The 115343-nt window shown below is 71.1% G+C and carries 95 protein-coding genes (2 of these 95 only partly in view); 52 read left to right on the top strand and 43 right to left on the bottom strand.

Translation table 11 applies throughout. The features are described 5' to 3' along the window. From HNR67_RS32500 to HNR67_RS32490, 3 genes are all read right to left on the bottom strand, one after another. Window positions 1-203: the start of an aminoglycoside phosphotransferase family protein gene (locus HNR67_RS32500; protein WP_407645152.1), read on the bottom strand. The gene continues 688 nt to the left of window position 1, outside the view; only the first 203 of its 891 coding nucleotides appear in the window; its start codon is at window positions 201-203; the stop codon falls past the left edge of the window. A gap of 108 nt (window positions 204-311) precedes the next feature. After that, a complete protein-coding gene (locus HNR67_RS32495) occupies window positions 312-1520 on the bottom strand; it encodes a S8 family peptidase (RefSeq protein ID WP_185006059.1) in 1209 nt (402 codons plus the stop codon). Window positions 1521-1692: 172 nt separating this feature from the next. Next, window positions 1693-2148 (bottom strand): Lrp/AsnC family transcriptional regulator, encoded by a 456-nt coding sequence (locus tag HNR67_RS32490; protein ID WP_221490135.1) that lies wholly within the window; start codon window positions 2146-2148, stop codon window positions 1693-1695. Between the two features lie 171 nt (window positions 2149-2319). On the opposite strand from HNR67_RS32490, the gene pdhA reads away from it, so the two are divergent. From pdhA to paaN, 4 genes are read left to right on the top strand one after another with little or no spacing between them, the layout of a single operon-like run. Beyond that, window positions 2320-3420, top strand: coding sequence for a pyruvate dehydrogenase (acetyl-transferring) E1 component subunit alpha (gene pdhA / locus HNR67_RS32485; protein WP_185006055.1), 1101 nt, complete (start codon window positions 2320-2322; stop codon window positions 3418-3420). 1 nt (window position 3421) lies between these two features. Beyond that, the gene (locus tag HNR67_RS32480) at window positions 3422-4432 is read left to right on the top strand and encodes an alpha-ketoacid dehydrogenase subunit beta (RefSeq protein ID WP_185006053.1); all 1011 of its coding nucleotides are present in this window, start codon (window positions 3422-3424) and stop codon (window positions 4430-4432) included. Then, a complete protein-coding gene (locus tag HNR67_RS32475; protein ID WP_185006051.1) occupies window positions 4429-5706 on the top strand; it encodes a dihydrolipoamide acetyltransferase family protein in 1278 nt (425 codons plus the stop codon). The genes HNR67_RS32480 and HNR67_RS32475 overlap by 4 nt, the downstream gene beginning before the upstream one ends. Before the next feature lie 47 nt (window positions 5707-5753). Next, on the top strand, window positions 5754-7427 hold the full coding sequence (paaN, locus tag HNR67_RS32470) for a phenylacetic acid degradation protein PaaN (RefSeq protein ID WP_185006049.1): 1674 nt from the start codon (window positions 5754-5756) through the stop codon (window positions 7425-7427). Window positions 7428-7518: 91 nt separating this feature from the next. Here paaN and HNR67_RS32465 read toward each other — a convergent pair whose 3' ends face one another. Beyond that, the gene (locus HNR67_RS32465; protein WP_312988505.1) at window positions 7519-8766 is read right to left on the bottom strand and encodes an MFS transporter; all 1248 of its coding nucleotides are present in this window, start codon (window positions 8764-8766) and stop codon (window positions 7519-7521) included. A gap of 118 nt (window positions 8767-8884) precedes the next feature. Here HNR67_RS32465 and HNR67_RS32460 point away from each other — a divergent pair, with 118 nt between their 5' ends. Then, window positions 8885-9688 (top strand): alpha/beta fold hydrolase, encoded by an 804-nt coding sequence (locus tag HNR67_RS32460; protein WP_185006046.1) that lies wholly within the window; start codon window positions 8885-8887, stop codon window positions 9686-9688. Between the two features lie 21 nt (window positions 9689-9709). Here the strand turns inward: HNR67_RS32460 and HNR67_RS32455 are convergent, their stop codons facing one another. The 8 genes from HNR67_RS32455 to HNR67_RS32420 form a co-directional block, all read right to left on the bottom strand. Further along, the gene (locus tag HNR67_RS32455) at window positions 9710-10189 is read right to left on the bottom strand and encodes an SRPBCC family protein (RefSeq protein WP_185006044.1); all 480 of its coding nucleotides are present in this window, start codon (window positions 10187-10189) and stop codon (window positions 9710-9712) included. A gap of 29 nt (window positions 10190-10218) precedes the next feature. Continuing rightward, entirely contained in the window at window positions 10219-11403 is a 1185-nt protein-coding gene (locus HNR67_RS32450) for a M16 family metallopeptidase (protein ID WP_185006042.1), read from the bottom strand. Further along, on the bottom strand, window positions 11400-12575 hold the full coding sequence (locus HNR67_RS32445; RefSeq protein ID WP_185006040.1) for a M16 family metallopeptidase: 1176 nt from the start codon (window positions 12573-12575) through the stop codon (window positions 11400-11402). Before HNR67_RS32445 ends, HNR67_RS32450 begins: the two co-directional genes overlap by 4 nt. Continuing rightward, window positions 12572-13357, bottom strand: coding sequence for a class I SAM-dependent methyltransferase (locus HNR67_RS32440; RefSeq protein WP_185006038.1), 786 nt, complete (start codon window positions 13355-13357; stop codon window positions 12572-12574). Before HNR67_RS32440 ends, HNR67_RS32445 begins: the two co-directional genes overlap by 4 nt. After that, window positions 13354-14289, bottom strand: coding sequence for a T3SS effector HopA1 family protein (locus tag HNR67_RS32435; protein ID WP_185006036.1), 936 nt, complete (start codon window positions 14287-14289; stop codon window positions 13354-13356). Before HNR67_RS32435 ends, HNR67_RS32440 begins: the two co-directional genes overlap by 4 nt. Beyond that, window positions 14286-15356, bottom strand: coding sequence for a class V lanthionine synthetase subunit LxmK (lxmK, locus tag HNR67_RS32430; RefSeq protein WP_185006034.1), 1071 nt, complete (start codon window positions 15354-15356; stop codon window positions 14286-14288). Before lxmK ends, HNR67_RS32435 begins: the two co-directional genes overlap by 4 nt. Continuing rightward, window positions 15343-16740 carry a flavoprotein gene (locus HNR67_RS32425; protein WP_185006031.1) on the bottom strand — a complete coding sequence of 466 codons (1398 nt, stop codon included), beginning with the start codon at window positions 16738-16740 and terminating at the stop codon, window positions 15343-15345. Before HNR67_RS32425 ends, lxmK begins: the two co-directional genes overlap by 14 nt. A 322-nt stretch (window positions 16741-17062) precedes the next feature. Beyond that, window positions 17063-17254 carry a hypothetical protein gene (locus tag HNR67_RS32420; protein WP_185006029.1) on the bottom strand — a complete coding sequence of 64 codons (192 nt, stop codon included), beginning with the start codon at window positions 17252-17254 and terminating at the stop codon, window positions 17063-17065. A gap of 359 nt (window positions 17255-17613) precedes the next feature. Here HNR67_RS32420 and HNR67_RS32415 point away from each other — a divergent pair, with 359 nt between their 5' ends. The 5 genes from HNR67_RS32415 (at window position 17614) to HNR67_RS32395 (ending at window position 22823) form a co-directional block, all read left to right on the top strand. Beyond that, window positions 17614-19455, top strand: coding sequence for an ABC transporter ATP-binding protein (locus HNR67_RS32415; RefSeq protein WP_185006027.1), 1842 nt, complete (start codon window positions 17614-17616; stop codon window positions 19453-19455). Then, complete coding sequence (locus tag HNR67_RS32410; RefSeq protein ID WP_185006025.1) at window positions 19452-20348, top strand: class I SAM-dependent methyltransferase; 897 nt, start codon at window positions 19452-19454, stop codon at window positions 20346-20348. The genes HNR67_RS32415 and HNR67_RS32410 overlap by 4 nt, the downstream gene beginning before the upstream one ends. After that, the gene (locus tag HNR67_RS32405) at window positions 20345-20980 is read left to right on the top strand and encodes a GOLPH3/VPS74 family protein (RefSeq protein WP_185006023.1); all 636 of its coding nucleotides are present in this window, start codon (window positions 20345-20347) and stop codon (window positions 20978-20980) included. Before HNR67_RS32410 ends, HNR67_RS32405 begins: the two co-directional genes overlap by 4 nt. 25 nt (window positions 20981-21005) lie before the next feature. Then, window positions 21006-21638 (top strand): GOLPH3/VPS74 family protein, encoded by a 633-nt coding sequence (locus HNR67_RS32400; RefSeq protein WP_246493733.1) that lies wholly within the window; start codon window positions 21006-21008, stop codon window positions 21636-21638. Window positions 21639-21710: 72 nt separating this feature from the next. Next, window positions 21711-22823 carry an oxygenase MpaB family protein gene (locus tag HNR67_RS32395; protein WP_185006019.1) on the top strand — a complete coding sequence of 371 codons (1113 nt, stop codon included), beginning with the start codon at window positions 21711-21713 and terminating at the stop codon, window positions 22821-22823. Here the strand turns inward: HNR67_RS32395 and HNR67_RS45180 are convergent. Next, window positions 22815-23264 (bottom strand): MarR family winged helix-turn-helix transcriptional regulator, encoded by a 450-nt coding sequence (locus HNR67_RS45180; protein ID WP_185006017.1) that lies wholly within the window; start codon window positions 23262-23264, stop codon window positions 22815-22817. The two genes, HNR67_RS32395 and HNR67_RS45180, sit on opposite strands and share 9 nt — an antisense overlap. A gap of 75 nt (window positions 23265-23339) precedes the next feature. On the opposite strand from HNR67_RS45180, the gene HNR67_RS32385 reads away from it, so the two are divergent. Continuing rightward, window positions 23340-23708 carry a VOC family protein gene (locus HNR67_RS32385; RefSeq protein WP_185006015.1) on the top strand — a complete coding sequence of 123 codons (369 nt, stop codon included), beginning with the start codon at window positions 23340-23342 and terminating at the stop codon, window positions 23706-23708. Between the two features lies 1 nt (window position 23709). On the opposite strand, the gene HNR67_RS32380 is transcribed toward HNR67_RS32385, so the two are convergent. After that, window positions 23710-25698 carry a right-handed parallel beta-helix repeat-containing protein gene (locus HNR67_RS32380; RefSeq protein ID WP_185006013.1) on the bottom strand — a complete coding sequence of 663 codons (1989 nt, stop codon included), beginning with the start codon at window positions 25696-25698 and terminating at the stop codon, window positions 23710-23712. 179 nt (window positions 25699-25877) lie between these two features. Further along, on the bottom strand, window positions 25878-28997 hold the full coding sequence (locus HNR67_RS32375) for a S8 family peptidase (RefSeq protein WP_185006011.1): 3120 nt from the start codon (window positions 28995-28997) through the stop codon (window positions 25878-25880). Window positions 28998-29300: 303 nt separating this feature from the next. On the opposite strand from HNR67_RS32375, the gene HNR67_RS32370 reads away from it, so the two are divergent. Then, window positions 29301-29723, top strand: coding sequence for an alpha/beta fold hydrolase (locus HNR67_RS32370; RefSeq protein ID WP_185006008.1), 423 nt, complete (start codon window positions 29301-29303; stop codon window positions 29721-29723). Window positions 29724-29735: 12 nt separating this feature from the next. After that, window positions 29736-30167 (top strand): alpha/beta hydrolase, encoded by a 432-nt coding sequence (locus HNR67_RS32365; RefSeq protein ID WP_185006006.1) that lies wholly within the window; start codon window positions 29736-29738, stop codon window positions 30165-30167. 129 nt (window positions 30168-30296) lie between these two features. On the opposite strand, the gene HNR67_RS32360 is transcribed toward HNR67_RS32365, so the two are convergent. Together HNR67_RS32360 and HNR67_RS32355 are read right to left on the bottom strand one after the other, a co-directional pair. Further along, window positions 30297-31337 (bottom strand): S1 family peptidase, encoded by a 1041-nt coding sequence (locus tag HNR67_RS32360; protein WP_312988501.1) that lies wholly within the window; start codon window positions 31335-31337, stop codon window positions 30297-30299. A 251-nt stretch (window positions 31338-31588) separates the two neighbouring features. Further along, window positions 31589-32293, bottom strand: coding sequence for a FadR/GntR family transcriptional regulator (locus HNR67_RS32355; protein WP_185006001.1), 705 nt, complete (start codon window positions 32291-32293; stop codon window positions 31589-31591). 128 nt (window positions 32294-32421) lie between these two features. Between HNR67_RS32355 and HNR67_RS32350 the strand changes: the two genes are divergently transcribed. The 8 genes from HNR67_RS32350 to HNR67_RS32315 are packed head-to-tail and all read left to right on the top strand — an operon-like array spanning window position 32422 to window position 42378. Continuing rightward, window positions 32422-33699, top strand: coding sequence for an ABC transporter substrate-binding protein (locus tag HNR67_RS32350; protein WP_185005999.1), 1278 nt, complete (start codon window positions 32422-32424; stop codon window positions 33697-33699). Between the two features lies 1 nt (window position 33700). After that, complete coding sequence (locus HNR67_RS32345; protein WP_185005998.1) at window positions 33701-34600, top strand: carbohydrate ABC transporter permease; 900 nt, start codon at window positions 33701-33703, stop codon at window positions 34598-34600. Further along, a complete protein-coding gene (locus tag HNR67_RS45175) occupies window positions 34597-35424 on the top strand; it encodes a carbohydrate ABC transporter permease (protein ID WP_221490134.1) in 828 nt (275 codons plus the stop codon). Before HNR67_RS32345 ends, HNR67_RS45175 begins: the two co-directional genes overlap by 4 nt. Further along, window positions 35421-37478, top strand: a complete 2058-nt coding sequence (locus HNR67_RS32335; RefSeq protein WP_185005995.1) for an alpha-galactosidase — start codon at window positions 35421-35423, stop codon at window positions 37476-37478. The genes HNR67_RS45175 and HNR67_RS32335 overlap by 4 nt, the downstream gene beginning before the upstream one ends. After that, window positions 37475-39601: a glycoside hydrolase family 27 protein gene (locus tag HNR67_RS32330; protein WP_185005993.1), complete on the top strand. Its 2127-nt coding sequence runs from the start codon at window positions 37475-37477 to the stop codon at window positions 39599-39601. Before HNR67_RS32335 ends, HNR67_RS32330 begins: the two co-directional genes overlap by 4 nt. A gap of 13 nt (window positions 39602-39614) precedes the next feature. Further along, window positions 39615-40334 (top strand): SDR family NAD(P)-dependent oxidoreductase, encoded by a 720-nt coding sequence (locus tag HNR67_RS32325; RefSeq protein ID WP_185005991.1) that lies wholly within the window; start codon window positions 39615-39617, stop codon window positions 40332-40334. 11 nt (window positions 40335-40345) lie between these two features. Continuing rightward, window positions 40346-41494, top strand: coding sequence for a galactonate dehydratase (gene dgoD / locus HNR67_RS32320; protein WP_185005989.1), 1149 nt, complete (start codon window positions 40346-40348; stop codon window positions 41492-41494). Further along, window positions 41488-42378: a DUF4380 domain-containing protein gene (locus HNR67_RS32315; RefSeq protein ID WP_185005987.1), complete on the top strand. Its 891-nt coding sequence runs from the start codon at window positions 41488-41490 to the stop codon at window positions 42376-42378. The genes dgoD and HNR67_RS32315 overlap by 7 nt, the downstream gene beginning before the upstream one ends. Here the strand turns inward: HNR67_RS32315 and HNR67_RS32310 are convergent. Beyond that, complete coding sequence (locus HNR67_RS32310) at window positions 42356-42814, bottom strand: GNAT family N-acetyltransferase (RefSeq protein ID WP_185005985.1); 459 nt, start codon at window positions 42812-42814, stop codon at window positions 42356-42358. The genes HNR67_RS32315 and HNR67_RS32310 overlap by 23 nt on opposite strands. 152 nt (window positions 42815-42966) lie before the next feature. Between HNR67_RS32310 and HNR67_RS32305 the strand changes: the two genes are divergently transcribed. Both HNR67_RS32305 and HNR67_RS45170 read left to right on the top strand, forming a co-directional pair. Further along, window positions 42967-44049 carry a serine hydrolase domain-containing protein gene (locus HNR67_RS32305; protein WP_185005983.1) on the top strand — a complete coding sequence of 361 codons (1083 nt, stop codon included), beginning with the start codon at window positions 42967-42969 and terminating at the stop codon, window positions 44047-44049. A gap of 87 nt (window positions 44050-44136) precedes the next feature. Further along, complete coding sequence (locus HNR67_RS45170; RefSeq protein ID WP_246492644.1) at window positions 44137-44889, top strand: alpha/beta fold hydrolase; 753 nt, start codon at window positions 44137-44139, stop codon at window positions 44887-44889. A gap of 966 nt (window positions 44890-45855) precedes the next feature. Here the strand turns inward: HNR67_RS45170 and HNR67_RS32295 are convergent. Further along, window positions 45856-48660, bottom strand: a complete 2805-nt coding sequence (locus HNR67_RS32295; protein WP_185005982.1) for an AfsR/SARP family transcriptional regulator — start codon at window positions 48658-48660, stop codon at window positions 45856-45858. Window positions 48661-48787: 127 nt separating this feature from the next. Between HNR67_RS32295 and HNR67_RS46460 the strand changes: the two genes are divergently transcribed. The 4 genes from HNR67_RS46460 to HNR67_RS32275 all read left to right on the top strand — a co-directional run bounded on the left by HNR67_RS46460 (window position 48788) and on the right by HNR67_RS32275 (window position 51177). Continuing rightward, window positions 48788-49384: a helix-turn-helix transcriptional regulator gene (locus HNR67_RS46460; RefSeq protein ID WP_185005979.1), complete on the top strand. Its 597-nt coding sequence runs from the start codon at window positions 48788-48790 to the stop codon at window positions 49382-49384. A gap of 81 nt (window positions 49385-49465) precedes the next feature. Further along, complete coding sequence (locus HNR67_RS32285; RefSeq protein WP_185005977.1) at window positions 49466-49798, top strand: rhodanese-like domain-containing protein; 333 nt, start codon at window positions 49466-49468, stop codon at window positions 49796-49798. Window positions 49799-49842: 44 nt separating this feature from the next. Beyond that, a complete protein-coding gene (locus tag HNR67_RS32280) occupies window positions 49843-50457 on the top strand; it encodes a TetR/AcrR family transcriptional regulator (RefSeq protein WP_185005975.1) in 615 nt (204 codons plus the stop codon). A gap of 93 nt (window positions 50458-50550) precedes the next feature. After that, the gene (locus HNR67_RS32275; RefSeq protein WP_185005973.1) at window positions 50551-51177 is read left to right on the top strand and encodes an FMN-dependent NADH-azoreductase; all 627 of its coding nucleotides are present in this window, start codon (window positions 50551-50553) and stop codon (window positions 51175-51177) included. A gap of 390 nt (window positions 51178-51567) precedes the next feature. On the opposite strand, the gene HNR67_RS32270 is transcribed toward HNR67_RS32275, so the two are convergent. Genes HNR67_RS32270 through HNR67_RS32255 form a run of 4 tightly spaced genes read right to left on the bottom strand, consistent with a single transcriptional unit; the run spans window position 51568 to window position 55530 of the window. Further along, window positions 51568-52323 carry an SDR family NAD(P)-dependent oxidoreductase gene (locus HNR67_RS32270; RefSeq protein ID WP_185005971.1) on the bottom strand — a complete coding sequence of 252 codons (756 nt, stop codon included), beginning with the start codon at window positions 52321-52323 and terminating at the stop codon, window positions 51568-51570. A 9-nt stretch (window positions 52324-52332) separates the two neighbouring features. Further along, complete coding sequence (locus HNR67_RS32265; protein ID WP_312988494.1) at window positions 52333-53175, bottom strand: fumarylacetoacetate hydrolase family protein; 843 nt, start codon at window positions 53173-53175, stop codon at window positions 52333-52335. A 5-nt stretch (window positions 53176-53180) separates the two neighbouring features. Next, complete coding sequence (locus HNR67_RS32260; protein WP_185005969.1) at window positions 53181-54074, bottom strand: DODA-type extradiol aromatic ring-opening family dioxygenase; 894 nt, start codon at window positions 54072-54074, stop codon at window positions 53181-53183. Next, window positions 54067-55530: an aldehyde dehydrogenase gene (locus tag HNR67_RS32255; protein ID WP_185005968.1), complete on the bottom strand. Its 1464-nt coding sequence runs from the start codon at window positions 55528-55530 to the stop codon at window positions 54067-54069. Before HNR67_RS32255 ends, HNR67_RS32260 begins: the two co-directional genes overlap by 8 nt. A 76-nt stretch (window positions 55531-55606) precedes the next feature. On the opposite strand from HNR67_RS32255, the gene HNR67_RS32250 reads away from it, so the two are divergent. Together HNR67_RS32250 and HNR67_RS32245 are read left to right on the top strand one after the other, a co-directional pair. Beyond that, on the top strand, window positions 55607-57070 hold the full coding sequence (locus tag HNR67_RS32250) for an aldehyde dehydrogenase family protein (protein ID WP_312988493.1): 1464 nt from the start codon (window positions 55607-55609) through the stop codon (window positions 57068-57070). Continuing rightward, window positions 57067-57777 (top strand): gamma-glutamyl-gamma-aminobutyrate hydrolase family protein, encoded by a 711-nt coding sequence (locus HNR67_RS32245; RefSeq protein ID WP_185005964.1) that lies wholly within the window; start codon window positions 57067-57069, stop codon window positions 57775-57777. The genes HNR67_RS32250 and HNR67_RS32245 overlap by 4 nt, the downstream gene beginning before the upstream one ends. Here the strand turns inward: HNR67_RS32245 and HNR67_RS32240 are convergent. Next, window positions 57720-58505 carry an acetoacetate decarboxylase family protein gene (locus HNR67_RS32240; RefSeq protein ID WP_185005962.1) on the bottom strand — a complete coding sequence of 262 codons (786 nt, stop codon included), beginning with the start codon at window positions 58503-58505 and terminating at the stop codon, window positions 57720-57722. The two genes, HNR67_RS32245 and HNR67_RS32240, sit on opposite strands and share 58 nt — an antisense overlap. 84 nt (window positions 58506-58589) lie before the next feature. Here HNR67_RS32240 and HNR67_RS32235 point away from each other — a divergent pair, with 84 nt between their 5' ends. After that, the gene (locus tag HNR67_RS32235) at window positions 58590-59903 is read left to right on the top strand and encodes a carboxylesterase/lipase family protein (protein ID WP_185005960.1); all 1314 of its coding nucleotides are present in this window, start codon (window positions 58590-58592) and stop codon (window positions 59901-59903) included. A 13-nt stretch (window positions 59904-59916) separates the two neighbouring features. Then, window positions 59917-60594 (top strand): TetR/AcrR family transcriptional regulator, encoded by a 678-nt coding sequence (locus HNR67_RS32230; protein ID WP_185005958.1) that lies wholly within the window; start codon window positions 59917-59919, stop codon window positions 60592-60594. A gap of 42 nt (window positions 60595-60636) precedes the next feature. On the opposite strand, the gene HNR67_RS32225 is transcribed toward HNR67_RS32230, so the two are convergent. Beyond that, window positions 60637-64296 (bottom strand): S8 family serine peptidase, encoded by a 3660-nt coding sequence (locus HNR67_RS32225; RefSeq protein ID WP_185005956.1) that lies wholly within the window; start codon window positions 64294-64296, stop codon window positions 60637-60639. A gap of 142 nt (window positions 64297-64438) precedes the next feature. Here HNR67_RS32225 and HNR67_RS32220 point away from each other — a divergent pair, with 142 nt between their 5' ends. Together HNR67_RS32220 and HNR67_RS32215 are read left to right on the top strand one after the other, a co-directional pair. Beyond that, window positions 64439-64960: a SigE family RNA polymerase sigma factor gene (locus HNR67_RS32220; RefSeq protein ID WP_407645151.1), complete on the top strand. Its 522-nt coding sequence runs from the start codon at window positions 64439-64441 to the stop codon at window positions 64958-64960. Between the two features lie 5 nt (window positions 64961-64965). Beyond that, a complete protein-coding gene (locus tag HNR67_RS32215; RefSeq protein WP_185005954.1) occupies window positions 64966-65865 on the top strand; it encodes a hypothetical protein in 900 nt (299 codons plus the stop codon). A 185-nt stretch (window positions 65866-66050) separates the two neighbouring features. On the opposite strand, the gene HNR67_RS32210 is transcribed toward HNR67_RS32215, so the two are convergent. Further along, window positions 66051-66257, bottom strand: a complete 207-nt coding sequence (locus HNR67_RS32210; protein ID WP_185005952.1) for a hypothetical protein — start codon at window positions 66255-66257, stop codon at window positions 66051-66053. Window positions 66258-66604: 347 nt separating this feature from the next. Here HNR67_RS32210 and HNR67_RS32205 point away from each other — a divergent pair, with 347 nt between their 5' ends. Further along, the gene (locus tag HNR67_RS32205) at window positions 66605-67432 is read left to right on the top strand and encodes an NAD(P)H-binding protein (RefSeq protein ID WP_185005950.1); all 828 of its coding nucleotides are present in this window, start codon (window positions 66605-66607) and stop codon (window positions 67430-67432) included. Next, window positions 67429-68586, top strand: coding sequence for an epoxide hydrolase family protein (locus HNR67_RS32200; RefSeq protein WP_312988491.1), 1158 nt, complete (start codon window positions 67429-67431; stop codon window positions 68584-68586). Before HNR67_RS32205 ends, HNR67_RS32200 begins: the two co-directional genes overlap by 4 nt. Window positions 68587-68637: 51 nt before the next feature. Here HNR67_RS32200 and HNR67_RS32195 read toward each other — a convergent pair whose 3' ends face one another. Then, window positions 68638-72456 carry an AAA family ATPase gene (locus HNR67_RS32195; RefSeq protein WP_185005946.1) on the bottom strand — a complete coding sequence of 1273 codons (3819 nt, stop codon included), beginning with the start codon at window positions 72454-72456 and terminating at the stop codon, window positions 68638-68640. 189 nt (window positions 72457-72645) lie between these two features. Between HNR67_RS32195 and HNR67_RS32190 the strand changes: the two genes are divergently transcribed. The 3 genes from HNR67_RS32190 to HNR67_RS32180 all read left to right on the top strand — a co-directional run bounded on the left by HNR67_RS32190 (window position 72646) and on the right by HNR67_RS32180 (window position 78828). Next, the gene (locus HNR67_RS32190) at window positions 72646-73470 is read left to right on the top strand and encodes an SDR family oxidoreductase (protein ID WP_185005944.1); all 825 of its coding nucleotides are present in this window, start codon (window positions 72646-72648) and stop codon (window positions 73468-73470) included. 16 nt (window positions 73471-73486) lie between these two features. After that, window positions 73487-75007: a hypothetical protein gene (locus tag HNR67_RS32185; RefSeq protein ID WP_185005942.1), complete on the top strand. Its 1521-nt coding sequence runs from the start codon at window positions 73487-73489 to the stop codon at window positions 75005-75007. Between the two features lie 89 nt (window positions 75008-75096). Next, the gene (locus HNR67_RS32180; protein WP_312988490.1) at window positions 75097-78828 is read left to right on the top strand and encodes an nSTAND1 domain-containing NTPase; all 3732 of its coding nucleotides are present in this window, start codon (window positions 75097-75099) and stop codon (window positions 78826-78828) included. A gap of 3 nt (window positions 78829-78831) precedes the next feature. Here HNR67_RS32180 and HNR67_RS32175 read toward each other — a convergent pair whose 3' ends face one another. The 4 genes from HNR67_RS32175 to HNR67_RS32160 form a co-directional block, all read right to left on the bottom strand. After that, window positions 78832-79242: a nuclear transport factor 2 family protein gene (locus HNR67_RS32175; RefSeq protein WP_185005940.1), complete on the bottom strand. Its 411-nt coding sequence runs from the start codon at window positions 79240-79242 to the stop codon at window positions 78832-78834. Continuing rightward, on the bottom strand, window positions 79242-80363 hold the full coding sequence (locus HNR67_RS32170) for a 3-oxoacyl-[acyl-carrier-protein] synthase III C-terminal domain-containing protein (protein WP_185005938.1): 1122 nt from the start codon (window positions 80361-80363) through the stop codon (window positions 79242-79244). The genes HNR67_RS32175 and HNR67_RS32170 overlap by 1 nt, the downstream gene beginning before the upstream one ends. A 147-nt stretch (window positions 80364-80510) precedes the next feature. After that, window positions 80511-82091, bottom strand: coding sequence for an apolipoprotein N-acyltransferase (lnt, locus tag HNR67_RS32165; RefSeq protein WP_185005936.1), 1581 nt, complete (start codon window positions 82089-82091; stop codon window positions 80511-80513). Between the two features lie 117 nt (window positions 82092-82208). Further along, on the bottom strand, window positions 82209-84002 hold the full coding sequence (locus tag HNR67_RS32160) for a S8 family serine peptidase (RefSeq protein WP_185005934.1): 1794 nt from the start codon (window positions 84000-84002) through the stop codon (window positions 82209-82211). A 193-nt stretch (window positions 84003-84195) separates the two neighbouring features. On the opposite strand from HNR67_RS32160, the gene HNR67_RS32155 reads away from it, so the two are divergent. Together HNR67_RS32155 and HNR67_RS32150 are read left to right on the top strand one after the other, a co-directional pair. Next, a complete protein-coding gene (locus HNR67_RS32155) occupies window positions 84196-84999 on the top strand; it encodes an SAM-dependent methyltransferase (RefSeq protein WP_185005932.1) in 804 nt (267 codons plus the stop codon). A 92-nt stretch (window positions 85000-85091) separates the two neighbouring features. After that, on the top strand, window positions 85092-86228 hold the full coding sequence (locus HNR67_RS32150) for a DddA-like double-stranded DNA deaminase toxin (RefSeq protein WP_185005930.1): 1137 nt from the start codon (window positions 85092-85094) through the stop codon (window positions 86226-86228). 90 nt (window positions 86229-86318) lie between these two features. Here the strand turns inward: HNR67_RS32150 and HNR67_RS32145 are convergent, their stop codons facing one another. Further along, a complete protein-coding gene (locus HNR67_RS32145) occupies window positions 86319-86918 on the bottom strand; it encodes a DUF4190 domain-containing protein (RefSeq protein ID WP_312988484.1) in 600 nt (199 codons plus the stop codon). A gap of 136 nt (window positions 86919-87054) precedes the next feature. Further along, a complete protein-coding gene (locus HNR67_RS32140; protein WP_185005928.1) occupies window positions 87055-89097 on the bottom strand; it encodes an AfsR/SARP family transcriptional regulator in 2043 nt (680 codons plus the stop codon). 167 nt (window positions 89098-89264) lie between these two features. Here HNR67_RS32140 and HNR67_RS32135 point away from each other — a divergent pair, with 167 nt between their 5' ends. From HNR67_RS32135 to HNR67_RS32120, 4 genes are all read left to right on the top strand, one after another. After that, window positions 89265-89900 (top strand): response regulator, encoded by a 636-nt coding sequence (locus HNR67_RS32135; protein WP_185005926.1) that lies wholly within the window; start codon window positions 89265-89267, stop codon window positions 89898-89900. Window positions 89901-90007: 107 nt separating this feature from the next. Then, on the top strand, window positions 90008-90787 hold the full coding sequence (locus HNR67_RS32130; RefSeq protein WP_185005924.1) for an SCO4402 family protein: 780 nt from the start codon (window positions 90008-90010) through the stop codon (window positions 90785-90787). Between the two features lie 14 nt (window positions 90788-90801). Beyond that, the gene (locus HNR67_RS32125) at window positions 90802-91566 is read left to right on the top strand and encodes an SCO4402 family protein (protein ID WP_185005922.1); all 765 of its coding nucleotides are present in this window, start codon (window positions 90802-90804) and stop codon (window positions 91564-91566) included. Window positions 91567-91580: 14 nt separating this feature from the next. Beyond that, a complete protein-coding gene (locus tag HNR67_RS32120) occupies window positions 91581-91934 on the top strand; it encodes a hypothetical protein (RefSeq protein ID WP_185005920.1) in 354 nt (117 codons plus the stop codon). Here the strand turns inward: HNR67_RS32120 and HNR67_RS32115 are convergent. Beyond that, the gene (locus tag HNR67_RS32115; protein WP_185005918.1) at window positions 91931-93643 is read right to left on the bottom strand and encodes a GAF domain-containing sensor histidine kinase; all 1713 of its coding nucleotides are present in this window, start codon (window positions 93641-93643) and stop codon (window positions 91931-91933) included. The genes HNR67_RS32120 and HNR67_RS32115 overlap by 4 nt on opposite strands. 204 nt (window positions 93644-93847) lie before the next feature. Between HNR67_RS32115 and HNR67_RS32110 the strand changes: the two genes are divergently transcribed. Then, window positions 93848-95977: a cation transporting ATPase C-terminal domain-containing protein gene (locus HNR67_RS32110; protein WP_185005916.1), complete on the top strand. Its 2130-nt coding sequence runs from the start codon at window positions 93848-93850 to the stop codon at window positions 95975-95977. Here the strand turns inward: HNR67_RS32110 and HNR67_RS32105 are convergent. The 5 genes from HNR67_RS32105 to HNR67_RS32085 form a co-directional block, all read right to left on the bottom strand. Then, window positions 95874-96857, bottom strand: a complete 984-nt coding sequence (locus tag HNR67_RS32105; RefSeq protein WP_185005914.1) for a hypothetical protein — start codon at window positions 96855-96857, stop codon at window positions 95874-95876. The genes HNR67_RS32110 and HNR67_RS32105 overlap by 104 nt on opposite strands. 57 nt (window positions 96858-96914) lie before the next feature. Continuing rightward, on the bottom strand, window positions 96915-97928 hold the full coding sequence (gene hypE, locus HNR67_RS32100; RefSeq protein ID WP_185005912.1) for a hydrogenase expression/formation protein HypE: 1014 nt from the start codon (window positions 97926-97928) through the stop codon (window positions 96915-96917). Window positions 97929-98012: 84 nt separating this feature from the next. Then, entirely contained in the window at window positions 98013-98417 is a 405-nt protein-coding gene (locus HNR67_RS32095; protein ID WP_185005910.1) for a pyridoxamine 5'-phosphate oxidase family protein, read from the bottom strand. Window positions 98418-98521: 104 nt separating this feature from the next. Continuing rightward, window positions 98522-100543, bottom strand: a complete 2022-nt coding sequence (hypF, locus tag HNR67_RS32090) for a carbamoyltransferase HypF (RefSeq protein ID WP_185005908.1) — start codon at window positions 100541-100543, stop codon at window positions 98522-98524. Window positions 100544-100601: 58 nt separating this feature from the next. Then, on the bottom strand, window positions 100602-101723 hold the full coding sequence (locus tag HNR67_RS32085; RefSeq protein ID WP_185005906.1) for a pentapeptide repeat-containing protein: 1122 nt from the start codon (window positions 101721-101723) through the stop codon (window positions 100602-100604). Window positions 101724-101879: 156 nt separating this feature from the next. Here HNR67_RS32085 and HNR67_RS32080 point away from each other — a divergent pair, with 156 nt between their 5' ends. Continuing rightward, a complete protein-coding gene (locus HNR67_RS32080) occupies window positions 101880-102752 on the top strand; it encodes a universal stress protein (RefSeq protein ID WP_185005904.1) in 873 nt (290 codons plus the stop codon). A gap of 5 nt (window positions 102753-102757) precedes the next feature. Here the strand turns inward: HNR67_RS32080 and HNR67_RS32075 are convergent, their stop codons facing one another. The 4 genes from HNR67_RS32075 to HNR67_RS32060 all read right to left on the bottom strand — a co-directional run bounded on the left by HNR67_RS32075 (window position 102758) and on the right by HNR67_RS32060 (window position 108665). After that, window positions 102758-103417: a hypothetical protein gene (locus HNR67_RS32075; RefSeq protein ID WP_185005902.1), complete on the bottom strand. Its 660-nt coding sequence runs from the start codon at window positions 103415-103417 to the stop codon at window positions 102758-102760. A 115-nt stretch (window positions 103418-103532) separates the two neighbouring features. Further along, a complete protein-coding gene (locus HNR67_RS32070) occupies window positions 103533-107576 on the bottom strand; it encodes an nSTAND1 domain-containing NTPase (protein WP_185005900.1) in 4044 nt (1347 codons plus the stop codon). Window positions 107577-107629: 53 nt separating this feature from the next. Beyond that, window positions 107630-107911, bottom strand: coding sequence for a DUF6191 domain-containing protein (locus HNR67_RS32065; RefSeq protein ID WP_185005898.1), 282 nt, complete (start codon window positions 107909-107911; stop codon window positions 107630-107632). 49 nt (window positions 107912-107960) lie between these two features. Continuing rightward, window positions 107961-108665, bottom strand: a complete 705-nt coding sequence (locus HNR67_RS32060; protein WP_185005896.1) for a TioE family transcriptional regulator — start codon at window positions 108663-108665, stop codon at window positions 107961-107963. A gap of 91 nt (window positions 108666-108756) precedes the next feature. Between HNR67_RS32060 and HNR67_RS32055 the strand changes: the two genes are divergently transcribed. From HNR67_RS32055 to HNR67_RS32030, 6 genes are all read left to right on the top strand, one after another. Next, window positions 108757-109917: an erythromycin esterase family protein gene (locus tag HNR67_RS32055; protein WP_185005895.1), complete on the top strand. Its 1161-nt coding sequence runs from the start codon at window positions 108757-108759 to the stop codon at window positions 109915-109917. A gap of 27 nt (window positions 109918-109944) precedes the next feature. Then, a complete protein-coding gene (locus HNR67_RS32050) occupies window positions 109945-110931 on the top strand; it encodes a LacI family DNA-binding transcriptional regulator (RefSeq protein WP_185005894.1) in 987 nt (328 codons plus the stop codon). Window positions 110932-111031: 100 nt separating this feature from the next. Beyond that, the gene (locus HNR67_RS32045) at window positions 111032-112297 is read left to right on the top strand and encodes an ABC transporter substrate-binding protein (RefSeq protein WP_185005893.1); all 1266 of its coding nucleotides are present in this window, start codon (window positions 111032-111034) and stop codon (window positions 112295-112297) included. Beyond that, window positions 112297-113211, top strand: coding sequence for a carbohydrate ABC transporter permease (locus HNR67_RS32040; protein ID WP_185005892.1), 915 nt, complete (start codon window positions 112297-112299; stop codon window positions 113209-113211). The genes HNR67_RS32045 and HNR67_RS32040 overlap by 1 nt, the downstream gene beginning before the upstream one ends. Next, window positions 113208-114029 (top strand): carbohydrate ABC transporter permease, encoded by an 822-nt coding sequence (locus HNR67_RS32035; protein ID WP_185005891.1) that lies wholly within the window; start codon window positions 113208-113210, stop codon window positions 114027-114029. Before HNR67_RS32040 ends, HNR67_RS32035 begins: the two co-directional genes overlap by 4 nt. Before the next feature lie 26 nt (window positions 114030-114055). Then, window positions 114056-115343 carry the 5' end (the start) of a glycoside hydrolase family 2 TIM barrel-domain containing protein gene (locus HNR67_RS32030; protein WP_185005890.1) on the top strand. 1553 nt of this gene lie beyond the right edge of the window, so 1288 of the gene's 2841 nt are visible here — the first part of the coding sequence; its start codon is at window positions 114056-114058; the stop codon falls past the right edge of the window.

Raw genomic sequence — 115343 nt, 5'->3', positions numbered from 1 at the left:
AAGGCGACCTGGCCAGCGCTGCCTGCGATGCGGGGCAGGCGGACCACCATGTCCGGGCCCAGGCGGAACATCGCGTTGTCGGTGCCCGCCGAGGCCAGGCGGGACAGCGGGAGGTCGGCCCAGTGGGGGAACTGCTCGGTGAGCAGGTTCCGGACACTGGTGACGTCCAGTTCGACCTCGTCGGCGTGCATCTTGGTGACCACAGTGGACATCCTGGCCGCCGGGGCCTTGCCGCGCCGCCGAATAAAACCGGGGCCGGGTGGCGGGGGAGGGCCCCGCGCACCCGGCCCCGGCCGGTCAGCGCACTCGCCTTACTTGATGAAGCTGATGTTGAGCAGCTTGTTCGGCGAACCGGTCTTGATGTCGGTCAGCTTGTCGCTCACCGCGTTGTTCACCAGCGCGTCGCGGACTTCCTGCGGCGTCGCCTGCGGGTTCACCGAGAGGTACAGCGCGACCGCGCCCGCGACGTGCGGGGTGGCCATGCTGGTGCCGCTCTTGGTCGACGTGCCCGTGTCGTTGGTGTGGATCGCGGACACGGTCGCGGTGCCGGGGGCGAAGATGTCCAGGCACTTGCCCCAGTTCGAGGCGACCGAGGCGCCCTGCCACACCGCGCGGGCGTCGTTCTGCTGGGTGGCGCCCACGGTGATCGCCTCGGGCACCTTGGCCGGGGTGAAGCTGCAGGCGTCGGCGCCGGAGTTGCCGCCGGCGATGGCGAAGGTGACGCCAGCGGCGACCGCCTTCTTGACCGCGTTCTCCAGGGCCGCGTTGGTGCCGTTGCCGCCGAGGCTCATGTTGGCCACGGCAGGCTTCTTGGCGTTCTTCGCGACCCAGTCGATGCCCGCGATGACCTGCGACCACTGGCCGGAGCCCTGGCAGTTCAGCACGCGCACCGCGACCAGGTCGGCCTGCTTGGCCACGCCGTACTTGGTGCCGCCCACGGTGCCTGCCACGTGCGTTCCGTGGCCCTGGCAGTCGCTGGCGTCGGCGTCGTTGTCGATGAAGTCGTAGCCGCTCTTGGCGCGGGTGCCGAACTCCTGGTGGGTCAGCCGCACCCCGGTGTCGAGGATGTAGGCGGTCACGCCCGCGCCCTCGTTGGCGTAGGTGAACTTCTTGTCCAGCGGCAGGGACTGCTGGTCAAGACGGTCCAGGCCCCACTCCGGGTTGAGCTGCTCGCCGGCGAGGCTGACCACGCCGTCCTGCTCCACGGTGGCCACCCGCGAGTCCGCGGCCAGCCGCTTGGCCTGCCGCTCGCTCAGCGAGACGGCGAAGCCGTTGAGGGTCTTGTCGTAGGTCGCGGTGACCTTGCCGCCGAACCGGGAGGCCAGTTCCTGCGCACCGGCAGCGCCATCCTTCAGCGTGACGATGTAGCTGCCCGAGACCGCGTTGGCGGTACCGGCGTTGAGGATCTGGCCTTCGGCTGGCGCGGCGAGGCCGGGCAGCGCCGAAGCGACCAGGGCGAGCAGGGAGGTGCCGGCGATCAGCCCGGCGCCCAGTGCGGCCCTGCGTCGGTCTCGTGCCATCGATTACTCCGTTCACTCCGCCGTGTAGCCCTCACCACACGGAGTTGCGGCTGCCTCAGGGGGGCGGTTACTCGCAGCCACTTGAACTAGAGTGATTGACCCGAACGGAGTAAGCAAGGCGACGTTAGTAGGTCGCGTTACAGCAAACTTTCAACTTAAAGTCACAATTTAGTCAGCTGAGACCCGGATGAGTGCCTGTGACCTCGTCGAACACCAGCCAGGTGCGGGTCGAGCGGACCCCCAGCACCTCCTGAATCCGCTCCAAAACGATCTCCCGCAGGGCCTGGTTGTCGGGTGCGCGCACTAGCACGAGCACGTCGAAGTCGCCACCGACCATGGTCAGGTGTTCCACGTACTGAATCGAGCGCAACTGCTCGGACACCTCGCGCCACGAAGCCTGCTCGATGGTCACCACCACCATCGCGGTGGTGCCCAGCCCGGCCCGCGCCGGATCGATCCGGGCGCCGAACCCGGTGATCACCTTGTCGGCTACCAAGCGGTCGATTCTGGCGTAGGCGTTGGTGCGCGAGATGTGCAGCCGCTCGGCCAGCGTTCTGATCGAGATCCGGCCGTCCTTGGCCAGCACTCTCAGGATCGAGCGGTCCACCTCGTCCAGAGAGGTGGCCATCTGTCCGCCCGCTGAGCCAACGGCACCGCTGTCGATGGACATATTGCCGCCTTTCACGTTTCAGGTAAGCCGTTTGTCTGCTGTTTCTGGCACATCTTGAGCCAGCCACCCGTACGGGGCAACCATTTGAGGACGCCTGTCAGACAGGGACGTCCGACTAGGAGGTTCGCCGTGACCGAAGCTCCCGCGCGCCCTGACGCGCTGCTGCCCTCCGTGACCCCGGTCCGGTTCCTCGCCGAGGACGGCAGCCCGGCCGACTATCAGGCCGGCTACGCCGAACCGCCCGTGGCCCTGCTCCGCGAGGCCTACCGGCGCATGATCATCGGCCGCCGGTTCGACACCCAGGCCACCGCGCTGACCAAACAGGGCCGCCTGGCCGTGTACCCCTCCAGCCGCGGCCAGGAGGCCTGCCAGATCGGCGCCGTGCTCGCCCTGCGCGACACCGACTGGGTCTTCCCCACCTACCGCGAATCCATGGCCCTGGTCGCCCGCGGCCTGGACCCGGTCGAAGTGCTCACCCTGCTGCGCGGCGACTGGCACTGCGGCTACGACCCCAAGGCCGCCCGCACCGCACCCCAGTGCACCCCCCTGGCCACCCAGACCCTGCACGCCACCGGGCTGGCCTTCGCGGAGAAGCGGCAGGGCCGGGACACCGTGGTGCTCGCCTTCATCGGCGACGGCGCCACCAGCGAGGGCGACTTCCACGAGGCCCTCAACTTCGCCGCCGTGTTCAACGCGCCGGTGATCTTCCTGGTGCAGAGCAACGGCTACGCCATCTCGGTGCCGCTGTCCAAGCAGAGTGCCGCGCCCGCGTTGTCCTACAAGGGCATCGGCTACGGCGTGCGCTCCGAACAGGTCGACGGCAACGACCCGGTGGCCATGCTCGCCGTGCTCCAGGCCGCCGTCGAGCACGCCCGCTCCGGCAACGGGCCCTTCCTCATCGAGGCGCACACCTACCGGATGGAGGCGCACACCAACGCCGACGACGCCACCCGGTACCGCGAGGACGAGGAAGTGCAGCGCTGGCTCGGCCGGGACCCCATGGCCCGGCTGGAAAAACACCTCCGCGACCTCGGCGCACTGTCCGAAGAGGACATCGCGGCCTGGACCGCCGAGGCCGAGGCCAAGGCCGCCGACCTGCGCACCCGGATGAACGCCGAACCCGTTGTGGCGCCGATGGAGTTGTTCGCGCACGTCTTCGCCGAACCCACCAGCCAGCTCCGCGAACAGCAGGAGATGCTGGCCGCCGAACTCGACGCCGAGGAGCGCTGAGATGCCGAACCTGTCCATGGCCCAGGCGCTGAACCACGCGTTACGGGACGCCATCAAAGAAGATGAGCGAGTGGTGGTCTTCGGGGAGGACGTCGGCGCGCTCGGCGGCGTCTTCCGGATCACCGACGGCATCACCCGCGACCTCGGCGAGGACCGCTGCTTCGACACCCCCCTGGCCGAGGCCGGGATCGTCGGACTGGCCGTGGGCATGGCCATGGGCGGGATGAAACCCGTGGTGGAGATGCAGTTCGACGCCTTCGCCTACCCCGCCTTCGAGCAGATCGCCTCGCACGTGGCCAAACTGCGCAACCGCACCCGCGGCGCGCTCTCGCTGCCGATGGTCATCCGGGTGCCCTACGCCGGCGGCATCGGCGGTGTGGAACACCACTGCGACTCCAGCGAGGCCTACTACGCGCACACCCCCGGCCTCAAGGTGGTCACCCCGGCCACCGTCGAGGACGCCTACTCGCTGCTGCGCGCGGCCATCGACGACCCCGACCCGGTGATCTTCCTGGAACCCAAGAAGCTCTACTGGGCCAAGGCCGACGTCGAACTCACCCGCGGCGAGCCCTTCGGCCGGGCCGCGATCCGCAGGCGCGGCAAGGACGTCACGCTCATCGCCTACGGCCCGTCCACCCCGGTCGCGCTGCAGGCCGCCGAGGCGGCCAAGGAGGAGGGCTGGGACGTCGAGGTCGTGGACCTGCGCAGCATCGTGCCCTTCGACGACGAGACGGTGGCCGCCTCGGTCCGCCGCACCGGCCGCTGCGTGGTCGTGCAGGAGGCCCAGGGCTTCGCCGGGGTCGGCGCGGAGATCGCCGCCAGGGTGCAGGAACGCTGCTTCCACTCCCTGCACGCGCCCGTGCTGCGGGTCAGCGGCTTCGACATCCCCTACCCGCCGCCCATGCTGGAACACGCGCACCTGCCCGGCGTGGACCGGATCCTGGACACCCTGGACCGGTTGCAGCGCGACGACAAGCCGGACCTGCGCTACGTGGCCGAGGTGGTCGCGTGACCCAGCAGGTGTTCCGGCTGCCCGACCTCGGTGAGGGACTGACCGAGGCGGAGGTGGTGAGCTGGCGGGTCGCCGTGGGGGACACGGTGACCGTGGACCAGGTCGTGGTCGAGGTGGAGACCGCCAAGGCCGCGGTCGAGGTGCCGATTCCCTTCGCGGGCACCGTGTTGACGCTGCACGGCGAGGCCGGTGCGGTGCTGGAGGTCGGCAAACCGCTGATCACCGTCTCCGGCGAGGGCACGCACGAGACCTACCGCACCGAGGAACGCGCCGGAACCAAGGAACCTGAGGGTTCCGGCAACGTGCTCATCGGCTACGGCACCAAGGAGGACAACGGATCCCGGCGTCGCCGCCGCCGTCAGCCCGCCCCCGCCCTGGTCGCCGCCGTGCCCGCGCCCGAACCCGCGCTCGCCCCCCGGGTGATCAACCCGCTGGTGCGCGGACTGGCCAAGCAGCACGACATCGACCTCTCCGCGATCACCCCCAGCGGACCGGCCGGGATCGTGCTGCGCAAGGACGTCGAGGCCGCCATCGCCGCGGCCGGCAACGCGCCCGCCGCGGTCACCCTGCCCGATGCCGGTGGGCCGGAACGGATCCCGCTGCGCGGGCTGCGCCGGGCGGTCGCGGACAAGCTCAGCCGCAGCCGCACCGAGATCCCGGACGCCACCACCTGGGTGGACGCCGACGCCACCGCGTTGCTGGCGGCCAAGAAGGCGGTGCAGGCGGCCTGCCCCGAGCAGAAGATCGGCCTTTTGGCCCTGTTCGGCCGGATCTGCGTTGCCGGACTCAAGCGTTACCCGGAACTGAATTCCTCTGTGGACGGTCAGGCCAGGGAGATCCTGCGCTGGCCGCACATCAACCTCGGCTTCGCCGCCCAGACCGACCGCGGCCTGGTCGTCCCGGTGGTGCGCAACGCCGACCGGCTGAGCACCGCCGAACTCGCCGCCGCCATGGCCGCGCTCACCGAACGCGCCCGCACCGGCACCCTGGAACCGGCCGATCTCACCGGCGGCACCTTCACCCTCAACAACTACGGGGTGTTCGGCGTCGACGGCTCCACCCCGATCATCAACCACCCGGAGGCGGCCATGCTCGGCATCGGCCGCATCATCGACCGGCCATGGGCGGTGGACGGCCAGCTGGCCGTCCGAAAGATCACCCAGTTGTCCTTCACCTTCGACCACCGGGTGTGCGACGGTGGGGTGGCCGGTGGTTTCCTCCGCTTCGTCGCCGACGCCGTCGAGTCACCGCTCGGCCTGTTGGCCCGTCTGTGATCATCCGGCTGTTGACCACCCGTTCGCCCGCGATCCGAGGAGAGGGCATGTCCGCCCAGGACTTCCACGCCAAGCACGCCGAGCAGCTCGACCACGCGGTCACCGCGATCGACGCCCGCGAGTACTGGTCGCCGTTCCCCGAGACCCCCAGCAAGTCGGTCTACGGCGAGGACGCGGCCCCCGCCGGTGAGGCCGCGTTCAAGGCGTTGCTGGGCCAGGACTACCCCCTGGACCAGCCGGGCATCCTCGAGCACGTGGGCACCGAGGTCTCGCCGTTCGGGCTGGAACTGGGCATCCGCTACCCGCGCAGCGAACCGGCCGAGCTGATCGCGGCGGCCAAGGTTGGCATGATCGCCTGGCGGGACGCCGGGCCCGCGGTGCGTGCCGGGGTGGCGCTGGAGGTGCTGCACCGGATCAACGCGCGCAGCTTCGAGTTCGCGCACGCCGTGCAGCACACCACCGGCCAGGCGTTCGTGATGGCCTTCCAGGCCGGTGGCCCGCACGCCCAGGACCGCGGCCTGGAGGCGATCGCCTACGCCTACGCCGAGCAGTCCCGCCAGCCGCGCAGCGCCCGCTGGGCCAAGCCGCAGCGCAAGGGCGACCCGCTGGTGATGGACAAGACCTTCACCGCGGTGCCGCGCGGCGTCTCACTCGTGGTCGCCTGCAACACCTTCCCGACCTGGAACACCTACCCCGGCCTGTTCGCCAGCCTGGTCACCGGCAACCCGGTGATCGTCAAGCCGCACCCCGGCGCGATCCTGCCGCTGGCGCTGACCGTCTCCATCGCCCGTGAGGTGCTCACCGAGGCGGGCTTCGACGCCAACCTGGTGACCCTGGCCGTGGAGGCCCCCGGCAAGCCGATCGCGGCGGACCTGGCCACCCACCCGGACATCCGCATCGTCGACTTCACCGGCTCCACCGAGTTCGGCGACTGGCTGGAGAGCAACGCCCGCCAGGCCGTGGTCTACACCGAGAAGGCCGGCCTGAACACCGTCGTGGTCGACTCCACCGACGACTACAAGGGCCTGCTGCGCAACCTGTCCTTCTCCCTGTCCCTCTACAGTGGACAGATGTGCACCACCCCGCAGAACATCCTGGTGCCCGCGGGCGGCGTGCGCACCGACGCCGGTGACCGCACCCCGGAGGCCTTCGCCGCCGACCTGGGCGAGGCCCTGGACAAGCTGCTCGGCGACCCGGCCCGCGCCGCCGGCACCCTGGGCGCCATCGTCAACGACGGCGTCAAGCAGCGCCTGGCCGACGCGGAGACCGTTGGCGCCGTCGCGCACGCCTCCACCCCGGTCGAGGACCCGGAGCACCCCGGCGCCACCATCCGCACCCCGCTGGTGGTGCGCCTGGACGCCAAGGACGAGGAAACCTACACCCGCGAGTGGTTCGGCCCGATCTCCTTCGTGATCAGCACCGACTCCACCGAGCACTCCCTGGACATCTTCCGCACCTCGGTGCAGGCCAAGGGCGCGCTGACCGCCTCGGTCTACTCCACCGACCCGGCCGTGATCGACGCGGCCAGGGAAGCGGCGCTGACCGCGGGCGTGCACCTGTCGGAGAACCTGACCGGCGGCGTGTTCGTCAACCAGAGCGCGGCCTTCAGCGACTTCCACGGCACCGGGGCGAACCCGGCGGCCACGGCGGCGCTGACCGACCCGGCGTATGTCACGGGGCGGTTCCACATCGTGCAGTCGCGCCGGCACGTTCCGGCCTGATCGATCTCCCGCTGTGCCGGTTCGTCCGGCACAGCGGGGGCTCACCTTCGGTAGGAGCGGTGGGACCAGAACGCCGCCACCGAGACCCACATCAGCGCGGTGAACGTGAAGAACACGACCCCGAGGGCGGTCGGCAGCAGACGGTCACACGTTCGGCCCGCGGCAACAACAGTGGCGTCGCCAGGATCAGCACCCCCGCGATCCCGATCGCCACCCGCGCCCCGGTGAACCCCGCCAGCACCCCCCACAACGCGGTCAGCCCCGCCACCGTCAGGTTGCCGCTCACCGTCCACGCCGCCAGCACCCGTGCCGACCGATCGGTCGGGACCTCCGCGAGCCGGTAGGCCGCGAACACCGGGTTGAACACGCCCATGCAGGTCACCAGCCCGAACTGGACCGCGATCACCAGCAGCAGGCCCGGCAGGCCCGGTCCGACCAGCACCAGGCCGACCGGCCAGCAGACCCGGGCCACCCCGGCCACCCGCAGCACCCGCGCCGTGCCGAACCGGGTCACCAGCCGGGGTGCCAGTCGCGCGCCGAGCAGGCCGCCCAGACAGGGCAGGGCGAAGGCCAGGCCGTACTCCCAGAGGGTGAAACCCAGCTCCCGCACCATGAGCACCAGGGCCAGCGGGGCGGTGGCCATGATCAGGCCGTTGGTCAGGATCGTGTTGCCCAGCAACAACTTCAGCCCGGGGTGGTGCCAGATGTGCCGCCATCCGGCGAGCAACTCCCCGGACCGGGAGGTGGCGGCGCGCTCCGGTGGCCGCTCCCGTCCACCGGCGGCCCGGATGCCCGCCGCCGACAGCAGGTAGCTGACCGCGTCGGCGACCAGGGTGGCCATCGGGCCGAACGCCGCGATGGCCAGTCCACCCAGTGGCGGACCCAGGGTGGTGGTGGTCCAGGTGGTGGCTTCCAGGCGGCCGGTGGCGTGCACCAGGTCCTCGCGGCGCACCAGTTGTTTCAGCCAGGCGCCGCTGGCCGATCGGGCGGCGATGTCGGCGACCGCGGTCACCATCGACACCACCAGCAGTTGGGTGAAACCCAGCCACCCCAGCGCATAGGCCGCGGGCACGCTCAGCAGGGCCGTGCAGCGGAGCAGGTCCGCGCCGATCAGCACCGAGCGTTTACGCCGGAACTCCACCCACGGTCCCAGCGGGATCCCCAGCACCGCCCCGGCCGCCAGGCCCGCCGCGGCCAGTACGGACACCTGCGCCGTCCCGGCGTCCAGCACCAGCAGGGCGACCAGTGGGAAGGCCTGGATGGCGAGGCGGCTGCCGAGTGAGCTGACCGCGAAGGAGGCCCACAGCCAGCCGAACTCCCGCCCCAGTGATGTCCGCACGGGGGAGATCCAAGCCAGCGCCCGCCCGATGGCGCAAACAACCGACACGCCCAGATCCACAACGGCTGGTTGTGGAAACCGGAATGCGCCGCCGCGCCGGTGCCGGCAGGCTCCGGGCATGTCGATCATTGACGTGTCGCCGGGGGTGTCCATCGCCTACGAGACCTTCGGCGACCCCGGTGACGCCCCGATCCTGCTGGTGATGGGCTTCGGCGCGCAGCTGCTGTCCTGGGAGGCGGACTTCTGCCGGGAGCTGGCCGGGCGCGGCCGGTACGTGATCCGCTACGACAACCGCGACTGCGGGCTGTCCACCAGGTTCGACGACCACCCGGTCGACATGGCCGCGGACGGGCTGGGCCTACTCACCGCGCTCGGCATCGACCGCGCGCACGTCTTCGGCGCCTCGATGGGCGGCATGATCGCCCAGACCATGGCCATCACCAGCCCGGACCGGGTGCTGACGCTGACCTCGATGATGTCCTCGACCGGGGAGAAGGAGTACGGCCAGCCCACCCCCGAGGCCCGCGCGGTGCTGTTCAGCCCGCGGCCTGCCGAGCGCGAGGCGCACATCGCCGCGGCCGAGCGGGACCTGGTGTGGGCCTCCCGGCGGCACGGCGACGCCGCGCTGTTGCGGGCGAAGGCGGCCGAGGCATACGACCGCGCCTACTACCCGGCCGGGGTCGGCCGCCAGCTCGGCGCGATGATCCTCAGCGGTTCCCGCGCGGCGGACCTGGCCAAGCTCCAGGTGCCGACACTGGTGATCCACGGCCTGGACGACACGCTGATCGACCCCAGTGGCGGGCGGCGCACTGCGGAACTGGTGCCGGGGGCGGAGTTGCTGCTGATCCCGGACATGGGGCACGACCGGCCGCGGGTGCTCTGGCCGCGGATCATCGACGCCGTGGCGGCGCACACCGGCTGAGCACCCGCGGCGGTCAGGAGTTCAGCCGCTGGTGCACAGGGTGTCGAGGCGTTCCAGGGTCTTGGTCATGCCGGGCAGCCAGGTCTCGCCCTGACCGATCGAGGCGCGGTGCTGCTCGGCCATGTCGGTGAGGTCGAAGATCTGGGTCACCACGGTGGCATCCGGGCCGTCGGGGCTCAGCTCGAAGATCCACCGCTGTCCCCAGGAGCTGCCCGGCTCCGGGTGGCCGTGACCGGCGACCGGCTGCCAGCCAATGCGCTGGTCCGGCTCGAAGGCCACCACGTGGTTGTCCATCTGGTAGTCGCCGAAGGGCTTGTAGTACATCTTCATGGTGAAGACCTGGCCGACATCGGAGATCGCCCCCTCGAACACGGCCTCGCGGAGCATGCGGGAGGCGTCCAGTTCCACGTGCCGCCGTGGTTCGGCCAGCACGCGGAAGATCTCAGCCGCCGGGGCGGCGATCCGCCGCGATACCGACACCTGTTTCGTTTCCTCGGTCACGATCCCCACCCTAGCCAGGGCACCGACAATCAGGCGGTGACTCCGGTGAAACAGTGTGGGCGCAGGAATTCCTCGGCCGCCGCGGCCACCTCGGCCAGGGTCAGGGCGTGCAACTGGTCCGGGTAGGTCAGCAGCCAGCGCGTGCTCAGACCGTAGACGGCGTACCCGGCCGCGGCGGTGGCCAGGTCGGCCAGGCTGGCCACGCCGAGCCTGGTCATCCCGATCGCGTACTGGCGGGCCTGCTCGAACTCGTCCGGCGTTGGCGTGAAACCGGTCAGCAGGGCCCGGATCTCGGTGACAATGCGTGGCACGGAGGCCGGGGCGCCGGTGGTGTCCAGCAACAGCCAGCTGCCGCCGCGGCTCACCTGGAAGGTCGAGGTGGCCGAGTAGACCAGGCCGAGTTCGGCGCGCAGCCTGCGCATCAGCCGGGAACTGGTGAGGCCGCCGAAGACCTGGTTGGCCACGTCCAGTGCGGCACAGCGCGGATCGGTGGAGTCGACGGCGGGGGCGGCCAGCAGGATCAGGCCGGTCCCGGCCTCGCCGGTGATCTCGGTGGACTCGCGGTAACGCAGTGGCGGCACCGAATACCGGGTGGGCGGGCCCTGCCAGCAGCCGAAGAGTTCGGTGGCCAGGGCGATCTCGGCGGGACCGACCGATCCGGCCAGCACCAGCACGGCCTCCTGTGGGGTGAGCACGGCCTGGTGCACCCGGCGCAGGTCCTCGGGTGTGGTCGCGGGTGGCCGGGCGTTGGCCGGGTCGGTGGCCAGGGGGTGGTTCAGGAAGCGTTGGGACAGCAGGGCGCGCTGGGCCTGGGTGCGTGGGCCGGGCACGGTGTTCGCGGCCCTGGCCCAGGCGTGGTTCAGTTCGGCCGCGGTGTAGCAGGGGGCGACCAGGACCTCGTGCAGCAGCCGCAGCAGCTGGGGCAGGCCGGTGCACAGCACGCTGCCGGACAGGGTCAGCTCCTCCGGGCCGACCAGCACGTCCAGGCGGCCACCGCAGTCGGCCACGGCCTCGGCGAAGGCGTTCCGGTCCCGGTCGCGGGCGCCGGTGAGCAGGCAGGCGGCCAGCAGGTCAAGGGAGGCCGCCTCCGGACCGACCCTGGCGAACGGGATGACCAGGCGGACCTCGGCCACCGGGATGCGCCGCTCCGGGATGGTGAGCAGTCGCAACCCATTGGGTAGCCGGATCTCCTCCGATGTGGACAGTCCACTCACGACGGTCCTTCCTCGCCGGACAGCACTGTCCGGCCGTGGCCGCCCAGTGCGGCGGCGGCCGCACGGACAGCGTCGGGGCTCAGACCGGCCAGTGATCCCGGCAGCGGCGCGGTGCCCAGCACCTGACGCCGGGCCAGGTGCCGCACCCGGCTGAGCACGTGGTCCTGCTCCTGGTGGTGGTTCAGCAGGAGCCGGTTGACCGCGCGGTGGTACTCGGCGGCCTCGGGGCCGGACACCGCGATCCGGTGCACCTCGGCCTCCAGGGCGGCCACGGCCTCGGCGGCGGTCGCGCCGGGGCGGCGGCGGATCCGGCCGGCGGCCAGATCCGGGGCATGGTGTTCCAGGAAACGGCCCTGGTAGCCGGTTTCGAAGGTGGCGGCCAGCACCGGGCCGCCGGAGCGGACCAGGGCGGGGATCCGGCTGCCGGTGAGGATGGCGGCCAGCAGCACGGTCGCGAGGTACTCGGCGGGATCGGCGGGCAGGACGTAGCCGATCGCGAGCTGGTCCGGGGCGAGCGGGATGGCGGCCGGAGTCGGCTCGGCGGCGAAAGTTGTTGGTGTGGCGGGACTTCGGGTGGGCAGGTCGGCGAACTCCGCCTCGATCAGGGCCAGGATCCGGTCGGCGTCGAAGCTGCCCGAGATGGTCAGCGTGAGGTTTTCCGGCCGGTAGTGGGTGGTGATGAACGCCTGGCAGTCGGCGGCCGTCACCTCGGCCACCTCGGCCGGTTCGCCATACGGGTCAAGCCAATCGGGCCGGGACAGCAGTGCCCTGGACAGCGGTCGCCACGGGAAGCCGCCCCGGGTGCGGGCCAGGATCCCGCGGATCTCCTCGACCACCACCGGCAACTCGGCTGCCAGGCCGTCGGTGCCGAGTTCGCGCAGTCGCCTGGCCTCCAGGGCGAGCAGGCCGGGCAGGGCCTCGTCGGGCAGCACGGTGTGGAACAGGGTGAGGTCGCGGTGGGTGGTGGCGTTGCTGGATCCGCCCCAGCCTTCCACCCGGTCGGCGAAGGCCGATTCCCGTTGGAACATCAGGTGTTCCACCACGTGCGCGAGACCGTGGCGACCGGGTGGGTCGGCGCCGGAGCCCGCGGCGACGGTGAGCGCGACCGCGGTCAGACCCGGCCGGGCGGCCGGGTCCAGCAGCACGGTCAGACCGTTGGGCAACCGGGTCACGCCTGGTCGTCCGCCTCGAACACCGAGACGTACACCGCGGCGCCGTCGTCGACGGCCTGACGCTTCCAGCCCGCGAACCGCTCCACCAGGCGCAGTCCGGCCCGCGCGGCCATCTGGTCCAGCTCCCCCGGCCAGATGTAGCGCAGGAAGGTCACCGCGACCTCGGGCTTGCTGCTCTCGTCGAAGATCGAGGTGGTCAGGAAGATCAGCTGCAGGGCGCGCACGGTCTTCATCGACTCGATGACCACCGAGTTCGGACCCAGCGGGTAGGTGTTCATCTCGGTCTGCTGCTGGGAGTGGAACTTCGCCGGTTCGAAGGTCTCCAGCACCACCCGGCCGCCGGGGGCCAGGTGCGCGCGGGCGTTGCGCAGTGCGGCGACCTGGTCGTCCGAACTTTGCAGCAGGCACAGTGCGTTGAAGGAGCCCAGCACCAGGTCGAAGCGCTCGTCGAGCCGGTAGTCGGTGAAGGTGGCGTGCGTGACGCCGACCCGGCCTTCCGGATCGCGTTCGGCCAGCTTGGCCAGCATGCCCTGGGAGGCGTCCACGCCGTGCACGCGGAAACCCTTGTCCACCAGCGGAACCGCCAGCCGTCCGGTGCCCACGCCCAGTTCCAGCACCGAGGCCCCGGCGGGCAGCAGACCGGCCACGAAGTCCGCGCACTCCTCGTCGTTGGGGCCGGAGGGGTACATCAGGTCGTAGACCGGCGCGGTCTGGTCGCCGTACATCCCGGCGTAGGCGAGCTGGTCGATCGAGGCGAAGGCCGCCTCGCTGGTCTGGGTCATGCTGTCTCCTCCAGGTTGCGGGCCGGATCGGCCGGGTTGATCCGCGCGGCGCGGAAACTGTTCCGCAGCAACAGGTCCAGTGGTGTCTCCGGGGTGCGGGCGTGCCCGAGTAGGGCCTCGGCCAGTGCGGCGCTGCGGTGCTGGCCGAAGCTCATCGAGGCGTACTCCGGCCGCGGGTCGGCCGGTTCCCAGGCCCGCGCGATGCCGGGGGCGAGGCGTTCGGCGAAGCCGGAGGTGCTGGCGCCCAGGCCGGGTGAGCCGTCCAGTTCGGCGGCGATCTCCTGTTCCACCAGGGGTTCCGCGCCGGGCAGGTAGACCACGACGGCGTCCCGGCGCGGGTAGGCCGCGCGCACCGACAGCGCCTTGGCGCGGTACCGCAGTCCGCGGGCCTCCAGGGCCTTGAGCACCACGCCCCACAGACCTGGTGCGGCGTCGGGTTCGGTGACGTGGAAGAACATCCGGCGCAACCCGGCCGCGCTGCCGAACCCGCCGCGTGAGCCCTCGACCAGGAAGAACCCGGCGGAGACCGCGGGCCGCCGGGACGGCATGTCCAACTCGATCCAGTCCCCGGGGTTCAGCTCCACCCCGCCGGGCACCGATTCGGCAGGCACCCCGGCGCGCACGCCGAGCAGTCGCACCACCACGTCCCCGGCCGGGGTCACCCGCAGCACCTCGGCGGGCACCGGCGCGGTGTCGTGCGGCACCACCCCGGCCAGCGCGTGCTCGAAGTCGTGATCGCGCAGACTGCGATCGGGCAGGGTTTCGGTGCTGGACAAGGTGGTCTGGCCGGTGTGGATCTCGTTGTACAGCGCGGCGGCCAGCTTCGCGCGCAGCTCGCGCACGGTCCGGCCGCGCACCGTCAGACCGCAGACCTCGGCGGAGAGATCGGCCAGGTCCACCGAGATCCGGTCCAGGTAGCCGGGCAGGCTCATGTCGTCACCTCGGTGTCCGAAGTGGACAGTCCAAGTAGGCCGGTGGTCGCACGCGGGTGCAGCAGCACGGTGCGGCCGACGCCGGCGGCGGCGCGGGCGATCGGGCTGAGCACCGAGCGTTCCCGGCCGATGCTGAGCAGCCGCTCGAACAGTTGCCAGCCCGCGAAACCCGCTGCCCGCTCGGTGAATCCGGGGTCCACCGCGCCGCGCCGGTCCAGATAGGCCCGCCAGAACGCCTCCAGGCGGCCGCGGTAGCCGCGGAAGGCGGTGACCCCGCGCTGCACGATGTCCTCGTGCCGCAGTTCGGGCGCCTCGCTGTCCATGATCTTGAAGGTGGCCTGGAACAGCCACTCGCCGAGGAACGCGCCGACATCGCGGGCGGCATCGGCCAGCCGGAACTCCTCCCAGTCCAGCAACCGCAACTCGTCCCCGGCCAGCACGAACTGGTCCAGCCGCAGGTCGGTGTGCGCGGGGACCCGCGGCGCGGCCGCCTCCAGGGCACGCAACCGGTGCACCGCGGCCAGGAACGCCGCGTCCTCCTGCATCAGCGCCCATGCCTGCAACTGCGCCATGCTCAGCTCGCCCAGCACCGCCAGCGGCAGCGCGGCCAGCAGTTCCAGCGAGGGCAGCTGCGGGGGAGTGGCCTCCAGCTCCGGCCCGTCCAGGCTGTGCACCTGCGCCAGCAGCGATCCGGCCCGTGCGGACAGGTGCTCGTCGAACAGCCCGTCCTGCACCAGTTCCGCGCCGGAGCGGGACCCGGTGAGCAGTTCGAAGACCTGGAGACCGTCCACTTCGGACCAGCCGAGGCAGCGTGGCGCGGGGATCCGGCCTGCGGAGAGTTCCTCGAAGGCCACCGCACGCCGCAGTGCGGCCGGATCGGTGAAGTGCTTGACGAACACCGCCTCGCCGGTGCCGGTGGTGCCTGCCCAGTTGGTGTTGCGGCCGCCGTAGGAGGTCAGCCCGTCGGCGGGCAGTGCCCCCAGGCCCAGGCGGGTGAGCAGGGTGTTGACCGCGGTGGCGGGGGCGGTCGGGTTGAACCGGTGCCGGGTGGTCTCAGCCGAGCGCACGCTTGCCCTCCTCGTCGATCAGGTCCGCGGCCAGCGTCAGGTAGCGCGGCAGCTGGTCGTTGACGCCGACGTAGACGGCGTGGTCGTGCAGGTGGGTCAGGAAGCGCAGCACCGCGGCCCGGCAGGTGGCGGCGGCGTCGAAGTCCGGGCCGTAGCCCCGCAGGAAGGCCTCGGCCAGCCGCCGGCAGTCGTGCGGCACCCCGGCGAGCACGCCCAGCCGCTCCTGTTCCCGCAGTTCCAGCAGCTCGCCGAGCAGCCAGCCCAGGTCCAGCTCGGCCGGTCCGGTGGCCAGCTCCGGGCCGCTGAACAGGCCGACCCGGCCCGCGGTCAGTGGCGGCACGATCGAGGCGAGCGAGACCCCGCCGTGGATCAGCGTGCCCGGTCGCGCGGCCCAGCTGCACCAGTACCGCACGGTGTCCAGCCGCTGCGTGCCCCAGACCGCCGCGGCCCGCGTGCGCAGTTCGCTGTCGCCGTCCAGCCAGCGCAGCAGCCGGGCCGGGCCGGGTGCGGTGGCCGAGACCGCACCGGGGGAGTCGTGCAGCACCCGCAGTGAGCGGCCGACGGCGTGCAGCGCGGAGCCGATCAGCGCCGGGACGTTGGGATGCTCGCGGAAGAGCCAGTCCGCGGCCGAGGACCGCCCCGACGCGCGATAGGAGTGTCCACTGTGGATGAACTCGGGAGTGGCGAACTCGGCCGGGGTGTCGGTGGGCAGCAGGGCGGCGACCTGCGCGGGCACCGGGGTGAGTGGTTCCGGGCGTTGCGGGCCCGCGGTGCGCAGCCAGCGGAAGGCCGAGTCGCCGTCGGGGTGGACCCTGGTGCGCTGGAAGCCGGTGCCGAAGTCCAGTTCGGCCTGCGGGGCCACGCCCAGACGGGTGGAGAGCAGGGACAACACGGTGGGCAGGTCGGCGGTCTCGCCGTCCGGACCGCCGGTGGCCGCACTGTGCGCGGCGGTCGGCCGGGCCAGCTCGAACCGCGGATCCGCGTCCAATGTGGACAGATGGGTGGCGATGGTTGGGCTGCGCTCGGCGCCGGGCGGCAGCGAGGGCGCGATGCCCACCGGGGCGGCGGTGAGCTGCAACGCGAGCAGCAGCGGGGTGTCGGTGAGGCCAAGGGCCAGCCTGGACAGGAAGTGCACGGTGGCCGCCTGCACCACGATGGCATCGGCCCACTCGGCCAGCTCCACGTGCGGGGCGACCGGCGCTGGCTCCTCGGTCCACTCGTCGAAGAACACCGGGGTCCTGGTCATCGCGGCGACCGCCTGCGGTGACACCAGCCTGGTCGCGCCGCGGGTCAGCGCGACCCGCACGGTGACGTCTGGATAGTTGTGCCGCAACCAGTTCAGCCAGAACGGCAGCATGCTCACGCCGAGCGCACCGGTGCCCACGACGAGCAGGTTGCGCACGGGTAGTTCGGGTGGTGAAAGCACACTCGGGACGAGTGGCGATGACGTAGACACCGTTCCCCCAGGATTGGTTGCTCGCCTGAGCGCACGTCAGTAGGGTGGGCGGTCGGACTGCGCTGACCAGCTATCAGCTCGGCCAGAGACTGTGTTTCCACGCTGGTCAGCGCAGCCCGCCGACCGCACAACTCACTCGAAAGAGTGACTTGTATCAGCCGTTCTTCGGGGTTTCTTTCAAATCCCCTATTCCTGCACTCACCTCACGTTATGTGGTTCGGGTGAAATGAGCGTCAAACCATTCGAACCATCAGCACATGAAGCGAATGGTCAGGATGGTGCCCTGCACGCACGGGATGCTGGACGGCGTGGCCGGGGTGATCGCCGGGGTGGCAGGCGTGATGCCGGCCTCCGCGGTGTCGTGCTCGGTCAGGCTCAGCTCCTCGGCCGTGGTGTAGGCCGCGTAGCCGGTGAACAGGTCGCGCTCCTGCATGTTCTGCATTGAATTCCCCTATACCTGGTACACGGGGGATGAGCAGGTCCGTTGGCGGTGGGCAAAGCCCAGCGAATGCGCCGTATCCAGCGGATACGTCAGGATCGTGCCCCCAGTTCAGACCTGCACTCGTTCCCCCAGTTGGAATGAGCAACACCTTCCTAGCATGGTCCAGAAGGCGGTTGCAACCGAAACATCCGTTTTCGCATTTGACGCTGAGGTCAATGGCGGTTTCCCTCCATCGACTGCCAGAGAATGGCCACTCGTCGCGGATCTGCGGTACGGTGCGGGCAACTGGGGAAATTTCCGGCGTTGCCCGCGGGTCACCATGCCGCCACGCCGGCCACGCGATATCTGGGGACTGACCTATGGCTACCCGTACCGGCGTCACCGCCGCGACCGCACTCGAAGACCCACCGGGCACGCTGTCCGCGGCGGAGGCGCAGGCCGCGCTCTACGCCCAGTTCGCACCACCCAAACCGGAACCCGGCGCCTTCCGCACGCTGCTGCGATACGCGCGGCCGCACCGCGGAGTGCTGGTGGTCACGCTGCTGCTGTCCCTGCTCGCCAGCGCGGCAGGCCTGGCCCAGCCGCTGGTCGCCAGGTCCACATTGGACGGTCTGACCACCGGCGGCGGCGTGCTCGGCCCGGTGTTGTTGTTGCTAGGCCTGCTCATCGGCGGCATGGCGGTGACCGGGCTGAACGCCTGGTTGCAGCAACGCACCTCGCAGCGGGTGATCCGGCAGGTCCGCCGCGGCCTGGTGCACCGGCTGATCCGGGTCAAGGTGGCCGAGTTGGACTCCCGGCAGCCGGGTGATCTCTCCGCCAGGGTCACCTCGGACAGCACCCTGTTGCAGAGCGCGGCCACCGACGGCCTGGTCATGATCGTCAGCGGCGCGCTCACCCTGGTCGCCGCGGTGGTGCTGATGGCCACCCTGCACCTGGGCCTGCTGCTGATCACCCTAGGCGTGCTGGTGGTGGTCGGCCTGCTGCTGATGGTGGTACTGCCCAAGATCCGGACCTCGGTGGCCCGCGCGCAGGAGTCGGTGGGCGCGGTCGGCGCCGCCCTGGAACGCATCCTGGGCGCGGCCCGGCTGGTCAAGGCCAACGGTGCGGAGGCGCGGGAGACCGCGCAGGCCAACGCCGCCGTGGACAGCGCGTACGAGGCCGGACTGACCAGCGCCAAGTACACCGCGGTGGTCAGCATGATCTCCGGGGTCTCGGTGCAGCTGGCCTTCCTGGCGGTGCTGGGCGTTGGCGGCATGTTCGTCGCGGCCGGTTCGCTCTCGCTGTCCGCGCTGATCGCCTTCCTGCTCTACCTGTTCTACCTCTCCGATCCGATCGTGTCGTTGATCAGCGGTTTTTCCACCCTGCAAACGGGTTTGGGCGCGATCGGCCGGATCGAGGAGGTGCAGCACATCCCCGCCGAGGACGATGTCGACCTGGACACCGCCCCGGCCCCGCGCACCCCGCCGACGGTGACCGTGCGCGGCGTGCACTTCCAGTACGCCGACCGCTCACCCGCGCTGACCGGCGTCTCCTTCACCGCCCGCGCCCGCGCGCAGACCGCGCTGGTCGGCCCGTCCGGAGCGGGCAAGACCACGCTTTTCGGTCTGCTGCAACGCTTCTACGAGCCGGAGCAGGGCGAGATCCGGCTGGACGACGTGGACATCGCCACCCTGCCCCGCGGCGAGGTGCGGCGCAGGCTGGCCTACGTCGAACAGGACGCCACCACGCTGTCCGGCACCGTGCGGCAGAACCTGCTCTACTCCGCGCCCGAGGCCACCGACGCCGAGATCGAGGAGGTGTTGCACGCCACCCGGCTCACCGAGTTCGTGGCCGGATTGCCGCAGGGCCTGGACACCTCGGTCGGCTCCCGCGGCGTCACCCTCTCCGGCGGGGAACGGCAGCGGCTGGCCATCGCCCGCGCGCTGCTGCGCCGCCCGGACGTGCTGCTGCTGGACGAGGCCACCGGCCAGCTCGACTCACGCAACGAACAGGCCTTGCGCGCCACCATCGCCAGCGCGGCCGAGCAGTGCACCGTGCTGCTGATCGCGCATCGCCTGTCCACCATCACCGAGGCGGACCAGATCGTGGTGCTGGAACAGGGTCAGGTCCGCGCCACCGGCTCACATCAGTCCCTTGTGGACAGTGATGACCTGTACCGCGAACTCGCCGCCACCCAGCTGCTCACCGGAGCCGCGAAGTGAGCGCCCCGGCCCGTGCCGAACCGTTCTTCGGCCCGTTCGCCACGCTGCGGATGCTGCCGCTGCCCGGGATGCGGGTGGTGGACCTGTACGAGGGCTTCTTCGCCGACTTCTACGGCGGCATGGCGGAGAACTTCACCGCCGACCTGACCTGGCTGGCCCGCCGGGTCGGCCCGGACCCGAAGCGGGTGCTCGATCTGTGCTGTGGCACCGGCAGGCTCAGCACGGTGCTGGCCACCGCGGGCCACACCGTCACCGGTCTGGACAACGCGCCTGCCATGCTCGCCCGCGCCGAACGCCGCCGCGCCAGGCTGTCCGCCGAGGTCGCCGCCCGCTGCACGTTCGCCGAGGCCGACGTGCTCACCCTGGACCTGGGCCGCCGGTTCGACCACGTGCTGCTCAGCGGACTGTCCGTGTCCACCTTCCTCGACCCGGCCGACCGGTCCCGGCTGTTCGCCACCGCCGCCCGGCACCTGAACCCCGGCGGCACCCTGGTCTTCGACCACCTGCCCGGCCCGACCGGACCGGAGGAACACCGCGAGGAACACGACGTCATCCCGCTCGGCCCCACCGGTGCCGGCGGGTTCGTGCTGGCCGGGACCCGGCGCAGTGCCGCCGAGGGCAGGCAGACCGCGAACTTCTACGCCGAGCGGATCGGCCAGGACGGCACCACCGACCGCTTCCTCTCGCACAACGTGCTCGCCATGCTCACCGCCGAGGACCTCGACGCCGAACTCGCCGCGCACGGCTTCCGGCCCGCCGTCGGCGAACTGCTGCACCCTGGCGCGTTGCTGGCCGAGCAGACCGGGATGGACCCGACCGCGTTCACCGGATCCGGGGAACTGGACCACATGCGGTTGCGCTTCGTGGCCGCCGAACTGGGGAGCCGAGTTTGACGAACCGGACACTGGCCGAGGACCTGGCCCTGCTGCTGCTCGAGGACACCGGCGGCTTCAACCCCAGACGCTCCGCCGAGGGCCTGTTCGCCGCCGCCCTGATCTTCGAGCTGGCCGACCTGGACCGGCTGGAACTCTTCGACGAGGAACACCGCCTCTTCGTCAAGGACACCACCCAGACCAGCGACAACCTGCTCAACGACACCCTCGCCCGGCTGGCCGAGGCCGAGGGCTCGATCGTCCGCGACGCCCTGGGCCTGCTCGCGGTCGGCCTCCTCGATCGGGTGATGACGCGACTGGCCGCGACCGGTCTGGTCCGGGCGGAGAAGCAGCGCAGGCGGCTGCTGTTCACCACCACGGTGTGGCCGCCGACCGAGACCGACACCCGGCACGCCATCCGCGCCCGGCTGTACGCCGCGCTGGCCGCCGCCGCCGAACCCGATCACCGCACCGAACTCCTGCTCGCCTTCCTGCACGCGGGCGACCTGCTGGATGTGGTCTCTGACCAGCCGGAACACGCCGAGCGGGCCGAGTCGCTGACGGAGAAGCTGTGGGCGCGGAACCCGGAGCTGGCGGTGTTCGCCGAGCAGGCGTTCCAGGGCTCCGGCGAGGGTGTCATCCCGATGATTTAGGACGTCATAGGATGCGGGCGTGCCTATGAACGACGCCCCGTCCGCGCTGGTCGACGACTTCGCGCTGCTCCTGCTCACCGAAGACGGCCAGTTCGCCACCCGGCGGTCGCTGGACGGGCTGTTCGCGGTCGCGCTGCTGATCGAGCTGGCCCAGCTGGAACGGCTGGAGTTGTTCGGTGACGACAACCGGCTCTTCGTCAGCGACGACTCCGACACCGGCGTGCCCGCGCTGAACGAGGCGCTGGCCACCCTGGAGGAGCACAAGGGGTCGGTGATCAAGGAGGCCATCGCGCGGCTGTCGACCGGGCAGAAGGACCGGGTGCTGGGGCGGCTGGTCGCCGAGGGTGCGCTGGAATCGCGTACCGAGCGGCGCCGGCTGGTCTTCACCAACACCACCTGGCACCTGGTGGACACCGCGCGCCGCAACAAGATCCACGCCGACATCAAGGCGGTGCTCTTCGGTGCGGAGGACCCGGCCGAGCAGGATGAGCTGATCGTCGGGCTGCTGTCGGCGGCCGCGCTGGTCAAGATCGTCGCCGGGCGCAGCAAGACGGCCAAGCAGATCGCGGAGAAGCTCTGGGAGCGGTACCCGGTCGCCGGTGTTGTGATCGATCTGGGTGTGCAGGGCGTGCCGGAGGGCATCATCCCGCCGATCTGATCACTCGATCGGAACGGCGGCGGCGCTCGAACGGCGGCTTCGGCCGCGCGGGCGCCGGGTGAGGATCAGGGCGTGGACGAACGCGCGCTCGAAGCCCTCAAGTACCAGGGTGATCCGCCTGCCGACGCGGTCATCGCCGAGCTGGTGGCCACCGGCGAGATCAGCCGGGTGAACACCCTGCTCGCCGAGTTGCGCGCCAACGACGAGCCCATCCCGGAACACCTGCCGCCACTGGTGCGCGAGTTCCTCATCGCCACTGACAACCCGCCGCCGTGGACCGACCTCACCAGGGTGAGCCGCGCGCAGGAGTTCTTCCTCGACGACGGCATGCACGTGGCCTCGGTGCTCTCCTTCGGCGCCATGGTCAACTGCTACGCCCAGCCGCGCCCGTCCAAGGTGCTGACCCTGACCCATCGGCTCAACCAGCCGCACCGCAGGCTGTCCGAGACCGCGCAGTTCGTGCTGAGCATGATGGCGCCCAAGCCGTTCACCAGCGGCGGCTCGTTCGTGCCGGTGATCCAGAAGACCCGGCTGATCCACGCCGCGGTCCGCTACTTCATCGCCCGCTCGCCGGAATGGGACCACGAGCGCGACGGGGTGCCGATCTGCCAGCAGGACCTGCTCGGCGCACTGCTCATCTTCTCCGTGCAGGTGATCATCGGCATGCGCCGGATCGGCATCTCGGTGACCGAGCAGGAGGCCGAGGACTACTACCACGTGTGGCGGGTCGCCGGGCACCTGCTGGGCATCCGCACCGAGGCCATGCCGGAGACGCTGGCCGAGGCCGAACAGCTCAACGCCACCCTGGTCGAGGCGAGTTACGGGCCCTCCGCCGAGGGCGTCGAGCTGACCGCGTCGCTGATCGAGTTGTACCGGAAACTCATGCCGGGCAAGGCTTTTGACGGGGTGGTGCCCGCGATGGTCCGGCAGGTGGTGAACCCGGAGGTCGCGGACTGGCTGCGGGTGCCCAAGCAGCGCGGCTGGGGCCGGGTGGTCGGGTTCGGGGTGCGGGTGATGCGGCGGCTGGAACGGGCCGAGGACGAGAGCGAGGTGGCCCGGCGGGTGCTGGATCGCGCGGCCAGGTTGCTGCTGAGTGTGAACGTGCGGCAGCTGACCGACGGGCAGTCGACCTCGTTGACGATTCCGGCGGAGTTGCGGGAGAAGTGGGGCGCGGGGTCAGGCTGAGCGCTGCGGGCCGTCCACCTGTTCGGCCAGGCGCTGGAGGTAGCCGGCGAAGCGCTGCCGGTCCGCCTCCGGCCAGTCCTCGGTCAGCTCGCCGAAGGCCGCCCGCTGCCAGTCCAGCGCGCCGGTCAGCAGTTCCTGCCCGGACTCGGTGAGCCGCGGCACCGTCCTTCGTCTGTCCACTTCGGACTCGGCGCGGGCCAGGTAACCCGCGGCGGTGGCGTCCCGGACCAGGCGGCTGGCGCCGGAGTGGTCCAGGCCCAGCCGGTGCGCGACCTCGCCGACGCTCGGCTCCACCCCGCCGGTCACCGCACTGTGCACGGCTTCCAGGGTGTGCACGTGCTGGACCTGGCGCTGTTCGCCCGCGGCCAGCCCGGCCCAGCGCCGGGACCAGAACCGCACCAGCCGGAACAACGCCGGACCGCCGCCGTCGGAGCACGTCATGCCTGTCAACCTATCCTAGACATGTGCGAATCGCACCCTTGTTGTGTGCGATTCGCACGCATATGCTGCGGGACCATGACCATCACGCTGAACCACCTGATCATCCCGGTCGCCGACCGCTGGGCCGGATCCCGTTTCCTGGCCCGGCTCATCGGCGGCGAACCCGTCGCGGCCGGACCGTTCGCGGCGCTGCGGGTCAACGCCGGGCTGACCCTGGACTTCGCCGACGACCAGCCCGTGGCCGCCGGGCACTACGCCTTCCTGCTCGACGAGGCCCGGTTCGACGCCCTGCTCGCCGTGCTCGCCACCGACCGGTCGGTCGACTACGGCTCCGGGGTGGAGCACGGCTGGGACCGGCGGACCAACAGCCTCGGTGGTGGCCGCGGGGTCTACGTGCGCGACCCCGACGGCCACTCCTACGAGTTCTTCACCGCGGTGCCCTGACTCAGGACAGCCGCAGCTCCCGCCACACCGGCACGTTGCCGCCGGTCACGCACACCCAGGAGTGCACCGGATTCTCCGCCGAGATCGCGGTGTTCACCCACACATCGCCGGGCAGGAACCCGCCGCCGGTCGGCGCCGAAGTGCCTGAACCCTGTTGCTGCCAGCCACTCGCGGTCCGGGTGGCGGTGATCTCGGACTGGTCCACCCGGATCCGGGATCCGGTGCCGCCGGGGGCGTTGTTGGTGATCGGCACGCTGGCCCTGGGCACCGAGCCGTCGAAGGACCACTGGGTGTTCGCCCCGGCGATGTGCAGGTATTCGGTGACCTCGCTGGGGATGAAGGCCGGATCGATGGCGATCACGTTGCCGGAGACCAGGAAGCGGTGCCGCTCCGGGCCGGTGTGCTCGACCTGGAGGTAGCCGTTGATCCGGTTGCGGAAGTGCTGGGGCGCGGGGTTGGTGTGGAAGGTGTTGCCGGAGACCACGCAGTCGCCGAGCAGCTGCACCGAGATGCGCAGCACCTTGTTGTTGTAGGCGGGCTGGCGCCGCCCGGAGCCGGAGTGCGCGCAGTCGACGAAGGTGTTGTTGTCCACCTGGAGTCCGCGCCAGCGCCCGCCCTCGATGTAGAGCCCGGAGAACGCGCAGTCGTAGACGGTGTTGCCGGTGATCCGCACGTTGTCGTAGACCGCGTCCGCGGCGGTGGTGCCGAGGAAGGCGAAGGACAGCGCGCCTGCCCGCCGCTCCAGCTCGGTCAGGTACACGTAGTCCAGGACCACGTACTCCGTCGGGTAGCGGATGGTGTTGCCTGCCACCACCAGGTTGCGGAAACCGATGCTGGGCGGGGGCTTCTCGCCCTCACCGCCCTTCTTCACCGCGAACACGCCGATGCCACGCATGCCCTTGCCACTGGCCACCGCGCCGACGTACTTCTCCGGCCGCAGCGTGACGTGGTTGCCGGAGATGGTCATGTCCTCGAAACCGTTGGCGGTCTGGTGCGTGCCGTAGCGGTGCGACCAGATCAGGATGCCGTCCCGGCTGGTCTCGATCAGGTTGTCCTGGCAGAGATGCCGGTAGGTGGTGCCGCCGTGCCTGGCGTTGCCGGTGATGTTGATCCCGATCTGGAACTTCTCGATCAGGTTGCCCTGCACCACGGTGTTGGAGGCGTGCGTCTCGATCGCGGTGCGCGGCGCCTTCTCCCAGGACACGCCGTGGAACCTGTTGTGCAGCACGGTGAGCGAGGTGCAGGTGGCGTTGATGAAGGAGTGGTCGTCCTCGGCCACCCCGGTGCGGTGGCTCGCCTCGGTCCACAGGCAGTCGTGCACCGCGACACTGCCCGAGTCGGCCTGGCCGGGGAAGTACAGCGACACCCTGGCGTCGGCGCGGTGCACGGTCAGGTGCCGCACGGTGATCCGGCCGAACGTCGGCGTGTAGGCGTAACTGGAGATCGAACTGACCAGCACCGGGACCATCTTGCCGTTGGACTCGATCTCCACCGGCGGCTTGTTCTTCCCGCAGTTGTGGTCGATGGTGAAGTTGGTGAAGCACACCAGGTCCGGCACCACCGGGCCCTTGGCGAAACCCAGTACCGCGCCGTAGATGTAGGGCTTGTCCTCGGCTGGCGGGTCGGCGACCTTGAGCACCGAGGCCGGGCCCTCGCCGCGCACGATCAGGTTGCGGCAGGGCGGGATCGCCAGGATCGGCGCGGCATGCCAGACCCCTGGCTTGGGCGCGATCGAGTAAGTGCCTGCCGGGATGAGCAGCACGCTGTTGTCGGTCAGCTTGTCCAGTGCCAGCTGGATCAGTCTGGCGTTCTCCACCGGGTCACCGCCGCCGTCGCGGTCGACCCCGATGGCGCCCAGGTCGACCACGCGGGTCGGCACCGGATCGGCCGCCGGCGCGGCCGCGGCCACCCCGGCGCCGGTCAGCGCGGTCGCGGACAACGCGGCCAGGCCGGTTAGCGCGGCCCGCCTGGACGGCAACGACTGGTTCACGACAATCCCCCCTCGGGACAACACGTTCAGACAACGAGATGATGCCCGCGCGGCCGCGGATCCGGTCCGAATCTGATCCCGATGGGGCAGGTTTTGCCGACCTCGCTTGACCGGCGCGCAATCGGTGCTACTCCGGTTGCCGGGTGGGGCGCCGGAGCGCGCGCCCCACCCGGACCCGGCTAACGCAGCAGGTAGGCGTCGATGATCGTCTGGTCGACGGAGTTGCCCGCGTGGTCCGCGGCGGTGGCCCGCAGCGACACGGACTTGGCGTTGTCCGGGTGGTAGAGCAGGGCGCGGCCGCCGAGCACCGGCGCGGTCTTCCAGGTGCCGCCCTGGTCGTAGGAGACCTGGACGGTCTGTAGGCGTTGCCGGGAGGTGGTGCCCGCCTGGTTCTCCACCGAGACGGGCAGCGCGAACAGTCCCCTGGGGGCACTCCCGGCATCGTCCAGTGACGGGGTGAAGCGGACGGCGGAGACCGGGTGCTGGGTGACGCCGGGGGTGCGGTCGCCCTGGAAGGTCCAGCTGCCGCTGACCTTGGTGGCCTGGCTGTGGCCGGTGCGGGTGGCCTCGGTGGTCACCCGGTAGCTCGCCCGTCCGGCCGGGAGCACGAACCGGCCGACCCCGGCGTCCTCGGTCTGGCCGAGGAGTTGGCCGTCGCGGTACAGCTTGGTGGTGGCGGAGCTGGTGGCGGAGAAGCCCGCGTTGCCCGCGCCGTCGCTGAACAGCGGCAGGGCCACCACCATGAGGTCACCGCGTTGCTGCACCCACAGGTCGTCCCGGGTGTCCGGCAGCGCGGGGCCGAAAACGCCGCGGTACAAGGATTCCGGGTAGGTCCGGCCCGGAGTGTAGGACTTCACCGCACCGGTGAAGGACTGGTGGTTCTCACCGGGCAGGCTCAGCCGGCGGGACCAGTCGGCGTTGTCACCGCCGTAGAACTCGGTGTACACACCGGGTTTCACCGTGGTCAGCGCACCCCAGCCCCAGTCGGCGCGGGCGTTGTGCGGGGCGGAGGTCAGGCCGACGTAGGACTGGCCGGTGACCGGGCCGAGGTTCACCCGCACCGTGGCCAGATCGGCTGGTGTGACCACCTTGGACAGTCCGGTGTGGACACCGCCCTTGCGGTACCAGGCCAGGCCGTACAGCCCGGCCGGCGTGGTCCAGTTGGTGTGCAGTCCGCCGGTGACCTCGCCTGCCGGGGCGTCCGGGCCGACCTGGGCGAAGCCGACGTCGCGCACGTCACCACCGCGGGAGAAACTGCTGATGGTGTACCGGTGTGGCCCGGCGAGGCGCTCGAAACCGATCTGCAGCAAGGACAACCGCGGATCCGCCTCGGGCAGCTTGAGGTCGAGTGGTTTGGTGGTGCGGGCGTCGAGGTTGATCGTGGCCGGTCCGGTGATCCGCAGGTTCGGCGCGTTGAGCACGTCGTGCGCGTACGGCTCGCTGGTGCTCACCGAACCGGAGAGCAGGTACCGCCCGGCCGCCAGGCGCTGGACCAGCTTGCCATTGCTGAAGCTGCCGGGGAACACGGCCTCGCCGTTGTCCACGTTGACCAGGAAGGCGTTGGCGAAGCCCGGTGCGGCACCGGTGCGGTCCTGCGCGGCGATGGTCACGTCGTAGCTCTCGACCTCGAGGTCGATCTCGACCGCCGTGCGCACCGACATCCCACCGCCGGTGGCGAGCACCGCGCCACCGAACTTGCCGCCGTCGGGAGCCTTGCTCACCTCCGCTTTGACTGTGGCGGCAGCGGTTCCGCCCGCGGGCACGACGACCTGGGTGGGGGACACGCTGAACACGCCGCCGGTGGTGTCCATCTTCAGCTCGAGCGTCACCGGTGTGCTGCCGCTGTTGGCGTAGCCGATCTCCTTGGTGACCGCGGGTTTGCCGATGTGCGGCCACCGGTTGCCGCCAAGGCTCAGGCTGGTCGGCTTGCTGGTGACGGTCTGCCTGAGCACCTTCGCCGAGTCCACCCGGCCCGCGCCTTGCTCGAACGGGGTCAGCCCCGCGGTCGGCGCGCTCGCGCCGGTGAGCACTGCCTTCAGCTGGTCACCGGTCAGGCCAGGGTGTTGCTGGGCAAGCAAAGCAGCCGCACCGGCCACGTGCGGAGTCGCCATCGAGGTGCCGGACAGCCTGGTGTAACCATCGCCGACCGGCTCGCCGATCTTGCCGTCGGCGTGCCGGGCCGCCACGATGTCCACGCCGGGCGCGGTGAGGTCCGGCTTGATCATCCCGCCGCCCTTGCGCGGGCCGCGGGAGGAGAACTCGGCGATCTTGTTGTCGCGGTCCACCGCGCCGACGGTCAGCGCCGCGTCCGCGCTGCCCGGCGAGTGGATGGTGCCCGCGCGTGGTCCGGCGTTGCCCGCGGCGATCACGAACAGCGTGCCGTGCTTGGCGGACAACGTGTTCACCGCCTCTTCGAGCGGGTCGAGGTCGGGGGTGTCGAAGCCGCCGAGGCTCATGTTGACGATGTCCGCGCCCTGTTCCGCGGCCCACTGCATACCGGCGATGATCCCCGAGTCCGCGCCGGACCCGTTGTCCGCCAGCACTTTCACGTCCAGCAGCCGGGCGTCCGGGGCGACCCCGCGGTACTTGCCGCCGGACTTCGCGCCGGTGCCCGCGATGGTGGAGGCCACGTGGGTGCCGTGGCCGTAGTGGTCCAGCGCGTCGGGCGAGCCGGAGAAGTTCTTGCCGCCCACCTCGCGGTCGGCCAGGTCCGGGTGCGTGTTGTCCACCCCGGTGTCCAGCACCGCCACGGTCACGCCGGTGCCGGTGTACCCGGCCGCCCAGGCGGTGGGCGCGCCGATCTGCGCGACGCTGTGGTCGAGGGTGGCCTGACGCTGTCCGTCCAGCCAGATCTTGGCGATACCACTGGACTTCAGCGCCTGGCCGGTCAGGTCACGCCAGAACGCGGCGGGGTCGACCTTGACCGCGGTGGCGTTGATGCTGGGCAGGTCGAGCGCGCCCGCCACCCGCGCGAGGGGCCGGTCCGCGTTGGCGTACTTGACGATGAGCGGGAGCGTGCCGCGGTAGGCGCGCAGCTCGGCGAGGTCGAAGAGCCGCTGGTCGATGACCTTGTCGGCCAGTAACGGCATCGCGTCCGCTGGAATCACGTAGGTGCGGCCCTGGGACTGGTAGCTGGTGAAGGTCTGCCGCTCCCTGCCGGGCGCGGGGATCAGCTGACCAGCGCCGCCGTTGGCGCCGGGGACGACCTTGTCGCCGGTGATCAGGGTGACCGCGCCCGCGGGGTCCAACGGTCGCGGCGCGGCCTGGGCTGGCGCCGGAAGTCCGGAAAGCGCTATCAAAGCCGCGAGAACAATGCCACCACGCCGACGGCGCACAGGTACCTCCAGGTGGGCAGGGTTTGCCGGAACCTAGCGGCCGGTGTCGACGGCGGACAAGACCCGTGCGGAGGTCATCCGGTCCGCGCCGAACATGTTGCGCCATAAAGGTGAGAGCGCTATCACGGAGAGTGGTGATCCGGGTGGGTGGTCGGCAGGGTGCGTTCTCCGGGTTGACCGGGGGACATCACTGAGGTCAGGCGGATTCCGCCGGCGATACGTTCGCGTTGTGCGGAAAAACCAGGACTGTTGCCGAGGCTGGGCGCCGTGCTGGCGACAACCTCGCTGTTGCTCGCCGCCACCAGCGCGGTCGCCGCCGCCAGTGACCATCCCTGTGCCACCGCGACCGAGGTGTGCACCGGCACGGTCCTGGTCAACATGGGTGGCCCGGTCGAGGCGTTGCCCACGGCCGAGACCATCATCGCGGGGCTGGGACCGGTGCTCGACCAGCAGAACCTGCTCATGGTCGAACTCCGCGGCTTCGACCGGCACACCGCGTTGTCCTGCGAGGGAATCCGGGTCAACGAACCGGAGACCGTCGCGCCCTGTGCGGCGAAACTCGGCGCTCGCGCGCAGTTCTTCACCACGGACCAGGCCGTCCGGGATCACGACGCGGTCCGCGCCGCGCTCGGCGTGCCCAAGGTGACCCTGTTCGGCAACTCCTACGGCACCGTCTCACCGCGTGCCTGACCTATGTCTGCGATGACAGCCGGCTCCCGTTACACCGCGGCCGAGGCGCACGGACGGTTCGGCGCCCCGCACGAACTCTGCCCGCACTGGCCGACGCCCCGGCAGAGCCCGCCGGTCGCCGCCGACCACGGGGCCATCCCGGTCCTGGTGACCGGCGGCGGCCTGGACGTGAACACCCCGCCTGTCAACGGAAAGCTGGTGGCGGACCGGTTTCCTCGCGGCGGGTTCCTCAACGACTCCGCCCGCCCAGAGGGCCGGGGCTGTCGGTCGGCCACCTACCAGGCACTCGGCCGGTTCCCGTTGCCGGCCAAGGACATCCCGCCCGCGGTGACCGCCAGGCTGACCCCGCGGCAGCGCACGGTTCTGGCCGCGGCCGTAGCCACCGTACGCGATGCCACCGGGCAGCAGCACCCCCGCGAAGCTGACTGCTCTCCGCCGGGGTGAGCTGACTTTTCCCAGAGACGCCAAGGACATCACCCTCGACCAGGTCCGCTACGTCAACGACCTCGCGGTGTCCGGGGTTCTTGACGGCATCGCGTTCACGGCCAGGCTGCCCGGATTCTGACTCCCGGGTCAGTCGGTTTCCAGGGTCAGGCCGTAGCGGTTGAGCACCTCGCGGACCGGCTGGAAGAAGGTGGTGCCGCCCTGTCGGCAGTTGCCGGAGCCGCCGGAGAGCAATCCTTGGGCCTGCACCCGGCCGGATTCGGGGCGGCTGACGAAGGAGCCGCCGGAGTCACCGGGCTCGCCACAGGCGTCGGTCCTGGTCAGGCCGTGCACGATGTTGCCGTTGCCGTAGTTGACGGTCTGGTCGGTGGCCTGCACCCGGCCGCAGTGCCAGCCGGTGGTGGAACCCGAGCGGCAGACCCGGCCGTTGATCCCGACCACCGCGCTGCCCTCGACCCGCACGTCCGAGCCCTCGCTGTAGCGGTCCACCCTTGGCGTGATCCGCGCGTCGTTCTCGCGTACCCGGATGGTGCCGTAGTCGTTGCTGGGGAAGGAGGTCCGGCTCACCGTGCCGATGGTCCCGCCGGGGCCGCGTACCGTGCCGCCGCCCTCGGTGCAGTGCCCGGCGGTGAGCACGAAGTCGGCGTCGTCGTTGGAGGCGTTGAACCCCACCGAACAGCGGTGCCCGGCGAACAGGAGTGCTTGTCCGCCAATGACATCCCAGAGTAGCCGGGGTGCGGCGGCCACCCGGTCGACCCGGAGGCCGGGCACGCCGCTGCCCTGGATCCAGGCCAGTCCGGCGGGATCGTCGCCGACCAGGCTGACCGCCAACTGGTTGGCCGGGAGGTCGACGTGCCAGCCGGCGACCGAGGCGGGGGCGCTCGCCGCTCGACTGTCTAATGTGGACTGTAACTGGCGTAGTCGGGACTCGCTGTGCCGCACGGTCTTCGGGATCGCGCCCGCCGCGCGGACCTGGGTGGAGCGGCCTGCGGCGGTGATGCCGACGACGAGCTTGCCGGTGCCCAGGTCCAGCCAGGATCCGGCGAAGTCGCCGCCGAGTGCGGTGCGCAGTGCGGTCCGGGCGGATTCCAGGGCGACCGGTCCGGCGGATTCGGTCAGGGTGGTCGCGGCCGTCGCGGGCGGGGTGAATGCGGCGGCGAATAACGTCACGACTGTGAATGCGGACAGCGAAAGGCGGCGCACGAGAGCCTCCGGAGAATGCGTGCGGGAGAACGGATCTCTCGACGGTACGGCAGTCCGGGTAAGCGCTGGTAGCGGCTGTTTGAGTAGCTGACCTGCGGCGATGTTCGGGGAAAGTGGCGAATTCTTCGCTCGGACGGGTGATCCGTGCGGGCGGAGCGGTCGACATCGTGGCGGTGTTCGCGGATTTCCCTGGGTAGCGCGATCAAATTTGACGTGAATTAGGTGATCGGGCGTTTGACGCGGTTCAGGTCGGCGCTGGACTTGTCCACCAGGGCCCGCATGGCCGCCTCGGCCGCGGCCGGATCGCCGTCCCGGATCGCCTCGTAGACCGCGCGGTGACTCGGCACCGGATCGTCGGCCGGGTCCGCGCCGTGCACCAGGCGGTCCCTGGCGGCCAGGCCGATCGCGATCACCCGCTCGATCTGCACCAGGAAGTTGTTGTGCGTGGCCGACAACAGCGCCCGGTGGAACTCCAGGTCGGCGGCCACCATCTCCTCGGTGTCCGCGCCGGCCGCGGCCATCCGCTCCAGTGCGGCGGCCAGTGTCTCGACCTCGATCGGGTTGGCGCGGCCGGCGGCCATCCGGGCGGCGGCGGGTTCGACCACCGCGCGGACCTCGGTCAGCTCGTCGAACAGGTCGGCGGCCGCGGTGGTCGCGGTCTGCCAGCGCATCACGTCGGTGTCCAGCATGTTCCACGAACTGCGCGGCTGCACGAAGGTGCCGCGCTTCTGCCGCGCGTCGATCATCCCCTTGGCGGTGAGCACCTTCAGCGCCTCCCGCAGCGCGGTCAGGCTCACGTCCAGTTCCGCGCGCAACGCGGGCAGGTCCAGGGTCTCGCCCTCGGCCAGCTCACTGGACAGGATGCGGCTGGCCAGCACCTCGACGGTCTGGCCGTGCACGCCGCGAGGCCGGTGCGTGGTCATACCCGCAGCGTAACGAGCTGACGTCACGGACGGGCGATTGCTCGTAAATTACGAATTAATCTTGACAGTGGAAGCGTGGCTTGCGAGCCTGTGACCCCGGCCACCGTCCCCACAACGAGGTGCAGGCAATGATCGAGGTCAGTCGGCGGAACTTCCTGCTCGGAATGGGCGCCCTCGGCGGCGCCGCGGTGCTCGGCGGCTGCGCCACCTCGGCCTCCAGCGGCGCCGTGCAGCAGACCGCGGGTGCGGTGAGCATCCAGTCCAACCTGTCCGCGCCAGCGGCCAAGGCCGCGATCGAGGCCCTGGCCAAGGGCTTCGGCGAGCAGGGCGCGGCCAAGGCGGCGGTGAACACGGTCGCCTCGGAGACCTTCCGCACCCAGCTGCCCAGCTACCTCACCTCGGCCACCCCGCCGGACACCTACACCTGGTACCCCGGCTCGATCCTGGCCGGATACGCGCGCAAGGGCCTGTTGCTCGACGTGGGCGACGTGTGGCAGGGCATGGGGGACTACAGCCCGGCCTTCCGCACACTCAGCGGTGACGGCACCGGCAAGCTGGTCTTCGTGCCCACCACCTACTACTGGTGGGGCTTCTTCTACCGCAAGAGCAACTTCGCCAAATGGGGCGTGACGCCGCCGAGCACCTGGAGTGAGTTCCTCGCGCTGTGCGAGACCTTGCGCGGCAAGGGGATCGAGCCGATCGGACTGGGCGCCGGCGGCGGTACCCAGTGGACCTCCTCGGCCTGGTTCGACTACCTCAACATCCGGATCAACGGCGCCCCGTTCCACCGCGACCTGCTGGCGGGCAAGGGCCGTTTCGACGATCCCAAGGTGGCCAAGGTCCTGGAGACCTGGAAGACCGTGCTGCCGCACTTCGACCCGCGCGGCACCGCGATCCCGTTCCAGGACGCCACCACCTCGCTGCTGCAGGGCCGCACCGGGATGATGCTGATCGGCACCTTCTTCGCCGACGCCGCGCCCAAGGAAGCACTGGAAGACATCGACTTCTTCCAGTTCCCGATCCTGGACCCGGCCGTGCCGGTGGCCGAGGAAGCCCCCACCGACGGCTTCTTCGCCAGCTCCCGCACCCCGCACCTGGCCGCCACCAAGGAGTTCCTCAAGTACGCGGCCACCGCGCCCGCCCAGGAGCTGTACATCCGCAACTCCTCCGGCACCATCCTGCCCACCCATCCGTCCGCAAAGGACAGTGGCACCCCACTGGTGCTCAAGGGCCGCAAGATGTTGCAGGACGCCAAGGAGCTGACCCAGTTCTTCAACCGCGACTCCAGCGACGCCTTGCAGCCCACCGCGGACACCGCGCTGATCCGGTTCATCCAGCGCCCCAACGAGATCAGCTCCATCCTCACCGAGTGGCAGGCCGCCGCGCAGAAGGTGTGGAACTCCTGAGATGACCGCCCTCGCCGCACCGGCGCGCCGGCGCCGACACCGGCTGCCACCGATCCTGCTGCTGTTCGTGTTCGTGCCGTTCGCGGTCGAGGCGTTCTGGGTGTTCTGGCCCGCGCTGCAAGGGTTCTACCTGTCCCTGACCTCCTGGGACGGCGTCTCGCCACCGACCTGGGCCGGGTTCGACAACTACGCCGAACTGTTCTCCGACCCCACCTTCGGCACCGCCTTCGCCAACACCGCGATCTGGCTGGTGCTCTTCGGCGGGATCTCCGCGGCGGGCGGACTGGCCCTGGCCATGCTGCTGCAACGGGAACGCAAGGGCGTCGGCTTCTACCGCGCCGCCCTGTTCACCCCGGTGGTGTTCTCCCTGGTCGCCACCTCGCTGATCTGGCAGGGCCTGTACCAGCCGGACGGCCTGGTCAACTCCCTGCTGGACACCGTCGGCCTCGGCGACTGGCAGCGGTCCTGGCTGGCCGACCCGGACACCGCGCTCTACGCGCTGCTCGCCCCGGCGCTGTGGCGGCAGCTCGGGTACGTGATGGTGCTGTACCTGGCCGGACTCAAGGGGATCGACCCGGCACTGTACGAGGCGGCCAAGCTGGACGGGGCCAGTCCGTGGCAGCAGTTCCGCTACGTCACCTGGCCGCAGCTGCGCCCGGTCAACTCGGTGATCCTGTCCGTGATCGTGATCGACTCACTGCGTTCCTTCGACGTGGTGTGGTCGATGACCAAGGGCGGGCCCTACCACTCGTCGGAACTGCTCAGCACCTACATGTACAGCACCGCCTTCCAGACCCTGCGGCTCGGCTACGCCTCCGCGCTGGCTGTGGTGATCTTCCTGCTGGCCTTCGGCGTGATCGTCACCTACCTGGTCCGGGTGCTGCGCGAGGAGGAGTCGTGATCTCCAACCGGGTAAGAACATTCCTCTTCCACGCGGGCGCGGGCACGCTGTCCGTGCTGTGGCTGCTGCCGATCGCGCTGGTGCTGCTCACCAGCATCCGCACCTTCGACGACGTGGCGAGCAACGGCCTGGGCAGCCTGCCCGGCTCGTTCACCCTCGAACCCTTCGCGCAGGCCTGGGGCGAGGGCGGGGTGGGCGGCGCGATGCTGAACAGCCTGCTGGTCACCGTGCCGACCGTGCTGCTGTCCCTGGCGCTGAGCGCGGCGGCGGCCTTCGCGCTGAGCCGCTACGAGATCCCGTTCCGGCGCAGCATCCTCCTGGTGATGCTGGCCGGGAACCTGTTGCCGCCGCAAATCCTGTTGGTGCCGGTGGCCAAACTGACCGAGGTGCTGGGCATCTACGACACGCTGACCGCGCTGGTCATCGTGCAGGTCGGGTTCGGCCTGGGCTTCTACACCTTTGTGCTGCAAGGATTCCTGCGCGCGATCCCGAACGAGATCCAGCAGGCCGCGGTGATCGACGGGGCCGGGCCGATCCGGATCTTCTGGTCGGTCATCCTGCCGCTGGCCCGACCGGCGCTGGCCGCGTTGAGCGCACTGGCCTTCACCTGGGTGTTCAACGACCTGCTGTGGGCGATCACGGTGCTGCGCTCCGGCACGGTGATGCCGGTGACGCCCGCGCTGCTCGGCCTGCAGGGGCAGTACGTGTCGACCTGGAACGTGATCGCGGCCGGGTCGGTGCTGGCGGCCATCCCGACCGTGGCGGTGTTCCTGCGCTTCCAGAAGCACTTCATCTCCGGACTGGCGATCGGCGCGGTGAAATGACGACCTGGACACTCCGGCTGGCGACGACCTCCTACACGGTCGCGCTGGCTCCCGATGGACGCTGGGCGGAACTGCATTCCTGGGGTCCGCACGGCATCGAGGACGGCCCGTCGCCGTTGCGCAACAACGGTGAGGTGCACTTCATCACCGAGGCCGACGCCGCGCCGATCGAGTACGCGCCGCGCGGGCTGCGGGCCTTCGGCGGCGCGGACCTGGAGGTGGCGGGGGAGACCTGGTGGTCCCTGGTCGAGTCAGAGTCCACTTCGGACACCCTGCGGCTGACCTTCGCCGACGAACTGTCCGGGCTGTGGGCCGAGCTGTGCTACCAGGCGGTGCCCGGCCAGGACGTGCTGCTGCGCTGGGTCGAGTTCACCAACACCGGCCAGGCGGACCTCGAACTCACCCGCCTGGACTCGGCCGGAGTCTGCATCCCGACCGGATCCGCCGGCGCCCGGCTGACCTACCTGACCGGCCAGTGGTCCCAGGAGTTCCAGCGCCGCGAACTGATCCTGCCCGCCGGGCGCTTCGGCCTGCACAGCCGCTTCGGCGTACCCGGACACGCGGCCGTGCCCTGGCTCGCCGTGCAGGACGCCGCCGAACCCGACGGCCCGGCCTGGGGGATTTCCCTTGCCTGGTCCGGGTCCTGGCAACTGGAGGCGGAGATCGAACCGGCCGGGTGGACCCGGGTGCACGCCGGACGGCTCCCGCACCCCGGCCCGGTCCGACTCGCGCCCGGTCAACGGCTGTCGACCCCGGAACTCGCGCTGGCGTCCAGTGTGGACGGTCTGGACGGGCTCTCCAGGGTCTGGCACGCCTACGACCGCAGCCTGTCTCGGCCACGTACCCGCCAGGTGCTCTACAACTCTTGGGAGGCCACCGGATTCGACGTCGACGGGCCGGGTCAACTGGCGCTGGCCAAGGTCGCCGCCGACCTCGGGGCCGAGTTGTTCGTGGTGGACGACGGCTGGTTCACCGGCCGCCACGACGACACCGGCGGCCTCGGCGACTGGACCCCCGACGAATCCGCCTTCCCGGACGGATTCAGCGCGTTCGTCCACCAGATCCGGGCGCTGGGCCTGGACTTCGGGCTGTGGGTGGAACCGGAATCAGTCAGCCCCAAGTCGAAGCTCTACGCCGAACACCCGGACTGGGTCTACCGGATCGACGGCCGCCCGGCCACCCTGATCCGCAACCAGCTCCTGCTCGACCTCGGCCGCGAGGACGTCTACCAGTACCTCCGGGACACCCTCGGCAAGCTGCTCGACGAGTACCCGATCAGCTACCTCAAGTGGGACATGAACCGCCCGCCCACCGAACGCGGCGGCCCGGCCGCCGACCTGGACGCGGCGCACGTGGCCAACTACCACCGCCTGCTCGACCACCTGCGTACCACCTACCCGCACGTCACCATCGAGGCCTGCGCCGGGGGCGGCGCGCGCACCGACCTGGCCACCATCGCGCGCACCGATGTGCTCTGGCCCAGCGACAACACCGGGCCACTGGACAGACTGTCCATTCAGGACGGTTTCCTGCTCGCGCACGCCCCGCACCTGCTCAGCTCCTGGGTCACCGACGCTCCCGGAATATTCGACCCGCGCCCGCGCTCGCTCAGGTTCCGCTTCGTCACCGCCATGGCCGGAGTGCTCGGCATCGGCGCGGACCTCGGTAGGTGGACGGCCGGACAACGTGCCGAAGCCACCGAACTCATCGCGCGGTACAAGGAGATCCGCCAGCTCGTCCACACCGGCGTGGTGCACCGGCCGCGTGCCGACCGGGACACCGAGGCCGTGCAGTACACCGCCGGGGACACCGTGGTCGTACTGGCCTGGAACACCGGCCGCCTGGACGGCGCGCCCCTGGTGCCCGGCCGCTCCGCCCGCGTCCGCCTGCGTGGGCTCAACCCCGCAGCGTCCTATGTGGACAGAAACACCGGTGCCCGGTACTCGGGCGCGCACCTGCTGCACGCCGGGCTCCCCTTCGACTGGACCCCGGCCGACGACGCCGCCGTCACCGTGCTGGACACCCACCAACGACGAGAGGTGACCCTGCCATGAGAACCCTGTTACGGCGCGGCACGGCACTGGCCGCACTGGCCATGCTCGCCGCGACGCTGCCCGCCGCCGCGTCGACCGAGGAGGCCGCGCACGCCAGTGCCACGGTCGACCAGGGCGCGCCCGAGTACTACGACAGCGGCCTGGCCGACACCCCGTACATGGGCTGGAACACCTACTACGGCACCGGCGCGCCCACCGAGGCCAGCATCCGCGGGGTCGCCGACCACATGGCCGCCAGCGGCCTGCGCGAGGCCGGATACAAGATCATCTGGATTGACGGCGGCTGGACCGCGCCGCAGGCCCGCAACGCGGCAGGCGACCTGGTGATCGACCCGGTCAAGTTCCCCAACGGCTTCGACCAGCTGGTGGAAGACCTGCACCGCAAGGGCTTCAAGGCCGGGATCTACACCGACGCGGGCGCCTGGGACGGCAAGAACTGCGGTGTGGGCAGCGGCGGCTTCTACGAACGCGACACCAAGCAGTTCGCCCGCTGGAAGTTCGACGCGATCAAAATCGACTTCCTCTGCGGCATCAACCAGAACATGAAGCCCGCCAAGGCCTTCGCCGAGTTCTCCGCCGCGGTGCGCAAGGCAGGGCGGCCGATGCTGCTCAACCTGTGCAACCCGGTCACCGACGCCTGGAGCGTGCCACACGGCCCGGACCAGGTGGCAGGCATCTCCTACAGCTTCGGCCCCACCGTCGCCGACTCCTGGCGCTCCTCAACCGACGTCGCCTTCGGCACGCCGTATGAGGGGATCTGGCGGGACATGCTGCGCAACATGGACGACAACGCCGCGCACCCGGAGGCCGGCGGGCCCGGTCACTTCAACGACCCGGACTACCTGATTCCGATGCGCCGCACCGAGAAGGGCACCCTCGAACTCAACGAGGAGGAGTCCACCACCCAGTTCGTGATGTGGTCCCAGATGGCCTCGCCGCTGATCATCGGCTCCGACCCGCGCACCCTGCCCGAGTCGATGATCCGCACCCTGCGCAACCCGGAGATCCTCGCGGTCAACCAGGACCGCCGCGGCATCCAGGGCGTGCGGATCGGCAACAACGGCAGCACCGACATCTACAGCAAGGTGCTCTCCCGCGCCGGTGAGCGCTCGGTCGTCCTGCTCAACCGGGGAGACCAGCCCGCCGAGATCACGGTGAAGTTCGCCGACGCCGGACTCCAGGGCGAGGTCGCCGTCCGCGATCTGCGCGCCCGCGCCGACCGCGGCAAGGCCACCGGCTCCTACACCGCCACCGTGCCCGCGCACGGCACCGCCATGCTCAAACTGCGTGGCGCGGAACTGGCCCCCGGCGAATCCCTCGGCGGCGCGTCCTCGGCCAGCCCGGCCCTGGTCCGCTTCGACGACGCCACCGCGGTCGCCTTCCAGCGCAACGAACACGGTGTCCTGGAACAGCAGCTCCGCACCGGTGACAAGTGGTCCCAGCGCTGGACTCCGCTCGGCGGCCCCACCGGCGGCCGGATCCTCGGCCAGCCGGCCGCCCACGCCAGCGCGGGCAACCGGATCGACGTGTTCGTGCGCGGCCTGGACAACGCCGCCTACCGCCGCACCTCCCGCGCGGGGGTGTGGGGACCGTGGCAGCGCCTGGGCGGCAGCCTCACCGACTCGCCCAGCGTGGCCTTCACCGGCCCGGACAACTGGAGCCTGTTCGGCCGCGGCGAGGACGGCAGGATCTGGACCCGCACCGCCGACTCCGCCTGGAGCACCATCGGTTCCCCCGGTGACAAGCCCACCTACGGCCGCCCCGGCGCGGCCGTGGTCTCCGACGGCACCTTCGTCGCGGTGCGCACCGCCGAGGACGCGGTCTGGGTCCGCCAGCGCGACACCGCGGGCAACTGGGGCGCGTGGACCGGCCTGGGTGGCGTGATCAGCGGCAGTCCGACGCTACTGTCCACACAGGACAGGATCTACCTGTTCGCCAGGGCAGGCGACTACACGCTGTGGCAGGTCAACCGGACCGACGGCAACTGGGGCGGCTGGTTCAAGCGAACCGAGTTCGCCAGCAACACCGTCGTCGGCGCGGTCGGCGCCGCACCTGGCGCGAACGGCTCGGCCTGGCTGGTGCACCGCGGACCGGACAACCGCGTGTCCCAGTCCAGGCTCTGAAAGGGGAGTAACCATGTCGGGACGGTCGCGGTGCGCGGTGGTCACCGGAGCGGCGGCGGGCATCGGCGCCGCGACCGCCCGACGTCTGGCGGCAGCGGACTACCAGGTCATCGGCGTCGACCTGGTCGCGTCCACAATGGACAACGGCACCCACCCGCTGGTCGGCGACGTGGCCGCCGAGGACACCTGGCGACGGGTGCTGGAACTGGCCGACGACCTGGCCGGCGGGGTGGACGCGCTGGTGTGCAACGCCTTCACCGTCACCGTGCGGCCACTGCACGAGCAGAGCCGGACCGAGTGGACCCGGCAGCTGGAGGTCAACCTCACCGGCGCCTACCTGGCCGCGCACGCCTGCCTGCCCACGCTGATGCCACGCCGTGGCGCGATGGTGCTGGTGTCCTCGGTGCACGCGCACTTCGGCATCCCCGGCCACCCCGGCTACGCCGCCAGCAAGGGCGGTCTGGTGTCGCTGGCCCGGCAGCTCGCGGTGGAGTACGCGCCGGAGGTCCGGGTCAACGCGGTGCTGCCCGGCCCGGTGCTCACCGCGGCCTGGGACCGGGTCAGCCAGACCGACCGGGAACGCAGTGCCAGGGCCACCCCGGCCCGCAGGCTTGGGGATCCGGCCGAGGTGGCGGAGGTGGTCAACTTCCTGCTCTCCCCGGCGGCCAGCTTCGTCACCGGGGCCGAGCTGGTGGTCGACGGCGGCTGGTCAGCGGCCAAGGATTCGTCATGAGGGGGAACTGAGTGAAGATCACCGGGATCGAGACCTTCCTGGTCGCGCCGCGCTGGCTGTTCCTCAAGATCAGCACCGATGAGGGACTGGTCGGCTGGGGCGAGCCGGTGGTGGAGGGCAGGGCGGAGACCGTGCGCGCGGCCGTGCACGAGCTGTCCGAACTGGTGCTCGGCCAGGACCCGCTGCGCATCGAGGATCACTGGCAGGTGTTGCGGCGCAGTGGTTTCTACCGTGGCGGACCGGTGCTCTCCAGTGCGCTGTCCGGGTACGACCAGGCGCTGTGGGACATCGCGGGCAAGGCGCGGAACTGCCCGGTGCACGAGCTGCTCGGCGGGCCGGTGCGCGATCGGGTCCGGGTGTACTCCTGGGTCGGCGGCGACCGGCCGGACGGGATCTTCGAGGCGGTCACCCGGCAGGTCGAGGCCGGGTACACCGCGGTGAAGATGAACGTGGCCGGGCCGCTCACCGCGATCGACACCCCCGCCCAGGCCAACGCCGCCCTCGACCGCGCCCGCCAGGCACGGGAAGCCCTTGGCCCGCACGGGGATCTGGCCATCGACTTCCACGGCCGCACCAGTCCGGCGATGGCCCGGCGGCTGGTGCGGATGCTGGAGGAGGTGCAGCCGATGTTCGTCGAGGAGCCCGTTCTCCCCGAGCTGCAAGGCAACGCGCTGGCCTCGGTGGTGCAGGCCAGTACGGTGCCGGTGGCGGTGGGGGAGCGGCTGTACTCGCGCTGGGAGGTCAAACCCGCCCTCGATGCCGGAGTCGCGGTGCTGCAACCGGATCCCTCGCACGCCGGCGGCATCTCCGAGCTACGGCGGATCGGCGCGCTGGCCGAGATCTACGGCGCCAGCATCGCCCCGCACTGCCCGCTCGGCCCGATCGCGCTGGCCGCCAGCCTGCAGATCGCCTTCGCCACCCCCAACTTCCTCATCCAGGAACAAAGCCTGCGCCTGCACTACAACACCGGCGGCGAACTCCTGGACTACCTCCTGGACACCACCCCGTTCGACTTCGTGGACGGCCACGCCCGCCGCCCGCTCGGCCCCGGCCTGGGCATCGAGATCGACGAGACCGCGGTCCGCCGCGCCGCCGAGACCGGTCACAGCTGGCGCAACCCGGTGTGGCGGCACGAGGACGGAAGCCTGGCCGAATGGTGACCGACCCGATCTGGCTGGACAACGGCGTGCTGCGGCTGGGTTTCCTGCCCACGCTGGGTGGCCGCCTGCTGTCGCTGCGGCACGAAGGTGTCGAGGTGTTGTGGCGCAATCCGAGTCTGCTCGACGAGGAGCTGCGACCCGTTGGCGGACACCGGTTCGCGCCCAACTTCGGGGAGATGGGTGACTGGGTCAACTACGGTGGCGACAAGACCTGGCCCGCCCCGCAGGGCTGGTCCGGCGCGCACGAATGGCCCGGCCCACCCGACCCGGTGCTGGACTCCGGCCCGTACACCGCCGCCGTCGAGGGCCTGGCCGTCACCCTGACCAGCGGCGACGACCCGCACACCGGCCTGCGCCTGACCCGCCGGTTCACCCTGCACCGCACCGAACCCGGCTACCGCCTCGACCTCACCGCCACCAACACCGGCGACCACCCGGTCCGCTGGGCACTGTGGAACGTCACCCAGCTCCCCGCTGGCACCGTCCACATCGGACTTACTGGCCGCCAGGAACCACGGGTCCGTAACTTGATCACCACCACCCACCCGGTCGAGCACGAGATCCGCGGCGACCTGGTGGTGGTGCCCAGCCAGACCACCGTGGGCAAACTCGGCTTCCCCGGCAGCGCGGGCTGGGTGACCCACCACGGCCACCGCTCGCTCACCCAGCGGTTCACTGTGGACAGTGCCGCCGAGTACCCGGACGGCGGCTCGCCGCTGGAAGTCTGGCTGGAATCCCCGCTGCCCGAACCGATCGCCGCGCTGGGCAACCTCAACCCGCCGGATCAGATCGTGGAATGCGAGATCCTCGGCCCGCTCACCACCCTGGCTCCTGGCGCGTCCACCGGGTTGCGGATCGAGGTCAGCGTGGCGGATCCAGCCTGAAACACACCATCCCGGCCCGCTCGTCCCAGGACTCGACCTCGCGGAAACCCAGCCGCCGGTACAGCCCGATCGCGTCGGTCCGCCAGTCCCACACCGACAACCGCACCGCGCTCCCGGCCGCCCGCACCGCTGCCTCGGTGAGTTGCCGGGCCACGCCCTTGCCCCGCCAGTCCGGATCCACCCACAGCCGCTTCAGTTCGCCGTCCGCGGTCAGCACCACACAGCCGACCGGCTCGTCCACAGTGGACGCCAGCAGCACCAGGCTGTCGGCGAAGGAGCCCAGCGGATCCAGCACCTCCCGGCGGTAGCGCTCGGGCAACCCGCTCGGATCCGGCACCGGCGCGCCCTTCTCCGCCTCGGTGGCCAGGTGGTAGCCGGTGAGCAGCCGGACCAGCCACTCGACCCGGTCCGGCGGGCAGGGCGCGACGGTGATCATGCCGCCATCCCACCGCGCCGGGCCCGCGCTGGCAAGGGTTGTCCGATCGACCCGGTGGCCGCGCCGGATGTTGGCCGATCGCACAAGCGAGCCGTCCGGCCGGACTGATGTGGTGAACACGGGGGAGGTCCGAGAGAGAAGGATGGTTTCCCGTGTACAGAAGACTGATCGCCCCGGTGCTCGCCGTGGCGCTGATGGGTTCCGGCGGCGTCGCGCTCGCGCAACCGGACACCGGCAAGGTCCAGCAGGCCCTCCAGGCGGCCCTGGACGCGGGCGCGCCCGGCGGGCTCACCGTGGTCAACGACCGCCGCACCGGCAGGCAGAGCTACGTGGCAGGCAAAGCCGACATCGCCAGCGGTCGCACGCCGAGAGCCACCGACCGGTTCCGGATCGGCAGTGTCAGCAAGCCGTTCGTGGCCACCGCACTGCTGCAACTCGTCGGCGACGGCAAGCTGTCCCTGGACGACAAGGTCGCCAAGTGGCTGCCGGGGGCGGTCAAGAACGGCGAGAACATCACCCTGCGGCAGCTGCTGCAACACACCTCCGGACTGCCGGACTTCGTGCCGCACCTGGACTTCAGCCCCGGCGCCGTGCTCACCGAGTACACCCCGGATCAACTGCTCAAGCTGATCGCCGACGACCAGCCGACCTTCGCGCCCGGCCAGGGCTGGTCCTACTCCAACACCGGCTACCTGCTGGCCGGCATGGTGATCACCAAGGCCACCGGCCGGGACTGGCGGCAGGCGGTGACCGAGCGGATCCTGCGGCCACTGGGCCTGCGCGACACCGAACTGCCGCACCGCAAGACCACCATCAGCGGCCCGCACCTCAGCGGCTACACCGCCGACCCGGCGAACCCCCAGCGCCGGGTCGAGGTCACCAGGATCAGCCCGACCATGGCCGACTCGGCCGGCGAGATGATCTCCACCGCGGACGATCTCGGCAAGTTCTTCCGCGCCCTACTGAGCGGTCGGTTGCTGCCCGCGGCCCAGCTCAAGGAGATGACCACCGCGGTGCCGATGACCGGACGCCAGGGCGGCTACGGGCTCGGGCTGATGCGCACCGACCTCAGTTGCGGGATCTCGGTGTGGGGCCACGGCGGTTCCATCCCCGGCTTCAACAGCTGGGCGGCCAGTGACGCCACCGGCGGCAAGGTGATCGGGCTCAACATCAACCAGCAGCTGGCCAACCCCACGCCGTCGCTCCAGGGCGTGCTGACCGCCGCCTACTGCTGATGTGACCTGGTTCACAGCGCGTGTCCGATGAGTTCGTCGCCCGAAACCCGTCCATGCTGGTGAAGGCGTCGAACAAGGAGAAGGACCATGACCGGCACCACTGGCTACGCCCCGCTGTCCGACCTGGCCGTGTACTACGAGATCCACGGCACGGGGAGCCCGCTGGTCCTGCTGCACGGCGGGGCGCTCACCATCGACCTGTCCTTCGGGCCGCTGGTGGGCGCCCTCGCGCAGCGCCACCAGGTCATCGCGATCGAGCTGCAGGGGCACGGCCACACCGCTGACCGGGCGGAACCGGGCAGCATCGCCAGCTTCGCCGCCGACGTGATCGGCGTGCTGGACCACCTGGGTGTCGACCAGGCAGACCTGTTCGGTTACAGCCTCGGCGGCCTGGTCGCCGCCCAGGTCGGCCTGGACCATCCGGACCGGGTGGGCAAGCTCGCGCTGGCCGCCACCCACTTCCACCCGGACGGCTACAAGCCGGAGATCACCGACCCGGCACAGACCTCCGACCTGCTGCCCACCGCGGCCGACTTCGCCGACATGCTCGCCGCCTACCGATCGGTCGCCCCCGATCCGGACCACTTCGAGGCGTTCCTGAACAAGCTCCAGGTGGTGGTGCACGGCTGGACGGGCTGGACGCCGGAGCAGCTCGGCCGGATCACCGCCGAGTCGCTGCTGATCATCGGCGACAACGACTTCATCCGGCTGGACCACGCGGTCGAGTTCCACCGGCACCTGCCCAATGCGCACCTGGCGGTGCTGCCGCAGACCAAGCACATGGAGGTGGTGCGCCGGATCGACCTGGTGCTGCCGATGCTGACCCACTTCCTGGGCTGAGCTTCAACAGTCGTTCGGCATTGCCGTGCGACACCGCCATTTGGTCCACAGTGGACAGACTCGGGTGGCGGCGCACCAGCTCACCCGGCCGCCGGTCGCGCACCGGGGCCGGGTAGTTGGAGCCGACCACCACCCGGTGCGGGCCGAACAGGTCGAGCACCTGCCCGAACGCCCGGTCGCCGAGCACGAACGAGTCCACGTGCACCCGGTCCAGCCGGTGCCGCCACGGGAGGCCGGTGAGCCGGTCGCGGAGTGCGGGGCCGAGGTGGTCCTGGCCGGTCAGGGCGGCCACCAGGGGTGTGAGTGCGCCGCCGCCGTTGGTCAGGCAGAGCCGCAGGGAGGCAGGGAGCCGGTCGAGCAGGTCGCTGAGCAGAAGGTCGGCGGCGGTGAGGTTCAGCGCCCCGACCGGTCGGTCGGCGCCGGCCGGGTAGCGGCGCTCGAGTGCTTCGCCGAGCAGCATCCGGGATCGCACCAGCACGAACGCGTCCTGCTCCGCGCAGTGGGTCAGGAACTCGTGCAGGTGGCCGCGGTCGTGCTCGCCCTCGGCCGGGCGGTTGTCCAGGACCACGCCGAGCGCTCCGGCCTGGCGGGCTTCGGTGAGCACCGCGCAGGCCAGTTCCGGGTCATTCAGCGGGACCTGGCACAGCGGGAGCAGGCGATCCGGTGCGCTGGCACAGAATTCGAGCACCCGCTGGTTGACCGTGCGATGCCATTCCCCGGCGCGGGCGGGATCCGGCGTGTCCAGGTGCAGCCAGCCCACCGGGGTGACCACCTGGGCGGTCACCCCGGTCCGGTCCATTTCGGACAGTCGGGTCGCCGGGTCCCACAGCTCCGGGTAGGCATGCAGCCAGTTCCGGTCGCCGAGCCGGACCCGGTCCGCGTCCAGCCACGGCCCGTCCGCCGGGGCGAGCGGGGAGGTGTCGCGGCGGGTGAGTGGCGGCATCACGTGGGTGTGCACGTCGATGGTCATCGGCCCTCCAACGCGGCGAGGTCCTGGCGCAGCAGCTGCACGTGCGGCAGCTCGAAGCGGTCCACAAGGGACAGTGCCCGTTGCCAGGCGGTGCGGGCACGGTCCGGTTCGCCCATGGTCAGCAGCAGGCCGCCGAGCCGGTGCAGGGACTCGGCCTCGCCGACCCGGTCCCCGGCCTCGGCGCGCACCGTGAGTGCCTGGCGGTAGTGCGCCTCGGCCAGGGACAGTTCGCCGGTGAGTTCGTACACCTCGGCCAGGTGGAAGTGGGTGTGCCCGAGCGCGTGGTGATCGCCGATCCGGGCCACCGCGGTCAGCGCCGTGCCCAGGTGGGCCAGGGCTTCCTCGTACTCGCCGAGCCGGGTCAGCGCCTTGGCCGAGTTGTTGGTCGCCATCAGCCATTCCCCGGACAGGCCCAGTTCCCGGTAGGCCGCCCCGGCGCGCAGGTAGTAGCCGAGGGCCCGTTCCGGTTGGCCCAGCCCGAAGTACGCCTCGCCGAGGGTGTGCTGGATGGTCGACCACACCTCATCCGGACTGTCCACAGTGTCCAGTGCGGTGATCAGCAGCTCGGCGGCCTGGTCGTACTCGGCGCGGTGCACGTGCGCGATGGCCAGGTTGAGCCGGGTCCAGCGTTGCCCGTCCTGGTCACCCGAGCGTTGGGCCGCGGCCAGGGCGATCTCGTTGGCGTGGAACCAGGTCGCCCAGGGTTTCCGATCCACCAGGTGGTCGATGAGCACCGCTGGCAGCAGCCAGGCGTGCCGGTGCAGACCGGATTCGGCGGCCAGCCGGGTGGCCGCGAGCAGGTTCTCGTGCTCGGCGGCGAACCAGGCCGCGCTGTCCACCCGGTCGGCGAAAGACCTTGGCAGGCAACCGGGTTCCGGCGGTGGCAGCATCAGTTCGGCGTGCCGGACGCCGAGGTGCCTGGCCGCGGCCGCGGCGGTGTGCATGTACCAGTCGAGCAGTCGCCGCACCGGTTTCCCGGCCGGGACCCGCTGGGCCAGTTCGGCCGCGTACAGGCGCACCAGGTCGTGCAGCCGGTAGCGGCCCTGGCCGAGTGGTTCGAGCAGATGGGCGGCGGTCAGTAGATCCAGTCCGGCGCCGGCATCCGAGCCGTTCAGCGCGGTGGCGGCCGCGGCGGCGAACTCAGGGCCGGGGTGCAGGCCGAGCAGCCGGAACAGCCGGGCGGCCGCGGGTGGCAACGTGCGGTAGGACCAGGAGAACACCGCGCGTACCCCGGTGTGGTCCTGACCATCCAACAGGTCCAGCCGGTCGGTCTCGGCATCCAGCTCGGCCACCAGGTCGGCCAGGGTGCGATGCGGATGGGTGAGCACCCGCTCCGCCGCCACCCGCACCGCCAACGGCAGATGTCCACACAGGACGGTCAGTCTGGTGGCGGGCGTAGGCTCCGCGGTCACCCGGTCCATGCCGAGCAGGGCGGCCAGCAGGCTCCGGGACTCCGTGGCGGCTAGTGGGGCCAGCTCGACCTCGGCCGCGCCGTGCCGGGCGAGCAGACCGGGCAGCCGGTTGCGACTGGTGACCAGCACACCGGACCCGGTGCCGCCGGGCAACAGCGGGCCGATCTGGTCGGCGCTGTGCGCGTTGTCCAGCAGCAGCAACATCCGGCGACCGTCCAGGACACTGCGGAACAACGCGGCGCGGCCGTCCAGGTCGTCCGGAACGCGCCGGGGGTCGACGCCGAGGGCACGCAGCAGGTGGATCAGCGCGGTGGCCGGATCGGTGGGGGCGTTGACCGGGTCGTGGCCGCGCAGGTCGAGGTGCAGCTGACCGTCCGGAAAGGACAGTGCGACCAGGTGCGCGGCGTGCACGGCCAGGCTGGTCTTGCCGACCCCCGCGACGCCGGTGATCAGGGCGAGCGGGAGGTGGCCGCGGGCCGGGGCGGCGGTGAACAGCCCGGTCAGGGTGGCCAGTTCGGTTGTGCGGCCGATGAATTCGGACAGATCGTGCGGTAGCTGGGCGGGCTTGGCCGGTGGCAGGGGTTCGTGGTCGGGCGTGCCGCGGCCGCGTACCGCCGGGGCGTGGTCGGACAGTCCGGGATCCTCGCGCAGGATGCGTTCGTGCAGGGCCCGCAGCCGAGGCCCTGGCCGCACACCCAGCTCCGCGTCCAGGGCCCGACTCAGCTCGTGGAACTGCCGCAACGCCTCCGCCGACCGTCCGGCCCGGCACAGCGCCAGCATCAACGCCTCCCGCAGCTCCTCCCGCAACGGGTGTTCCTGCACCCACCCCAGCAACTCCGCCGCCAGCCCACCGGCGGAGGCGGCCCGTCCGGGCAAGGTCACCAGCACCGCCGCCCGGTCGCAGACCGCGGTCAGCCTGGCCTCGGTCAGCCGCACCCGCTGATGCTGTGCGAACGGCCCCGGCAACCCCGCCAGCGGCGCCCCCGACCACAACGCGAGCGCTTCGTCCCAGCAGCGCACCGCGGCCACCGGCCGACCGTGGCCCAGGTGGATCTTGGCCGTGGCACAGTGATCCCCGAACACGGTCGCGTCCACCACCATGTCGTTGCCGGGCAACCGGTAACCGCCGTCGGTCGCCGCAGGCAGCTGCCGTCCGGTCAGCGCCCGGCGCAGTCCGGACACGTAGGTGTGCACGCTGCCCGCGACCTTGGCCGGCGGGTTCTCCTCCCACAGCGCGGCCACGATGTCCTGACGCGGCACCGGATGTCCGGCGCGCAGCGCGAGCAGCGCGAACAGGGACCGTTGACGGGGCGAGCCGAGGTCCAGTTCGCGGCCGGACCGCCAGGCGCGGACCGGTCCCAGCAGCTGCACGCGTAGCGAGGACTCCATTGCGGACAGTGTGCGCCGAAGATCGTCTGGGTGCGCATCCTGGCCGCTCAGCGCGTTGAGAAAAAGTTGAGGCCCGGGTTCAGGGTGTCCCGGCAGGGTTGCCTGATCAGTCAGCGGTGGAGGTCAGGTGGAACCGATTTGTGTGGCGGCGCACGCCGCGGACCCGCTCAGCCGGGCCGGCCTGGTCGCGGCGTTGCGGACCAGCCCGTTGCTGCGGGTGCGGCCGGTGCGTGAACACGAGGTCGCGCAGGTGGCCGTGGTGGTGCTGCCCGAGGTCACCGGGCCGGAACTGGCCTGGCTGCACGGCCTCGGCTGCCCGGTGGTGCTGATCTCCGAGGAGCTGGGCGAGGCGCACCTGCCGGTCGCGGTGGACAGCGGGGTGGTGGCGTTCCTGCCGCGTGCCCAGGCACACCCGGAGATGCTGGTGGGCATGGTCCTCGGGGCGCGCTCCGGACCCAGCCGACCGCCCGCTGACCTGCTCGGCGCATTGCTGGGGCAGGTACGCAGGCTGCACCGGGACACGCCAGCGCCCGGTGGACTCAGCCACCGCGAGGCCGGGCTGCTGCGGCTGCTCGCCGAGGGGCACAGCACCAGTGAGATCGCGGCCCGCTTCCAGTGTTCGGATCGGACGGTGAAGAACAACGTGCACGAGCTGCTGTCCCGGCTCGGCCTGCGCAACCGCACGCACGCGGTGGCCTACGCCTACGCGCACGGCGCCCTCTGACCCCGGCTTGCCAAACCGGACTACGGTCCGTTAGCTTCGGAGTCAAGCGGACCACGGTCCGAATGACTGAGGGAGAGAGCAATGACCGCATTGATCACCAGGGACGAGCTGAAGACCGCGATCGAGCAGCAGGCCGTGCTCGTGTTGGACACCCTGGGCGGCGAGTACTACGCCCAGCAGCACCTGCCGGGCGCCCTCGAACTGGTACTGGCCGACGTCGAGGCGAAGGCTGCCGGGCTGTTGCCGGACCGGGACGCCGCGATCGTCACCTACTGCACCGGCCCGACCTGCCCGAACAGCGGCCAGGTCGCCGACCGGCTGACCGCGCTGGGCTACACCAACGTGCGCAAGTACCGCGAGGGCATCCAGGACTGGGTGCTGGCCGGCCTGCCCGTGACGAGCGCGCGCGACTGAGCCGTCCGTGCCCTGGCCGGGATTCGGACTAAGGTCCCCTTGCTATGGGAGAGCAACCGGAAACCGAACTGCTGCAGATCGGCCAGAGCCCACCGAAGGAGCGCGCCGACGCCGCCCGGAACCGGCTGAAGATCCTGGCGGCCGCGGCCGAGTTGTTCGAGACGCACGGCGTCGACGGCGTGTCCATGGACCAGATCGCCGCGGCCGCCCAGGTCGGCAAGGGCACCCTGTTCCGTCGCTTCGGCGACAAGGCCGGGATGGCGGCCGCTCTGCTGGACGCCAGGGAACGCGATCTCCAGGGGGCGATCATCAGTGGCCCGCCGCCGCTGGGTCCGGGTGCGGCTGCGGGTGATCGCCTGCTCGCCTTCCATCGCGCCTACGCCGAGTTCCTGGAGGTCAACCTGGACCTGGTGCACCTGTCCGAGACCGCCAGTCCGGGCGCGCGCTACCGGGTCGGCGCCTACCGGTTCTGGCACCGGCACGTCGTCATCCTGCTGACCGAGGCCCGGCCCGGACTGGACGCCGGCTACCTGGCGCACGCCCTGCTCGCGCCACTGGCCGCCGACCTGCGCCAGGCGACCAAGGCCGAGTTCGACCTGGAGCGGGTGCTCGCCGGTGGCGAGCGGCTGGTACGGGCGGTGCTCGACGGAACGGTGTGACGGCGAGCACAACCCAAGCTAAACGGACCGGAGTCCGATACCGTGGGAACGGTAAGAGGACTTCGGTCCGTTTAATTGTCTGGGGAGTACCGCATGAGCACCCTGTTGCACATCTCCGCCTCACCCCGCGGCGCCGCCTCCGAGTCACTGGCCATCGCCAGGACCTTCCTGGAGACCTACCGCGACACCCGTCCCGACCGATCGGTAGAGACCTTCGATCTGTGGGACGGCACCCTGCCGGAGTTCGGCCCGGCCGCCGCCGAGGCCAAGATGGCGATCTTCGCCGGGCAGCAGCCCACCGGTGCGGCCGCGCAGGCCTGGCAGGCGGCGGAACGGACCTTCGAACGCTTCGACGCCGCGGACCGCTACCTGTTCAGCGTGCCGATGTGGAACGCGGGCATCCCGTACGTCCTCAAGCAGTTCATCGACGTGATCAGCCAGCCGGGCAAGGTCTTCGGCTTCGACCCAGAGCAGGGCTACCGCGGCCTGCTCACCGGCAAGAAGGCCGCGGTGATCTACACCAGCGCGGTGTACGGACCCGACCGCAGCCACCGCTTCGGCGCCGACTTCCAGCAGCCCTACCTGACCGACTGGCTGCGCTGGGCGGGCATCACCGACATCGAGGAGATCTCCTTCCGCCCCAACCTGGTGACCGCCAGCGCCGAACCGGCCCGCACCCACGCCCACGAGCAGGCCAGGTCCCTGGCCACCCGCTTCTGACCGCCCCGAACCGCAGGAGACAGCCATGCCCGCACTGGAACCACAGGACTGCGACCACCCGTACGGCGTGGATCCCGAACTGGCCGTGCCTTTCGAGGCCCTGTCCGCCTAGGGACACCCGAACCCCGGCCCGGTCCGCCGACCTGGAGGAGGTCGACGGGCGGGGCCGGACCTTCTTTAGTCCGTTCGGGTGACAGATGGTGGAGTCTGACCGGCAACGGCCGCTTGGACGGGCCGTTGGGGAAGGGGTGGGTGAACGTTCGGACAGCGCCGGTGGCGGTGGGGCTGGGGGTGGGTTTGGCGGGACTAGGGTGGCGGTTGTGGGCGGCCACCCCACCGCCCGTCACCCGTGGTGGCCGCCTGCTTTTCCGGTGTGGGCCACGATCCCGCTCAGTCCACGATCGCGCCGCAACTGATGTTGATCGGCGACCCGGTGATCGTGCGCGCGTGCTCCGAGGCCGCGAACGCCGCCACCCGCCCCACATCCTCCCTGGTGGCCGCCCGCTTGAGCATCGTCCCGTCCACCATGCCCTGCAGGATCTCCGCCATCGCCGGATCGCCGGCCGGGACGGAGTCGACGACCCCCGAGGTCAGCAGCGTGACCGCGCGGATGCCGTGCTTTCCCCACTCGTTGGCCATCGCCCGGCGCAGCGAGTCCACCGCGTCGAAGGCCACCTGCAGCCCGCCCAGGTGGTAGCCGGGGACCGGGTCGCCCTTGCCGCCGAAGGTGAGGATCACGCCGGAGCGTTGCCGGATCATCTGCCTGGCGGCGGCGCGGGCGGTGATGAAGGTGGTGCGTACGGCGGTGTCCACCACCGTCATGAAGTCCACTGTGGACATCTGTTCGAGGGGGATGCCCTGCACGTCGCCGTGGGTGATCAGGTTGAAGGAGATGTCCAGGCTGCCGAACCGCTCCGCGACCTCGGCGGCGTGCGCGTCCACCGCGGGCTCGTCCAGCGCGTCGAGCACGGCGGTCTCCGCGTGGCCGCCCTCGGCACGGATGGTCGCCGCGAGCGCGTCCAGCCGGGACCGGGTGCGGCCGGTGAGGTGCACGGTGGCGCCCTGGCGGGCGAACTCGGTGGCCACCGCGCTGCCGATCTGGCCCGCGGCACCGTAGATGACTGCCTGCTTGCGTTCCAGCAACATCAGGCCAACCTACCGCGCAGGCGGGCGAATGCCGCGGAACTCCCAGTCCCCGCCCAGCGCGGTCGAGCGCACCTCCTCGGACTCGGTCGGCTGCGCGCCCACGTCGGCGCGCACCGGCTCCGGCCCGGTGACGATCCGGTTGCGCAGCACGCCGAGACCCTCCACCTCGACCTCCACCACGTCCCCCGGTTCGACCGGGCGGGAGTTGGCCGGGGTGCCGGTCAGCAGCACGTCGCCGGGCACCAGGGTGATGGTGCGGGCGATGTCGGCGACCAGGTAGTGCATGTCCCACCGCATCTCGTCGGTATTGCCGTCCTGCACCACCTCGTCGTTGACCAGGGTGCGGATCCGCTTGCCGTGGAAGTCCCAGTCCGGCACCACGCCGGGGCCGATCGGGGCCAGGGTGTCGGATCCCTTGACCCGCAACATGGATCCGGCGTCGGTGTCCCGGAAGTCGTGCAGACCGTAGTCATTGGCCACGGTGTACCCGGCGATGTAGTGCCCGGCGTCGGCAGGCGCGATGTTGCGGCAGGTGCGGCCGATCACCACCGCGATCTCGCCCTCGTAGTTGAGGAACTTGCAACCCGCCGGCCGCACCACATCGCCGCCGTGCGCGTTGAGCGCGGACACCGGCTTGTGGAAATACGTTGGCGCGTCCGGCAATCGGGTGCCGAACTCCTCGACCCGGCTGCGGTAGTTGAGGTGCACCGCGATGATTTTGGTCGGCTGCACCGGGGCCAGGTGCGCGGCCTCGCTGACGCTGATCGCGCGACCGTCCCTGGACACCAGGCGGTCGCCCATCCGGTGCACCTCGGTGACCACGCCGTCGAGCAGGATGCGACGGTACTCCACGCTGCTCACCCTTCCTGCCCGCTGCCGGTCCAGCCGTTGGCAGGCCGGTCGAACCAGACGTGCACCTGTCCGGTGCCGATGGCGTTCTCGTAGGCGGAGAACAGCCTGCCGGGCGCGGTCCACCGGTGCTCGCCGAGTGCCCCGGCCAGCATCAGGTAGTGCGCGAAACCCGCCTCCGGCTTGAACTTCCGGAACTCGTCCATGGTGTCCAGCACCCTGGCGTGATCACCGGCGCCGAACCAGTCGATGCGCTCCAGGTCGGCCTTGGCCGCTTCCGGGGTGAAGATGTGTTCGACCCCGGATGCCTCGTGCTCGCGGAGTTGCCGCAGTGGCCAGAACCGGTGTGAGAGCGCGCCGGAGGCCAGTAGCAGCACCTTGCGGTCGGTGGCCGCGATGCCGTCGGCCAGTGCCCGGCCCAGCCGCAGGTTGTCCTCTTCGTCGGCGGTCTGGCAGACCCCGATGGAGATCCAGCGTTTTCCTGGCACGCCAAGGTAATGCCACAGGTTGACGGTGGCGTAGTAGATCGGCAGGTAGTGATCGGCGATCGGGGTGATCCAGGTGCCCCTGGACTCGCCGTGCGCCGCGATCGCCTGTGCCAGTTCGGGATCGCCGGGGAAGTCGTACGGGATCCGGCACATGCCGCGGGGCAGTTCCTCGGAGGTGAACAGTCCGGCGCGGTGGTCCTGCGCGGTGACCACGAACTCCACCGTGGTCGCCCAGTGCGAGTCCAGCACCACCACGGTGTCGTAGTCGAGCACGTCGAAGACCTCGGCGCGCAGCCGCCGCAACCCGGCGACCAGCGTGGTGTCCTTGCCGTTGTTCAACTCCCGCCGGATGCTCTCGTCCAGCATGATCGTCGGCACGTGCGAGAGCAGGCCAGCGCCCACCACCTCACCCACGGTTCCCCCAGCCGGTCGGCGCGAACACGGTGTTCTTGACATCGCAGAAGAAGTCGAAGCTCCAGTCGCCGCCCTCGCGCCCGATCCCGGACTCGCGGCTGCCACCGAAGGGCGCGCGCAGATCACGCACGAAGAAGCAGTTCACCCACACCGTCCCGGCCACCAGCTCGTGGGTGACCCGCTCGGCGCGTTCCGGATCACCGGTGACCACGGCCGCGGCCAGGCCGAACCGGGTGTTGTTGGCCAGTGCCACCGCCTCCTCCTCGGTCCGGAACCGTTGCAGGGTAAGGACGGGACCGAAGACCTCCTCGGTGAGGATCTCACTGCCGGGCGCCGCGCCGGTGAGCAGGGTCGGCCGGTAGTAGAGGCCGCCGAGGTCGGTGTTGGGGCCGCCGCCGAGCAACGCGGTCGCGCCCTCGGCCAAGGCGCGCTGGACGAAGCCGTCGATCCGGTCGAACTGCCGCCGGTGGATCTGCGGGCCGAGGTCGGTCTCCGGCAGTCGCGGATCGCCCTGCTTGAGCTGGCCCGCCTTGGCCAGGAAGCGGTGCAGGAACTCGTCGTGGATCTCCTCGGCGACCAGCAGCCGGACCGCGGACAGGCAGACCTGACCGGCGTTGTCGTACTGGCCGACCGCCAGCTCAACGGCCAGGTCCAGGTCGGCGTCGGCGAAGACCAGCAGCGGCGATTTCCCGCCCAGCTCCAGCGAGACCGGGGTCAGCGTGGCGGCCGCGTTGGCCGCGATGGTGCGCGCGGTGGGCACCGAGCCGGTGAAGCTGATCCGCCGCACGCCAGGGTGCCGGGTCAGCGCGTCACCGGCCTCCGCGCCCAGGCCCTGCACCACGTTGAACACCCCGGGGGGCAGCCCGGCTTCGGCGGTGATGTCGGCCAGCAGCGAGGCGGTGACCGGGGACCACTCGGCCGGCTTGTGCACCACGGTGTTCCCGGCGGCCAGCGCGGGCGCGATCTTCCAGGTGGCCAGCATCAGCGGCGCGTTCCACGGGGTGATCAGCGCGCACACCCCGGCCGGGTCCCAGCTGATCCGGTTGCGGTGGCCGCGGGTGTCCAGGTCGTCCCGGTGCAGGCCGTCGAGCAGCCAGTCGGCGAAGAAGCGGAAGTTGTGCGCGGCCCTGGGGATCACCCCGCGCAGGTGCGAGCGCAGCAGCGCGCCGTTGTCCAGGGTCTCGGCCGCGGCCAGCTCGTCCAGGCGGGCCTCGATGCCGTCGGCGATGGCGTGTAGCAGCCTGGCCCGTTCGGCCCTGGGGGTCTTGGCCCAGCCGGGGAAAGCCTGCTGGGCGGCCTGCACCGCCGCGTCGACCTGCTCGGCCCCGCCGCGGTCGAACTCGCCGACCAGCGAGCCGTCGATGGGGGAGTGGTCGGTGAACCTCGCCGCTGAGCGCTGCCTGCGGCCGCCGATCCAGTGTCCCGGGTCCACCGCGAGCCCGGTCTGCTGTGGCATTTCGCTGCCTCCCGGAATATCGTTTGGGTCCAAACGGTACGGAGTGCGGCCGGACCGGTCAAGGGTGGAGGACGCGGTGCTGACACGGGATCGGTGGATCGAACGGGCCAGCGGGTTGCGGCATCCGGCGGGGGTGTTCCTCGGTGGTGAGTTCGTCCAGGCGGAGCAGTCGCTGCCGGTGTTCTCGCCGCGGGCGAACGGGCTGGTGGCCGAGGTCGGCGCGGCAGGAGCGTCCCAAGTGGACAGAGCCGTGCTGGCGGCACGCGCGGCCTTCGGGCGCTGGTCCCGGTCGGGGCCCAGGGTGCGAGCAGCCTACCTGTTCCGGCTGGCGGAACTCATCGAGCGGGACGCCGAATCCCTCGCGCTGCTGATCTCGGTGGAGATGGGCAAGCCGATCCGGGAGGCCCTGGACATCGAGATCCCGGCGGTGGCCAGGACTTTCCGCTGGTACGCCGAGCTGGCCGGCAAGGAGCCGGGCGAGGTCGCCGACACCGATCCGAGTGCGCTGGCCCTGGTCACCCGCCGCCCGGCCGGGGTGGTGGCCGCGGTGACCCCGTGGAACTTCCCGCTGACCATGGCCGCCTGGAAACTCGCCCCAGCCCTGGCCGCGGGCAACACCGTGCTGCTCAAACCCGCCGAGCAGTCCCCGCTATCCGCCCTGCACCTGGCCTCGCTGATCGCCGAGGCCGGGTTCCCGGACGGCGTGGTCAGCATCCTCAACGGCCCCGGCCCGGTCACCGGCGCCGCCCTGGGCCGCCACCCCGGCGTCGACGTGCTCACCTTCACCGGCTCCACCGCCGTCGGCCGGGAGTTCCTGCGCTACGCCGCCGACTCCAACCTCAAACGGGTCTGGCTCGAACTCGGCGGCAAGTCACCGAACCTGATCTTCGCCGACGCCCCCGACCTGGCCGCCGCCGCGGACACCGCCGCCTGGGCGATCTTCTTCAACGCCGGCCAGATGTGCACCGCGGGTTCCCGCCTGCTGCTGCACCGCCCGATCGCCGAGGAGGTCCTGGCCCGCCTCGCCGAACGCGCCGCCGACTACCGCCCCGGCGACCCACTGGACCCGACCACCCGGATGGGACCGCTGGTCAGCGCGAAGCAGCGGGACGCGGTCCGCGCCCACGTCGACCAAGCGGTCGGTGAAGGCGCCGAACTTGCCCTGGGCGGTACCCCGGACGGCCTGTACTTCCCGCCGACCGTGCTCACCGGCGTCCGTCCCGACCAACCGGTCGTGCGCGAGGAGGTCTTCGGCCCGGTGCTCTCCGTGCTCACCTTCGACACCGAGGAGCAGGCGGTCGAACTGGCCAACGACACCGGCTACGGCCTGGCCGCCGCGGTCTGGACGGCCGATCTCGGCGTGGCGCACCGGGTGTCCCGGCGGCTGCGCGCGGGCACGGTATGGGTGAACTGTTATGAGGAAGGAGACGAAAGTGTGCCGTTCGGTGGGATAGGACTTTCCGGGCACGGCCGCGACAAATCCCACCACGCCCTGGACAAGTTCACCGACCTGACCACGACCTGGATCGCACTGCCATGACCCGACCGCGCGTGATCATCCCCGCTCGTTTCGCCGCGAGCGCCTCGGCGCTGCGCTACGCCGCCCTGGTCACCGCCCGCGCGCTGTCCGCCGCGGTGCTGCGGGCGGGCGCGGAACCCCTTGCCGTGCACCCGGATTCGCCGGATGACCTGGAACAGCGGTTCGGGTTCGCCGACGGCGTGCTGCTGCCCGGCGGCGGTGATCTGGACCCGGGTTGTTACGGCCAGCGGATCCTCAGCGACACCGTGTACGACGTGGACGCCGAACAGGACCTGTTCGACCTGGCCGTGGCCGAGTGGGCGCTGGCAACCGGACGGCCGCTGTTCGCGGTCTGCCGCGGCCTGCACGTGGTCAACGTGGCCCTGGGCGGCACCCTGGAACAGGACATGGGACCGGGTGCGCACCGCGACCTGGTGCACGGCATCACCACCTGTGAGGGCCCGATGACGGTGTCCTGCTTCCACCACCAGCGGATCGCCACCCTGGGTCGGGGGCTCTCGCCGATCGCCTTCGCCAAGGACCGCACCATCGAGGCGGTGCGCGCGGTCTCGGCGCGCGGCTGGTTCCTTGGCGTGCAATGGCATCCGGAGGACACCGCGCACACCGACCCGGCCCAGCAGCGCCTGTTCGCCGAGTTCGCCGCGGCCTGTCAGACCCGCTCGGCCAGCACGCTGCCGCCGTCCCAGGTCGCGCCGACCTGGCAGTAGTAGGCGCCGATCGGCTCCTCGACGGTGAGGTCGGCCAGCTCCTCGGTCGGGGCCTCGAACAACCGCAGCTCCGCGGTGCCCCGCCAGGGCTGCCCGGCCTCGCCCGAGGCGGCGCCGGAGGCGATCAGCTGGGCCAGCGCGTCCGGCGTGCCGCGTTCGATGCCGGGCAGCCAGCGGTGGTGCGCCATCGGGTGGCCGTTGACAAAACCGTTGCGCTGCGCCGGTTCCACCAGTTCCACCACGGCCTCGGCCAGTCGCCGGTCGGCCGCGGCCAGCGTCGCGCCGAACCGGGCCCCGGCCTCGATCCGCGGCGCGGGGCCGTGCGGGTGCGGGCGGGTCTGGTGGATGCTGCCGAGCTTCTTCGGATAGCCCTGGTGCAGGCCGCGGGCGATGGCGAAGTCCTTGTCCACCCAGATGTAAACGCACCGCGAGTAGATCCGCCCGCCGAACTCGCAGCGCACCACCACGAAGCATTCCTTGTACTGACTGCGCACCGGGTCCAGCAGCTCGGCCCGACTGTCCGAACAGGACTGCCAGTCCGCCCAGATCACCGCCACCGCACCGGGATCCTCCGGCGCCGGGTTCAGCGGCGCGGGGAGCAGGGCCGCGACCTTGGCCGGATCGGTGCGGTACTCCACGGTGAGCAGATCGCCGGAGTAGTGCCACGGCGGCGGCGGCACCAGCGCGGCCCGGCCGCTCGGCGTCCGCGGGTAGAGGAATCCCTGCATACCCTCGTTATATCGTTTGGGACCAAACGACACAACGGTGGTAAATGAGCGGCCCCGGTGCGCGGGATGCGCGAGAATGCGGCCATGACCACGGTGTCGATCACCAGCGGCGCCCTGCGCGGCGTCCTGACCAGCGGCGTCCGCGCCCACCTCGGCATCCCGTACGCCGCCCCGCCGGTCGGCGAGCTGCGTTTCGCCGCACCCGCGTCGGTGCGGCCGTGGACCGGTGTCCGGGACGCCACCGCGCCCGGCCTGGCCGCGGTGCAGGACCCGGCGCCGAGCAGGCTGGTGCCCAAGGCGGTGCCCGGCTTCGGCGAGGACTGCCTCACCGTCAACGTGTGGGCGCCCGAGCACGCCGAGGGGCTGCCGGTGCTGGTCTGGCTGCACGGCGGCCTGTTCCAGATCGGCTCGGCCTCGGCCGCCTGCTACGCCGGCGAGCACCTCGCCCGCCGCGGTGTGGTGGTGGTCGGCGTCAACTATCGCCTCGGCGCGCTCGGCTACCTGCGCACGCCCGAGGGCGAGGGCAACTTCGGCCTCCAGGACCAGCTCGCCGCGCTGGAGTGGGTCCGGGACAACATCGGCGCCTTCGGCGGCGACCCGGCCCAGGTCACCGTCGCCGGCCAGTCCGCTGGCGCCTACTCGATCCTCGCCCTGGCCACCCTGCCGCGTGCCGCCGGTCTGTTCCGGCGGGCGATCCTGCAGAGCACCCCGTTCGACGTGGACACCGGTCACGAGGAGCGCGCCATCCTCACCGCCGACCTGTTCCGCACCGCGGCCGGCATCCCCGACGGCGACCTGGCCGCCCTGCGCGCGCTCTCCACCGACCAGGTCCTGGCCGCGCAACTCGAAGCCGCCAGGGAATGGCGCACGATCGCCCCCGGCGGTCCGACCTTCATCCCCTACGTCGACGGCCGGGTGCTGACCACGGCTCCGGGCGCGGCGGCCATCGCGGGCGGCCTGGACCACCTGGACCTGATGATCGGCTGCACCGCGGGCGAGCGGGTGGACGGCCTGCCGCCGCACATCCCGCCGGACGCCTTCGCCGCGCACTTCGTCACCGGCAGCTTCCGGCTGGCCGAACACCGCGCCGAGGTCGGCAGACCGGTCCCGTTCTTCTGGTGGCGCTGGCCGGATGACAACGGCGTCTACCACTGCGCCGAACTGCCCTACGTCTTCGGCACCCTGCCCGCCTTCGCCGGTTCGCCGCTGCTCGCGGGCACCCCGGAGCAGCAGGCCGAACTGGTCGAGGCCGCGCAGACCGCGTGGATCGACTTCGTCCGCACCGGCGATCCCGGCTGGCCCGGCTACACCCTGACCGACCGCCAGGCCATGGCCTTCGACGTACCCGCAGAACTCGTGACCCTGCCCGCACCCGCACCTATCAGACCGCCGGGCTGATATCCTGGAAGGTATGACCACGCCCGGTGACTTCCAGCGCGCGCGGCGGCCCGAACAGGTCCAGGCCCGCCGCGCCGCGATCCTGGACGCCGCCACGACCATGCTCGCCGAACGCCCGCTGGCCGAGATCAGCCTGCGCGAACTGAGCGACCGGGTCGGCCTGGCCAAGTCCAACGTGCTGCGGTATTTCGACAGCCGCGAGGCCATCTACCTGGAAATCCTGGACAGCCAGTGGGCCGCGTGGCTGGACGAGCTGGACCAGGAACTGCCGAGGGCCGCGCAGTCCGCCACCGGCCGGTTCGGCGTGGAGACCGCGGTGGCGGGGGAGATCGCCCGCAGCCTGATCGCCCGCCCCCGGCTGTGCGAACTGATCAGCGGCATGGCCGCGGTGCTGGAACGCAACATCACCGTGGAGTTCGCCCGCACCTTCAAACGCGACGCCACCCAGCACACCCTCCGCCTGGCCGCCCAGGTCCGCGCCACCCTGCCCCAGCTCGACGACGCCGCGGCCATGCACTTCGCCGCCTCGGTGTTCATCATCACCGGCGGCATGTGGCCGTATGCCAACCCGACCGCGGAGGTCGCCCAGGTGATGGCCGAGATGCGGGTGCCGCCTGCCCCGGAGATGTTCCGGGCCGGCCTCGTGCAGGGGCTGACCAACCAGCTCATCGGGCTGTCCGCGCAGGCCTGAACGGGGGTGGCCGGACCAGCAGGCCACCCCCGCGTTCAGTGCTCAGCCCAGGCGGTAGGCCCGGACGTTGGTCTGCTCGATCGAGTCCCCGGCATTGTCGACGGCCTTGGCCCGCAACGAGACGAACCCGTCTCCGCGGGGGTGCCGGACCCGGACGAGGGCGTGCCCGTCATGTCCGAAGACCTTCTCGGCAACCGTCCAGGTGACCCCGTCGTCGTAGGAGACCTCGGTCGTCAACTGGCGGATGGTCCGGGCCGGGGCGCCCGGCTGCTGCTCCACCCGCACCGGGATGAGGAAATCCCGGTCCGCAGGCGCCCGGTTGTACTCGTCCAGTCTCGGCGCGAACCGGATCAGGTGCAGCGGCAGCTTGGCCTTCTCCGTGCCCGGCACGTGCTCGGAACGGAAGTTCCACGTGCTCAGCACCTTGGTGGAGAACCCGTTGATGCCCGCACCGTTCTGCTCGCTCTCCAACCGGTAGTTCCCGGCCGAGGGCGGAAGCTGCATCCGGACGTTGCCGATCGAATGCCCTTCGCCGAACTCCTTGCCGTCCCGGTACAGGGTGGCCCGCTGGAGTCCCGAGGGTTCGTAGCCCTCATGCCCTTCCTGATCGCTGTGCGGGTAGATGCTGATCCTGAGGTCGTCGCCCTGCCGGGTCGCCGATGAGTACCAGCGGTAGGCGAGGGAGAACGGCGCGCCATTCCAGGTCGTGACGTAGTTCTGGGCCCGGTGGCGGGTGATCCCGGTCTGCAGGCTGTACAGCGGATAGCCGGTCGGGTTGTCCGCCCGGATCACGTCGAGGTAGTCGAGTGTCTGGAACTCCGCGTTGCGGTACTCGATCCGCTTGTGCGGCAACGGGATGATCAGGTTCGGCCCCAGGGTGTGCCTGCCGTTGGGCAGCACCTCCCACAGCATCGCCTTGGCCGCCTGTCCGTCGCCGGTGGCCCGGTAGTTCGCCTCGAACCTGGCCAGCCCGGAGTGGTCGACCTTCCGGGTGAAGCCGGTGGGCATGCGGCCGTTCTCCTGCCAGGACAGGGAATAGAAGTACGGAGCCCGCTCACCCCGCTCCGGCGTTTCCGGCTCCGCCCACTGGCCGTGCACGTTCATGGAGAACTCCGTCGCCGCGGCGGGCGGCCCGACGTGCCCGGTGTGCACACCGTCGAAGGTCGGCCCGGTCCAGGCGTTCCACCACGGCCACCGCTTGGTGGTGCGGGCGGTGGCGATCTCGGCGTGCACCAGCTTCGCGTCACCGGGCGGCACGGTCACCTTCACCGGCTTGCTGATGGCCGCGTCCAGGACCACCGTGGTGTCGCCGGTGAGGTCGACGGTGGGCTGGGCGAGCAGCGCGATGTCCCTGGCAGCTGGCCCACTCGCCGGACTCTCGATCATGGCCTCGACGTAGTACTGGCCCTTGGGCAACCTGACCTTCACCACGCCGTCCGTGCTGGTCGGCGAGCGAGAGTCGTTGTCGGACAGGAACACCACGTGGGTGGAGTGCTTGGCGGTGTTCACGCCGGTGCGGTCCCGGTGCACGATCGTGAGGTCGTAGCTGGCGATCTCCTGCTCGATCACCAACGGTGTCTGCACGCTCAGCGCACCGGCCTTGGCCACCAGACGTCCGGTGTACTGGCCGTCCGGACCGCCGGTGCGGGTGTCCGCGGTGATCGTCACCTGCGCGGACCCGCCGGGCGGCGCGGTGACGGTCGCGGGTGAGACGGTGAACATGCCCGCGGGCGGCTGGACGCCACCCGGACCGCGCACCTCGAACCCGGGGGTCAGCGTCACCGGCGTGGACCCGGCGTTGTGGTAGGTCACGGTGCGCACCACAGGCTCGTCATCGTGGTGCGGGGAGTGCTGGATCCCCAGGTTCAGCGCGGTCGGCGCGGAGGTGACCGAGGTGGCCACCGCGGCCGCCACGTCGACCCGGCCCGCACCCTGCTCGAACACGGTCCGCTCCGGGTTCGGCCTGGCCGAGGCCATCAGCACGGACTTGAGCCGGTCCGCGGTCCAGTCCGGGTGCTGACCGGCCAGGATCGCGGCCGCACCGGCCACGTGCGGGGTGGCCATCGAGGTGCCGGACTTGGCGATGTGGCGGTCCTCCGGCTTGCCCCCGCTGTGCTGGGACCGCGCCGCGACGATGTCCACGCCGGGCGCGGTGAGGTCGGGCTTGATCGCCCCGTCACCGACCCGGGGGCCGGTGTTGGAGAAGTGGGCCAGCTGGTCATCGCGGTCCACCGCGCCCACCGCGAGCGCGGCATCGGCGCTGGCCGGGGACATCACCGGCACGCCGCCGCCGTCGTTGCCCGAGGCGGCCACGAACAACGTGCCGTGCCGCTCGGTGAGCGTGTTGACGGCCTGCTCCACCGGATCCAACCCCGGTGAGTCATCCCCACCAACACTGAAGTTGACCACCTTGGCCGCCCGCTCGGCAGCGGCCCACTCCATCCCACGCAGGATCGCGTCCTCGGCACACCCATCCCGATCGCAGACCTTGCCGTCGACCAGCGTGGCCTCCGGCGCGACACCCCGGTACTTCTCCCCGTGCCCGGCCAGGATCGAGGCGACGTGCGTGCCGTGCCCGACGAAGTCCTTGGCCTCCTCCGCGGTGAAGTTCTTCGCCGCCGCCACCCGCCCGGTGAGATCCGGATGACCGGAGTCGATCCCGGTGTCCAACACCGCGACCGTGACTCCCTTGCCGGTATGCCCCGCCTGCCAGGCAGCAGGTGCGCCGATCTGCGCGGTGCTCTTGTCCAGCAACGGTTTGCGCTTGCCGTTCAACCAGACCTTGGCCAACCCGGAACCTAAGCCGATACCCCCGGTCAACGTGGCCCACAGCGCGGCCGCGTCCCGCTTGGCAACCCCGACGGCCAGCCCCGAGACACTGGCCAGTTCACTGTGGACGGTAACCCCCGCGACCCCAGGCAAGCCGCGCGCCTTGGCCCGCGGCCCGTTGCCCTGGTAGCCGAGGATCAGCGGCAGGTCGGGCCGCTTGTCGTCGGTGTAGCCGAACTCCGCCAGCGCGGTCACATCGAAGAGCCGCTGGTCGAGTTTGCCCTCGGCCAGCAGCGCTCGCGCGTCGGCGGGGATGACGTGGTGCCGCCCAAACCGCCGCTGCACGCTGAAGGACATCTGCTCCCGACCGGGCCCCCGGCGCACCTCACGCGGTTCACCGTTGGGTTCGAGCACCACCTGGTCCCCGCTGATCAGCGTCACCGACCGGCGTTCAGTTGGCTGTCCCGCCACCAGTTCCACGGGCCGCTCAGCCACCCGTCCCGCCGCCTGTTCCGCGGGCCACTCCGCGACTCGTCCCGCCGCCTGTTCCGCGGGCCACTCCGCGACTCGTCCCGCCGCCTGTTCCGCGGGCCACTCCGCGACTCGTCCCGCCGCCTGTTCGGCGGACCGATCCCTCGGCTGCTGCCCCGTCCGACTCGTCGCCAGCCCTGTCAGCTGCTCCGCCGCCAGTCCCGCGGCCAGCCCCGCCGCCCGTCTCTCGTACTGCTCCGGTGTCTGTTCCCCCGCCCGTTCCGTCGGCTTCGCCGCCGCCGCCCGGTCCGCCGCTTCCATCGGCCACTCTGCCGCCGCCGATCCGGTGAGCCGCTCCGGCGCCTCCCCGGCCACCGCCGTGCCCGCCAGGCCCGGCACACCCGCGCTGACCAGCAGCGCGATGCCCGCGACCACCCCTGCCGACTGTCTGCGTTTCCGCATCGAGTCCCTCCCTGACGTCCGCTGACCCTCAGCGGACGTACAGAACTACTCCAGCGGGGCCCGGAAAAGTTCGCGGCGGATCGACTGAACCTTTCAAGGGTTCCGGTGGGTAGTACGGGCAGCCGGAAGACTAGGAGCGAATGTGGCCATCCCAGCCTGGGAGCGGGACTACGCCGAGTACTTCAGCGCGCGTGCTCCCTCGCTCCGGCGGCTCGCCTACGCGATGTGCGGCGACTGGCACCTGGCCGAGGACCTGGTGCAGGCCACCTTCATCCGGCTGTACCGGGCCTGGCGCAAGATCCGCAAGGAGACCGTCGACGCCTACGCCCGCCGGGTGCTGATCAACGTCTTCCTCAGCGGAACCCGCGCCAAGGGCAGGGAACACAGTGTCGCGGACGTGCCGGACCGCCCGACGCCACCAACCCACGACAGCGACGTCCGGCTCGACCTGGCCACCGAACTGGCTGGATTGCCACCCCAGCAACGGGCGATGGTGGTGTTGCGGTATCTGGAAGACCTGCCGATCGCCGAGGTCGCGCACCTGCTCAAGGTCGCCCAGGGCACGGTCAAGAGCCAGACGGCCCGCGGCGTCGCGGCCCTGCGCGCGGGACTCGCCGAATCGGCCCTCGCGGAGTCGGCCCTGGCCGCGGTGACGGAGGAGTGAAGGACGTGGAAGACCAGACCCTGCGCGAGGAGCTGCGCGCCTACGTGTTCACCGGCGAACCGCCACTGCACCTGGATTTCCAGAAAACCCTCGCCGCCGCCCGCCGCTCGCGGCGGCGCAGACTGATCGCCGCCGCCACCGCGACGGTGGCCGGGGTGGCCGTGATCGCATTGGCCGCCGCGACGCTGCCCGGGATTTTCGGGGTCGGCAACGGGGTCGCCCCCGCGAGCCGGTGCGGCACTCCCGGCAAGGACTGGGGCCCGCCCCAGCCACGCTGGGAGGAGCGGTTCAAGGAGAACCGGATGATCCCGGCCGAACCCACCCAACACGCCGAGAAGCGCCTCACCTGTGTGCTGTCCGAGGTCCTGCTCCCCAAACTGCCCGCGGGCGCGAAGCTCGCCCGCCCCAAGCCAACCCCAGCCCTGCATATCCCGGCGGAGGGCGCGGCCACCGATGTCTTCAGCTTCAGCCAAGCCTCCTCGCTCTACTACCAGCTCCCACTGGACGTCACGGATACCAAGGGCACCGGCAGAGTGTCGGTGACCATCGGCCTGACCATCGAGAACTACACCGAACAACTGGTCAGGACCTGCGCGAACTCCACCAAGCTCCGCATCCCGTTCTGCGAGGTACGCAAGGGCCCCCGGGGCGAGACCATCCTCGTGCGCACCGGCAACGACCTGGGCCCTGGCGTGATCAGCTACGGCGTCGAGGTCCATCACCTCGGCACCAGGGTCGAGATGTACACCTCGAACACCGCCCACGAGCTGAAGTACGTCAGACCCCCCACGAATGATGACAAGGACCCCCCGGTAATCCCGGAACGCCCTACCCCACCAATCACCTTGGAGAACCTGATCACCGCAGCCACCGCTCCGGAACTGACGCTGTACCCAGCCCCTTGACCAAGCGTCCCCGCCTGCCCAAGCGCCGCCGCCTGCCCTAACACCGTTACCTGCCCAAGCGCCGTCGCCTACCCAAACGCCGCTGCCTGGCTGGGTCCGTGCAGGTAGCGCAAGTCGAGGTCGGTCTCAAGGCCACCCAGGATCTGGGGCGCCAGTCCACGCCAGACCCGCAGTGCTGATCCTCGCTACGCGACCGCCTCGCGGGCGAGCCGTCGCACCAGGCCGTCAGGGACCAGCACGGTGTCGCCACCGAGCAGTTCCCGCTCGTCCTCGCGGTAGCGATAGGTGCAGCCCTTGCTGCGAATCCATGTCCACTCCTGTTCCGTTCTGCTCGATACGGTTCTGTCCGACCACTGGCCGCCACGCCTCAACCCGAAGGCGCCAGGTCCCATCTAGCACCTGCCAGATCCCATCTGGCTTCTGCTAGTTCCGCAGCCGGGCTCGGCTCCCGGACGGTGTCCAAGACTTCGGCGAGGTCACCGCCTGGGCAGTTCAGGCAGGTCAGCCAGGCGATTCCGGGCCGGGCCGCCCACCCCGTCGCGTCACCCGCCCGCCGGTCAGCTCGCGCCAACACCGCACCAGGGGTGATCAACGCCGAATCGCGACCGCCACCCCGACCACGCCCGCTAGATCCCGACTACCGCTTCCGCGGCCCACGCCTAGCAATCGCTAGATCTGCCCTGGCGCCTTCGGGGTGAGCGTCGACGGTCGGCGTGGTGATGCGAAGAGGTGGCGAAGAATGACGATCCTGGTGGCTGGGGCGACTGGCACGGTGGGCCGACAGGTGGTGCGGCAGCTGCTGGCCGGGGGGCACCGGGTGCGGGCGCTGACTCGGAACCCGGAGCAGGCTGGGCTGCCCGCCGAGGTCGAGCTGGCCCGTGGCGATCTGAGCAACCCGGCGAGCGTGGAGCCCGCGCTGGAGGGTGTCACCGGTCTGCACATGATCACCGTGGCCGGGCACGGGACGGTGGATACCGGACACGAGCTGGTGGCACTGGCGGCGCGGGCCGGCGTCCAGCGGGTCAGCGTGCTCGGTGGCTGGGAGGAGACCAGCGTCGAGCAGGCGCTCTCCGCCAGCGACCTGGGGTGGACCTGGCTGCGGCCGGTGGAGTTCATGGCCAATGCCACCGAGTGGGCCGAGGAGATCCGCACCGAGGGCCTGGTCCGGGTGTTCGGCAACGCGCCGAGCGCGGCCGTGCACGAGGCCGACATCGCCGCGGTCGCGGTGGCCGCCCTCACCCAGGACGGGCACGCGGGCCAGAGCTACCTGCTGACCGGGCCCGAGGCGCTCACCGCGGCCGAGCGGATCGCCTTACTGTCCGCGGCGACCGGGCACGAGATCAAGGTCGTGCAGCAGACCGAGGAGGAGCTGCGGGCCGGGATGGCCGCGGCGGGCATGGACTCCGACTACATCGACTTCGCGGTCGAGCTGGGGGCGAACCCGCCGGACATCGGCAAGCACCCGGTGCCCACCGTCGGTGAGGTCGTCGGGCGGCCCGCGCTGACCTTCGCCCAGTGGGCCACCGAGAACGCCGACCTGTTCCGGCCCGACAAGGGAAGTCAGTGACGATCTCCCCGTTCCGGATCTCCATCCCCGAGGTGGATCTGGTCGACCTGCGCGTCCGGCTGGCGGCCACCCGCTGGCCGGACGCGTTACCCGGGGTCGGCTGGAGCCGTGGCGTGCCGCCGGACTACCTGCGTGCGCTGGTCGAGTACTGGCGCACCACCTACGACTGGCGCGCGCAGGAGGCGGCACTCAACGAGTTCCCGCAGTTCAGCACGGAGATCGACGGGCAGACCGTGCACTTCCTGCACGTCACCTCCGCCGAGCCCGGCGCGACCCCGCTGATCCTGCTTCACGGCTGGCCAGGCTCGTTCGTGGAGTTCCAGGACGTCATCGGTCCGCTGACCGATCCAGCCGCCCACGGCGGCGACCCGGCTGACGCCTTCCACCTGGTGATCCCGTCCCTGCCCGGCTTCGCCTTCTCCTCTCCGCTGGCCGAACCCGGCTGGAACAGCAGGAGGATGGCGGCCGCGATGGTCGAGCTGATGGCCCGGCTGGGCTACCAGCGATACGGGGTGCAGGGCGGCGACACGGGTTCGTGGGTCGGGCCGGACATGGGGCGGCTGGTCCCGGACCGGGTCGTCGGCGTGCACGTGAACGCGCTGATGTCGTTCCCGATCGGCGTCGAAGGCGAGCTGGACGAGCTGAGCGAGCCGGACGCGGATCGCTGGGCGAGGATGCAGAACTTCAACGACGGCTACCTCCAGGTCCAGTCCCAGCGCCCGCAGACCCTGGCCTATGCCCTGCACGACTCTCCAGCGGGGCAGCTGGCCTGGATCATGGAGAAGTTCAAGGAACTGACCTTCCCGGAGAAAGGACTGCCGGAGGAGGCCATCTCCCGAGACCGGATGCTGACCGACATCAGCCTCTACTGGCTGACCGGCACCGCGGGATCGGCCGCCCAGATCTACTACGAGAGCATCACCGCGGCCGCCTGGTCCGAGCAGGACTCCGGGAACAGCACCACGTCCAGTGGTGTGCCGACCGGGGTACTGGTGGGGCCGATGGATGTCACCGTCCGCCGGTTCGCCGAACGAGACCACAACATCGTCCGCTGGACCGAGTACGACCGCGGCGGTCACTTCTTCGCCATGGAGGCGCCGGAGCTGTTCACCGCGGATGTGCGCGACTTCTTCCGCAGCCTGCTCCGGCCGTAAGCCGGGCGTACTCGGCAATCCGGGCGGACCGGCACCGCCGCCGTCTCACCGTCACAGCCGCCACCTGACCGGCGTCACCGGCCGATACCGGCAGGTGGCGCCGGTGAACACGGCCTCCCGGAGATGCCGGGCCAGCTCCGGATGCCGGGTGTCCAAGCGGCGCAGCGTGTCCCGAATGCGGTTGGTCACGGCCTTGCGCGCGCGTTCCGCCTCATCACCCAGGCGGCGGGACCGTCCCAGCAGACCGGTGGCCGCGCGCAGCTCGTCGATCAACGCCTGGCGTTCCCGATCCAGCGCCATGGCCCGCCGATCATCCACGGCATCCTCGATCTCCTCCTCCAACGCCACCAGCCGACGCCGATAGGCCGCCTTGGCCGCGTCATCAAGCACGGCATCCCCACCAAAACCGCGAGCCGCGGCCACCACCTCGCCACCCTCCGGCGCCAGCAACCGCACCGCGGACGCCTCCCCATCCGGCGCACCCAGCAAGAAATGCAGATCCCGAAGTCCCTTGGTATCCGCGAGATGAACGGTTCGGCCACCGAAGCTGAGCGTCCACACCCCGCCCTCGGACCGGAACACGTTCTCCCCCAGCGAGGCATCGACAGAAGCCACAGCCGACACGCCGACGGACTGTTCTCCCGGGGTGGCAGGGGGAGCGGTCTGGTCGTTGGTGGAGCTGCTGGTGCCGGGTGCGGCGGGGTGCCGGACCTCCGTTGGGCCTGGCGCCGGGGACTGGTCAGTGCGGGGCGCGACTGGCGAAGCCGACGATCCAGGACCGGGCGCGTGCGGTGCGATGGGGCGACCGCCCGGCGACGTGGCCGGAGTGGTGGGACTGCTGTCCGGCAGCGTGATCGCAGTGGTTGGGTTGCTGCCCGGCAGTGCGGCCGCGGCGGCTGGGTTGCTGCTTGGCACCGTGACCGGAGTGGCTGGGCCACCGTCCGGAGATGGGGCTGGTGGTGTGGTTGGTCCGTGCTCGGTCGCGGGCAGAGGCGAAGCCTGCTGGCCACCGGACCCCGCGGGCGGCCAATCGAGGTTGGCCGCCATCGCCTGAACGGGCGGCACCACCTGTGCAGGCGGCACCACCTGTGCGGGCGCGGGCAACACCGCTGGTGCGGGCAACACCGCCGGCGTAGGCGACATCGCCAGTCCAGGCAGCGCCGGTTGCGCGGGAAGCACCATTCCCATCCGCGCGGCCTCCTCCTCCGCCACCGCGAGCAACGCCCGGCCCGTCTCATCCGCGGCGTCCCTGGCCAGCAGGACCTGCGCGAGCCGGGCGCGGGCCTCGGCGACCCAGGGGTGGGCGTTGAGGTGGGTGGCGGCTTTGATTACCGCGGTGTAGCCGCTGATGGCGGACGGCCAGTTGCCCTCGGCGGCGTCCAGGGCGGCCAGCCAGCCTCGGACGGGGCCCTCGACCACCACGGTGCCGGTGATCGCCCACTGGTCGGCGTAGGGGAGCAGGTCGGCGCGGATGGCGGCGATCTGGGTCGGGTTGGCGGACAGGATGGCGGTTTCGGTGCGCAGGCGGAGCCAGAGGGCCTTGAACCAGCGGGACGGGGTGCCCTCCTCGGCCAGGAGGCGGGTGGCGGTGTCCAGGTCGCCGTGGTGGGTGGCGAGCACCGCGTCCAGCAGGGGCAGGAAGTGGGGATCGCGGTGGGACAGGATGCGGAGCAGTTCCTCGGGGCGGCCCTGGCGCAGGGCGATGGCGGTGCGTTGCAGGGTCCAGAGGTCGTGGGCGCTGAAGTAGGGCTGGTCGCCGGTGTCCCTGGCCTTGTCGGCCTGGGCGCGGGCGGCGGCGAACTCGCCGCGCAGGGTGGCCAGCAGGGCGCCGCTGACCTCGGCCTCGTGGCGGTGGACCGGGAGGTTGGTGCGGGCGGCCATGACCTGGACTGCCTGGTGCGCGGCCTGATGGGCGGGGTCGCCCAGTTCCAGCAGGGCGCTGGCACGCCAGGCGGTGGCCTCGAAGGTCAGGTTGGCGTCCTGGGTTCGGCGGGCCAGGTCCAGGAGTTCGACCGTCAGCTCGGCGCGGGCCTGGGCGGTGCCCATCGCCCAGAGGGAACCCAGGCGGGCCAGCAGGGCGAAGCGCAGGGAACTGTCATCGCCGACCTGGCGGGCCAGGTTGGCGGCGTGGCGGCTGAGGTCGTTGCCGGTCTGGTCGTGGTCGGCGGGGGCGTCCGGGACCAGCCGGGTGTGCACGTCCCGGATGAAGACCAGGTGCTCGGGATCGGCGCGGTCCTGGCGGCTCAGCCAGAACAGGGTCAGGGCGGTGCGGGCCAGGAGTTCGGGGTTGTTCAGGTCGCGGGCGGTGGCCATGGCGGCACTGAAGGCGGCGCGGGCGGTGGCCCGGTCACCCGCGAGGTGGGCGGACTCGCCGAGATGCAGCTGGATACGGGCCCGCAGGAGCTGACCGTGGGGGCGTGACGGCAGGGGAGGAGCGGCGTGGGGCTGGGTGGTGTGGGGCTGAGCAGGGTCGGTCTGGAGGGAGTGGGACTGGGCAGGGCGGGTCTGTGGGTGGGCGGGGTCGGGCGGCGCGGGGTGGCTGTGAGCGGGGTGGGGCGGAGCGGAGTCGTGCGTGACGGGGTGAGCGCGAGCGGGGCTGGTCGGCGAGGTGTGGGCTGGGTCGATGTGGGCTGGGGTGGGGTGGGTGTGCGTGGTTTGCGGCGGGGCGAGGGTGGGGTTGGGGAGGTGGAGCAGGGCGTGGCGGTAGTGGCGGGCTGCTTCGTCGAAGGCGAAGCGGGCGGTGGCTTCTTCGGCGGCGGTGAGTTGGTGGCGCAGGACTTCGGCCGCTGGGAGGGCCGCGGCGCCGTGGTGGGCGTGGTGGGCCAGTTCGGCCGGCAGCAGCAGGGCGGCCAGGGCCGGGTTGGTGGCGGCGTTGACCACCGCGGCGTGGCGGGTGGCTGGGGTGGACAGTCCATTGCGGACTGTGTCGCGGAGTAGGTCGTGCTGGAAGCGGATGTGGTTGCCGTCGGGGCGGATCAGGCGGGCTGCCTGGGCCTGGTCGAGCAGGCGGGGTACCGGGGCAGTGGGGTGCAGGGCGGTCAGTAGGTCTCGGTGGGCGGTGTGGCCCAGGATCGCCACGGTGCCGAGCAGGTCCACGACCTGTTCCGGGAGGCGGGAAAGTCTGCGGTGCAGCAGGGCGCTGATGCCTGGGTCCAGGGTGTCCAGGGGGCTGCCGCCCTGCCAGAGGCGGGCGGTTTGTTCTACGAAGAAGGGGTTTCCCGCGGTGCGGTGGTGGATGTGGGTCACCAGGTCCGTGTCCGGGGTCATGCCGGTGGTGCGGATGATGAGTTCGCCAACCGCCTGTTCGTCCAGGCCGCCCAGGGGGAGTTGGATTGCCTTGGCGGACAACGCGGGCAGGGTGGCGGCCAGGGGGTGGCCGGGGTCGTTGACCTCGCCGTCGCGGTAGGTGGCGACGATGACCAGGGTGCTGTGGCGGGTGTGCTGGACGATGAATTCGAGCAGGGTCACCGAGGCCGTGTCGGCCCAGTGCAGGTCTTCCAGCACCAGCAGGACCGGGCGGCGGGCGGCCAGGGTGGTCAGCAGTTCGGTGAGGGCGTCGGCCAGGGGGAACTCGGCTGGTTCGCGTTCGCCGAGCAGGGCTTCCAGGGTGGGGGCCGCGGAGGACCATTCGGCTGGGGTGGCGGCGGCGCGCAGCGCTCGGGTGATCTGCACCCAGGGCCAGCGGTCGGGCACGCCGGCGTCGCCCCAGCAGGCTCCGGTGAGCACCAGGGCGTCGGTCTGCGCGGACACGGCGGTGACCAGGCTGGTCTTGCCGATCCCCGCCTCGCCGGTGACCAGCACGAAACCACCACGGCCCACGGCGGCTCGCAGGGTGGCGATGGCTTCGGTGCGACCGAGCAGTTCTGGCACGAACACCCCTCGCAGTATTCCGGCGCGCCCCGACAAGCGCACTCGAGCCCCTCGGCGCCCGACCCTGGACGGACGATCAGGTCTGCCTTCTCGGACGTTGTCAGCGACGCGGGGACCTAGTTCACTCGGCCGGGCTGTCCTGGCGTCGTCCCATGGCTGGGCCTTCGCTGACCTTGAGGGGATGTGGTCGTGGGTAGGGCTGGGGGCGCGCGGTCGTTCGACGGCGGGCATGTGGTGATCACCGGTGGTTCCAGCGGTATCGGACTGGCCACCGCCCGGCTGCTGGCCGCCAGGGGAGCGCGGTTGTCCTTGCTGGCGCGGACGCCGGCGCGATTGGACGCGGCGGTCGCGGAGTTGCGGGCACTGGGCGCGCGGGCGCTGGCGGTGCCGGTCGACGTCAGCGACCAGGTGGGCGTGCGGCGGGCGATTGAGCTGGCGGGGGCCGAGTTCGGTCCGTGCGATGTCCTGATCACCTGTGCGGGGATCGCCCGGCCTGGGCATTTCGGCGAGCTGGCGGACGAGGTTTTCCGGGAGACCGTGGACATCGACTACTTCGGCACGCTGTGGCCGATCCGGGCGGTGGTGCCGGAGATGGTGCGGCGGGGGTCGGGGTCGATCGTCGGGGTGTCCTCGATGCTGGGGATGATCGGGATCTTCGGGTACACCGCCTACGCCCCGGCCAAGTTCGCGGTGCGCGGGCTGCTGGAGACGCTGGGCACCGAGTTGCGGCCGCACGGGGTGCACGTGGGCTGCGTGTACCCGCCTGACGTGGACACGCCGCAGCTGGCGTATGAGAACCAGTTCAAACCCGCCGAGACGCACGCGATCAGCGGTACCGTGCGGCCGATGACCGCCGAGGCGGTGGCCAGGGCGATCGTGCGCGGGATCGAGCGGCGGACCGTCACCATCGTCCCGGACCGGCAGGCTCGGTTGCTGACCTACCTGGCCAGTGTCTGCCCGCCGCTGGTCCGGTACCTGATCGACCGCAAGGTGCGTCGCGCTCGGCGGAGCTGAGCTGGGAGGTGCGGTGGTGGCACGCAGGCGGACTCGGCTGGGCGCGCTGGTCGCGGCGCTGACGGTGCTGGCGGCGGGACTCGCGCCAGTGGGGGCGGCCGGGCCGGGGGAATGTCCGGCGGTGGTGGACGAGCGGAGCCTCGCCGACGTCGGCGCGTTGCGGGACTGGACCGCCACGATGGCCGGTTTCGGGTTGCGGGGCACCGGTAGCGCGGCGCATCGCGCGACCGTCGACTGGGTGGAGCGGCGGGTCCGGCGGCTGCCGGGGATGGTGGTGCGGTCGGAGGAGTTTCCGCTGCTGGGCTGGCAGCCTCGGCGGAACGACCTGGCGGCGGCGGGCGGACTCGCGTTGACCGGGCTGGGAACGCTGCCGGTGGCGGGGGCGATTCCCTACAGCGAGCCGGGTTCGGCCGAGGGGCCGCTGGTGTACCTGCCGGGCGCGGAGCGGATCACCGCGGGCAACGCGCGGGGCAAGATCGTGCTGCGGGACTTCCCCGAGGTGGATCGGGGGTACCTGGCCGAACCCGCGCTGGAGCGGGATCTGATCGACGCGGGGATCGCGGGCGTGGCAGGGCTGGTGGTCGTCTTCGACTTTCCCCTGGAGCAGGTCCGGGGGTACTGGGAACCGCATCCGGGGACGCATTTCCGGGTGCCGGGGGTGTTCGTGGGGGTCGACGAGGGGGTGCGGCTCAAGCAGGTCGCGGCGGTGGGTGGGGCGGCGCGGGTGAGTGTGGCCGCACAGCGGCGGGCGGTCACCACGCGCAACCTGATCGCCACGTTGCCGGGTCGCAGCGCGGAACGGATCGTGTTCGACACCAACACCGACGGCAACACCTGGGTGCAGGACAACGGGGTGGCCGGGTTGCTGGCGCTGGCGGAGTACTTCGCGCGGCTGCCCGCGCGGTGCCGGAGCCGGACGCTGGAGTTCGTGTTCGCCTCGGCGCACCTGCATCGCTCGGCCGAAGGCAGCGAGCGGCGGGCCAGGGTGCTCGACGCCGAGTACGACGCGGGCAGCGTGGCCTTCGCCTTCGTGCTGGAACACCTGGGCACGCGGGAGGTGCTGCCGGTGCCGCGCGCGGGCGGGCCCGGCCGGGAGTTGGTCCACAGTGGAGCTGCGGAGCAGGCCGCCTGGTTCGCGGGCAGTCCGCGACTGACCGAGGCGGCCGGGCGGGCCCTGTCCCGGCGTGAGCTGGATCGCGTAACAGTGCTGGCGGGCATCGACAAACCTGATCCGGTCCGGGTCCCGCCGCAGTGTTCCTTCGGCGGGATCGGCAGCCATTTTCACCGTCACCTCATCCCGACCACGGCGATGATCTCCGGGCCGTGGTCGCTCTGGGCGCCTTCCTTCGGCGCCGGCGCGATCGACCATTCCCGTCTGCGGCAACAGGTTCTGGCTGCTGGGGACGTGGTGCTGGAACTGGCCACCGTCCCACTCGCACAGCTCGCGGGGGACTACCCGGAGCAGCGCAGGGCCCGTGCCGCCGGGGCGCCGACCTGCTCGCACCAGCTGCCGCCGGAGTGGGCTCCGGGGCAGTGATCCCATCCTCCCCTGACCGGTCGCACAGTTGTGACGGCGATCGGCCCCTAGGATGGGCGATTGCTGAGGGGTCACAGGAAGGACGGTAGGTGCCGCGGCCAGAGCTGCCAGTGGATCCGGACGCAGGAGAATTGCAGCGGTTCGCCTTCGAACTGCGGCGGTTGCGGGAGAAGGCGGGGAATCCGTCCTATCGGGACCTCGCCCGGCTGGTGCACTACTCGGTGAGCACGCTCTCCGAGGCAGCGCGCGGGCGCAAACTGCCCAGTCTGGCGGTGACCCTGGCCTATGTGCGCGCCTGCGGCGGCGAGGAGGCCGAGTGGGAGGCCCGCTGGCGGGAGCTGGCCAAGGAGATCGACCAGGACGCGCTCGCCGGGCTCGCCGCCGAGGAGCTGAACGCGCCCTACGTCGGGCTCACCGCCTACGGACCCGGTGACGCCGATCGGTTCTTCGGCCGGGAAGTACTGGTCAACCAGGTGCTGGAGCTGCTCGCGGTGCGGGCGCTGGTGGTGGTCGTCGGCGCATCCGGCTCCGGCAAGTCCTCGGTGCTGCGCGCGGGGGTGCTGCCGCGGCTGGAACACGGCGTGCTGCTCACCCCTGGACCGCACCCGATGGACGAGGTCGAGTTCCTGCTCGACGGGTCCCGGCCCCTCGACGCCGAGCTGGTGCTGGTGGTGGACCAGTTCGAGGAGCTGTTCACCCGCTGCCACGACCCGGCTGAGCGGCAGCGTTTCGTCACCGCGCTGACCTCGGCCGCGGCCACCACCGACGGCCGGGTCAAGGTGGTCATCGGCCTGCGCGCCGACTTCTACGCGCATTGCGCCCGCTATCCCGAACTGGCCGAGGCCCTGCAGGACGGGCAGATCCTGGCCGCGCCGATGTCGGTGGAACAGCTCCGGCAGGCGATCACCCGCCCGGCGGTCAACGCGGGCTGCGCGGTGGAGACCGCGCTGGTCACCCGGCTGGTCAGCGAGGCGTCCGGGCAGCCCGGCGTGCTGCCGCTGCTATCGCACGCGCTGGTGGAGACCTGGCGCCGCCGCCGCGGCAACACCCTCACCCTGGCAGGCTACGAGGCCAGCGGCGGCATCGAGGGCGCGATCGGGCAGACCGCGGAGAGCGTCTACGACAGCTTCACCGACTCCCAGCAGGACCTGGCCCGGCAGGTGTTCCTGCGGCTGATCGAACTCGGCGAGGGCACCGAGGACACCAAGCGCCGGGTGGCCAGGACCGAGCTGGACACCGGCGAACCCGAGCTGACCGTGGTGCTGGAACGCCTGGCGCAGGCCAGGTTGCTCACCCTCAACCAGGACCACGCCGACCTCGCGCACGAGGCGATCATCCGCTGCTGGCCCAGACTGCGGGAATGGCTGACCGAGGACCGGGACGGCCTGCGCACCGCGCGCCGCCTTGGCGAGGCCGCCGAGGAGTGGGTGCGGCTGGACCGCGACCCCGGCGCGCTCTACCGCGGCGCGCAGCTGGCGCTGGCCACCGACTGGGCCCGGCGCGGGCCTGACCGGGTGCTCAACCGCGGTGAGCAGGACTTCCTGGCCGCCAGCACCGCGGCGGAGGACAAGGAGGAGCTGGTCCAGCGGCACCGGGACCGGCGGCTGCGCCAGCTGGTCGCGCTGCTGACCACGTTGCTGCTGCTGACCGGCACTGCCACCGGGTTCGCGGTGTGGGCCGAGCAGCGCACCTCGGCCCAGCGCACCAGCGCGCTGGTGCAGAAGGCGGTGGTGCAGGCCGAGGCGCTGCGGGCGACCAACCCGGCGCTGTCCTGGCAGCTCCGGCTGGCCGCCTACCGCGCCGATCCGGCACGCGAGTCCGCGGACAGCCTGCTGAGCACCTCGGCGGAACCCTTCACCACCATCATCGGTCCGCACTCGCGGGCCACCTCGGCCACCCTGTTCCACCCCACCGAGCCGCTGCTGGTGATCGGTGGCGCCGACGATGACCGGGTGGTGCGGCTGTGGGATGTCCGCGACCGGCACCGGCCCAAGCTGGTCTCCACCATGGAGGGGCATCACGCCGGGCTGCACAACGCCGCGTGGAGCAAGGACGGCAGGATGCTGGCCACCGCGGCGCTGGATCGCACGGCCCGGCTGTGGGACCTCAGTGATCCGCGCCGGCCGCGGGCACTCGGCCTGCTCGCCGGGCACAGCGGCAACGTCGAGGACGTCGACTTCAGCCCCGACGGGAAGCAGCTGGTCACCGTCGCGGTGGACAAGACCATGCGGATCTGGGACATCGCCAACCCGGATCGGCCCCAGCTGCTCAGTGTGACCGAGGCGCACACCGACCTGATCCACGCGGTCGGGTACAGCCCGGTCCGCCCACTGCTGGCCACCGCGGGCTGGGACGGGCTGGTCAAGCTCTGGGACATCAGCGATCCCCGGCGGCCCAGGGAGATCCCCTTCCCAGGACGGCACGCCGACGGGGTGCAGGACACCGTGTTCAGCGCGGACGGCGGGGTGCTGGCCACCGCGGGCACCGACCGGCTGATCAAGCTGTGGGACGTGCGGGATCCGGCCCGCCCGGTGGAACTGTCCACCATGGCCGGGCACACCCAGGCGGTGCACGCGCTCACCTTCGCCCCCGGCGGCACCGCGCTGGCCAGCACCAGCGGCGATGCCTCCACCCGGCTGTGGGACATCACCGACCCGCGCAAGCCGCGCGAGCTGGCCGTGGTGCGCGGGCACACCGACGCGGTCTGGCGCGCCTCGTTCAGCCCTGACGGCATCACCCTGGCCACCAGCAGCGACGACCGCACGGTGAAGCTGGCCGATCTGCGCCGCCAGGGCCTGCCGCAGCACGGCGACGCGATCAGCTCGATGGCCTACAGCCCGAACGGCAGGCTGGTGGTGACCAGCGGCTCGGACCGGATCCCGGCCATCTGGCAGATCACCGACGACAACCTGGTTGAGCCGGTGGCCAGGCTGCCCGAGCACGGCAGCCCGGTGGACAGCGTGGCGATCAGCAATGACGGCAGGCACCTGTTCACCGCGAGCCTGGACCGCACGGTCCGGGTCTGGGACCTGGCCGATCCGGCGCGCCCGAAGCTGCTGTCCTCGCTGGTCGGGCACGAGAACGCGGTGGACACGGTGGCCGTGCACCCCGACGGCACCCTGGTGGCGACCTCCAGCTGGGACAACCGGATCGGCCTGTGGGACCTGAAGGATCCGGCCAAGCCCGGCAAGCCGATCATGCTGGTCGAGCACAACGGGGACGTGCTGGATGTCAACTTCAGCCCGGACGGCAAGCTGCTGGCCTCGGCCGGACTCGACGGCACGGTCCGGCTGTGGGACCTCACCGACCGCACCGCGCCCAGGGAGGTCGCCTCGCTGCGCGATCACCCCGGCGGCGCGACCGGGGCGGTGTTCAGCCCGAACAGCAAGAACCTGGTGACCTTCGGCAACGATCACCGGCTGCAGATATGGGATATCACCGAACCGGCCCGCGCCAGCGTGCTGGCCGAGATCGGCGACAGCGGCTCGACCGTGCAGTCGGTGGCCTTCAGCCCGGACGGCCGCACCCTGGCGGTGGCGGGCAACGAGGGGCTCATCCGGCTGCACAACGTGGCCGATCCGGCCAAGCCCGCCGAGTTCGCCACCCTCAGCGGCCACAGCAACACCGTCTACCAGGCCCAGTTCAGCCCGGACGGCAGCAAGGTGGCCAGCGTGAGCGCCGACCGCACACTGCGGATCTGGGACATCGACACCGAGCGCGCGGCGGCCCGGATCTGCGCGATGGCCTATCCGCGGATCACCGAGCAGCAGTGGGAGAAGTACCTGCCGGGACTGGACTTCGAGCCACCCTGCCCGGGGTGATTCTCAGCCGATCCGGCCCGGCGCGGGCGGACCGGTGAAGACCACCGAGAGGTGGCTGATCCGGTCCGCCGCGTCGAGGCGGTAGACGGCCCGCATCGGGACGTCGACGGTGTCGCCGTGGCGGGCCGGGCTCAGCCCCGGCGCGAACCCGGTCTCGCCCAGCGCGATGAACCGCACGTCCAGGTCGGCCACGATCTCCCGCCCGCCGTGTGCGAACTCGATCCGCCGCGGCACCAGCACCTCGACCAGCGCCTCGTGTGCCAGCCGGAACCAGTCCAGGGACGCCGCCGCGCCGGCGAAGGCGGCGATCGGGAAGCGCACCTCGATGTCCTCGGCGTAGAACTCGCGGTGCACCAGGTCCCAGTCCTGGCTGTTGAACGCCGCGACATAGCGCAGGTATCCGGCGAGTTCCATCACGGCCTCCAGCCGGAGTCGGGGATCCGCACGGTGAACGCGCCGCAGCTGAAGCTGAGCCCGAACGCGACGACCAGGCCGACACTGGGCGCGCGGTGCACCGGATCGGCGAACATCAACGGCACCGAGCAACCCAGGGTGTTGCCGTACTCGCGCAGCACCCGGTAGGAGGAGGCGACCGCCGCGCCTGCCGGGTCGACGCCGAACTCGGCGCACAGCCCGTCCAGGATCCGGTTGCTGCCGGTGTGCAGCAGCACCGGATCCGCATCCGACGGCTTGTCCAGCCCGCTGGTCCCGGTGGCCAGCAGCGAGCGCACGGTGCTGGTGGCGTAGTGCGTGCCGCGCGGGGTGACCTCGGCGCTGAGGGTGTACAGCCGCCGCCCGTGCACCACCGGCAGGTCCGAGCCGCCGTCGGGCACGGTGCCCAGTTCGGCGTCCTCGGGCAGTTCGTTGGTCAGGTGCGCCACCGGCCCGAACACCGGCCCGTCGCCCTCGGCGCCCAGCAGCATCGCGACCGAGGCGTCCCCGAAGAGGAAGCCGTGCATGGCGTTCACGGTGTCCTGGCGCCGGTCCGCGCTCACCTCGCTGAAGTGCGCGTACTCCCCTGGCAGCGGCGGGGAGAGCGGGGTGATCGCGTCCAGGAAGCAGACCAGCACGTGCTTGCCGGGTTCGGCGGTGAGGAACCAGCGCGCGGTGTCCACCACCTTGGCGATGGCCGAGCAACCCAGGTACTCAAGGCTCAGCGCCACCGCCTCCCGCGGGATCTCCGGCAGCAGCGCGAACAGGTCAGACACCAGACTCGGCAACAGCCGCCCAGGACTGCTCGTCACGCCGAGCACCAGGCCGATCGAGGCCGGATCGACCCCGGACTTGGCCAGGCAGCTGCGCACCGCCCGCGCACCCAGTTCGGCGGCGGGCACCTCCAGCTCGGGCTCGGCCCCGGCGAAGAGCACCTCCGGGAAGTTCGCCAGCACCGAGTGCCGGGTCCGCACGCCCAGTCCGGCCAGCATGCCGGTCAGGCGGTCGCTGAGCCTGCCGTCGGCGGCGGTCAGCAGGTCCTCGGTGGACACGCGGGCGGGTGGGAGTTCGGCGGCGACGGCGAGCAGACAGGGGTCCGGCACAAGATGATCATAGGATGTTTCCGATGGCGGAGGCGGTGGCGCGAGTGGCCGGACCTGGTCAGGAGCAGGCCGCCGAGTGGGCAGCGGGAGAGGCCGGTGGGCCGTTCGGCGTACCCCGGTGCGGCCGTGAGAACCGGCGCCGCGGCCCTAGTCCGCGCGCCGCTCCCGCACCCCGCGCCGGATCCCGGCCGCCACCGCCAGCAACGCCAGCAGCACCATCGCGATCTCCGTCCACCGGCCCAGCCGGTCGGCGATGGTGGTGGAGGTGCGCAGTGGCAGGGTCTCGGTGAGGGTGCCGGGGGTGTACATGTCCAGGGACCGCAGCACGGTGCCGTCCGGGCGGATGGTGGCGCTGACGCCGCTGGTGGCCGCGACCACCACCGCGCGGCCGTGTTCCACCGCGCGCAGCCGGGCCATGGCCAGCTGCTGGTAGGTCATGTCGCCGCGGCCGAACCAGGCGTTGTTGGTGGGCACGATGAGCAGCTGGGCGCCGTTGTCCACGTTCTCGCGCAGCACGTAGTCGTAGGCGACCTCGTAGCAGATGGCCACGCCGAGCGGGGTGCCCGCGGCGGTGAGCACGCCGGGGCGGGTGCCCGCGATCAGGTCGGCGTTGTCGGTGAAGGGGGAGAACAGGCGGGCGATCTCGCGCAGCGGGATGAACTCGGAGAACGGCACGAGCTGCTGTTTGACGTAGCGGGGGCCCTGGCCGGTGACCGGATCCCAGCTGACGTAGGCGTTCTCCTGCCCGGCAGGCACCCGGTACAGGCCGCCGATCAGGGTGGGCACGCCGAGTTCGGCGACGGCGGCGTCGATGGTCGGGTCGGGGCCGTTGAAGCCGGTGGTGGACTCGGGCCAGACGACCAGGTCGGGTTTGGGCGAGGTGCCCGCGCGGATGGCGGCGGCCAGTTCGCGGCTGGTCTGCAGGTGGTTGCGGCGGATGGTGGGCAGTTCGCCGAGCAGCCGGATGCCGACGTCGGGGGCGTTGCCCTGCACCACCGCGATGGTGCGGGTGCCGGTCTGGGCCTCCACCCCGACCAGCGGCCAGGCGGCCAGCGCGGCGACCACCGGCAGCACCACTGGGATGGCCAGACCAACCCAGCCCCGCGCGGAGACGGTCGTGCGGGCCCGCAGGATGAGTGCGGACAGGCTGAAACCGAGCAGGGCCACGGCGAAGGACACCAGCGGCACCCCGCCGAGCGCGGCCAGGCCGAGCAACGGCCCCTCGACCTGCCCGAAGGCCAGCTTGCCCCACGGGAAGCCGCCGTAGGGGAACCGGCCGCGGACCGCCTCGGAGAGCACGAACAGCAGCGCCAGCCACACCGGCGCCGCGGGCAGCCGGGCGACCAGCGGCATCAGCGCACCGGCCGCGGTGAGGTAGAGCGCCATCACCAGGGACAGGCCCAGCCAGGGCCACGGACCGAGGTCGCGGCCGAGGAAGTCCTGTAGCCACAACAGGTGCAGCAGGAAGAAGGAGAGGGCGAACAGCAGGCTGTAGCCGGTGGCCGCGCGCTTGGACCGCTCGTGCAGGACCAGGCCGTAGACGGCGATCGCGATCGGGGCCAGCCACCAGAACTGGTACGGCGGGAAGCTGAAGTAGAGCGCCACGCCCGCGCCGATGGCGGCGGGCACCCGCAGCAGCCAGTCCCGGCGAGGGGAAGGCGTCCCGGCGGGCGGTGTTGTCCGCGCCGTCACTCGCCGCAGTCCGGCAACCACACCGGCCACCTCCATTCCATGCCGGACACGATCACAGCACGCCGGGGCCGGACCGACCACACCGGGTCAGCCCGACGGCCCGCACGCCGGAGCGCACGGGCCGCCGTTCCCCCTGCCCGGAGGAGCCGTGGGTCAGCTGAAGCAGAACGCCTGGGTGCCGAAGCTCCAGCACTGGACCTGCTTGCCGGTGGAGTTGCTGTTGCCGGTCTTGTCGGTCACGGTCAGCTTGACCGCGTAGTTGGCCTGCTTGTTCGGGTAGGTGTGGCTGGTGGTCGCGCCGGTGCCGGTCTGGCCGTCGCCGAAGTCCCAGGCGTAGGCGTCGATGTCGTTGTCAGGGTCGGTGCTGCCGCTGCCGTTGAACGAGCACTTGTCGCGCTGGCAGGACACGGTGAAGGAGGCGGTCGGCGGCTGGCCGGCCGGGGGCTTGCCCGCGCGCACCGACTTGGTGACCGGGGCCGAGACGGCGCCCTTGTCGTCGGTGACGGTCAGGGTGACCCGGTACTCGCCGTCCTTGGCGTAGGTGTGCGCGGGCTTGGCGCCCTCGCCGGTGGCGGTGTCGCCGAACTCCCACTTGTAGCCGGTGATCGAGCTGCCGCCGGTGCCCGGCTTGGACGCCGAACCGTCGAAGGAGCAGGTCAGCGAGTTGGCGCAGTCGCCGGTGAACTCGGCGGTCGGCTTGCCGGGCTGGGTGCCGCCGCCGAACTTGCTGACGTCGAGGAACTTGTTCGGCGAGCCGGGACCGATGTTGCGCACCACGCCGGACTGGGCGTTGGTCACGATCGCGTCCCGCACCTGCTGCGGGCTGGCCCCCGGGTTGGCGGCCAGGTACAGCGCCGCGCCGCCGGTGACGTGCGGGGCGGCCATCGAGGTGCCCTGCATGCCCTTGCTGCCGGTGTTGTTGGAGTTGCTGGCCGAGTTGATGTTCGAGCCGGGCGCGTAGATGTCCACACAGGACCCGTGGTTGGAGTAGCCGGCCTCGGTGTTCTGCTCGTCCTGGGTGGCCGCCACGGTGATCGCCTCCGGCACCTTGGCCGGGCTGACGTTGCAGGCGTCCTGGTTCTCGTTGCCCGCCGCCACGACCCAGGAGATGCCGGCCGCGATGGAGTTCTTCACCGCCCGGTTGATGCCCTCGGGGTCCGCGCCCGCGCCGCCGGAGGTCCAGCTGGCGTTGACCACCGCGGGCTTGCGCGCGTTCTGGGTGACCCAGTCGATGCCCTTGATCGCGGCCGCGTCCGGGCCGTTGCCGTCACAGCCCAGCACCTTGACGCCGACGATGGTGACGTCCTTGGCCACGCCGTATGCCTCGCTGCTGGAGGTGCCACCGGTGTGCGTGCCGTGGCCCTGGTCGAACTGGCCCTTGCAGTCGTTGACGTTGTTGTCGTTGTCGATGAAGTCGTAGCCGGACTTGGCCCGGCCCTCGAAGGAGACGTGGTCCAGGTTCAGCTCGGTGTCGGTGTTGTACACGGTGACGCCGGTGCCGGTGTTCGGGTACTTGTAGGTGCCGTCGTTGGCGCCGTCGACCTGGTCCAGGCCCCAGGGCGCGTTGGGCTGCTCACCGGCCGGCGCCTTGACCGCGGCCGCGCGGACCCACAGCGACTGCTGCACGAAGTCCACCTTCGGATCCGCGGCCAGCCGCTCGGCCTGCCGGGGCGAGAGCGCCACCGAGAAACCACGCAACGCGGCTGAGTATGTGTAGCCAAGCTTGCCGCCGTAGGTCTCGGCCAGCGCGGCGGATTCGTTGCTGACCGCGGTGGCCGCGGCGACGTCCAGGGATCCGGCCCCGCGCAGGCCCACGATGTACTGGCCGGGGATGGCCTGCGCCGCGCCCGCGTTGAGCACCACGCCGGTGGCCTCGGCCTGGGCGGCCTGACCGGCGGCCAAGGCCAGCGCGGTGCTGACGATCAGTGTTCCGAGTGTTCTTCGCATGCGGTGCTCCGTTTGTGTCGCAGGGGAAACGGATGCAGTGAGCATGGTCAGCGCGGGTGCGGCCGGACAATCCGAGGACCTATCCGTAGCGGTACGGATTTATTGCCCTACCGACCGGGTGGTTGGCACCGGGTCCGGCGACTTCGGTAACCTCGGCCGCCGGTGATCATCACGATCGGGGGTTCGTGGACTGATGGCAGAGGACTGGATTCCGAGTGGACTCGATCTCGGGCGGCCCAGTGCGGCCCGGATCTATGACTACCTGCTCGGCGGCGGGCACAACTTCGCGGTGGACCGGGAGTTCGCCGAACGCGCCATCGCCGCGCACCCGGGGGCCAGGGACCTGGCCCAGCTCAACCGCGCCTTCCTCTACCGAGCGGTCGGTTTCCTGGTCAGCCAGGGCGTGCGGCAGTTCCTTGACCTTGGCTCGGGCATCCCGACCCGCGGCAACGTGCACGAGATCGCCCAGTCCGCCGCGCCCGGCAGCCGGGTGGTCTACGTCGACTACGAGGACGTGGCCGTCGCGCACACCCAGTTGTTGTTGCGGCACAACGACAACGCCGAGGTCGTGCACGCCGACGCGGCCGATGTGGACAAGGTGCTGTCCGCACCGGCCACCCAGCGGCTGCTCGACTTCAGCCAGCCGGTCGGCGTGCTCGCCATGACCCTGTTCCACTACTTCTCCCCGGAACAGGACCCGTTCGGGGTGGCCGCCCGCTACCGGGATGCCGTGCCCTCGGGCAGTTACTTCGCGCTCACCCACCTCACCGACCACCTGGTCGGCGCGGCCACCGGCGAGATCACCGAGCGGATGCGCGGCACCCGGGATTCGGTGTACGTGCGCGATGTCGACGACATCGGCAAGCTCTTCGGCGACTTCGACCTGGTCGAGCCGGGCCTGGTGCGGACATGGGAGTGGCGGCCGGAAACCCACCTGGGCGCCGGGCCGCCCGCGGACGGGGACTGGCTGTGCGCGGGGGTCGCGCGCAAACCCTGAGCGGGTGCGCGGAAGGGCAGCCCCAACGGGCCGACCTCGTTGTCCGGCAACGGGCCCGCTCCTAGCCTGGGCTGGGAGGAGAGGGCGGTGCCATGGCCGAATTCGAGTCCACCAGCGAGCGTGCCAGGGGCGTGCGCCCGCCGGTGACCAGCACGCAGGCCGGGCCGGGCGCCGCGGTCGCGCCCTCGGCCACCGCGCTAGGACCGGACTTCGCCGCGGTGCCGGTCAGCGGCAGGCTGACCCCGGCCGAGATCACCCGGATCATGCTGGCGGCCAAGGACCTGGACGAGGCCAAACTGCGCCTCGGCCTTGGCCCGGTGACCGACCAGGCACTGCACGATTTCCTGGTGCGCAACGGTTTCCGCCCCGCCCAGCCCGCCTGGACCGGACCGACGGTCAAGGCGACCCCACCGGGCATGGAGATCGTCGGGCAGATCATCTACCGGCAGTCCACGGACGGACTCGGTTTCGTGGCCAGTTATGAACTCGGAAACCGGCAGGAGCTGGCGAACCGGCAGACCGAGGCGAACCGGGACGCCTCACTCCGCGCGGCCGCCGGGTTCATGCAGGCGCTGGCCGGTCCGATGACCGACACCGGCCCGAAGCTGACCAAGGGCTCGGCCAATCCCGCGGTACAGCCCCGCGCCGGAGCCGCCACCGGGCCACCGACCACCACCAGGACCGGTCCCAACCGACCGGTCGGTACCCCATTGGTGCCCGGCCGGACCGGAAAGCCGGTGCCGCCCAGGGGAATCCGGCCGATCGGGACCGGCGACACCGCGGGCCCGTCCAACCGGTCGGTAGCCGCGGCGTCACCACAGCCGGGGATCCAGGTCGCCGAACAGGTGCGCGCGGCCCGCGAGTACTTCCCGGGACACGACGGCGCGGTCGGCTCGCTGCTGGTCGAGGGGCGCCCGCCGATGCGGATCAAGAGCGGGGTGGACGGCGGGCCCTCCGGCGGCACCCACCGAGGTGGCATCCCACGCGGCGAGGGCCACGCCTTCACCGCGGGCGGGCCCAGCCAGGGCAACATCGCCACCCACGTCGAGGGCCACAGCGCCGCGATCATGCACCAGCAGGGCATCCAGCGGGCCACCCTGGTGGTCAGCCAGCCGGAGTGCAAGGTCTGCGCGGCCAACCTGCCCAGCGCGTTGCCGCCCGGCGCCGAACTCCGGGTGATCCATCCCGGCGGCAGCGAGACGATCTACCGCGCCAACCACGCCCGCTAGCACCGGATGGCCCAGCGGGCCGAACAACGCCGCGCCGCGCACGCGAGAATGGGGGCGGAATAGCCGCCCCCATTCTCAGTGCGTTATTTCTCAGACGCCGATGCAGGAGACGCTGGTGAAGGCGCCCTCGCTGGTCTTGGTGGAGACGACCTTGCCGTCCACGGTGATCTTGCAGGTAACCGAGCCGCCCTTGGCCCCATTGGTGACCACCAGCGAACCGCCCTTGAGCGCGCCCTTGTTCTCGGTCTGCTTGGTCCAGGGGAGCTTGGTGACCTTCTCCTCCTGGGTCTTGAGCACCTCGCCGTAGATGACCGTGACCTCGGTGGCGGTGCCGGTGACCTCGTATTCCACCTTGGCCACCCGGTCCAGCTCGGCGCGCACATTGTTCACCGCCATGGCGGTGACGATCGTCCAGGTGATGCAGATGCCGAGGCCGACCACCGAGGCGGCCAGACCGGCGATCGTCAGGCCCTTGTTGTTGGCCTTGCGGTTCTTGATCCGGACCAGTCCGATGGCGGAGAAGATGATGCCGAGAATGACCAACGGCCACGCGATCGTGCCGATAATCGGGATCAAGGAGATGACAAGCCCTACCAGGCCGAGGATGAAACCAGTGGTGCCAATGCCATTGCTCGGCTGCGGCGCGACCTGCATCGGCTGGACCGGCGGGTAGGGGTGCTGCTGGGACACGAACAAATTCCTCTCGCAAGAAAATCCAGGGATCCGGCGAAGAAGAAAACTGCTCGCCGTGGATTTGTACCGGGCAGACCCTAGAGGTGGTCCGGTCGTTTTTCCAGTCGCTTGCCGTCGTTTCACTGACATATCGCTAACGCGCCGCGTTAGCCGCCGGGAAATCGCAGTCGCGCAGTGCCCCGGCGAGCAGTCCGGCGTACTCGGGCAGCCCGTGCCCGTCCGCCTCGGCGATCGCCGTCACCAGGTTGCCACATTCCGCGGTCAGCCACCGCCTGGCCTGCTCCGCCCCGGCCATCGGCGCCGGACCGGTCGCCGGCAGCGGGGCGTGCGGACGGTCCGGGAACAGCAGCCGGGCCGCGGTCCGGGCGCTGTGCAGCAGGCAGTCGAACAGCCGGCGGGCGGCGGCAGTGCGTTGCGCGGCGCTGTCCTCGGCCAGCGCACGCTCGGCGGCGTACTCGCGCAGCAGGTCAGGCAACCCGAACCGGTACCGACCGTTCGGTTGGATCAGGTGCGCGGCGACCAGGGCATCCAGCAACCGCCCGGTCTCCGCGACCGGCAGGCCGGTGATGGCCGCCGCGGTGGGGATGGTCAGGTCGCGCACGGGCGCGATCGCGGTCAGCCGGAACAGGCGGCGCACCGGGTCGGCGAGCCGGGTGTAGGACAGGTCGAAGGCGGCCCGCACCGAGGACCCGTCCAGCGCGAGCCCACCCAGCCGGTCCCCACTCCGCAACGCGGCCACGTGCGCGGCGATCGGCACCCCCGGCCGCCCCGCCAGGTCCACCGCGGTGATCCGCAGGGCCAGCGGCGACTGCCCGCACAGGTCCACCAGATCGGCCACCGCCTGCGGTTCCGCCGCCAGCCGCGCCGCCCCGAGCACCTCACCCAGCAGATCCCGCCCCGCCTCGGCCGCGAGCGGCCCCAGTGACAACGCCACCGGCACCCCACGCAGCCGATCCCGGCTGGTCACCACCACCAGACACCCGTCAGCCGCTCGCAGCAACGGCCGGATCTGCTCGGCGTCACGCGCGTTGTCCAGCACCAGCAACACCCGCCGCCCACCCAACACCGACCGGCACCGCGCGGCCAGCTCCTCGACATCCTCGGCCAACTCCTCGGCCGGAATCCCGAACGCCCGAGACAACCGGGTCAACGCCGCGGCGGCGCTCAACGGCGGGTCCTGGCTGTACCCGTGCAGATCCAGGAACAGGTGCCCGTCCGGGAACCAGTGCGCGACCCGATGCGCCCACCGCACCGCGAGCGCGGTCTTGCCACTGCCCGGCGCCCCGGTGATCGCCACCACCGGCATGTCTACCGACCGTTCGGTAGGCAGCGCCGCGGTCAACTCGGCGAGTTCGGCGCCCCGCCCGAACAGCACGGCATGATCCGGCGGCAACTCCCGCGGCACCGGCACGACCTCCACCGCGGGCCGGGCGAGCAGCGGATCACCGCGCAGGATGGCCTGGTGCAAGGAGATCAGCCCCGCCCCCGGCTCCACCCCGAGTTCGCGGACGAGCAGGGCACGCGCGACCCGGTAGGCGGCCAGCGCCTCGGTCTGCCTGCCCGAGCGGTACAACGCGAGCATCAACTGCCGGTGAAACCCCTCCCGCAACGGCTGATCCCTGGTCAGCCCGAACAACTCCGCCACCAGCTCCCCATGCCGCCCCAACCCCAGATCCGTCTCCACCCGCCTTTCCAAGGCCCGCCACCGCTCCTGTTCCAACCCCACCACCAGCGTCCGCCGCAACACCGCCGAAGGCACCCCGGCCAGCGCGGGCCCCCGCCACAACTCCAGCGCCCGCCGCAACAACGCGTTCTCCCGCCGAACCTCCCCCGCCGCGGCGGCTTGCTCCACCAACCGCCGAAACCGGTACAGGTCAACGATTTCCGGATCGACCACCAGCGAGTACCCATCCGCCCGAGTCCGCAGTACCCCCTGCTCCCCACCACCGAGCACCCGCCGCAACCGTCCGATGTAGACCTGCAGCGTCGCCCGCGCCCCCACCGTCGGCTGCTCCCACAACACCGCGACCAACCGTTCGGTAGGCACAGTGTGGTTGGCGTGCAACAGCAAGGCGGCCAGCAACACCTGGAGCTTCCCGGCGCTGACCTGGACCGGCCCCGCGGTCGAGTGCACCTCCAGCTCGCCGAGCAGTCGTAAGTCCGTGATCGTCCCCATTTGTTGGTTCTTAGCAGGGATTCGCAGGGGTTCGTGACCGGCTAACCGCGCTGGACGGGTTTGCGTTAGCCGGGCAACAGGGCGGCGTTAGTGGCATAGCGGCGTTATCGCCGAGTTGGGCCGATAGAGCATTGCCGGGCCCGCGCCGCTGCGGTAAGGCTGGCGGCATGGCGACCCGCGTGTTCCTGGTAGACGACCACGAGATCGTTCGGCGCGGGGTGATGCACCTGCTGGCGGCACACCCCGACATCGAGGTGGTCGGCGAGGCTTCCTCCTGCGCCGAGGCACTGGCCAGGGTGCCCGCGGTGGGGCCGGCGGTGGCGGTGCTGGACGTGCGGCTGCCGGATGGCAACGGGATCGAGTTGTGCCGGGAGTTGCGGTCGGCCGCGCCGGAGTTGCGGGTGCTGATGCTGACTTCTTTTGGCGACGACGAGGCGTTGATGGACGCGGTACTGGCAGGCGCGGCGGGTTTTGTGCTCAAGCAGGTGCTGGGGCATGACCTGGTGGGGGCCATTCGCACGGTGGGGGCCGGGGGTTCGTTGCTGGACGCGCGGACGACGTCGGCGCTGCTGGCCAGGGTGCGGCGGGAGCGGGAGCAGGACGATCCGCTGAAGGCGTTGACCCATCAGGAACGCACGGTGCTGGAGTTGATCGGCGAGGGGCTGACCAATCGGCAGATCGGGGACCGGATGTTCCTGGCGGAGAAGACGGTGAAGAACTACGTGTCGCATTTGCTGGCGAAGCTGGGGATGGAGCGGCGGACGCAGGTGGCGGTGTACGCGACCAAGCTGCGCCGGACGTAGTGGGACGGCTGGTACCCGTGCATTAGTGCACAATCTGTTTGCGCAGACACGGATCGCTGCCATTGACTGGTCGTGGTGACAGAACACGACGCGGGCAGGACGGTGCGATGGGCGAGGTCGTTCCCCTGGGAGTGGCGGCCGGACTGCTGGCGTGGTGTGTGGTGGCCAATGTGGCTGCGGAGACCGCGCACGGGCCTGGTGGGCAGGAGATTCGCCAGGGGCTCAAGCATTTCGCGCCGGGTGCGAAGGTGTGGGTGTTGCCGCCGCAGTGGGGTGATGGCGGGGACAACGTCATGGTCATCGGGCGGCATCGGGGTCGCGGGCCGGGGCGGCTGACCCGGATGGTGGTGGCGCGGGTGCACCTGACCGACTTCCGGGTCCAGGGTGTCTACCGGGCCGCCGTTCACCGCGAACTCATCCGGCCGTGGCAGACCGATCCGTACTGGAACTGGGCTGAGCCCTTCCGCCAGTGGGAGTCCCGCGAGGAGGCCGAGCAGATCGCCGCGTACTGGAATGCGGTGCGCGCCAATACGGCCGGAGTGAGCCGACCCCGGCGGCGGGGCGATCTCCTCGGGACTATCGAGGTGCTCGGCACTGCGACACCTGAGACCGTGCACCCGTGGCTGGAGCTGTCAAGCCAGGTCAGCTGGCTGGTCGAGAAGTTGTTCGGGAATCCGGCCGATCCCGCGGCCGCGGTCGGTGGGCTGCTGCGGGATCAGGCTGAGGTGGAGGTGATCGTCGGTCTGCTCGGACCGCTACGGACTCTCGCTGACGAACTCGGCTGTGACCGGCCCAACGCCGACTACCTCGGCCACCGCGACTGGCCGGGGATCGCCGCCGCGGCCCGGCGCGCGTACGCGGTGCTGACCAACCGGTCGGTCGACTGACGCAGAATGGTCTGATGAGCGAGGTCGTGGATGCCGGACTGCTGGCGTGGTCCGTGGTGGCCAATGTGGCTGCCGAGACCACGCACGGACCCGGTGGGCAGGAGAATCGCCAGGGGCTCAAGCACTTCTCGCCGGGGACGAAGGTGTGGGTGCTGCCGCCGCAGTGGAGTGATGGCGCGGAGTGCCTCATGGTCGTCGGGCGGCATCGGGGTCGCGGGCCGGGGCGGCTGGCCAGGATGGTGGTGGCCCGGGTGTACCTGGTCAACTTCCGGGTCCAGGGTGTTTACCGCGAGGCCGTGCACCGCGAGCTTGTCCGGCCGTGGCAGCCCACGCCCCACCGGCATTGGGACGGGCCGTTGCGCCAGTGGGGGTCCCGGGAAGAGGCGGAGGCGGCGGCCGCCCGGTGGAACGCGGCGTGTGCCTGGCAGGCCGGGGTGAGCCAGCCTCGACGGCGTGGCGATCTGCTCGCGGTGCTCGATGTGCTCGCCACCGCCTCCGCGACCATGGCGCCGTGGTGGGAGCTGAGGTTCGTGGTCCGGCGGCTGGTGGCGGAGTTGTTCGGGGAGCCGGCCGATGTCCCGGCCTCGGTCGGCGGGTTGCTGCGGGATCAGGGTGAGGTGGCGGCGATCGCCGGGGTGCTCGGACCGGTGCGGGCCATTGCCGACGAACTCGGTACCGACCGGTCTGATGCCGATTACCTCGGGCACCGCGACTGGCCGGGGGTCACCACCGCGGCCCGGCTCGCGTACGCGGTATTGACCAACCGGTCGGTCGGCTGACGCAGAATGGTCGGATGAGCGAGGTCGCCGCCGAGGGCGTGGACGCTGAACTGCTGGCGTGGTGTGTGGTGGCCAATGTGGCTGCCGAGACCGCGCATGGCCCTGGTGGGCAGGAGAGTCGCCAGGGGCTCAAGCATTTCGCGCCGGGTGCGAAGGTGTGGGTGTTGCCGCCGCAGTCGATGCACCGGGTCGATCGGCTGATCAAGGAGTTGCTGGCGACCCCGGACGACCTCGTGCCCGTCGCCGGCGGGCTGTTGCGTGATCAGGTTGAGGCAGCAGCGCTCGCCGATCTCCTCGGCCACCGCCACTGGCCGAGGATCGCCATCGCCGCCCGCGTCGCGCACACCATGCCGACCACCCAGGGCTAGTCCAGCGGGACCGTCCAGTGCAGGCGGGTGCCCGCGGGTTCGGCGGGGGCCAGTTCGACCGCACCGCCCCGGCGTTCGGCTCGCTCCCGCAGGTTCGCCAGCCCGCTGTGTACCGCGTTGGCGGGGATGCCCACGCCGTTGTCGGTGACCTCCACGGCCAGCTCCGCCCCGGCCTCCACCCGCACCACCACCTCGGTCGCGCCCGCGTGCCGGACGGTGTTGCTCAACGCCTCCCGCAGCACCGCGTCCACCTCGGGCGCCAGGTCCGGCGGGACCAGGGTGTCGATGGCGCCGGAGAGGCGGACCGAGGCGGCCAGGTGGGTTTGGCCGGTGACCTCGGAGACGGTGTCGAGCAGGCGGCGGCGCAGGCTGGTGGGGGTGGCGGTGGGTGGGGTGTGCAGGTCGAAGATGGAGGTGCGGATCTCGCGGACGGTCTGGTCGAGTTGTTCGACCGCCTCCTGCAGCCGGGCGCGGGCCAGGTCGTCGCCTGCCAGGTGCATGGTGCCCTGCAGGGTCAGGCCGGTGGAGTAGAGGCGTTGGATCACGTGGTCGTGCAGGTCTCTGGCGATGCGGTCGCGGTCGGCGAAGACGTCCAGCTGGCGTTGGGTGCGGTGTTTCTCGGCCAGCTCCAGGGCCAGGGACGCTTGGTTGGCGAAGGAGGCGAGGACCGGGACCTGGTCGGGTTGGAAGGCGGCGTGGTCGCGGTGGCGGGCGGCCAGCAGCAGGCCGGTGGCCCCGCCCTCGGCGCCAAGGGGGACCGCCAGGGAGGAGGTGAGGTCGTGGGTGCGGGCGATGGCTTCCAGCATGGGATCGGTGGCCGCGGACAGGTCGGGGATCAGCACCGGGGTGGCGGTGTGCTGGGCGATGGGGCTGGAGACCGGGCGGTCCAGGATGTCCTCGGCGCCGGTGCCCATGGCGGCGGCGACCACGTAGCCCTCGGCCGGTTCGTCGGGGGTGAGCAGGATCAGGGCCAGGTCGGCGGCGGAGAGTTCCAGGGTGCGCTGGGCGATCAGGCGCAGGGCGTCCTGGGCCGAGCAGCCGGAGAGCAGCGCGGTGGTGATCTCGCTGGTGGCCTCCAGCCAGCGTTGCCGCCTGCGGGCCTGCTCGAACAGCCGGGCGTTGTCCACCGCCACCCCTGCCGCCGCGGCCAGGGCCTGCAGCACCACCTCGTCCTCGGCGGTGAACTCGGCGCCGTCGCGTTTCTCGGTCAGGTACAGGTTGCCGAAGACCTCGTCGCGGACCCGGATCGGCGCGCCCAGGAATCGGCGCATCGGCGGGTGGTTGGGCGGAAAACCCACGCAGGACGGGTGCGTGGTCAGGTCGGACAGGCGCAGCACGTGCGGGTCCTCGCTGAGTGAACCGAGCAGCCCCTTGCCCTCCGGCAGCTCGCCCATGGCGGCGCGGGTGTCCTCGTCGATGCCGATGTAGATGAACTGGCTGAGTTCGTCGGCGGTGCCGAGCACGCCGAGGGCGCCGTACTGGGCGTCGACCAGCTCGGTGGCGGCCAGCACGATGCGGCGCAGCGTGGAGTCCAGTTCCAGCCCCGAACCCACCGCCATCACGGCGTCTAGGAGGCCCTGTAATCGATCCCGGGTTTTGACGATCTCGGTGAGCCGGTCCTGCACCTCGCTGAGCAGCTCGTCGAGCCGTAGGCCCGCGGTCACCGGCGTGCTGTCGGCGAGTCGTCGGGTGCCGTGCTGCGGACGCATCTTGGGGGCTCCGTGGCGGTATCGCGGTCGGTGTTCAGTTTGACAGAGTGTCACGGCTTGTCACCCGGCGGAATCGGGGAGATCACCCCTAACCGTAATGGCGTTCGGTTGTGACGCGGCGAGCACCAGGGACCTTGGACCGTGTCGGCGGCCCGTCCGGAACGGCACGGTGGGGGCCCGGTGTGCGGCGGGAGGCGGGTGGCGATGGCGGATCCGGCGAGACCGGCCGGGCTCAGTTCGGCCGAGGTGGCGTTGCTGCGGGCCCGGCGCGGGCCGAGGGAACTGTCGCCGGTGGCCCGATTCCTTGGTGTGCTGTGCGGTCCGCCCGCACTGATGCTGGTGCTGTCCGGGCTGTTCGACCTGCTGGGCTGGCGGCAGACCGGCAGCGGCCTGATCACCCTGGCCGCCGCGGTGCTGCTGGCCGGATGGTCGGCCGGGGTTGGCGCGCACGCCCTGACCGCGCCGGTGCGCACGGCGACCGTGCTGCGGGACGGGCGCGCGCAACCGGTTGCGGTGGACGAACTGGTGTGCGGCGACCTGCTGGTGCTGACCCGTGGAGACATCCTGTCAGCCGATCTGTCCATTGTGGACAATCAGGGGCTGGTGCTCGACGGTGGACCGGTGGCCGGGGCGGTGGTGCTGGCCGGATCGGGGCTGGGGCGGGTGCGCTCGCTGCCGGTCGGTTCGACCACGGCGGACCGGTCACCGGCGGCGTTACGGCTGCTGGCGGTGCTCGCCGCGGTGACCGCGGTCCTGCTCGCCGCGGTGCTCGGCCTGCGGGCGCCGGGGGAGTGGCCGCACTGGCTGGTGCTGGGCCTGGTGCTGCTCGCCGCCGTGTGCGCGGTGCGCCCGGCCACGGTGACCGCGCTGGCCCGGACCATGGCGGCGCGGCGGCTGGCGGCGGCCGGTGTGGTGGTGCGGGATCCCCTTGCGGTGGACGCGCTGGCCCGGTTGTCCGTGCTGTGCCTGGACGGCGACGGCCGGAGCGGCTCGCCCAAGTTGTCCGCGGTGATCCCGGCCCCCGGTCACGAGCTGCCGGGGCTGTGGCTGGCGGTGCTGCGGGTGGTCGGTCCGGCGGAAGAGGGTCCGGTTGAGCACGCGGTGCTGCGGACGGCGGCGGGTGCGGTCGAGCAGACGTTGCCGCCGGTGGGCCTGCTGCTGCACCGGCGGCAGGCGGACTACGGCCGGGTCGCCGCGCACCGGCTGGGCCGGGCCACCGTGGTCACCGTGCTCGGCGACCCGGAATCGCTGCTGCCGCACTGCGCCCCGGACGAGCGGTTCGCCCTGGCCGTGGCCGAGCTGACCGGCGGCGCGCACCGGGTGCTGGTGCTCGCCCAGACCATCGCACAGTCCACAATGGACATCGAGGGCGACCGGCCGCCGCCGGGGCTGGAAGTGGTGGGACTGCTGGGCCTGTCCGACGCGACCCGGCCTGCCTGGCCAGTGGCCGAACTGCGCCGCGCCGGCGTGCGGGTGGCGCCGGTCGGTGACCCGGCCGCGGCCCTGGAAATCGTCGCGGCGCACCGGTCGGCGGGTGAGGTGGTCGCCGTGGCCAGTGACCGGCTCACCTTCGCCCGCGCCCTGCTGGCCGCCGACCTGGGCATCGCCACCGACAGTCCGGCGGCGAACCTGCGCGTGCCGGGGCCGTCCGCGCTGCTCGCCGCGATCCGGCACAGCCGCCGGGCCGCCCGCAACCGGCACGCCGCCCTGACCTACCTGGCCGCCGCCGGACTCGCCCTGCTGCTCACCGTGCTCGGCGCGACCCTGCTGCTCCCGGTCCCGCCGCTGTACCCGGCACAGTTGGCCTGGCTGGCGCTGGTAGCCGGGGTGCTGCCCGCGACCACGCTGGCCGTGGACCACGCACCCGGCGACCCGCTATATCAACTACCGCAACGGTTCCGGCTACTGGCCGCGCTACCCGACGCCGTCCTGCTCGCCGCGTTGTCCTTGCTGTGCGCGACTTCCGGCGACCCGGCGGAGGCCAGGACCCGGCTGCTGCTGTCCCTGCTCGCCGGTCAACTCGCCCTCGCCCTGGTCCGCCGCGGCGAGCGCTGGCCACTGGAATCCGGCTGGGCCAGCACCCGCCGCACCCCGCTGCTGCTGGCCGGGACGCTGGCGTTTTCCGTTGCCCTGACGGCGGTCCCGGTACTGCGGACCGCCGTCGGACTCACCTGGATCGGCCTGGACGGCCTGGCCCTGGTACTGCTCGCGGGCCTGCTCGCGCTTATCCTCAGACGTCCACGTGCCAGTGCATGGACAGGGTCCCCCGCTTGGCCTCCCGGTTGGACGCTTCCACGCCGACCCAGCCGTGCAGCACGCCGTCGTCGTCGATGACCTGCAACTGCGGCTTGACGTGCGAACCGCCCGCGTAGCAGTCGCTGCCGCCCTGACGCAGGCAGGTGCAGTGGTGCTCGTAGTAGTTCTTCCGCCCGCCCTCCGACGCCAGGTAGTACCGGATCGCCCTGGTCTCACCGGGTTTGCAGGCGGTGCAGGCGTCCGGGGAGCCGACGGGCAGGCCCGCGCTGAGGCAGTCGCCGTTGCACTGCTTCCAGGCCGTCGAGGTGAGGTCCATGATCGAGGCTTTGGTGCCGGTCTCGATCTTGCCGGTCTTCACCACATAAGTGATGGAGTTCTGCCGGCCCAGGTACTTGTGCCGCGGGACCTTGTTCAGCGGCACAAAGGTGTCGTGCGGGGCGTTGCTGCCGTAGCCCTGGCCGATGTTGGCCCCGTAGCTGGAGCTGGCCAGGCCGATCGAGCTGAGCTTCGCGGTCGGCTTGCCCACATTCCAGGTCTCGGTCTGCCCGCCGTCCCAGGTGATCACCACCTCGGTGCCGTTGTTGGTGTAGGTGCCGTTGAGCGACTTGGTCGGCGCGCCCGCCTGGAACCCGCCGGAGGTGTGGATCTCGCAGGCCTTGCCCACGCAGCCGGCCGAGGTCGGCTTGATGTTGGCGTGCGGGTAGCCGGTGCCCCAGTCCCAGAACCAGAACGACTCGGTCACCGTGCCGTTGCCGTTGAAGTAGTACATGGCCAGCCGGGCGAAGGACTGCTTCCCGGTGCTGTCCGGGTGGAAACCGCCGATGCTGACCGCGTAGATCCGCTTGCCGCCGGGGTAGTCCACCGCCTGCGCCATCCCGGGCGCGGTCGCCGCGGTCGCGGTGAACACCAGCGTGAGCGCCAGCAGCAGTCGCCAGCAGGCCCCGAACATCCGCTTCATCGCCTGATCCCCTCATCCCACCGGTGAAAGTCCGGGGAACCTACCACTCGGTCGGGGTCAGAACAGGCGGGCGAACCGGGCCACCGCCGGGGGTTCCACCGGACGGGCTATCCCGCCCACCGTCCACGCGGTCACCTGACCCGCGGGCCCTGGGGTGACCTCGCCGATCACGGTGGCCTGGGCGCCGCCGGGTTCGGCGCGCATGGCCGCGAGCACCCCCTCGGCCGCGGCCGGGCGCAGCAGCGCGACCAGGCAGCCCGCCGAGGGCAGTTCCCACGGGTCGGCGTCGAAGACCTTGCCCGCCGCGGCGACCTCCACCGGCACCGGCACCGCCGCCTCGAACAGCTCGATCCCCACCCCCGCCGCGCCGGCCAGCCCGGTGAGCGCCCCGGCCAGTCCACCGCGGCCGGGATCGCGCAACGCGTGCACCCCGCCGCCACCGGCCGCGGTCATCGCGGCCACCAGGCGATGCAGCGGCCGGGTGTCGGAGCGGATGGACACGGCCAGGCCCAGTTCGTCCCGCGCGTCCAGCATGGCCGCCCCGTGCAGGCCGATCGGGCCGGACAGCACCACGACATCCCCCGGCAGACCCCGGCCCGCGGTGGGTGGCGCGTTGGTCAGCGTCACGCCAAGGCCGGTCGCGGTCAGCTGCAACCCGTCCACCGCGCCCCTTGGCACGATCTTGGTGTCGCCGGTGACCACCGGCACCCCGGCGGCCTGCGCGGCCTTGGCCACCGAGACGGTCACCCGGTGCAGCTCGGCGACCGGCAGGCCCTCCTCGACCACGTAGGCCAGGCCAAGCGCCACCGGTTCGGCGCCGCGCATGGCCAGGTTGTTGATCGTGCCGTGCACCGCGAGCGAACCCAGGTCGCCGCCGGGGAAGAACCGGGGCGCGGCCACGTAGGCGTCCACGGTCAGCGCCACCGGCCCGGCGGACACCGGGAACACCGCGGCGTCCTGCGGTGGCCTCGGCAGGTTCAGCTCGGCGCGCACCGTCTCATCCAGCAGCCGGGCCAGCGCGAGCCCGCCGTCCTGGTCGAGCACGATCCGGGGTGTGTCCGGCTCGATCACGGGTCCTCCACTCGTCGGCAGGCGTACAGCGTGGCCACCGCGATCCGGCCGGATCAGTGCCGAAAGACCCTGGCCGCCAGGGACTCAGGCGTCCCGGCGGTGGCCGGAGAGCAGTTCGATGCCGATCCGCAGGTAGTGCGGGCGTGCCGCGGCCGGTCCCGCACACCGCTCCAGCACGGCCAACACGTTGGCGGGCAACGGATCCCGCAGCGCACGCACCCGGCCCAGCGCCACCACGCTCCAGCCCGCGCAGTGCGCATCGGTGAAGTGGTCGACCTCGAAGGCCACCACCGCGTCCCGCACCGCCCTGGCCAGTCTGCTGTCCGCGGTGGTGCGCAGGATGATCCCGCCCTCACGCAGCACGAACCGCACCGGCAGGATCGCGGGCAGCGCCTGCTCGGTGAACACGATCCGGCCGATCGGCGCGATGCCCAGCAGGTGCAGGCATTCCCGCTCGGTCAGCTCCCACCGGCTGGTGGTCTCGAACATGACACCCCGTCTCGCCGCGTGGCCCCGGCAGCCAGCCTGCGACCTGCCCCGGCCCGCCCAGCAGGGCCGAAGGTCCCGGCCGGACCGCCGAAAGACCCGCGGCCTCACTCCGCGGCCAGCCGGGCCGAGGCGACCACCGCCTGCCCGTAGCTGAGCCCGCCGTCGTTCACCGGCGCCAGCGATCCGACGCACGCCTGGTAGCCGCCCTCGGCGAGCAGGTCCAGCAGGGTCTCGGTGAGCAGCCGGTTCTGGAACACCGAGCCGCCAAGGCAGATCCGCCACACCCCGGTGCGCCGGGCGGCCTTGGCCAGCATGGCCGCGCTGACCTCGGCCACCGTGCTGTGGAAGCGGGCGGCGACCTCGCCGACCGGGCGGTGCTGGGCCTGGGCGAGCACCGCGCGCAGCGTCGGCACCGGATCGACCACGTGCAGGTCGTCCCGGCGGACCAGCCGCCAGGGCAGGGCTGGGGCCCGGCCGTAGCGGGCGGCGGCGTGTTCCAGGTGCAGCAACGCCTCGCCGGGATAGCCGTTCTCGTCCCGGATGCCGAGCAGGCTGGCCACCGCGTCGAAGAGCCTGGCCACGCTGGAGGTCACCGGACCCGGCCGTTCCCGCACCATCCGGCGCACCGCGGCCAGCCGCCCCGGCGGGAACCGGGACAGGAACGCCTTGGTCAGCGGCAGGGTCGGCCGGGCGGAGCCGAGCATCTCGCTGCCGGCGAGGTAGCCAAGGGCCATCTGCGCGGGGTGGCGCACCGCGCTCGGCCCGCCGGGTAGTGGCGCGTGGCCGAAGCGGCCCAGCCGCCGGTAGCCGGTGTAGTCGCACAGCAGCAGTTCGCCGCCCCACAGCGTGCCGTCGTCGCCCAGCGCGATCTCGTCGTAGGCCAGCCCGAGGAACGGCGCGCGCACCCGGTGCTCGGCGGCGGTGGCGGCCAGGTGCGCGTGGTGGTGCTGCACCGCGATCCGGCGGGCCGAGGGGCGGCGCAGCGCGTGCAGGGTGGAGGGGTGCCGGGGGTGCAGGTCGTGCGCGAACACCTTGGGCGCCACCCCGAACTGGTGACAGAGCAGCTCGGCCGAGCGGTGCAGCGCGGTGAACGGCGGCATGGCCTCCAGTGCGCCGTGGTGCGGCCCGAGCACCGCCGACTCACCCAGGGCGAGGCAGACGGTGTGGTCGGAGCGGGAGCCGAGCGCGAGCACCGGTTCCGGCGCGAGATAGGGCAGTGGCAACGGTTCCGGGGTGTGCCCACGCCCGCGCCGCAACAACATCGGCCGCCGCCGCACCAGCCGCGCCACCGAATCGTCCTGTCCCAGCGCGATCGGCAGGTCGTGACTGAGCACCCCGGCACATCGCGGCCCCAGCTCCCGCACCGCGACCTCCTCCTCGGTGATCGCACCCTGCCCCTCCCGGCGGCCGGCGGTGAGCACCAGCGGCCGCCCCAGCTCGGCCAGCAACAGATGCTGCAACGGACTTTGCGGCAGGGCCAGCCCGATCTCCGGCAGATCCGGCGCCACCGCCATGGCGAACCCGTCCTCCGCACCCCGCCGCAGCAACACCGTCGGCCGCCGCGGCGAGTACAGCAGCAACGCGGCCTCCGGCGGCACCACCGCACTCCGCCGCGCCGCCGCCAGATCGGCCACCAGCACCGCGAACGGCTTGGCAGGCCGCCCCTTCGCCACCCGCAACGCCCGCACCGGCTCCTCCCGGTCGGCCACACACAGCAGCTGATACCCGGCCACACCCTTGACCGCCACGATCCCACCGCGTCGCAACGCCCGCACCGCGGTGTCCAGCGGATCCCCGGTCTCGGTGCCGTACCAGGACAATCGCGGCCCGCAGTCCGGGCAGGCGAGCGAGGCGCAGCGGTGCCTGCGGCTGTCCGGATCGGTGTACTCCCCGGCACAGGCCGGGCACATCAGGAACCGCGCGGTGGTGGCGTGCGCCCGGTCGCCGGGCACCTGTTCGGCGATGGCGGCCCGTGGACCGCAGTCGGCGCAGCTGATGAACGGGTAGCGGTGGCGCCGGTCGGCCGGGTCGAACAGTTCGCGCAGGCAGTCCCGGCAGGGCGCCAGGTCGGCCGGGATCGAGTGCCGGGGGTCGTTGTCGTCTAGGTGAAAGGCCGCGGCGGTCATGGGCGGACAGGCTGACAGGAACGCGGGGCGGGCAGCAGGGTCGAAGGTCCCGGACCGGTCAGTCCCGCTGCCAGGTCAGTCCGGCGAAGACGAAGGCGCCTGCTGATTTCGGCGATGACGGCAGGTCGATCACCCGTATCTGCGCGAGCCTGCCCTCGCGGGTCCTGGCACACAGGTGGCTGCCCGGCCGCAGCTCGGCGAACTCGACCCGGATGCCCCAGTTCTGGGCGAGCCGGCAGCGTTCCCAGTCCGGTGCGACGGTGCCCGGCATGACCGCGAACTGGGCCTGCTGCCCGGCGGAGATCCCGGTCTGGTCCATGTTCAGATCGCCGGAGCGCGGGAGTTCCTGCCGCCAGTAGTCCATCCACACCGAGTCGTCCCCTGGACGCGCCTTGAGTATGACCATGCGGGTCTCCACGACCGGCGGACTCTGGGTGCGGACCTGGAGCTGTGCCGCCGGATTGATCACGAGTCCGGTCGGGCTCCGGCCGCCGACGAAGGCCCCGGCCATCCTGGTCTGGTGCAGGTCCGCGCCGCGGAGGTCCGTGTCCACCAGGTAGGCGTTGGTGAGATCGGCGTCCCGCAGCTGGGCCCCGGTGAGATTCGCGCCGCGCAGCACGGCATCGCGCAGGTTGACCCCGTCCAGCCGGGCCTGCCCGAGGTGGGCCTCGGACAGTTCCGCCCCGGCCAGGCAGGCCCCGCGCCAGTCGACCCGGGCATGCTGGTCGCGACCGGCGTCCCGGCGGCCGAGCACGGTGAGCGCGGTCTGCACATCGGCGGCGGGGCGTGGGTCACGGCAGTTGTCGCGCGGGGCGCGTTCGCGGACGTAGGCCGACAGCACCTCCACGATGGTGGCGTGATCCCGCGCCGAATCCCTGGCCAGCCGTTCCAGCGCGTACAGGCCGCCCATCCGGATCGCGGGCTTGTCCGAGCCGAGTTGCTCGACCGCCTTGCCGAAGCGATCGGTGTACTGGCCCTGCTCGGTCAGTCCGACCTGCCCCCTGGTCGTGTGCAGCGCCTCGGCGGTGAACCACAGCGCCGCCACCGTGGCCAGCGAGGTGAGTAACGCGGTCACCTTCAGCCAGCCGTCCCAGCTGAACATCGCGACCGCCCGGCGCCACCCGCGCGGCGCGGGCCGACGCAGCCCGGCGACCCGGCGGCGCTTACCTGAATTGCCCACGCCCACTCGTCGCCTGCCGCTCGGCCGCAGTTAGCCCCCGCCCCGAACCGAGACCGAACAGAGAGGGCCCTTCGACCCTGCCCACCACTTCCCACCGACCCTGCCCACCCGCCCCCACTCCCGGCAGGCTGGGCCGTCCCGCTGGAAGGAGATCCGATGTCCGGACCTGCCGCACGGGTTGTCGTCGGGGTCGACGGCTCCGAGTCCGCACTCAACGCGGTGCTGTGGGCGGCCAGGGAATGCCTGCGGCAGCACGGGGTGCTGCGACTGGTCTTCGCCTTCCACCTGCCCGACTGGGGTTTGCCGGAACTCGACGGCACGGTCGCCGAGGTGCGGGCCAGCCTGCGCAGGCACGCCGCCGACTGCCTGGCCGAGGCGGCCGAGGTGGCGCGCACGGTGTCGGTCGAGCTGCCGGTGGAGCAGCGGGTGTGCGAGGAGGGCGCGGCGGCGGCGCTGATCGAGGAGTCCGGGCGGGCGCGGTTGCTGGTGGTGGGCTCGCGTGGGCTTGGCGGGTTCGCCGGGTTGCTGCTGGGGTCGACGGCACTGGCGTTGAGCACGCACGCGCGGTCGCCGGTGGTGGTGGTCCGGGGCTGCGTGCCGGAGCACGGGCGGGTGGTGGTCGGCGCGGACGGCTCGCCGCCCGGCGAACAGGCCATCGGCTTCGCCTTCGCCGCGGCCGCCGGCCGGTCCGCCCCGGTGGTGGCGGTGCTGGCCTGGGCGGACGCGGTGCTGGACCGGGACCCGGTGCCCGCCGACTGGACCGGCCTGGCCGAGGAACACCACGCACTACTGGGCCAGCGGCTGGCGGGCTGGGCGGAGCGTTACCCGGAGGTGCGGGTGCAGCGCCTGGTCGTACGCGACCGCCCGGTGCGGGCACTGCTGCGTGCGGCCGAGGACGCGCAACTCCTGGTGGTCGGCGCCCGCGGCCTCGGCGGGTTCGCCGGACTTCTGCTCGGCTCCACCAGCCGATCACTGCTGCTGCACGCCCCCTGCCCGACGGTGGTCATCCGCCCGCCCGAACCCGCCTGACCAATTCAGGGCGCGGCCCGCAACACCGCCTGCGGAGTGCCCGCCCCCAACGCCATCGCCCGCGCCAGCAGTTCCCTGGCCCGCCACATCACCCGCCCGGACCCGAGCAACTCGGCCCGCACCCCACTGGTCTCCGCCGCCAGCAACACCGCAGCCACCGCCTCACCGGTGGCCAGCCGCGCCGCCCGCCGATCCGGGTTCACCGTGGTCAGCGCCAGCAGCGTGTCCGGCCCGGCGCCGGGTTCGGTCAACGCGTGCAACGCCACCCCGAACCCACCCGCGACCGCGACCAACCCGTGCAGCAACGCGGGCGACATCGCCCGGGTGTCCCCGTCCCTGGCGGTCAACCGGGTCAACGCGGCCGTGGCCAGCACCACCGCGTCCGTGGTCGGCTCCCGCTGGTCCAGCGCCTCGACGGTGGCCAACCGGTTGGGCGCCAACGGATCCGGGAACCGGGTGACCAGGGTGGACCAGCCCTGGGCGGCCAGGGAGATCTGCGCGTAGTGCAGGCCCGCGCCGCAGCCGATCAGGTTGGTCTCGGCGTGCAGGTGCAGCGCGGACTCGCCAACTCGCCACTGCCAGCGCCGCCGTCCTGGCGAGGGCGCGCTGTTGGCCAGTTCGACCGCGTTGAGCAGGGCGGAGGTACGCGGGAACTCGGTGCTCATCAAGCGCTCCGTGGCGGCCGGGAACGGGGCATCCCCTCCACGCTGCCAGGGGCGCGGGTGTTCGGACAGGGACGAAAGTCCTTGGTCTAGACCAGGCGGGTCTGTTGTGGACGGTTCAGGGGGTGGGGCAGGGGCGTTCGGTGGGGGCGTTGAGTTGGGTCAGCACGGTGTGTTCGGCTTCGGTGAAGTCGCGGTTGTTGTGTGCGCACAACGCTTTGCGCCACAGTTCCGGATCCATTCGCACCGACCGTGGCACTCTCGGGCCGAGATTAGTCAGCTCGACGCCGTCCAGCTTCCACTCGTTGAGATCGCTGGTACCGGTGAACGTGCCGAGGAGCTTGGCTGTGGCCACATCCCAGACCTGGGCGGACTGGGTGTTGAGCCCGCTCATGACAGTGATCACCTTGCCGCCGGGGATCGCCCCGACCAGGCTGCGGGTGAGGCCGACCGGGATCGGCCTGCCTCGCGGGCGAGGCGGGGCCAGGTCCCAGAACTGGATCGTGTTGTCCGCGGTGAGAACCAGTGCCGTGGGCTGATCGGCCGTGAACCGCACGGTGTCGCCGCCATTTCCGGCCCGGCCGAGCACCCCGATCCTGGTGCGCTGATCGAGGTGCCACAACTCGACGTCACTGTTGGACTGGATGACCGCCACCTCTGCCGGATGCCCCGGCCGGACCTCCAGTTCCGGGTCCCTGGAGTTCGTCGGCGGGCCATGCTCGGGCCAGGTCGGGGTGGTCTCGCCGACCTGCCTGCCGTCAGCGAGGTTCCACCGACTGAGACTGCCGCCGCGCAAGAGGACGAACTGCCCGTTTCCCAGGTCGCGCATGCTGTTCGACACCAGCTGGGCCCCGGCCAGGTCTCTGCCGGTCCGCGGTGGCAGGTCGATCCGGCGTTCCAGCGTGAGCGCGGGCACCGAGTAGACCACTACCGCGTTGTCCTGCATGGTCAGCAGTCGCCTGCTGTCGGTGGTGAACTCGATCGAACTGTGCTGTCTGGCCAAGGTTTTGAGCGGTGCGCCGTCGGCCGTGCCGAGGACGATCCCGGTCCTGCTCTCGCGCAGGGTGATCCGGCCGGTGTGGTCGTATGTGGCGATGAGTCGCCCGTCCGGACTGCGGAAGGGGTTCACGATGGACATGGCAGGCGCCGGAGCTGGGCCGTCCTGCCGGTACAGCAGGTTCTTGTCGCCGAACAGCACCCTGGGCCGTCCATCCGCACCGGGGAACACCGATGCCTTGCTGGTGATCCTGGTCAGGATGGCGGTCTCGGTGAGCAGGTTGAGCGCCGGGACGATGAGCTGGTGGGAGGCGCCGGTGCGCAGGTCGACCACCTCGACCCGCTGATGCGACTCGTCTGTGCGGAGCGATGACGGGAAAATCGCGTAGTTCGTGCTGCCGTCCAGCTTGAGATAACCGCAGCGCATGGGGAACTCGCCACGCAGGGCGCCGGTGGCGATCTCCAGGACCCGCAGCTTCGTGTCCTCGCATTCGACCACTACCGCGCCGTTCTCCGCCACCAGGCGCTGCGTCTGCCCAGCGGTGGACCACGACCGGATCTCCTTGCCAGTGCCCAGGTCATAGCTGGTCGTGCCGCCGACTCCGTCCACCACCACGGTGTTCGGCACGGTCCCCAGGTAGGTCGCGCCGCCTGCCAGTTCGAGTCGATCGGTGATCGGCAGTTGCCTGCGCTGGGTCAGGTCCCAGCGCTCCAATGCGGTCTTCGCCGCCGCGCGCCGGATCAGCAGCTGGTTGTCGTCGGCGGAAATGGTCAGGGACAGCACGTCCGCGCGGCGCGAACCGGGCTCGCCCTCGCGCAGGACTGTCACTTCCTGACTGTCCCGCCGCCACACGCCGACCTCGCCGTTCGCGCTGGTGTAGGCGAAGACCCTGCCGGACTGACTGAGCTGAAAGGTCCCGCCGGTCACCGGCCGATCCAGTGACCGGAGCCGGACCGGGCGGTCGCCGTTGAGCCCCGCCCACACCGAGGACAGGCCGTCCTCGTTGACCAGCAACGTGGTGCCACCGTCCGCGCTGCTCATGACCTGCCGCAGCTTGCCCGGCAACAGCCCCTGGAACAGCCTGTCCACCTGCTGGTACCGCACGTACTGGGTGAACAGCGCGCCCCATGCCTCGGTGGTCTGGGCGGTCTGCCAAGCCGCCTGGGCCAGTTGCAAGGCCGAGCGTGGGTCGCTCTGCTGCAACCCAGTCGATTCGGCAGCCAGTGCCCGGGACAGCGCCGCCCGCAACTGCTCCTGGCTTTCCCGGTTCGCCCGATCAGCCAGCACCGCCAGCCCACTCGCCACCAGCGCCAGCGCCGCGATCACCCCGACCACCGCCCGCCGGATCCGCCGCCCCCGCTGCGCCCGGATCCGGCTCGCCCCAACGTACTCACGTTCCTCCGCGGTCAGTTTAGGTTGCCACTGCTCGGCTCTGGCCAACGCCAGCCCGCGCAGCAACCCGTCCTCCTCCCGCCCGTCCAGCTGCCACCGCCGCAGGCTGTCCCGCAGCTGTTGCCGCCACGCCAGGAACTCCCGCTCCTCCGCCAACCACCCCTTCAGCCGCGGCCACCGGTGCAACAGCGCCTGATGAGCCAGTTCGACGATCTTGGCCTGACCGTCCACCACAACGAGCCTGCCGGTGGAGAGCTTGCCCAGCAACGGAAGCAGGTCATCGTCCACATCGGACAGTAGCATCTGGCGGCGCTGGAAACCGCTGTCGTCGGCGCGGGCCAATCCGGTCAGCAACCGCCGGGCCGCCAGCTGCTCCGCCGGACCCAACCGCCCGTACAACCCCTCGGCGTACCCGGCCAGCGCACCCGCCACCCCGTCCAACTCGTCGTAGGCCCGGTTGGTGAGCTGACCGGCCTCGCGCTGCTCCCACAACCGCGCCAGCGTGAACTCCACCAGTGGCAACGTGCCGGGTTCGGTGCCCGCGTGGTCCAGGATCCGGTCCACCAGGCCGGGTTCGAAGCTCACGCCGTCGGCGCGGACCGCTTCGGCGAGCTGGACGCGGGTCATCGGCGGTACGAACACCACGCCGTTGGCCATCGCGGTCGCGCTCTGGCTGGTGACCAGTTCGTCCAAGGTGCCCGAGCGCAGGGTCAGCAGCAGGACCAGGGCCGGGGAGCCGTTTCGCAGCGGGGGTGCGGCGCTGACCAGGTCGAACAGCACGGCGAACAGTGTGCGTGCGGACTCGGGCGGGATCTCCTCGAACTGGTCGATGCCGATCAGCAGTCCGCCCGGCCCAACCCGTTCCAGTAGCCAGGGCAAGGCTTTCTCCGCTGAGTCGAGGCGTTTTGCCAGTTCCTCGGCCTCCGGCAGCCGGGCGTCCGGACCCAGCAACGCCAGCGCCAACGCGGTCAGCGGATCCCCGGCCAGCACCCGGAACAGCACCACGTCCATCCCGCGCCGTCGTACCCCGGGCACCACCCCGGCCCGCACCAGCGAGGACTTGCCGCTGCCCGAGGGCCCGGCCACCACCACAACCGGTTGCGCCGCAACAACATCCAGCGCCTTCCCGGTCAGCTCCGAGCGCCCGCGGAACCCGTCGGCGTGCTCCTCGGCGAAGGGCTCCAGCCCCCGGTACGGGCACACCTCCGCGGGATCCGGCGCGGCGATGCCGGGATCCGCGGTCAGCAAGGTCGGCACCGGCAGCACGTACGCGGTGGTGGTCCCGGCGCCGCGTTCGGCCGCCACCACCATGCCGACCACGCCGCCGGCCGCGGGGGAGTACACCGGCGAGCCGCTGAAACCCGGCCCGACCCGCCGCCGTCCCGGCGCGGACTCGATCTGCACCCAGCCCGCCGCGGTGGCCGCCCGCAGTTCCGCCGCCACCCACACCCCGTGTTCCAGCTCCGGAGGGAACCCGAACACCCGGACCTGCTCACCCCAGCGCACCGGTTCGCGGGACAACCTGGACGGCACCGCACCTGGTGGCGTGGCGGCCAGTCGCAGCACCGCGATATCGGTCTCGGCCACGGCGGCGACCACCTGCGCGGGCCAGGTGGAATCCTCGTCCAGCAGGGGGAAGTCGAGGGTGGTCGAGTCCTGGTCGCCAAGGACGTGTGCGCAGGTCAGCACCAGGTCACTGGTCACGAGGAACCCGGTCCCGGCCGCCGCCCCGGTGGCGTCCAGGATCCGCACGATCGACGGCGCGTTGGCCACCCTGCCCCCTCCCCGTGTTGCCATGCTAACGCTGCGTGACAACTCGAGGTGGGTCAGGTCTGTCGGCGATCTTCCGGTCGCAGCACCGCGGTGCCCCGGTCCAGGTCGATGCCCAGGGGTGGCGGCGCGCCCTGGACCTGGTCCTCGCGCATCATCGACATGGACTGCCGGTGGTCCAGCTCATCGCGTTTGGTGCCGTAGAACATCGCGGTCAGCTCGTTGACATAGGTCGCGGTCAGCGGCGTGCCACCGCGCCTGCGCCGCCGGTGCCGGATCAGCTCGTACACCCCCACCGCGACCATCAGCAGCACCCCGCCCGGGATGGTCCACAGCATCGCGTTCTCCACACCGGACCCAACGCCGTGTCACCCGGTCGGGTTCCCATTAGTGATCCGGGTCGGTCAGGTCCAGGCACTGGCTCAGCCGGGTGGCCGAGTGCAGCATGGCCAGGCCGCGCTCGGTGAGCTTGCGCTGCCAGTCCGCCAGCGCGCGGGCCAGGGTGTCGGTGCCGCCCGCGGTCCGGATCTGGTGCACCACGGTGGAAATCCGGTCCAGCGGGTAGCCGCCGCGACGCAGCAGGTGGGCCAGTTCGGCATCGCGGACGTCACCGGCGTGGAAGATCCGGTACCCGGTCACCGGATCGCGCGCGGGGGTCAGGATGCCCGCGTCCTCCCAGTTGCGCAGGGTCGCCGGGGTGACCTGGAGCTGGTGCGCGAGTTCGCCGACGGTCCGCGGCTCGGCGTCGGTCGAGGTCGCGGGAGCGGGCTCCGCGGTCAGGTGATCCACCGCGGTCCGCACCGCGGCCAGGGTCTCCCGGTCGCGCAGCAGCTGGGCGTGCCCGCGGTCGATGATCTTGAGGACCTGCTCGACCTCGCCGCGGTGCACCGCGTTCATCAGCCGGCCCGCGGTCGCGTGCCCGTAGGCCGGGATGAGGGCGAGGAAGGCACGCAGCGCGGCCGCGTGCGCCTCGGTGTAGACCCGGTAGCCGCTGGCGGTGCGTTCGGCGGGCGGCAGGAAGCCGTCCCGCTCGTAGTTGCGGATCGCCTGGGTCGACAGGCCGTGCTCTCGCGCGAGGTCATGTGGTCGCAAGGGTTACCGCCGTTTGGAGACTTTCAGGCAGCATACAACGGTCAGCGCGGCACAAGTCTCAACGGGTCTTTCAACGATACGCTTGAACCTCATGAGTCAGGACATTCGCGACTTCGGCACCGCCACCGGCGAGCTGCTGGCCTTCGGTGAGCCCACCCACCAGGAACCGGCCTTCGGGCAGATCCGCAACGAACTGCTCGTCCAGCTGGCCGACCTCGGCTTCCGCTCCATCGTCCTGGAGACCGACCGGGTGGCCGCGCTGCTCGTCGACGACTACGTCCAGGACGGCACCGGCACCCTGGACGCGGCGCTGTCCGAGGGCTTCTCGCACGGCTTCGGCGAGCTGGCCGCCAACCGGGACCTGCTCGCCTGGCTGCGCGAGTACAACCAGGACCGCGCGCCGGCCGACCGGATCGCCTTCCACGGCTTCGACCTGCCGACCGAGACGATGAACGCGCCCAGCCCGCTGAGCTACCTCGAAGCGGCCCGCGACTACCTGGGATTCGGCCTCGACCTGGCGAGCCTGGCCGGTCCGGACGAGCGGTGGAGCCGGACCGAGGCGGTCATGGACCCGGCCAGCTCGCCCGGCGCCACCCCCGAGGCCGACCGGCTGCACGCGCTCGCCGACGACCTGTACACCTCGCTGCACGTCTACGCCCCGGAACTCATCGCAGGCACCTCCCGCGCCCGCTGGCACCGGGCGAAGATCCAGCTCACCGCCGGACTCGCCCTGCTCAGCTACCACCGGCAGTGCGCGAAGCCGATGGAACAGAACGCCAGGGTCTCCGCCCTGCTGGAGAACCGGGACGCGCACATGGCCAGGAACCTGCTGCACATCCGGGAGATCGAGGCGGACCGCGGCCCCACCCTGGTCTTCTCCTCCAACGCGCACCTGCAACGCAACCGGGCACACTGGCGGCTGGGCGAGATGGACCTCAGCTGGGTGACCGCGGGGTCCATCGTCAGCTCCCTGCTGGGCGATCGGTACGCCTTCATCGCGGGCAGCCTCGGCCGCAGCGCCGCGCTCGGGCTGGACGAGCCCGAACCGGAGAGCTACGAGGGTCAGCTGCAAAGCCAGTTCGCCGACTGGGGCCTGACCAGGGCCGCCTCGGTCGACCCGGCCCGCAGCCGGGCCGAGACCAACCCCCGCCAGGGCTACTTCCCACTCGACCAGCCCACCCTGGACGGAGCCGACCTGGTCCTGCACATCAGCGCTGGCGACCCGACCGCCCCGCGCGCCACCCGCAGCTAGCCAGGGCGGCGGGCATACTCGTCCGCGATGAAGCGGGTGACGATTCACGACGTGGCGCGGTCGGCCGGGGTGTCCCGGCAGACCGTGTCCCGCGCGCTCAACGACAAGGCCGAGATCGACGGCGGCACCAAACAACGCGTCCTGGACGCCGCCCGCACCCTCGGGTACCGGCCCAGCCGGTTCGCCAGGGGACTGGTGCGGCAGGACACCGTCACCATCGGCCTGGTCATCCCCGACCTGCGCAACCCGTTCTTCACCGAGATCGCCGCCAGCGCCCTGGAAGCGGCCAGGGCCAGGGACTGGCACGTGGTCGTGCACGACACCGCGGACAGTCCGGAGCGGGAGATCGGCACGCTGCGGGTGATCGGCTCGCAGGTGGACGCCGTGGTCGGCTACTTCAGCCAGTCCGAGGAGGAGATCGAGCGGCACGTGGCCGGCCTGCCGGTGGTCTTCCTCGGCCGCGAGCACCGCAACCCCCGGTTCAGCTCGATCCGCATCGACGGCGAGGCGGGCATCGCCGCCGCGGTGGACCACCTGGTCGCGGCCGGGCACACCCGGATCGGCATGCTCGACCACAACCGCCGTAACGAGCCCAGCATCCGGCAACGCTGGTTTCGCACCGCCGCCGCCAGTGCGGGCCTGGTCCTGGACCCGGGCTGGATCCTCGGCGCCAACCAGTCGGTCGACGGCGGCGCACTGGCCTTCGAGGCCCTGCACGCGGCCCACCCGGAGATCACCGCGCTGCTCACCTTCAACGACATCATCGCCATCGGCGCCCTGCGCCGGGCCCGCCAGCTCGGCCTGCGCGTCCCGGCCGACCTGGCCCTGATCGGCTTCGACGGCCTGGAACTCGGCGCCCTGATCGACCCCCCGCTGACCAGCGTGGCCATCGACACCAACCGCCTGGGCACCCTCGCCATCGAGGACGTGGCCCGGCTGCTCGCCGGTGATCGCGCCGCCGCCCCCGAAGACCTGGTCGTGCGGGGTGCGCTGCGGCTGCGCGGCTCGGCCTGACCTGCGACGCTGCTTGACAGCCCGGAGTGGCCGAGCCACACTTCCGCGCAGCCCGTGAACGTTCACGTGAACGTTCACGGCTCGGCTCGAAGGGTCCTCGATGACGCTGACTCGGAGAAGTTTTCTGGCCGCCGCACTCGCCTTGGGTGCCACGGCCTGTGCCAGTCCGACCACGGCCAGCCCCGGCAGGCTGACCCTGCTCTACACCAAGAACGGCCTGGCCGACGGGGTGCTCGCGGACGCCGTGCGCCACTTCGGTCCGGCCGCGCTCAACCTCTCGCCAACCACCGACCTGCGGCAACGCCTGTTCGCCACGCTGTCCGGCCAGGCGTACCTGCCCGATATCACCATGGTCGGCGACGACATCGCGCTCTACTTCCAGGACGCCGACCAGTTCGCTGATCTGCGGAGCGTGGGCGCGCAGGCGGTGGAGTCGGAGTACCTGGGCTGGAAGTGGCAGTCCGGGGCGACCGCGAGTGGGCAGCAGATCGGCTTCCCGATCGACATCGGGCCGGCCGCGCTCTACTACCGCCAGGACGTGTTCGCCGAGGCCGGCATGCCCAGCGAACCGGACGAGGTGGCCGCCGCGGTGGCCACCTGGGAGGACTACTTCGACTTCGCCGAACGCGTGCAGCGCAAGCTCCCTGGCCGGTACCTGATCACCGACACCAAGATGGTCTTCACCTACGTCATGGCCCAGCTGTCGCAGAAGTACTTCGACAAGCAGGGCCGCTTCGTCGGCGACCAGCCGCACGTGCGCCAGGCCTGGGACCGGGCGCTGACCGCGTTCCGGCGTGGCCTGACCGCCGGGTACTCCGGTTCGCAGGACCCGGGCAAGTCGGTGGACCGGCATGCCGCCTGGAACGGTGGCAAGGAGGTCAGCTTCGTCAACGCCTCCTGGGTGACCAGCGACCTGAAGAAGTCCGCGCCGAACACCGCGGGCAAGTGGCGGGTCTGCCGCAGCCCCGGCGGCGCGGGCAACCAGGGCGGCTCCTACCTGACCGTCACCCGCGCCTGCCCGCGCCCGGACCAGGCGTTCGAGGTGGTGCGCTGGCTGATGTCGCCGGAGAACCAGGTGCGCGCCTACCTGGAGGCGGGACTGTTCCCGTCCAGCCTGGCCGCTTACACCGATCCGCGGCTGCTGGAACCGGAGCCGTTCTTCGGCGGCCAGGCCACCATGAGCGTGTTCGGCAAGGCCGCCACCGAGGTCCGCCCGGCCTACTTCTCCGCCTACGACATCCAGATCAGCGACACCTACACCGACGAGCTGACCAACGTCGAACTCGGCGGCAAGGACCCGGAACGGGCCTGGGCCGACGCACAGTCCAAAGTGGACACCCTGCTGCGCAGGAAGGGGGCCATCTGATGCCTGCCGCCACGCTGAGCAGGGGCCGCCGCGCGCGCCGCTACCTGCCCTACTACCTGGCGATCTCGCCGTTCTTCATCCTGTTCGCGGTCTTCGGTGCCTATCCGGTCCTCTACTCCTTCTACCTCGCGCTGCAACGCTGGAACGGCGTCGGCGCGATGGAGTGGGTCGGCCTGGACAATTTCGCCTTCCTGTTCACCGACCCCACCTTCTGGCACTCCATCTACAACACCCTGCTGATCTGGGTGATGTCCACGGTGCCGATGACCGCGCTGGCCCTGCTGGTCGCACTCGGGCTGAACTCCTCGATCCGCCTGCGCGGGCTGTTCCAGGTGGCCTACTTCCTGCCGAACGTCACCTCGGTGGTGGCCATGTCGCTGGTGTTCGGCTCGATCTTCAGCAGCGAGTTCGGCATCCTCAACTGGCTGCTCGGCCTGCTCGGCGTCGGCCAGGTGGAATGGCTGACCAGCCCGTGGGGTATCAGGGTGGCCATCTCGCTGATGATCATCTGGCGCTGGACCGGGTACAACGCGATCATCTTCCTGGCCGGGCTGCAGGCCATCCCGAACGATGTGCTGGAAGCGGCCAAAGTGGACGGTGCCGGTAGGTTGCGCACCTTCTTCTCGGTGACGCTTCCGTTGCTGCGCCCGGTGTTGCTGTTCTCGGTGGTGATGTCGGCCATCGGCGGCATGCAGGTCTTCACCGAGTCCCAGGTGCTGCTCGGCGATCGCGGCGGCACCGACGGCGCGGGCATGACCATGGTGCTCTACCTGTACAACGAGGCTTTCGTGCACAGCGACTTCGGCTACGGCTCGGCCATCGCCTGGGGCGTGTTCCTGGTCGTGGTGATCTTCTCGATCATCAACTGGCGGCTGATCCAGCGCCCGGAGAGCGCCCCGGGAGGCATTCGATGACCCGCTCCGGCCGGATCCTGACCTATCTCGCGCTCGCCATCGGCGCGCTGATCCTGGTCTTCCCGTACTACTGGCTGGCCGTGATGGCCTCCAACGACACCGGCGATATCTACTCCACCCCGCCCACGCTGACCTTCGGCGGCAAGCTGTTCGCCAACATCGGCGAGGTCTTCGCCCGGATCGACTTCTTCGGCTCGCTGCTGAACACCTTGATCGTGGCCATCGCGACCACGCTGCTGGTGCTGTTCTTCGACTCGCTGGCCGCCTTCACCTTCGCCAAGTACCAGTTCCCCGGAAGCTCTGTCCTCTTTGGACTCCTGCTGGCCACTTTCGTGGTGCCCACCCAGCTGGCGGCCATCCCACAGTTCAGCATCATGGCCGGGATCGGCTGGGTCGGCGACCTCAAGGCGCTGATCGTCCCGGCCGCGGCCAACGCCTTCGGCATCTTCTGGATGCGCCAGTACTGCCGCCAGGCCCTGCCGGATGAACTCCTGGAGGCCGCGCGGATGGACGGCGCCGGGTTCTTCCGGATCTACTGGACCATCGCGCTTCCGTTGCTGCGCCCGGCCCTGGCCTTCCTGGGCATCTTCACCTTCGTCAACGCCTGGAACGACTACCTGTGGCCGCTGGTGGTACTGGTCGACGCCAACAACGTCACCCTGCAGGTGGCGCTGTCCCAGCTCAAGGGCGTCTACGTGCAGGACTACAGCGTGGTCATGGCGGGCACCCTGGTCGCGATCGTGCCGCTGATCATCGTCTTCCTCTTCGGGGCAAGGCACTTCATCAAGAACATCGCCGCCGGCGCCCTCAAGGGCTGAGAAACCTCCTATCCAGAAAGGGAACCATGTCGTCGTCCTACGTCGAGGACCCCGCCCCCGGTCACGGCAGCCTGCGCCCGCGTGCGTACTTCCGCTCGGACGCGCGTTCGCTGGATCTGGGCGGCGACTGGCGTTTCCTGTTGTCCCCCAACATCCCCTCCGCTCCCGAAGGCATCGAGTACCCGGAGTTCGACGACTCCGGCTGGACCGACCTGCCGGTGCCCGCGCACTGGCAGCTGCACGGTCACGGCAAACCCGCCTACACCAACGTCAACTACCCCTTCCCGGTCGATCCGCCCCGGGTGCCATCGGACAACCCGACCGGTGACTACCGGCGCCGCTTCACCCTGGACGGCGACTGGCTCACCCAGCCCGCCGTGCTGCGCTTCGACGGCATCGACTCCTGCGCCCGGATCTGGCTCAACGGCAACGAACTCGGCGTCACCAAGGGCAGCAGGCTGCCCAGCGAGTTCGAGGTCGGACCGCTGCTGCGCGCGGGGGAGAACCTCCTGGTCGTGCGGGTGCACCAGTGGTCGGCGGCCAGCTACCTGGAAGACCAGGACATGTGGTGGCTCTCCGGCATCTTCCGTGCCGTCACCCTGCTCGCCCGCCCGGCAGGCGGCATCCCGGACTACTGGATCCACGCCGACTACGACCACCGCACCGGCCGCGGCACGCTGAGCGTGGACACCGATCCCGCTGTGCGCCTGAGCATCCCCGAACTCGACCTGCACGACCACCCGGCCACCCAGCCGATCAGCTTCGCCGCCGTCGACCCGTGGAGCGCCGAGGAACCCCGCCTGTACCAAGGCGAACTGGCCACCGACACCGAACGCGTCCAGGTCCGCATCGGCTTCCGCACCGTGTCCATTGAGGACGGACAGGTCAAGGTCAACGGCAGGCGGGTGTTCTTCCGCGGCGTCAACCGGCACGAGCACCACCCCGACCACGGCCGCGCCGTACCCCTGGACACCGCCCGCGCCGACGTCGAACTGATGAAGCAGCACAACATCAACGCCGTCCGCACCAGCCACTACCCACCCGACCCCGCCTTCCTGGCCCTCTGCGACGAGTACGGCCTCTGGGTGATCGACGAATGCGACCTGGAAACCCACGGCTTCGGCAAGTTCGACTGGGATCGCAACCCCGGCGACGATCCACAGTGGAGCGACGCCTACCTGGACCGCATGCGCCGCATGGTGGAACGCGACAAGAACCACCCCAGCATCATCCTGTGGTCCCTCGGCAACGAAGGCCACACCGGCGCCAACTTCGCCCGCATGGCCCAGTGGACCCGCGACCGCGACCCCGGCC

This window comes from Crossiella cryophila, from assembly GCF_014204915.1.
Taxonomy (GTDB): Bacteria; Actinomycetota; Actinomycetes; order Mycobacteriales; family Pseudonocardiaceae; genus Crossiella; species Crossiella cryophila.
The sequence above is the reverse complement of the archived record's forward strand: the minus strand, read 5'-3'. Positions and strand labels throughout refer to the sequence as shown.

Excerpts from the sequence above, each read along its gene's own strand:
- HNR67_RS32495 (WP_185006059.1), bottom strand. The coding sequence starts at position 1,520 with ATGGCACGAGACCGACGCAGGGCCGCACTGGGCGCCGGGCTGATCGCC.
- HNR67_RS32490 (WP_221490135.1), bottom strand. The coding sequence starts at position 2,148 with ATGGCCACCTCTCTGGACGAGGTGGACCGCTCGATCCTGAGAGTGCTG.
- HNR67_RS32480 (WP_185006053.1), top strand. The coding sequence starts at position 3,422 with ATGCCGAACCTGTCCATGGCCCAGGCGCTGAACCACGCGTTACGGGAC.
- paaN (WP_185006049.1), top strand. The coding sequence starts at position 5,754 with ATGTCCGCCCAGGACTTCCACGCCAAGCACGCCGAGCAGCTCGACCAC.
- HNR67_RS32460 (WP_185006046.1), top strand. The coding sequence starts at position 8,885 with ATGTCGATCATTGACGTGTCGCCGGGGGTGTCCATCGCCTACGAGACC.
- HNR67_RS32440 (WP_185006038.1), bottom strand. The coding sequence starts at position 13,357 with ATGACCCAGACCAGCGAGGCGGCCTTCGCCTCGATCGACCAGCTCGCC.
- HNR67_RS32435 (WP_185006036.1), bottom strand. The coding sequence starts at position 14,289 with ATGAGCCTGCCCGGCTACCTGGACCGGATCTCGGTGGACCTGGCCGAT.
- HNR67_RS32420 (WP_185006029.1), bottom strand. The coding sequence starts at position 17,254 with ATGCAGAACATGCAGGAGCGCGACCTGTTCACCGGCTACGCGGCCTAC.
- HNR67_RS32415 (WP_185006027.1), top strand. The coding sequence starts at position 17,614 with ATGGCTACCCGTACCGGCGTCACCGCCGCGACCGCACTCGAAGACCCA.
- HNR67_RS32400 (WP_246493733.1), top strand. The coding sequence starts at position 21,006 with ATGAACGACGCCCCGTCCGCGCTGGTCGACGACTTCGCGCTGCTCCTG.
- HNR67_RS45180 (WP_185006017.1), bottom strand. The coding sequence starts at position 23,264 with ATGACGTGCTCCGACGGCGGCGGTCCGGCGTTGTTCCGGCTGGTGCGG.
- HNR67_RS32385 (WP_185006015.1), top strand. The coding sequence starts at position 23,340 with ATGACCATCACGCTGAACCACCTGATCATCCCGGTCGCCGACCGCTGG.
- HNR67_RS32365 (WP_185006006.1), top strand. The coding sequence starts at position 29,736 with ATGACAGCCGGCTCCCGTTACACCGCGGCCGAGGCGCACGGACGGTTC.
- HNR67_RS32355 (WP_185006001.1), bottom strand. The coding sequence starts at position 32,293 with ATGACCACGCACCGGCCTCGCGGCGTGCACGGCCAGACCGTCGAGGTG.
- HNR67_RS32350 (WP_185005999.1), top strand. The coding sequence starts at position 32,422 with ATGATCGAGGTCAGTCGGCGGAACTTCCTGCTCGGAATGGGCGCCCTC.
- HNR67_RS32345 (WP_185005998.1), top strand. The coding sequence starts at position 33,701 with ATGACCGCCCTCGCCGCACCGGCGCGCCGGCGCCGACACCGGCTGCCA.
- HNR67_RS32335 (WP_185005995.1), top strand. The coding sequence starts at position 35,421 with ATGACGACCTGGACACTCCGGCTGGCGACGACCTCCTACACGGTCGCG.
- HNR67_RS32330 (WP_185005993.1), top strand. The coding sequence starts at position 37,475 with ATGAGAACCCTGTTACGGCGCGGCACGGCACTGGCCGCACTGGCCATG.
- HNR67_RS32325 (WP_185005991.1), top strand. The coding sequence starts at position 39,615 with ATGTCGGGACGGTCGCGGTGCGCGGTGGTCACCGGAGCGGCGGCGGGC.
- HNR67_RS32315 (WP_185005987.1), top strand. The coding sequence starts at position 41,488 with ATGGTGACCGACCCGATCTGGCTGGACAACGGCGTGCTGCGGCTGGGT.
- HNR67_RS32310 (WP_185005985.1), bottom strand. The coding sequence starts at position 42,814 with ATGATCACCGTCGCGCCCTGCCCGCCGGACCGGGTCGAGTGGCTGGTC.
- HNR67_RS45170 (WP_246492644.1), top strand. The coding sequence starts at position 44,137 with ATGACCGGCACCACTGGCTACGCCCCGCTGTCCGACCTGGCCGTGTAC.
- HNR67_RS32295 (WP_185005982.1), bottom strand. The coding sequence starts at position 48,660 with ATGGAGTCCTCGCTACGCGTGCAGCTGCTGGGACCGGTCCGCGCCTGG.
- HNR67_RS32285 (WP_185005977.1), top strand. The coding sequence starts at position 49,466 with ATGACCGCATTGATCACCAGGGACGAGCTGAAGACCGCGATCGAGCAG.
- HNR67_RS32280 (WP_185005975.1), top strand. The coding sequence starts at position 49,843 with ATGGGAGAGCAACCGGAAACCGAACTGCTGCAGATCGGCCAGAGCCCA.
- HNR67_RS32275 (WP_185005973.1), top strand. The coding sequence starts at position 50,551 with ATGAGCACCCTGTTGCACATCTCCGCCTCACCCCGCGGCGCCGCCTCC.
- HNR67_RS32270 (WP_185005971.1), bottom strand. The coding sequence starts at position 52,323 with ATGTTGCTGGAACGCAAGCAGGCAGTCATCTACGGTGCCGCGGGCCAG.
- HNR67_RS32255 (WP_185005968.1), bottom strand. The coding sequence starts at position 55,530 with ATGCCACAGCAGACCGGGCTCGCGGTGGACCCGGGACACTGGATCGGC.
- HNR67_RS32245 (WP_185005964.1), top strand. The coding sequence starts at position 57,067 with ATGACCCGACCGCGCGTGATCATCCCCGCTCGTTTCGCCGCGAGCGCC.
- HNR67_RS32240 (WP_185005962.1), bottom strand. The coding sequence starts at position 58,505 with ATGCAGGGATTCCTCTACCCGCGGACGCCGAGCGGCCGGGCCGCGCTG.
- HNR67_RS32235 (WP_185005960.1), top strand. The coding sequence starts at position 58,590 with ATGACCACGGTGTCGATCACCAGCGGCGCCCTGCGCGGCGTCCTGACC.
- HNR67_RS32230 (WP_185005958.1), top strand. The coding sequence starts at position 59,917 with ATGACCACGCCCGGTGACTTCCAGCGCGCGCGGCGGCCCGAACAGGTC.
- HNR67_RS32225 (WP_185005956.1), bottom strand. The coding sequence starts at position 64,296 with ATGCGGAAACGCAGACAGTCGGCAGGGGTGGTCGCGGGCATCGCGCTG.
- HNR67_RS32210 (WP_185005952.1), bottom strand. The coding sequence starts at position 66,257 with ATGGGACCTGGCGCCTTCGGGTTGAGGCGTGGCGGCCAGTGGTCGGAC.
- HNR67_RS32205 (WP_185005950.1), top strand. The coding sequence starts at position 66,605 with ATGACGATCCTGGTGGCTGGGGCGACTGGCACGGTGGGCCGACAGGTG.
- HNR67_RS32175 (WP_185005940.1), bottom strand. The coding sequence starts at position 79,242 with ATGGAACTCGCCGGATACCTGCGCTATGTCGCGGCGTTCAACAGCCAG.
- lnt (WP_185005936.1), bottom strand. The coding sequence starts at position 82,091 with ATGGAGGTGGCCGGTGTGGTTGCCGGACTGCGGCGAGTGACGGCGCGG.
- HNR67_RS32160 (WP_185005934.1), bottom strand. The coding sequence starts at position 84,002 with ATGCGAAGAACACTCGGAACACTGATCGTCAGCACCGCGCTGGCCTTG.
- HNR67_RS32155 (WP_185005932.1), top strand. The coding sequence starts at position 84,196 with ATGGCAGAGGACTGGATTCCGAGTGGACTCGATCTCGGGCGGCCCAGT.
- HNR67_RS32150 (WP_185005930.1), top strand. The coding sequence starts at position 85,092 with ATGGCCGAATTCGAGTCCACCAGCGAGCGTGCCAGGGGCGTGCGCCCG.
- HNR67_RS32140 (WP_185005928.1), bottom strand. The coding sequence starts at position 89,097 with ATGGGGACGATCACGGACTTACGACTGCTCGGCGAGCTGGAGGTGCAC.
- HNR67_RS32135 (WP_185005926.1), top strand. The coding sequence starts at position 89,265 with ATGGCGACCCGCGTGTTCCTGGTAGACGACCACGAGATCGTTCGGCGC.
- HNR67_RS32130 (WP_185005924.1), top strand. The coding sequence starts at position 90,008 with ATGGGCGAGGTCGTTCCCCTGGGAGTGGCGGCCGGACTGCTGGCGTGG.
- HNR67_RS32125 (WP_185005922.1), top strand. The coding sequence starts at position 90,802 with ATGAGCGAGGTCGTGGATGCCGGACTGCTGGCGTGGTCCGTGGTGGCC.
- HNR67_RS32120 (WP_185005920.1), top strand. The coding sequence starts at position 91,581 with ATGAGCGAGGTCGCCGCCGAGGGCGTGGACGCTGAACTGCTGGCGTGG.
- HNR67_RS32115 (WP_185005918.1), bottom strand. The coding sequence starts at position 93,643 with ATGCGTCCGCAGCACGGCACCCGACGACTCGCCGACAGCACGCCGGTG.
- HNR67_RS32110 (WP_185005916.1), top strand. The coding sequence starts at position 93,848 with ATGGCGGATCCGGCGAGACCGGCCGGGCTCAGTTCGGCCGAGGTGGCG.
- HNR67_RS32105 (WP_185005914.1), bottom strand. The coding sequence starts at position 96,857 with ATGAAGCGGATGTTCGGGGCCTGCTGGCGACTGCTGCTGGCGCTCACG.
- HNR67_RS32095 (WP_185005910.1), bottom strand. The coding sequence starts at position 98,417 with ATGTTCGAGACCACCAGCCGGTGGGAGCTGACCGAGCGGGAATGCCTG.
- hypF (WP_185005908.1), bottom strand. The coding sequence starts at position 100,543 with ATGACCGCCGCGGCCTTTCACCTAGACGACAACGACCCCCGGCACTCG.
- HNR67_RS32080 (WP_185005904.1), top strand. The coding sequence starts at position 101,880 with ATGTCCGGACCTGCCGCACGGGTTGTCGTCGGGGTCGACGGCTCCGAG.
- HNR67_RS32075 (WP_185005902.1), bottom strand. The coding sequence starts at position 103,417 with ATGAGCACCGAGTTCCCGCGTACCTCCGCCCTGCTCAACGCGGTCGAA.
- HNR67_RS32065 (WP_185005898.1), bottom strand. The coding sequence starts at position 107,911 with ATGCTGTGGACCATCCCGGGCGGGGTGCTGCTGATGGTCGCGGTGGGG.
- HNR67_RS32055 (WP_185005895.1), top strand. The coding sequence starts at position 108,757 with ATGAGTCAGGACATTCGCGACTTCGGCACCGCCACCGGCGAGCTGCTG.
- HNR67_RS32050 (WP_185005894.1), top strand. The coding sequence starts at position 109,945 with ATGAAGCGGGTGACGATTCACGACGTGGCGCGGTCGGCCGGGGTGTCC.
- HNR67_RS32045 (WP_185005893.1), top strand. The coding sequence starts at position 111,032 with ATGACGCTGACTCGGAGAAGTTTTCTGGCCGCCGCACTCGCCTTGGGT.
- HNR67_RS32040 (WP_185005892.1), top strand. The coding sequence starts at position 112,297 with ATGCCTGCCGCCACGCTGAGCAGGGGCCGCCGCGCGCGCCGCTACCTG.
- HNR67_RS32035 (WP_185005891.1), top strand. The coding sequence starts at position 113,208 with ATGACCCGCTCCGGCCGGATCCTGACCTATCTCGCGCTCGCCATCGGC.